Annotated in this window: 105 protein-coding genes, 1 tRNA gene and 2 pseudogenes (2 of these 108 running past the window's edge); 35 read left to right on the top strand and 73 right to left on the bottom strand. The window is 65.5% G+C overall.

The window, feature by feature from the left end:
- Window positions 1-383, top strand: partial view of a glycoside hydrolase family 5 protein gene (locus ABIA45_RS27710; RefSeq protein ID WP_404654472.1) — the final stretch only. 634 nt of this gene lie to the left of the window's left edge; the window shows 383 of its 1,017 coding nt (coding positions 635-1,017); its start codon lies off the left edge, out of view; the stop codon is at window positions 381-383.
- 225 nt (window positions 384-608) lie between these two features.
- Window positions 609-1,448: an outer membrane protein gene (locus ABIA45_RS27705; protein WP_271543409.1), complete on the top strand. Its 840-nt coding sequence runs from the start codon at window positions 609-611 to the stop codon at window positions 1,446-1,448.
- A 36-nt stretch (window positions 1,449-1,484) separates the two neighbouring features.
- On the opposite strand, the gene ABIA45_RS27700 is transcribed toward ABIA45_RS27705, so the two are convergent.
- Window positions 1,485-2,111 (bottom strand): GNAT family N-acetyltransferase, encoded by a 627-nt coding sequence (locus ABIA45_RS27700; RefSeq protein ID WP_157286008.1) that lies wholly within the window; start codon window positions 2,109-2,111, stop codon window positions 1,485-1,487.
- 96 nt (window positions 2,112-2,207) lie between these two features.
- Entirely contained in the window at window positions 2,208-2,843 is a 636-nt protein-coding gene (locus tag ABIA45_RS27695; RefSeq protein WP_271543411.1) for a TetR/AcrR family transcriptional regulator, read from the bottom strand.
- Window positions 2,844-3,160: 317 nt separating this feature from the next.
- On the opposite strand from ABIA45_RS27695, the gene ABIA45_RS27690 reads away from it, so the two are divergent.
- The 3 genes from ABIA45_RS27690 to ABIA45_RS27680 are packed head-to-tail and all read left to right on the top strand — an operon-like array spanning window position 3,161 to window position 6,729.
- Window positions 3,161-3,964, top strand: a complete 804-nt coding sequence (locus ABIA45_RS27690) for an SDR family NAD(P)-dependent oxidoreductase (protein ID WP_157286006.1) — start codon at window positions 3,161-3,163, stop codon at window positions 3,962-3,964.
- 38 nt (window positions 3,965-4,002) lie between these two features.
- Window positions 4,003-5,133: a DUF5938 domain-containing protein gene (locus ABIA45_RS27685; protein WP_404544875.1), complete on the top strand. Its 1,131-nt coding sequence runs from the start codon at window positions 4,003-4,005 to the stop codon at window positions 5,131-5,133.
- A gap of 57 nt (window positions 5,134-5,190) precedes the next feature.
- The gene (locus ABIA45_RS27680) at window positions 5,191-6,729 is read left to right on the top strand and encodes an AMP-binding protein (RefSeq protein WP_404654471.1); all 1,539 of its coding nucleotides are present in this window, start codon (window positions 5,191-5,193) and stop codon (window positions 6,727-6,729) included.
- A gap of 208 nt (window positions 6,730-6,937) precedes the next feature.
- On the opposite strand, the gene ABIA45_RS27675 is transcribed toward ABIA45_RS27680, so the two are convergent.
- From ABIA45_RS27675 to ABIA45_RS27625, 11 genes are all read right to left on the bottom strand, one after another.
- Window positions 6,938-7,858: an FAD binding domain-containing protein gene (locus ABIA45_RS27675; protein ID WP_404654470.1), complete on the bottom strand. Its 921-nt coding sequence runs from the start codon at window positions 7,856-7,858 to the stop codon at window positions 6,938-6,940.
- Window positions 7,855-10,542, bottom strand: a complete 2,688-nt coding sequence (locus tag ABIA45_RS27670; RefSeq protein ID WP_404654469.1) for a molybdopterin-dependent oxidoreductase — start codon at window positions 10,540-10,542, stop codon at window positions 7,855-7,857. The genes ABIA45_RS27675 and ABIA45_RS27670 overlap by 4 nt, the downstream gene beginning before the upstream one ends.
- Window positions 10,539-11,180, bottom strand: coding sequence for a TetR/AcrR family transcriptional regulator (locus ABIA45_RS27665; RefSeq protein WP_404654468.1), 642 nt, complete (start codon window positions 11,178-11,180; stop codon window positions 10,539-10,541). Before ABIA45_RS27665 ends, ABIA45_RS27670 begins: the two co-directional genes overlap by 4 nt.
- 398 nt (window positions 11,181-11,578) lie before the next feature.
- Entirely contained in the window at window positions 11,579-11,851 is a 273-nt protein-coding gene (locus ABIA45_RS27660; RefSeq protein WP_007598581.1) for a DUF1150 domain-containing protein, read from the bottom strand.
- A 50-nt stretch (window positions 11,852-11,901) separates the two neighbouring features.
- Window positions 11,902-12,327, bottom strand: coding sequence for an Hsp20 family protein (locus tag ABIA45_RS27655; RefSeq protein ID WP_025032962.1), 426 nt, complete (start codon window positions 12,325-12,327; stop codon window positions 11,902-11,904).
- 338 nt (window positions 12,328-12,665) lie between these two features.
- A complete protein-coding gene (locus ABIA45_RS27650; RefSeq protein WP_404654467.1) occupies window positions 12,666-13,754 on the bottom strand; it encodes a sn-glycerol-3-phosphate import ATP-binding protein UgpC in 1,089 nt (362 codons plus the stop codon).
- Between the two features lie 108 nt (window positions 13,755-13,862).
- Complete coding sequence (gene ugpE / locus ABIA45_RS27645) at window positions 13,863-14,711, bottom strand: sn-glycerol-3-phosphate ABC transporter permease UgpE (protein ID WP_404654466.1); 849 nt, start codon at window positions 14,709-14,711, stop codon at window positions 13,863-13,865.
- Window positions 14,711-15,592, bottom strand: coding sequence for a sn-glycerol-3-phosphate ABC transporter permease UgpA (ugpA, locus tag ABIA45_RS27640; protein ID WP_157285998.1), 882 nt, complete (start codon window positions 15,590-15,592; stop codon window positions 14,711-14,713). The genes ugpE and ugpA overlap by 1 nt, the downstream gene beginning before the upstream one ends.
- A 49-nt stretch (window positions 15,593-15,641) precedes the next feature.
- Window positions 15,642-16,958: a sn-glycerol-3-phosphate ABC transporter substrate-binding protein UgpB gene (ugpB, locus tag ABIA45_RS27635; protein ID WP_157285997.1), complete on the bottom strand. Its 1,317-nt coding sequence runs from the start codon at window positions 16,956-16,958 to the stop codon at window positions 15,642-15,644.
- A 325-nt stretch (window positions 16,959-17,283) separates the two neighbouring features.
- Window positions 17,284-18,486 (bottom strand): CaiB/BaiF CoA-transferase family protein, encoded by a 1,203-nt coding sequence (locus tag ABIA45_RS27630; protein ID WP_036009143.1) that lies wholly within the window; start codon window positions 18,484-18,486, stop codon window positions 17,284-17,286.
- Window positions 18,487-18,663: 177 nt separating this feature from the next.
- Window positions 18,664-19,089 (bottom strand): organic hydroperoxide resistance protein, encoded by a 426-nt coding sequence (locus tag ABIA45_RS27625; protein ID WP_036009140.1) that lies wholly within the window; start codon window positions 19,087-19,089, stop codon window positions 18,664-18,666.
- Between the two features lie 155 nt (window positions 19,090-19,244).
- Here ABIA45_RS27625 and ABIA45_RS27620 point away from each other — a divergent pair, with 155 nt between their 5' ends.
- Window positions 19,245-19,703: a MarR family winged helix-turn-helix transcriptional regulator gene (locus ABIA45_RS27620; protein WP_157285996.1), complete on the top strand. Its 459-nt coding sequence runs from the start codon at window positions 19,245-19,247 to the stop codon at window positions 19,701-19,703.
- A 4-nt stretch (window positions 19,704-19,707) separates the two neighbouring features.
- On the opposite strand, the gene ABIA45_RS27615 is transcribed toward ABIA45_RS27620, so the two are convergent.
- The 3 genes from ABIA45_RS27615 to ABIA45_RS27605 form a co-directional block, all read right to left on the bottom strand.
- Window positions 19,708-19,944, bottom strand: coding sequence for a GIY-YIG nuclease family protein (locus ABIA45_RS27615; protein ID WP_271543430.1), 237 nt, complete (start codon window positions 19,942-19,944; stop codon window positions 19,708-19,710).
- 157 nt (window positions 19,945-20,101) lie between these two features.
- Window positions 20,102-20,177 (bottom strand) — tRNA-Ala (locus ABIA45_RS27610).
- Between the two features lie 94 nt (window positions 20,178-20,271).
- Window positions 20,272-20,679, bottom strand: coding sequence for a TIGR02300 family protein (locus ABIA45_RS27605; protein WP_036024433.1), 408 nt, complete (start codon window positions 20,677-20,679; stop codon window positions 20,272-20,274).
- 158 nt (window positions 20,680-20,837) lie between these two features.
- Between ABIA45_RS27605 and aroA the strand changes: the two genes are divergently transcribed.
- The 12 genes from aroA to ABIA45_RS27545 all read left to right on the top strand — a co-directional run bounded on the left by aroA (window position 20,838) and on the right by ABIA45_RS27545 (window position 33,163).
- Complete coding sequence (gene aroA, locus ABIA45_RS27600) at window positions 20,838-22,175, top strand: 3-phosphoshikimate 1-carboxyvinyltransferase (protein WP_271543431.1); 1,338 nt, start codon at window positions 20,838-20,840, stop codon at window positions 22,173-22,175.
- Entirely contained in the window at window positions 22,172-22,810 is a 639-nt protein-coding gene (gene cmk, locus ABIA45_RS27595) for a (d)CMP kinase (RefSeq protein WP_157285993.1), read from the top strand. Before aroA ends, cmk begins: the two co-directional genes overlap by 4 nt.
- Window positions 22,811-23,076: 266 nt before the next feature.
- Window positions 23,077-24,783 (top strand): 30S ribosomal protein S1, encoded by a 1,707-nt coding sequence (gene rpsA / locus ABIA45_RS27590; RefSeq protein ID WP_036009120.1) that lies wholly within the window; start codon window positions 23,077-23,079, stop codon window positions 24,781-24,783.
- A 380-nt stretch (window positions 24,784-25,163) separates the two neighbouring features.
- On the top strand, window positions 25,164-26,144 hold the full coding sequence (gene sppA, locus ABIA45_RS27585; protein WP_157285992.1) for a signal peptide peptidase SppA: 981 nt from the start codon (window positions 25,164-25,166) through the stop codon (window positions 26,142-26,144).
- Between the two features lie 172 nt (window positions 26,145-26,316).
- Window positions 26,317-26,622: an integration host factor subunit beta gene (locus tag ABIA45_RS27580; protein ID WP_124162406.1), complete on the top strand. Its 306-nt coding sequence runs from the start codon at window positions 26,317-26,319 to the stop codon at window positions 26,620-26,622.
- Between the two features lie 82 nt (window positions 26,623-26,704).
- Window positions 26,705-27,097: a lipopolysaccharide assembly protein LapA domain-containing protein gene (locus tag ABIA45_RS27575; RefSeq protein ID WP_157285991.1), complete on the top strand. Its 393-nt coding sequence runs from the start codon at window positions 26,705-26,707 to the stop codon at window positions 27,095-27,097.
- A gap of 68 nt (window positions 27,098-27,165) precedes the next feature.
- Window positions 27,166-27,825: a phosphoribosylanthranilate isomerase gene (locus ABIA45_RS27570; protein WP_404654465.1), complete on the top strand. Its 660-nt coding sequence runs from the start codon at window positions 27,166-27,168 to the stop codon at window positions 27,823-27,825.
- Entirely contained in the window at window positions 27,822-29,036 is a 1,215-nt protein-coding gene (gene trpB, locus ABIA45_RS27565) for a tryptophan synthase subunit beta (RefSeq protein ID WP_157285989.1), read from the top strand. Before ABIA45_RS27570 ends, trpB begins: the two co-directional genes overlap by 4 nt.
- Window positions 29,033-29,869, top strand: coding sequence for a tryptophan synthase subunit alpha (gene trpA, locus ABIA45_RS27560; RefSeq protein WP_404654464.1), 837 nt, complete (start codon window positions 29,033-29,035; stop codon window positions 29,867-29,869). Before trpB ends, trpA begins: the two co-directional genes overlap by 4 nt.
- 169 nt (window positions 29,870-30,038) lie before the next feature.
- Complete coding sequence (accD, locus tag ABIA45_RS27555; protein WP_157285988.1) at window positions 30,039-30,980, top strand: acetyl-CoA carboxylase, carboxyltransferase subunit beta; 942 nt, start codon at window positions 30,039-30,041, stop codon at window positions 30,978-30,980.
- On the top strand, window positions 30,977-32,320 hold the full coding sequence (locus ABIA45_RS27550; protein ID WP_404544848.1) for a bifunctional folylpolyglutamate synthase/dihydrofolate synthase: 1,344 nt from the start codon (window positions 30,977-30,979) through the stop codon (window positions 32,318-32,320). The genes accD and ABIA45_RS27550 overlap by 4 nt, the downstream gene beginning before the upstream one ends.
- A gap of 102 nt (window positions 32,321-32,422) precedes the next feature.
- Window positions 32,423-33,163, top strand: a complete 741-nt coding sequence (locus ABIA45_RS27545; protein WP_404544846.1) for a metallophosphoesterase family protein — start codon at window positions 32,423-32,425, stop codon at window positions 33,161-33,163.
- Window positions 33,164-33,286: 123 nt separating this feature from the next.
- On the opposite strand, the pseudogene ABIA45_RS27540 reads toward ABIA45_RS27545, so the two are convergent.
- The 12 genes and pseudogenes from ABIA45_RS27540 to ubiE form a co-directional block, all read right to left on the bottom strand.
- Window positions 33,287-34,295, bottom strand: a pseudogene (locus ABIA45_RS27540) (ATP-dependent DNA ligase).
- 144 nt (window positions 34,296-34,439) lie between these two features.
- Entirely contained in the window at window positions 34,440-34,760 is a 321-nt protein-coding gene (trxA, locus tag ABIA45_RS27535) for a thioredoxin (RefSeq protein ID WP_008540017.1), read from the bottom strand.
- 70 nt (window positions 34,761-34,830) lie between these two features.
- A complete protein-coding gene (gene addA / locus ABIA45_RS27530; RefSeq protein WP_404654463.1) occupies window positions 34,831-38,340 on the bottom strand; it encodes a double-strand break repair helicase AddA in 3,510 nt (1,169 codons plus the stop codon).
- Window positions 38,334-41,480, bottom strand: coding sequence for a double-strand break repair protein AddB (gene addB, locus ABIA45_RS27525; protein ID WP_404544842.1), 3,147 nt, complete (start codon window positions 41,478-41,480; stop codon window positions 38,334-38,336). Before addB ends, addA begins: the two co-directional genes overlap by 7 nt.
- Before the next feature lie 210 nt (window positions 41,481-41,690).
- Complete coding sequence (locus ABIA45_RS27520; protein ID WP_271543448.1) at window positions 41,691-42,413, bottom strand: nucleotidyltransferase family protein; 723 nt, start codon at window positions 42,411-42,413, stop codon at window positions 41,691-41,693.
- A gap of 115 nt (window positions 42,414-42,528) precedes the next feature.
- Window positions 42,529-42,846 carry a PilZ domain-containing protein gene (locus ABIA45_RS27515; protein ID WP_036009083.1) on the bottom strand — a complete coding sequence of 106 codons (318 nt, stop codon included), beginning with the start codon at window positions 42,844-42,846 and terminating at the stop codon, window positions 42,529-42,531.
- Between the two features lie 87 nt (window positions 42,847-42,933).
- A complete protein-coding gene (tsaE, locus tag ABIA45_RS27510; protein WP_404654462.1) occupies window positions 42,934-44,451 on the bottom strand; it encodes a tRNA (adenosine(37)-N6)-threonylcarbamoyltransferase complex ATPase subunit type 1 TsaE in 1,518 nt (505 codons plus the stop codon).
- Window positions 44,448-46,952, bottom strand: a complete 2,505-nt coding sequence (locus ABIA45_RS27505) for a PAS-domain containing protein (protein WP_404654461.1) — start codon at window positions 46,950-46,952, stop codon at window positions 44,448-44,450. The genes tsaE and ABIA45_RS27505 overlap by 4 nt, the downstream gene beginning before the upstream one ends.
- 319 nt (window positions 46,953-47,271) lie before the next feature.
- Window positions 47,272-47,730 (bottom strand): dUTP diphosphatase, encoded by a 459-nt coding sequence (gene dut, locus ABIA45_RS27500; protein WP_404654460.1) that lies wholly within the window; start codon window positions 47,728-47,730, stop codon window positions 47,272-47,274.
- The gene (coaBC, locus tag ABIA45_RS27495) at window positions 47,727-49,169 is read right to left on the bottom strand and encodes a bifunctional phosphopantothenoylcysteine decarboxylase/phosphopantothenate--cysteine ligase CoaBC (RefSeq protein WP_404654459.1); all 1,443 of its coding nucleotides are present in this window, start codon (window positions 49,167-49,169) and stop codon (window positions 47,727-47,729) included. Before coaBC ends, dut begins: the two co-directional genes overlap by 4 nt.
- Window positions 49,170-49,225: 56 nt before the next feature.
- Window positions 49,226-50,800 carry a 2-polyprenylphenol 6-hydroxylase gene (gene ubiB / locus ABIA45_RS27490; protein WP_404654458.1) on the bottom strand — a complete coding sequence of 525 codons (1,575 nt, stop codon included), beginning with the start codon at window positions 50,798-50,800 and terminating at the stop codon, window positions 49,226-49,228.
- Window positions 50,797-51,558, bottom strand: coding sequence for a bifunctional demethylmenaquinone methyltransferase/2-methoxy-6-polyprenyl-1,4-benzoquinol methylase UbiE (gene ubiE, locus ABIA45_RS27485; RefSeq protein WP_404654457.1), 762 nt, complete (start codon window positions 51,556-51,558; stop codon window positions 50,797-50,799). Before ubiE ends, ubiB begins: the two co-directional genes overlap by 4 nt.
- Window positions 51,559-51,639: 81 nt before the next feature.
- Between ubiE and mutM the strand changes: the two genes are divergently transcribed.
- Complete coding sequence (mutM, locus tag ABIA45_RS27480) at window positions 51,640-52,521, top strand: bifunctional DNA-formamidopyrimidine glycosylase/DNA-(apurinic or apyrimidinic site) lyase (RefSeq protein ID WP_271543462.1); 882 nt, start codon at window positions 51,640-51,642, stop codon at window positions 52,519-52,521.
- Window positions 52,522-52,755: 234 nt separating this feature from the next.
- Here mutM and ABIA45_RS27475 read toward each other — a convergent pair whose 3' ends face one another.
- The gene (locus ABIA45_RS27475; protein WP_271543464.1) at window positions 52,756-53,499 is read right to left on the bottom strand and encodes a ParA family protein; all 744 of its coding nucleotides are present in this window, start codon (window positions 53,497-53,499) and stop codon (window positions 52,756-52,758) included.
- Between the two features lie 365 nt (window positions 53,500-53,864).
- Window positions 53,865-55,217, bottom strand: coding sequence for a serine protease (locus ABIA45_RS27470; protein ID WP_271543466.1), 1,353 nt, complete (start codon window positions 55,215-55,217; stop codon window positions 53,865-53,867).
- 263 nt (window positions 55,218-55,480) lie between these two features.
- On the opposite strand from ABIA45_RS27470, the gene ABIA45_RS27465 reads away from it, so the two are divergent.
- Window positions 55,481-56,284, top strand: coding sequence for a molybdopterin-synthase adenylyltransferase MoeB (locus ABIA45_RS27465; protein ID WP_271543468.1), 804 nt, complete (start codon window positions 55,481-55,483; stop codon window positions 56,282-56,284).
- Between the two features lie 9 nt (window positions 56,285-56,293).
- Here ABIA45_RS27465 and ABIA45_RS27460 read toward each other — a convergent pair whose 3' ends face one another.
- Window positions 56,294-57,301 (bottom strand): aldo/keto reductase, encoded by a 1,008-nt coding sequence (locus ABIA45_RS27460; RefSeq protein ID WP_271543470.1) that lies wholly within the window; start codon window positions 57,299-57,301, stop codon window positions 56,294-56,296.
- A 112-nt stretch (window positions 57,302-57,413) separates the two neighbouring features.
- On the opposite strand from ABIA45_RS27460, the gene ABIA45_RS27455 reads away from it, so the two are divergent.
- On the top strand, window positions 57,414-58,325 hold the full coding sequence (locus ABIA45_RS27455) for a LysR family transcriptional regulator (RefSeq protein WP_271543472.1): 912 nt from the start codon (window positions 57,414-57,416) through the stop codon (window positions 58,323-58,325).
- A 3-nt stretch (window positions 58,326-58,328) separates the two neighbouring features.
- Here the strand turns inward: ABIA45_RS27455 and ABIA45_RS27450 are convergent, their stop codons facing one another.
- Window positions 58,329-59,330 carry a D-glycerate dehydrogenase gene (locus tag ABIA45_RS27450; RefSeq protein ID WP_225129577.1) on the bottom strand — a complete coding sequence of 334 codons (1,002 nt, stop codon included), beginning with the start codon at window positions 59,328-59,330 and terminating at the stop codon, window positions 58,329-58,331.
- Between the two features lie 319 nt (window positions 59,331-59,649).
- Here ABIA45_RS27450 and ABIA45_RS27445 point away from each other — a divergent pair, with 319 nt between their 5' ends.
- The gene (locus tag ABIA45_RS27445; RefSeq protein ID WP_157285970.1) at window positions 59,650-60,177 is read left to right on the top strand and encodes an SH3 domain-containing protein; all 528 of its coding nucleotides are present in this window, start codon (window positions 59,650-59,652) and stop codon (window positions 60,175-60,177) included.
- 145 nt (window positions 60,178-60,322) lie between these two features.
- On the opposite strand, the gene irrA is transcribed toward ABIA45_RS27445, so the two are convergent.
- Window positions 60,323-60,811 (bottom strand): iron response transcriptional regulator IrrA, encoded by a 489-nt coding sequence (gene irrA / locus ABIA45_RS27440; protein WP_036009037.1) that lies wholly within the window; start codon window positions 60,809-60,811, stop codon window positions 60,323-60,325.
- A gap of 346 nt (window positions 60,812-61,157) precedes the next feature.
- On the opposite strand from irrA, the gene fabA reads away from it, so the two are divergent.
- The 3 genes from fabA to fabI all read left to right on the top strand — a co-directional run bounded on the left by fabA (window position 61,158) and on the right by fabI (window position 63,878).
- Window positions 61,158-61,679, top strand: coding sequence for a bifunctional 3-hydroxydecanoyl-ACP dehydratase/trans-2-decenoyl-ACP isomerase (gene fabA / locus ABIA45_RS27435; RefSeq protein WP_157285969.1), 522 nt, complete (start codon window positions 61,158-61,160; stop codon window positions 61,677-61,679).
- 39 nt (window positions 61,680-61,718) lie between these two features.
- Window positions 61,719-62,942, top strand: coding sequence for a beta-ketoacyl-ACP synthase I (fabB, locus tag ABIA45_RS27430; RefSeq protein WP_128265148.1), 1,224 nt, complete (start codon window positions 61,719-61,721; stop codon window positions 62,940-62,942).
- Window positions 62,943-63,080: 138 nt separating this feature from the next.
- On the top strand, window positions 63,081-63,878 hold the full coding sequence (fabI, locus tag ABIA45_RS27425; RefSeq protein ID WP_271543481.1) for an enoyl-ACP reductase FabI: 798 nt from the start codon (window positions 63,081-63,083) through the stop codon (window positions 63,876-63,878).
- Window positions 63,879-64,007: 129 nt separating this feature from the next.
- On the opposite strand, the gene ABIA45_RS27420 is transcribed toward fabI, so the two are convergent.
- Genes ABIA45_RS27420 through ABIA45_RS27405 form a run of 4 tightly spaced genes read right to left on the bottom strand, consistent with a single transcriptional unit; the run spans window position 64,008 to window position 66,929 of the window.
- The gene (locus tag ABIA45_RS27420; RefSeq protein WP_404654456.1) at window positions 64,008-64,604 is read right to left on the bottom strand and encodes a glutathione S-transferase family protein; all 597 of its coding nucleotides are present in this window, start codon (window positions 64,602-64,604) and stop codon (window positions 64,008-64,010) included.
- Window positions 64,605-64,616: 12 nt separating this feature from the next.
- Window positions 64,617-65,480 (bottom strand): hypothetical protein, encoded by an 864-nt coding sequence (locus ABIA45_RS27415; protein WP_404544814.1) that lies wholly within the window; start codon window positions 65,478-65,480, stop codon window positions 64,617-64,619.
- Between the two features lie 47 nt (window positions 65,481-65,527).
- Entirely contained in the window at window positions 65,528-65,995 is a 468-nt protein-coding gene (locus ABIA45_RS27410) for a GNAT family N-acetyltransferase (RefSeq protein WP_404654455.1), read from the bottom strand.
- Window positions 65,996-66,002: 7 nt separating this feature from the next.
- Window positions 66,003-66,929, bottom strand: coding sequence for a hydrogen peroxide-inducible genes activator (locus tag ABIA45_RS27405; RefSeq protein ID WP_271543488.1), 927 nt, complete (start codon window positions 66,927-66,929; stop codon window positions 66,003-66,005).
- A gap of 114 nt (window positions 66,930-67,043) precedes the next feature.
- On the opposite strand from ABIA45_RS27405, the gene katG reads away from it, so the two are divergent.
- A complete protein-coding gene (katG, locus tag ABIA45_RS27400) occupies window positions 67,044-69,209 on the top strand; it encodes a catalase/peroxidase HPI (RefSeq protein ID WP_404544812.1) in 2,166 nt (721 codons plus the stop codon).
- A gap of 91 nt (window positions 69,210-69,300) precedes the next feature.
- Here katG and ABIA45_RS27395 read toward each other — a convergent pair whose 3' ends face one another.
- The 9 genes from ABIA45_RS27395 to rimP form a co-directional block, all read right to left on the bottom strand.
- Window positions 69,301-70,032: a superoxide dismutase gene (locus ABIA45_RS27395; protein WP_271543491.1), complete on the bottom strand. Its 732-nt coding sequence runs from the start codon at window positions 70,030-70,032 to the stop codon at window positions 69,301-69,303.
- A gap of 203 nt (window positions 70,033-70,235) precedes the next feature.
- Complete coding sequence (gene pnp / locus ABIA45_RS27390) at window positions 70,236-72,398, bottom strand: polyribonucleotide nucleotidyltransferase (protein WP_036024490.1); 2,163 nt, start codon at window positions 72,396-72,398, stop codon at window positions 70,236-70,238.
- Window positions 72,399-72,777: 379 nt separating this feature from the next.
- Entirely contained in the window at window positions 72,778-73,047 is a 270-nt protein-coding gene (gene rpsO / locus ABIA45_RS27385) for a 30S ribosomal protein S15 (protein ID WP_008540131.1), read from the bottom strand.
- Window positions 73,048-73,049: 2 nt separating this feature from the next.
- Window positions 73,050-74,168, bottom strand: a complete 1,119-nt coding sequence (gene truB / locus ABIA45_RS27380; protein ID WP_036009001.1) for a tRNA pseudouridine(55) synthase TruB — start codon at window positions 74,166-74,168, stop codon at window positions 73,050-73,052.
- Window positions 74,165-74,596 (bottom strand): 30S ribosome-binding factor RbfA, encoded by a 432-nt coding sequence (rbfA, locus tag ABIA45_RS27375; protein WP_271510559.1) that lies wholly within the window; start codon window positions 74,594-74,596, stop codon window positions 74,165-74,167. The genes truB and rbfA overlap by 4 nt, the downstream gene beginning before the upstream one ends.
- A 155-nt stretch (window positions 74,597-74,751) precedes the next feature.
- Complete coding sequence (gene infB, locus ABIA45_RS27370; protein ID WP_157285962.1) at window positions 74,752-77,460, bottom strand: translation initiation factor IF-2; 2,709 nt, start codon at window positions 77,458-77,460, stop codon at window positions 74,752-74,754.
- A 70-nt stretch (window positions 77,461-77,530) separates the two neighbouring features.
- Window positions 77,531-78,214: an RNA-binding protein gene (locus ABIA45_RS27365; RefSeq protein WP_275500521.1), complete on the bottom strand. Its 684-nt coding sequence runs from the start codon at window positions 78,212-78,214 to the stop codon at window positions 77,531-77,533.
- Between the two features lie 23 nt (window positions 78,215-78,237).
- Window positions 78,238-79,848 carry a transcription termination factor NusA gene (gene nusA, locus ABIA45_RS27360; RefSeq protein WP_036024506.1) on the bottom strand — a complete coding sequence of 537 codons (1,611 nt, stop codon included), beginning with the start codon at window positions 79,846-79,848 and terminating at the stop codon, window positions 78,238-78,240.
- Window positions 79,849-79,850: 2 nt separating this feature from the next.
- Complete coding sequence (gene rimP / locus ABIA45_RS27355) at window positions 79,851-80,606, bottom strand: ribosome maturation factor RimP (protein WP_157285960.1); 756 nt, start codon at window positions 80,604-80,606, stop codon at window positions 79,851-79,853.
- 358 nt (window positions 80,607-80,964) lie between these two features.
- On the opposite strand from rimP, the gene ABIA45_RS27350 reads away from it, so the two are divergent.
- Complete coding sequence (locus tag ABIA45_RS27350) at window positions 80,965-82,047, top strand: DUF2336 domain-containing protein (protein WP_404654454.1); 1,083 nt, start codon at window positions 80,965-80,967, stop codon at window positions 82,045-82,047.
- A 98-nt stretch (window positions 82,048-82,145) separates the two neighbouring features.
- Here ABIA45_RS27350 and trmB read toward each other — a convergent pair whose 3' ends face one another.
- The 13 genes from trmB to ABIA45_RS27285 all read right to left on the bottom strand — a co-directional run bounded on the left by trmB (window position 82,146) and on the right by ABIA45_RS27285 (window position 94,040).
- On the bottom strand, window positions 82,146-82,856 hold the full coding sequence (trmB, locus tag ABIA45_RS27345; protein WP_404654453.1) for a tRNA (guanosine(46)-N7)-methyltransferase TrmB: 711 nt from the start codon (window positions 82,854-82,856) through the stop codon (window positions 82,146-82,148).
- The gene (locus ABIA45_RS27340) at window positions 82,853-83,980 is read right to left on the bottom strand and encodes a M20 family metallopeptidase (protein WP_404654452.1); all 1,128 of its coding nucleotides are present in this window, start codon (window positions 83,978-83,980) and stop codon (window positions 82,853-82,855) included. The genes trmB and ABIA45_RS27340 overlap by 4 nt, the downstream gene beginning before the upstream one ends.
- 116 nt (window positions 83,981-84,096) lie before the next feature.
- Window positions 84,097-84,510 carry a helix-turn-helix domain-containing protein gene (locus tag ABIA45_RS27335; RefSeq protein WP_018319423.1) on the bottom strand — a complete coding sequence of 138 codons (414 nt, stop codon included), beginning with the start codon at window positions 84,508-84,510 and terminating at the stop codon, window positions 84,097-84,099.
- 219 nt (window positions 84,511-84,729) lie between these two features.
- Window positions 84,730-86,343: an apolipoprotein N-acyltransferase gene (gene lnt, locus ABIA45_RS27330; RefSeq protein ID WP_404654451.1), complete on the bottom strand. Its 1,614-nt coding sequence runs from the start codon at window positions 86,341-86,343 to the stop codon at window positions 84,730-84,732.
- Window positions 86,340-87,458: a hemolysin family protein gene (locus tag ABIA45_RS27325; protein WP_036008986.1), complete on the bottom strand. Its 1,119-nt coding sequence runs from the start codon at window positions 87,456-87,458 to the stop codon at window positions 86,340-86,342. The genes lnt and ABIA45_RS27325 overlap by 4 nt, the downstream gene beginning before the upstream one ends.
- Before the next feature lies 1 nt (window position 87,459).
- A complete protein-coding gene (gene ybeY, locus ABIA45_RS27320; RefSeq protein WP_404654450.1) occupies window positions 87,460-87,969 on the bottom strand; it encodes an rRNA maturation RNase YbeY in 510 nt (169 codons plus the stop codon).
- A gap of 59 nt (window positions 87,970-88,028) precedes the next feature.
- Window positions 88,029-89,024: a PhoH family protein gene (locus ABIA45_RS27315; protein ID WP_036008958.1), complete on the bottom strand. Its 996-nt coding sequence runs from the start codon at window positions 89,022-89,024 to the stop codon at window positions 88,029-88,031.
- A gap of 64 nt (window positions 89,025-89,088) precedes the next feature.
- Window positions 89,089-90,483 (bottom strand): tRNA (N6-isopentenyl adenosine(37)-C2)-methylthiotransferase MiaB, encoded by a 1,395-nt coding sequence (gene miaB / locus ABIA45_RS27310; RefSeq protein ID WP_404654449.1) that lies wholly within the window; start codon window positions 90,481-90,483, stop codon window positions 89,089-89,091.
- 205 nt (window positions 90,484-90,688) lie between these two features.
- Window positions 90,689-91,369 carry an HAD family hydrolase gene (locus ABIA45_RS27305; protein ID WP_404654448.1) on the bottom strand — a complete coding sequence of 227 codons (681 nt, stop codon included), beginning with the start codon at window positions 91,367-91,369 and terminating at the stop codon, window positions 90,689-90,691.
- Between the two features lie 197 nt (window positions 91,370-91,566).
- Window positions 91,567-92,022, bottom strand: coding sequence for a Fur family transcriptional regulator (locus ABIA45_RS27300; protein ID WP_109141846.1), 456 nt, complete (start codon window positions 92,020-92,022; stop codon window positions 91,567-91,569).
- Between the two features lie 39 nt (window positions 92,023-92,061).
- The gene (gene rimI / locus ABIA45_RS27295; RefSeq protein WP_404544790.1) at window positions 92,062-92,547 is read right to left on the bottom strand and encodes a ribosomal protein S18-alanine N-acetyltransferase; all 486 of its coding nucleotides are present in this window, start codon (window positions 92,545-92,547) and stop codon (window positions 92,062-92,064) included.
- Complete coding sequence (tsaB, locus tag ABIA45_RS27290) at window positions 92,544-93,239, bottom strand: tRNA (adenosine(37)-N6)-threonylcarbamoyltransferase complex dimerization subunit type 1 TsaB (protein WP_404544788.1); 696 nt, start codon at window positions 93,237-93,239, stop codon at window positions 92,544-92,546. The genes rimI and tsaB overlap by 4 nt, the downstream gene beginning before the upstream one ends.
- 159 nt (window positions 93,240-93,398) lie before the next feature.
- Window positions 93,399-94,040, bottom strand: coding sequence for a carbonic anhydrase (locus ABIA45_RS27285; RefSeq protein WP_404654447.1), 642 nt, complete (start codon window positions 94,038-94,040; stop codon window positions 93,399-93,401).
- A 100-nt stretch (window positions 94,041-94,140) separates the two neighbouring features.
- Here ABIA45_RS27285 and ABIA45_RS27280 point away from each other — a divergent pair, with 100 nt between their 5' ends.
- Window positions 94,141-95,022, top strand: coding sequence for a CoA ester lyase (locus ABIA45_RS27280; RefSeq protein WP_036008938.1), 882 nt, complete (start codon window positions 94,141-94,143; stop codon window positions 95,020-95,022).
- A gap of 41 nt (window positions 95,023-95,063) precedes the next feature.
- Here the strand turns inward: ABIA45_RS27280 and ABIA45_RS27275 are convergent, their stop codons facing one another.
- On the bottom strand, window positions 95,064-95,876 hold the full coding sequence (locus ABIA45_RS27275; RefSeq protein ID WP_404655766.1) for a Crp/Fnr family transcriptional regulator: 813 nt from the start codon (window positions 95,874-95,876) through the stop codon (window positions 95,064-95,066).
- A 138-nt stretch (window positions 95,877-96,014) separates the two neighbouring features.
- Between ABIA45_RS27275 and ABIA45_RS27270 the strand changes: the two genes are divergently transcribed.
- Complete coding sequence (locus ABIA45_RS27270; protein WP_271543528.1) at window positions 96,015-96,203, top strand: hypothetical protein; 189 nt, start codon at window positions 96,015-96,017, stop codon at window positions 96,201-96,203.
- A gap of 51 nt (window positions 96,204-96,254) precedes the next feature.
- On the opposite strand, the gene ABIA45_RS27265 is transcribed toward ABIA45_RS27270, so the two are convergent.
- Window positions 96,255-97,010, bottom strand: coding sequence for an SDR family NAD(P)-dependent oxidoreductase (locus ABIA45_RS27265; RefSeq protein WP_157285950.1), 756 nt, complete (start codon window positions 97,008-97,010; stop codon window positions 96,255-96,257).
- 209 nt (window positions 97,011-97,219) lie between these two features.
- On the opposite strand from ABIA45_RS27265, the gene ABIA45_RS27260 reads away from it, so the two are divergent.
- The gene (locus ABIA45_RS27260; protein ID WP_404654446.1) at window positions 97,220-98,113 is read left to right on the top strand and encodes an AraC family transcriptional regulator N-terminal domain-containing protein; all 894 of its coding nucleotides are present in this window, start codon (window positions 97,220-97,222) and stop codon (window positions 98,111-98,113) included.
- Between the two features lie 11 nt (window positions 98,114-98,124).
- Window positions 98,125-98,898: an N-acyl homoserine lactonase family protein gene (locus tag ABIA45_RS27255; RefSeq protein WP_404654445.1), complete on the top strand. Its 774-nt coding sequence runs from the start codon at window positions 98,125-98,127 to the stop codon at window positions 98,896-98,898.
- 9 nt (window positions 98,899-98,907) lie between these two features.
- Here the strand turns inward: ABIA45_RS27255 and ABIA45_RS27250 are convergent, their stop codons facing one another.
- The 4 genes from ABIA45_RS27250 to ABIA45_RS27235 form a co-directional block, all read right to left on the bottom strand.
- The gene (locus ABIA45_RS27250; RefSeq protein ID WP_404654444.1) at window positions 98,908-99,327 is read right to left on the bottom strand and encodes a hypothetical protein; all 420 of its coding nucleotides are present in this window, start codon (window positions 99,325-99,327) and stop codon (window positions 98,908-98,910) included.
- Window positions 99,328-99,568: 241 nt separating this feature from the next.
- On the bottom strand, window positions 99,569-100,354 hold the full coding sequence (locus tag ABIA45_RS27245) for a hypothetical protein (protein ID WP_404654443.1): 786 nt from the start codon (window positions 100,352-100,354) through the stop codon (window positions 99,569-99,571).
- A 79-nt stretch (window positions 100,355-100,433) separates the two neighbouring features.
- Window positions 100,434-101,039: a 3-isopropylmalate dehydratase small subunit gene (gene leuD, locus ABIA45_RS27240; RefSeq protein ID WP_027573022.1), complete on the bottom strand. Its 606-nt coding sequence runs from the start codon at window positions 101,037-101,039 to the stop codon at window positions 100,434-100,436.
- A 169-nt stretch (window positions 101,040-101,208) separates the two neighbouring features.
- Window positions 101,209-101,607 carry a metallopeptidase family protein gene (locus ABIA45_RS27235; protein ID WP_157285946.1) on the bottom strand — a complete coding sequence of 133 codons (399 nt, stop codon included), beginning with the start codon at window positions 101,605-101,607 and terminating at the stop codon, window positions 101,209-101,211.
- 156 nt (window positions 101,608-101,763) lie between these two features.
- Between ABIA45_RS27235 and ABIA45_RS27230 the strand changes: the two genes are divergently transcribed.
- Both ABIA45_RS27230 and ABIA45_RS27225 read left to right on the top strand, forming a co-directional pair.
- Window positions 101,764-102,039, top strand: a complete 276-nt coding sequence (locus ABIA45_RS27230) for a hypothetical protein (protein WP_404655764.1) — start codon at window positions 101,764-101,766, stop codon at window positions 102,037-102,039.
- Window positions 102,040-102,541: 502 nt separating this feature from the next.
- The gene (locus tag ABIA45_RS27225) at window positions 102,542-103,105 is read left to right on the top strand and encodes a hypothetical protein (RefSeq protein ID WP_271543542.1); all 564 of its coding nucleotides are present in this window, start codon (window positions 102,542-102,544) and stop codon (window positions 103,103-103,105) included.
- Window positions 103,106-103,320: 215 nt separating this feature from the next.
- Here the strand turns inward: ABIA45_RS27225 and leuC are convergent, their stop codons facing one another.
- The 6 genes from leuC to ffh form a co-directional block, all read right to left on the bottom strand.
- On the bottom strand, window positions 103,321-104,727 hold the full coding sequence (gene leuC, locus ABIA45_RS27220) for a 3-isopropylmalate dehydratase large subunit (protein WP_036024581.1): 1,407 nt from the start codon (window positions 104,725-104,727) through the stop codon (window positions 103,321-103,323).
- A 445-nt stretch (window positions 104,728-105,172) separates the two neighbouring features.
- Window positions 105,173-105,553 (bottom strand): 50S ribosomal protein L19, encoded by a 381-nt coding sequence (gene rplS, locus ABIA45_RS27215; RefSeq protein WP_212486588.1) that lies wholly within the window; start codon window positions 105,551-105,553, stop codon window positions 105,173-105,175.
- Between the two features lie 110 nt (window positions 105,554-105,663).
- A complete protein-coding gene (gene trmD, locus ABIA45_RS27210) occupies window positions 105,664-106,419 on the bottom strand; it encodes a tRNA (guanosine(37)-N1)-methyltransferase TrmD (protein ID WP_271543546.1) in 756 nt (251 codons plus the stop codon).
- 117 nt (window positions 106,420-106,536) lie between these two features.
- Window positions 106,537-107,091: a ribosome maturation factor RimM gene (gene rimM / locus ABIA45_RS27205; RefSeq protein ID WP_404546397.1), complete on the bottom strand. Its 555-nt coding sequence runs from the start codon at window positions 107,089-107,091 to the stop codon at window positions 106,537-106,539.
- 6 nt (window positions 107,092-107,097) lie between these two features.
- Window positions 107,098-107,430 (bottom strand): 30S ribosomal protein S16, encoded by a 333-nt coding sequence (gene rpsP / locus ABIA45_RS27200; protein WP_025032875.1) that lies wholly within the window; start codon window positions 107,428-107,430, stop codon window positions 107,098-107,100.
- Window positions 107,431-107,530: 100 nt separating this feature from the next.
- Window positions 107,531-109,078 carry a signal recognition particle protein gene (gene ffh, locus ABIA45_RS27195; RefSeq protein WP_404654442.1) on the bottom strand — a complete coding sequence of 516 codons (1,548 nt, stop codon included), beginning with the start codon at window positions 109,076-109,078 and terminating at the stop codon, window positions 107,531-107,533.
- A gap of 433 nt (window positions 109,079-109,511) precedes the next feature.
- Here ffh and ABIA45_RS27190 point away from each other — a divergent pair, with 433 nt between their 5' ends.
- Window positions 109,512-110,576, top strand: a complete 1,065-nt coding sequence (locus ABIA45_RS27190) for an MBL fold metallo-hydrolase (protein ID WP_404654441.1) — start codon at window positions 109,512-109,514, stop codon at window positions 110,574-110,576.
- A gap of 238 nt (window positions 110,577-110,814) precedes the next feature.
- On the opposite strand, the pseudogene ABIA45_RS27185 reads toward ABIA45_RS27190, so the two are convergent.
- Together ABIA45_RS27185 and ABIA45_RS27180 are read right to left on the bottom strand one after the other, a co-directional pair.
- Window positions 110,815-111,520 (bottom strand): annotated as a pseudogene (locus tag ABIA45_RS27185) (SIMPL domain-containing protein).
- Window positions 111,521-111,525: 5 nt separating this feature from the next.
- Entirely contained in the window at window positions 111,526-112,284 is a 759-nt protein-coding gene (locus ABIA45_RS27180) for a GyrI-like domain-containing protein (RefSeq protein ID WP_404654440.1), read from the bottom strand.
- 245 nt (window positions 112,285-112,529) lie between these two features.
- Here ABIA45_RS27180 and dapF point away from each other — a divergent pair, with 245 nt between their 5' ends.
- On the top strand, window positions 112,530-112,679 hold the start of the coding sequence (gene dapF, locus ABIA45_RS27175) for a diaminopimelate epimerase (RefSeq protein ID WP_057026575.1). It continues 726 nt past the right edge of the window; 150 of the gene's 876 nt are visible here — the first part of the coding sequence; the start codon lies at window positions 112,530-112,532; its stop codon lies beyond the right edge, outside the window.

Here is a 112,679-nt window from a genome sequence, read left to right as displayed (position 1 = left end):
ATGACCGAAACATCATCGTCACGTTTCACTATTACGCGCCGATCCGCTTCACCCATCAGGGCGCACCGTGGTCGCCGACGTTCTCGCAAATAGGCCCGCTTGATTGGGGCACGCCGGAGGACGAACGGAAGGCGCGCGCCGATTTCGACAAGATCCGGTCCTGGTCCGAACGGGAAAAGCGTCCGATCTATCTCGGTGAGTTCGGCGTGTACGAGGCCGCGCCAGCCGAAGCACGGACGAGATATCTGTCGTTCGTGGCGCGAAGCGCGGAGCGGCTCGGCTGGGCCTATTGGCAATTCGATCATGATTTCGCAGCCTTCGACAGCGCGCGTCAAAGCTGGAAGCCGGAGATCATGCGGGCGCTGATTCCGGCGGGGCGCTGAGGCGGCGGGCGTGACCTGAACTCAGCCGCGCCGGCGTGAAGCCATCCGACGATCAGATAGTTCAGCCTGGAGCGCCGTCATCAAGCTTAAGGCGCCGTGTCGCGTTGTGTTCAGACAGTACCGAGTTACCAAATGTGTCGGAGTGTTGCTGTCCGAATACAGCGCGCGGAAGTCGGCCGATGTACCTTGCCGAAGATTTCTATGCTGATTGCTTTGGGGTGATGAATGAAACGACTGCTGCTGGCGACGTCGGCTCTGATTCTCGCAGGCTCTGCTCAAGGTGCCGATCTGGGAGCTCGTCCCTACACGAAAGCGCCGGTTGCGGCGGCCGTGCCTTTCAGTTGGACCGGCTGCTATATCGGGGGTCACGTCGGCGGCGGTGCGAGCCGAACGGGCTTCACGGATCCCGGCATCGGAACGGGGGCGGTCATCGCGCCTGCAATGACCATAGGCAATGTGCCTGGTGATCGCATTGGGGTAAACGGAGACGTCGGAGTTGTCGGAGGCATTCAGGCTGGTTGCGACTACCAATTTGCCAGCAACTGGGTGATCGGGATTGCCGGCGATTTCACGGCCACCGATCTTCACGGCACCGCCAACGATCCCTTCTTTGCCGGAAAGACCGGTGCGCCCGCCACTCTGTCGAGCCGCACCGACTGGGTCGCCAGCGTCACGGGTCGGATCGGCTACACATGGGATCGCTTGCTCGTTTACGGCAAGGGCGGCGTCGGGTTTGCGCATGACCGGTACAATCTGAACAATTTCGCGACGATTGGCGGCTTCGTTTGTCCCGGTGTGGGATTCCTCGTTTTTGAGCCCTGTAATTCCAGCGCCAGCACCGATCGTGTCGGCTGGGTGGCAGGTGCCGGTGTCGAGTGGGCCTTCGCCCCGAACTGGTCGGCCTTGATCGAGTACACTCACTACGGCTTCGACAGCAAGCGCGTGGGGTTCGCCAATCCAGTCGCCGCCACCACCGCGTTGATCGATATTCGTCAGGACATCGATATCGTGAAGGTGGGCATCAACTATCGGTTCGGCGGGTCACCCATCGTCGCGAAGTACTGATTGATCGCTTAAGCAGACAAAGGGAGCGGCCGGGGCTCAACCTCGCGCCGCTTCCATGCGATTCACGATCCGCTGTCCGATCGGGCTCTTCAACCAGGCCTGGAAACCGGGCCGGTCCCAGGTCATCCGACGCAGCGCCAGAAGCGATCCATCTGTGTGCGATCGCACCGGTTTTTCGGGTTCGGGCTCGAGCGTCCATCCGAGCTTCGACAGATATTGAATGGTCGTCTGATTGCGCTCCAGCACGAAGGCGCGGATGCGGCTCAGCTTGAGATCGTCGAATACGAACCTGAGCAGCGGAATGAAGGTGTTCACCGTCGCTCCGGAATTGCGGTGCTCCTTTTCTCCGATCACGGCGCTGACGAGCGCCTCGCTCGCCGCCGCGTTGATGTCGAGGCGGATGAAGCCGACATGGATGCGGCTGCCACGCTCGAATATCCCGAGCAGGAGCCGTTCGCGCTGATCGAAGGATTTGATGTAGTCGGCGATCTCCGCCTTGGTCATCGCACGCGGTGACGTGTTGAGGACATGCACCGTCCAGGGATCGGACAACCAGTCCGCCCAGCGCTGCGAGGCGTCATCGCGCTTGATCGTGCGCAGAAAATAGCGCCCGGCCGGAAACCACAATTGCTGCTTGGGCAGACGTTCGACTTTCGGCGGCATGCCGCATCTAAGCAGTTTCGAGTCGGACGATCAATTTGGATGGCGCAACGTGCAGCTCTCGAGCGGCGACGCCGTCGTGGGCGCCGTTTCCGCGCTTCAGCAGACCGTCGGCAGCAGGCGCCGGACTTCGTCGAGCAGTTCGGGGACCGCCCTCTTGTCACCCGAGAGGTGCTTGAGCAGCGCACTCTGGAATAGACCGTCGAACAGCGCGTAGAGCGCGCCTGGCGACGACGCCGGCCGCTTGCCGCCGAGCTCGGCATAGCGAGAGGCAATGCGCCAGATCATCGCTTCCAGGCTCTTGTCGATCTCGAGGACATCCTTGCGAAACGCCGCCTCGAACATCGCCTGCGAGCGCAAATCGTACCAAAGCCGGTGCATGCGGGCTTCGTTCTGCAGCGTTGCTGCGAGCTTGGCGAGGAAGCCCTCCGTCAATTCGTCGCGGCTCGTTGCTGTCGCGACGACCTCGTCATAGCGCGTCACGCACTTGGCCTTGTAGTGGCGAACGCAGCAGCAGATCAGGTCGAGCTTGTCGCTGAAATAATAGTGGAACACGCCGTGCGTGAACGCCGAGTTCTGCGCGATCTCCCGCAGGCTGGTCCGGGCGAAGCCGAGCTCTCCAAGCGTTTCGAGCGCGGCCTCGGCAAGCTCGATGCGTCGCGCGTTGAACTTGTCGTCCCGCACGATCTCCGCCACGGCCTCCCGCTTCGCCGCTCCTGTCGCTTGCCGCGCCATCGTCGCGCTGTCTCCCGTCTCTTGGTCACCACGATCACGTCGTCGGTCATCGTCTACAGACCATCCTCTTTGACAACTGTCAAATTTTTTCCTTGACAACTGTCAAGTTCCGGGAGGAGTGTGCGCGCCAAGAAATTTGGACAGTCGTCAAGACGCCAGCAAATGGAGGAAATGCACCCACCGGCGCCGCGCCGCCGGAACGGACTCGCATGCCGTTGCGCAACCGCGCCGGCACCGTGCTGCCAATCGCAGCGCGCACCGATCATCAGCGAGCAGATCAGTCCAAAAGATCAGTCCAAGCAAAGGGAGGACGTGCGATGAGTGAGAAGAGCCTTGATGGCCGCAAAGCCCTGGTCACCGGCGGAGCCCGCGGGATAGGAGCGGCGATTGCGGAAGCACTGGCGCGCTCCGGTGCTGCGGTCATGATCGGCGACATTCTCGACGACGTCGGCAAGGACAGCGCCGGCCAGATCGCCAGGCTCGGAGTGAAGACCGGCTTCGTGCATCTCGATGTCGCCGACGATGCGCAGTGGGAGAAAGCGACTGCTGCGACGGTCGCCACCCTCGGCGGCTACGACATCCTCGTCAACAATGCCGGCATCGAGATCACGTCGCTGGTCAGCGAGATCAGGGCCGAGGATGCGCGGCGGATGTGCGACGTCAACATCGTCGGCACCGTGCTCGGCATGAAGCACGCCTTCCGCGCGATGCGGCCGGGCGGAGCGGCGGGCAAAGGCGGCGCGATCGTCAATATCGCGTCTGTCGCGGCGACGATCGCCTTCCCGAGCATCGCGGTCTATTCCGGCACGAAATCCGCGGTCGATCGCATGACACGGGTCGCTGCGATGGAGGCCGGCAAGCTCGGTTATGGCGTGCGCGTCAACTGCATCTATCCCGGCTTGATCCCGACCGACATGGGCCTGCAGCTGGCCAACGACATCGTCAAGATCGGTCTCGCGCCCGACGTCAACGCCGCAGTCGGCTCGGTGGTGGAGCAGACGCCGCTCGGCAAGCTCGCGGAGGTCGGCGACATCGCCAATGCTGCGGTGTTCCTGTGCTCGAACGAAGCCCGCTTCATCACCGGCATCGGACTGCCGGTCGATGGCGGCATGGGAATGTGAGCTGCAAACCCGACAACGAACATTTCGGAGGAACGACAATGAGCGCGAAGAAGCCCGTCATCGTCTATGGCGCGTCCGGCTACACCGGCCGGCTGGTCTGCGAATACTTACGCGAGTACAACATCCCCTTCATCGCCGCCGGACGCAGCGCGGAGAAGCTCAACGCCGCAATGAAAGCGAACGTGGCCGGTATCGAGACCGCCGACTACGAGGTGGTGGAAGTGCCGCACACCGTGAGCGCACTGACGGAGTTGTTCAACGGCGCCTCGGTGGTGCTCAACACCGTGGGCCCCTTCGCCAGGTTCGGCGGCGAGGTGGTGCAGGCCTGCTGGGCGTCGCGATGCCACTACACCGACACCACCGGCGAGCAGGACTGGCTGATCACGCTTGAGCAGGAATGGGGTACGAAGTTCGCCAATGCCGGCCTGCTGCTCGCGCCGGGCATCGCGCAGATGTACACCACCGGCGAGATCGCCGCGCAGCTGTGCCTGGAGACGCCCGGCCTCGACACGCTCGATATCGCCGTGTTCTGGGGCGGCAGCCCGACCATCGCCTCGACACAGACCATCCTGGTCAACGCCGCGATGGCCAAGGCCTACTATTTGGAGCAGAACAAGTATGTCGAGCATCAGGTGGATGCCGGTCTCTACAACCTCGCCATCCCCGGCCAGCATGAGCTCGCACTGGCGCTGCCCTGGGGCGGCACCTCGCACCCGGTGTGGTTCAAGCGCGATCCGCGTGTCGCCAACGTGAAGGTGCTGGGCGGCGTGTTCAACCGCGCGCTAATGCTGGGCGTGCCGCAGATCGTCGCCGCCGCGCTGGAGGCGACCAAGGACATGAACCCCGACGACCGCTACGCCGCATTGGCGCAGACCGCCGCCGGCGTGATGAACACCATGCCGCCCCGCGAAAACCCGCGCGTCAACAAGTCGCTGGATTCGGTGCATGCCTCCGGCCCATTGGGGCGCGCGCACTGCGTCATCAGCGGCAACAGCAATTACAAGCAGACCGGCTTGTTGCAGGCCTATGCCGCGGCGCACCTGCTGCAGCAGCCGCCCAAGCGCGTGGGCTTCGCCTCCGGTTGCCAGGCGTTCGGTCACCACGAGCTCCTCGGGCAGCTGCGCAGCTTCGGGCTGGTCAGCAGACCGATCCTCACCGTGAACGACTGAGCAAGATCACGGGTGGCGCGGCCGCGCGCCACCCGCCAGCTGCTTCCGGGATTGATCATGCGCTTCATCGATTACCTCGACAAAGGTGCCTCGCTGGGCGCTGATGCGCCGTGCCTGACCATGGACGGTCGCGATCTCAGCTATCGCGAGGTGCAGCAGCTGAGCTACCGCGTCGCGCGCGGGCTCGCGCGATCGGGTATTGCTGCCGGCGAGAAGGTCGCAATCCTTTCCGGCAACGATCCGGTCGCGTTTGCATGCGTGTTCGGCATTTCCCGGGCGGGCTCGGTTTGGTGCCCGATCAATCCGCGCAACGAGGCGGCCGAAAACCGGCTCGTCCTCGACCAATTCGACTGCAGCCTGCTGCTGTTTCATTCAAGCTTCGCGCCGATGGTCGAGGCGGTGCGGGCGGAGCTGCCGAAGCTGCGTGTCCTCGTCTGCCTCGATCGCGAACTGCCCTTCGCGCCCTCGTTCGACAGCTGGCTCGCTAGCCTTCCGATCGACCAATATCAACGCGAGACGGTCGACGATCTCGCGATGATTCCCGGCACCGGCGGCACCACCGGAAAGCCGAAGGGGGTCATGCTGTCGGGTCGCAACATCGAGGCCATGACGGCACTGACGCTGATGGGCTATCCCTTCAAGGGTCGTCCGGTCTATCTCGCGCTCGCGCCGTTGACTCATGCGGCCGGTGTGCTGTGTTTCCCGATCATGGCGCTCGGCGGCCGCATCGTGATCATGCATCGCCCTGACATCGCCGAATTTCTCGATTTGATCGAGTGCTACCATGTCACGCACACCTTCCTGCCGCCGACATTGATCTACATGCTGCTCGATCATCCCAAGCTCCACTCCGCGAAGCTCGGGTCTCTGCAATGCTTCTGGTACGGCGCGGCACCGATCTCGGCCGCACGGCTTGCGGAGGCGCTGCGGCGCATCGGGCCCATGGCGCAGTTGTTCGGTCAGACTGAAGCGCCGATGATGATTTCGATGATGGCACCTGACGAGCATTATAATGCCGATGGAACTATCGCGATGGAGCGCCTCGCCTCGGCGGGGCGGATCAGCCCGTTGGTGCAGGCCGGCATCATGGATGGCGACGGCAATTTGCTGCCGACCGGTTCTCGCGGCGAGATCGTGGTTCGCGGCTCGCTGGTGATGCAAGGCTATTACAAAAATCCCGAAGCCACGGCGGAGGCCTCCGCGCATGGCTGGCACCACACCGGCGACATCGGCTACATCGACGACGATGGCTACCTCTACATCGTCGATCGCGCCAAGGACATGATCATCACCGGCGGGTTCAACGTCTACTCGATCGAGGTCGAGAACGCGCTGCGGGCGCATGAGGCGGTGCAGGATTGCGCCGTGATCGGCCTCGCCGACGAGAAATGGGGTGAGCGTATCGTCGCCGTGGTGCAGCCCCGTGCGGGCCGGAGCGTCGATGCGACGGCGCTGGCGGCGTTCGTCAAGCAGCGGATCGGCAGCGTCAAGACACCGAAGCAGATCGAAGTCTGGGACGATCTGCCGCGGTCCAAGGTCGGCAAGGTGCTGAAGCCGGATATCCGCGCGCGGCTGGCCGGCCGCTCAGGCGGTTAGAGCGTGATGGGTGTAGGTTGAATCGATCGCCACGTGCTCGGTGCAAACCTCTCCCGCTTGCGGGAGAGGTCGCGCCGAAGGCGCGGGTGAGGGCTTTCTCCTCTTGCGGGCTATCCCACTGCGGAAACACCCTCTCCCCAACCCTCTCCCGCAAGCGGGAGAGGGGGCGCACTTATGTTGTAGCAATCAAACCTGGTCTCATCACTCTCTAGCCCGAAAGCCGCTCCAGCACGTCGCGCACCAGCCCTTGCAGGAGATCGAGCTTGTAGGCCGTCATCGGCAATGGCTTGGCACCCGAGCTCGCCGCTTTCGCCGCTTCTGCGATCGATGCCGCATTCGCAAGCTTGCCGCTGAGCTGGACCTCCACGGCGGTGAGGCGGAGCGGCACGGGCGCGACGCCGCCTGCAGCGAGACGCACGAGCTCGAACTTGCCGCCGGCGATGACGACGCGGGCGCAGAGCTCCACCAGCGGCCATTCCGCATAGGTCCGGCTGATCGCCCGCTTGTAGGACGCGCGCTCGCCTTGAAGCGGAGCAGGAAGCGCAATGCTCTTGATCATCTCGCCTGCTGCGAGCGTATGATCGGCGTGCGAGAGCGAGCCGTCGCCGAGCAGGCCGGCAATCGTCAATCCGCTGCGCCGGTCGGTGGTGATGGTCGCATCATAGGCGAGCAGAGCCGCCGCCATGGTCGATGGATGCGGCGCGACGCAGGCGCCGAGATCGAAGGCAACGCCATAGAGATGATTGCCGGACCGGGCAGGGCAGGTGCTGCCGCCTTTCTTCAGGCAATCGATGTCGGCCCGGCGGAAATACCAGCAGCGTGAACGCTGCGCGAGATTGCCGCCGAGCGTTGCAACCTGGCGCACCTGTGGCGTGGCGAGCCCTTGCGCGCTCGCCGCAATACCGGGATAGGCAGCAGCGATGCGCGCGTCGGTCGCGATCGTGGCGATGGTGGTGAGCGCGCCGATCTGGGCTGCTCCGTCGGCGTCCCAGCTGATCATCTTGTCGCCGGCGGCCGAGATATCGATCAGCATTCCCTGCGACACGCCGCTGCGGCGGCGTTCGCTGAAGTCGGTGCCTCCGGCGCGGAATTCAGGCGTGGGATTGGCGGTCATGACGGCGACACTCATGCTGCATCCCTCCCTTTCAGCGCGGCCACAAGACGATCGGCCCGGAACGGAATTTCAGTCAGTCTCACGCCGATCGCATCGCGGATGGCGTTGGCGATCGCGGGCGAGGTCGGCACGGTGGCGACTTCGCCGATGCCGACGCTGCCGCCCGGCACATGCTCGAAACCGGCTTCGTCGAAATGCACCTCCAGTTTCGGCATGTCGGCAATCCCTGGGATGCGGTAATCCTCCATGCTGCCGCTCAGGACGTGGCCGCTCAAGAGATCGGTCTCCCGCGACTCATAGAGTGCGTAGCCGATGCCCTGGATCACCGCGCCCGCGGCCTGGCTTCGGGCCAGCGCCGGCGCGGCGAGCTTGCCGACCGCGAGGCCCGTATAGGCGTTGAGCACGCGCACATGGCCGAGCCAGGTATCAACCTCGACTTCCATCACCTGCACCGAGCTCGGCACGCCGGCGCCGACCACCATGTGGCTCATCAGACGCAGCACCCAACCGAACACCCGGCCCATGATGCCCGCCTCGTGCAGCGCGGGCCTGACGCCGGGCGGCGGCTTGCCGTCCTCCTGGCGTCTCGCCGACACGGCGATATCAGGGGAAGCCGCGATCATCTCGCGCCACGGCGCGTTCGAGCCCGGAGCAGGTGTGCGAGACGCGGTGCGCTTGATTTCCGCTTTCAGCTTCTCGATGGCGAGCAAGGTCGGCGGCACCACCGAGGCGGTGACGCGGCTGCCGCCGGAGCCCGGTCCCCGGGGCAGGCTGGAGCGGCCGATGCGAACGTCCACATCCTGCGGCTCGAGATCGAACGCCTTCGCGACGGTGTTGGCGATCACGCTGCGCGTGCCCGTGCCGATATCCTGTACCGCGCAGCTTGCGACGATGCGGCCGCCCTTGATCGCGAGTTCGACCGAGGAGCCGGTCTGCCAGAGATACAGCCAGTAGCCGGTGGCGACGCCGACGCCGCGCCGGTAGCGGCCGGTTTGCGAGGCGGCCGGCTTGCGGTTCTTCCAGACGTCGAGGCCGGCAGCCCAATCGTACAATCGCTGGCGGTTGGGATCGGGGTCCCAGAGCTTGCGGAGGTGAATCGGATCCATCTTCATGCGCAGCGCCGCTTCGTCGACCGCCTGCTCTAGCGCAAACGACATCGGCGGACCGCCGGGGCCGCGGAACGGCGCGCCGGGCGGCAAATTGCTGAGCACGTCGAAGTCGACGAGCTCCTTGGCTTCGGCCGGATAGATCAGCCGCGCCAGACCCGCGATCAGCGAGTTCACGGCGGCGCCGGTGTCGGCATGGGCGGTGAGCGACAGCGCCTTGAGGCGGCCTTCCGCCGAAGGCAGCAAGGACAGCTTCAGCTCGGCGGCCGGACGATAGCCGGTGACGGAAAGCTCCTCTTCACGATCGAAGGCAACACGCACCGGCGCCTTCGCGGCGCGCGCAAGCTCGATCGCGGCGATGGTCTCCAGCCCCAGGCTGCCCTTGGAGCCGAATCCGCCGCCGACATGATCGGCGATCACACGCACCTTGTCGTGCGGAAGGCCATAGCGCTTGGCGATCTTCTCCATACTCTCGTGGATGGCCTGGGTCGAGATGTGCACAATGAGCTGATCGCCATCGAACCTGGCCACGGCGGCATGTGGTTCGAGGCTTGCGTGCTGTTGCGTCGAGACGCGGAAGGTTTCCTCGACCAGCAGCGGATTGCGTTGCTGGCGCGCCTCGTCGAGCCAGCTCCTGGCCTGCTTGGCCTTTTGCGAGAACGGCGCCGAAGGCCCGCGCACATTGCCCTTCCACGACACCGGAGCGCCGCCTGCGCCCTCGGACACGTTGCCGGCACGCTTGCGGTCCTTCTTTTCGAACACGACCGGCGCATCGTCGCGTCGCGCTGCATCGAGCCCGATCACGGCGGGCAAAGGCTCGGGCTTGAAGGTGATCGCGGCGATTGCCTTCAGTGCGGTGCGGCGATCCTTGGCCGCGACGGCTGCAATCGGCGCACCGACGAAGCGGACCATGTTGTCATCGTCGAGCAGCGGAACGACCGCGGCAACACCGGCCATGGCGCGCGCCGGCGCCAGATCAAGCCCGGTGATCCTCGCATGCGCGACGTGCGCGCGCAGGATGACGCCTTCGAGCTGGCCGTCATGGTGGATGTCGACCGTGTAGCGGGCGAGGCCCGTCACCTTGTCGCGGGCTTCCAGCCGCGGCGCAATGGGTTCGTTGCCGTCGAAGCGACCCGAACAAGCCTCCGCTACCGCGCGAAAAATGCCTTCATAGGCGCCGCAGCGGCAGAGATGCCCTGAGAGCGCGGCGGCGATCTCCTCGCGCGAGGGTGTCGCCGCGCCCTTGGTCGCGCGCCAGCCGTCATGGAAGGCGGCGGCTTCGACGACAAAGCCGGGTGTGCAGAAGCCGCATTGCAGGGCATCGTGCGCCATGAACGCCTTCTGCACCGGATGCAATCCGGCGGCTCCGACGCCCTCGATGGTCGTCAGCGATTTGTCGGCGGCGGCCTGTGCCGGCAACAGGCAGCTCACGACGGGCGTGCGGTCGAGCAGCACGGTGCAGGCGCCGCAGACGCCGGAGCCGCAGACGAGCTTGGTGCCGGTGAGGCCGCCATCGCGGATCACGTCGATCAAGAGCGCATCCGGATCGTCGGGCAGCGCCAGAGGCCGTCCATTGATGGTCGTGCTGGTCATTTTCGAACTCCCGTTTTGCGTGGGGACTTCTTTGCGGACGGCGCCATCGCGCCGGCGATCAGCATGCGCAGCATGGTCTCGAGCTGTTTCAGGAACGCCTCGACCGGCTGCATGGAAGGGAAGGCGGATTTGGTGCCGTGGATCGCCATCTCGACGCAGCGCGCGAGCTCGCGCACGCTGACGCCGCTTTCGAGGTTAAGCTTTCGCTTGCGGCACACCCGCGCGATCGTGGTCGCGATCTCCTCAGTGAAACGGTTGGAATAGCTCTGGTAGAGGTCGCGCGCCTGCGCGAGGTGCTCGGAAAACAGCTCCTCGGTATGGGGCGAGTCCTTCAGCGAAGCGAGCAGCGACTGCATTCGCGCGCCGATCTCGGCGACCAGGATGTCGGCAAGCTCGAGGCCCGCTTCTTCCGCCGCCTTCGCGGCCGCGATTTCCGCAGCGAGCCCCTGCGCGTAGATCCGCTCGAGCACGGCGCGAAACAGCGCCTCCTTGGAGGCGAAGTGATGATAGAGCGCCTGCCGCGTCAGTCCGGCTTCCTCCGCCGCCTGCTCGATCGAGGAGCGGCGGAATCCGTGGCGCCGGAACACGCGCAAGGCGGCGTCGAGGATCCGGTCCTGGGGAGGGGCCTTGGCCTGCATTTTGTCAGATTTGACAAAGAAGAACGAAATGTCAAATCACGGATTGATGACGGTCTCGTGCGCGCATGAGCCAAGGCCGCCCGCACGCGCAGGAGAGGTCATTGCATCGGAATTTCGAGAGCCCGTCATGCCCGGGCTTGTCCCGGGCATCCACGTTCTTTGCGCTACGTGGAAAGGCGTGGATGGCCCGGACAAGCCCGGCCATGACGCTGTGGACACAGTCGGTGTCCCAGCCACGACTAACATGCGATTGCCCTGCGCACGCGGGCGGGGACGTCGCCGAATCCCGGTTGGCTGCCGATGGCGACGCGAACACCTCGCCGCCCAATTGAAAACGGGCACGCCTTCCTGCGAAGGCATGCCCGTTTGAAACTCTCTTCCTGCGATGCGCGCGTGCTTTAGTGCACGCTCACGGCCTGCAGCTCGTTGCTCCAGGCGTTGGCGATCGCGGCTTCGCGGCTGTCGGTCAGCATGATCGGCGTGCCGTCGGCGGCGTGGAGCGCGAAAAGCTTGAGGCCCGGCGCGATCTTGGGCGCCTCGGGGAACAGGCCCGGCACGTCCTCGGAGCGGATCTGCTTCACATAGGCGATATGGCCTTCGCCCAGGGTTGCCAGCGTCTCCGGAGAGACGTTCTTGGCTTCGTATTCGAACGCAACGTGACCTTCACTCATGGTCTCGACTCCTCTGGAACACTAAGCGGTCGAGTCCGCTACTCGTTCCATTATTCGTGCTCATTGATAGCGATTGTCTTAACGATCCGCTCCGGTTCAGGCCGGGCCAGATCGATCGACAACAACCCGTTCTTCAGATCCGCACCCAGCACCAGCATCCCCTCCGCCAGCACGAAGGTGCGCTGGAAGTGGCGCGCGGCGATGCCGCGATGGATGTATTGCCGGGATTTGTCGTCCTGCTGCCGTCCGCGGATCACGAGCTGGTTTTCCTCAATGGTTACATCGAGTTGGTCGCGCGTAAATCCGGCGACCGCCAGCGTGATGCGCAAACGCTCGGGCTGGCCGTCCGTGCGGTCGCACCTCTCGATATTGTAGGGAGGATAACCGTCGGCGCCTTTGACGACCCGATCGAGCACGCGCTCGATCTCGTCAAAGCCCAGCAGGAAGGGACTGGAGAGCGTTGGAACACGAGACATAGTTTACAAAGTCCTCGCAGAAGCGACTTTGGTGTGTCGGGGCCCGTCGTGGCACCCCTTGATCAGCAATATGGGCATGTTCCCCTGTGGGTTCAAGCAGGTAGCCGGGAGGCTGTGGACGGGCCGATTCCGCCTTCGATAGGCTCGACATGGCCTCAGCTGCGTCATGGCCGGGCTTGTCCCGGCCATCCACGACCTTGCTTGGCAGCACCGAGAGCGTGGATGCCCGGGACAAGCCCGGGCATGACGGATCCGCGAGAATTCTCCAACGAAAACAAACCCCCTTCTACTGTGCATGGGGTTGTTTTCGCACTTTTGTCGTCGGGCCCCGGAGCCGCTCAGCTCTTAAGCCGCGTCCGCCCGTCGTCACTGAACAGATGCAGCTTGGCCCGCACCGCCGCGACCCGGATCCTCGCGCCGATGGCGGGGGCCTGGGTTCCGGGAATGCGGACGATGACCTCGCCGGGCGGCAGCTCGCCGGGCGTGGCGGCGACGCGCTGATCCTCCTGCTCCCGTGAGCCGTAGACGAAGGTCTCGGCGCCGACGCGCTCGATGGCTTCGACGGTGAGCGGCAGGGCGACGCCGCCGGCCGGCGTCTCGTCGGTGATGACAAAATCCTCCGGGCGGATGCCGACGATGCCGGCGTCGGCAGCGGCGCTGCCGGCGAGCTGCGACCGGATCTCCTCGGGCCGCGTCGACATCAAGTTCATCGGCGGCGCGCCGATGAAGGAGGCGACGAAGGTCGTCGCCGGTTTCTCGTAGATATCAAGCGGATTGCCGACCTGCTCGACCTGGCCGCCGTTCATCACGACAAGAATGTCGGCGAGCGTCATCGCCTCGAGCTGGTCATGGGTGACGTAGATCGACGTCGTGTTGAGCCGGCGCTGCAATTTGCGGATCTCGACCCGCATCGCGATGCGCAGCTTGGCGTCGAGATTGGAGAGCGGCTCGTCGAACAAAAACACTTTCGGCTGGCGCACGATGGCGCGGCCCATGGCGACGCGCTGGCGCTGGCCGCCGGAGAGCTGGCGCGGCTTGCGCTCCAGCATGGCGGAGAGCTCGAGCACGCGCGCGGCTTCTTCCACGCGAGTCTTGATCTCGGCCTCGGCCATGCCGCGGTTGCGCAGGCCATAGGCCATGTTGTTGTAGACGCTCATATGCGGATAGAGCGCGTAGTTCTGGAACACCATCGCGATGTCGCGATCGGCGGGCTCGACCTGGTTGACGACGCGGCCGCCGATGTCGATCTCGCCGCCGGTGACCGTCTCCAGTCCCGCGACCATGCGCAGCAGCGTGGACTTGCCGCAGCCGCTTGGTCCGACCAGCACGCAGAACTGTCCGTCGCCGACATCGACGTCGACGCCCTTGATGGCCTCGAAGCCGCCGGGATAGGTCTTGCGGACGCTGCGCAGGGTGACGTTAGCCATGGGTTGCACCGGCGAATAGCGAGTAGGGAATGGCGAATGGGGACTTGTTAGCACGCAAGGCGGACGCAGCGACCCCATTCGCCGCTCGCCATTCACTATTCGCCATCTTCACTTTTCCGTCTCGACCAGGCCGCGCACGAACAATTTCTGCATGGCGACGACGACGACCACCGGCGGCAGCATGGCCAGCACGGCGGTTGCCATCACGATCGGCCATTCGGTCAGCGCGTCGGTGGTGGTGATCATCTTGCGGATGCCGATCTGGATGGTCTGCATGTCGTCGCGCGTGGTGATCAACAGCGGCCAGAGATATTGATTCCAGCCGAGGATGAACAGGATCACGAACAGCGCCGCCATGTTGGTGCGCGACAGCGGCAAGAGCGTATCCCAGAAGAAGCGGAAGGGGCCGGCGCCGTCGATGCGCGAGGCTTCCAGCAATTCGTCCGGCACCGTCATGAAGAATTGGCGGAACAGCAGCGTCGCGGTGGCCGATGCGATCAGCGGCAGCGACAGGCCGGCATAGCTGTCGAGCATGTGCAGGTCGGCGACGATCTTGTAGGTCGGATAGATGCGCACCTCGACGGGCAGCATCAAAGTGATGAAGATGATCCAGAAGATCGCCATCCGGAACGGAAAGCGGAAATAGACGATCGCATAGGCGGAGATGATCGAGACCGCGATCTTGCCGAGCGCGATCAGCATCGCCATCACCAGCGAGTTCAGCATCATGTTGCCGACCGGCTCGCGGGTGGAGCCGCTCGTGCCGATGAAGATCGTCTTATAGTAGGTTTCGAGAAAATGGCCACCCGGCAGCAGCGACATCTGCCCGTTGGCGATTACCGCGTTCTCCTGGGTGGAGGCGACGAAGGCGAGATAGACGGGGAAGGCGACGATCGCGATCCCGATCCAGAGGATGACATGGGCGATGTAGCGCCGGAAGCCCTCTTCCTCGACCATCAGTAGGTCACCTTGCGTTCGACGAAGCGAAACTGGATGCCCGTCAGCACGATGACCATGATCATCAGGATCACCGATTGCGCCGCGGAGCTGCCGAGGTTTCCGCCGAGCAGGCCGTCGGTATAGACCTTGTAGACCAGCGTCTCCGTCGACTTGCCCGGACCGCCGCGGGTCATGGTGTCGATGATGCCGAACGTGTCGAAGAAGGCGTAGACGATGTTGACGACCAAGAGGAAGAAGATGGTCGGCGACAGCAGCGGGAAGATCACGGTCCAGAACCTGCGCATCGGGCGGGCGCCGTCGATCGCAGCCGCCTCGATCACGCTTCTGGGGATGCTCTGCAGGCCGGCGAGGAAGAACAGGAAGTTGTAGGAGATCTGCTTCCAGGCGGCCGCCATGATGATCAGGGCAGCTGCCTGATTGCCGTCGAGCAGCGGATTCCAGTCGATACCAAGGGTACGCAAGTAGCGCGCGAGCACGCCGAGCGAAGGGTGCAGCATGAAGATCCACAGCACGCCGACGACGGGTGGCGCCACTGCATAGGGCCAGATCAGCAGCGTGCGGTAAAGCGTGCCGCCACGCAGCGGCTTGTCGGCCATGACCGCGAGCAGCAGAGCGAAGGACAGCGACGAGATCGCGATGGCGAACGAGAAGAAGAAGGTGCGGACGATCGCCTCGAAATAGGCGCGCTCCTTGAACAGGTCGATATAGTTCTCGAACCAGACGAAGCTGGTTGACAGGCCGAAGGCGTCCTGGAGCAGGAAGGACTGGATCACCGCCTGCAAGGCCGGCCAGTAGAAGAATATCAGGACGATCGCGAGCTGCGGCGCAACCAGCGCATAGGGCAATAGCTTCGATTGGAAAATGGCTTGCTTTTGCATGATGCCTGCGGGGGCGGCAGGCCGGTTGACCGGCCTGCCGCTTGTCGCCTTACTTCACAGCGGTCTTTTCGAACTGGCGCAGCATGGTGTTGCCGCGCTCGACGGCCGCGTCCAGCGCCTGCTTGGCGGTCTTCTTGCCGGCCAGCGCCTGCTCGATCTCTTCCGCCCAGACGTCACGGAGCTGCACCATGTTGCCGAGGCGCAGGCCGCGCGAATTCTCGGTCGGCTCCTTGTTGGTCAGCTCGAGCAGCGGGGTCTCGAGATAGGGCTGGTCCTTGTAGAAGCCATCCGCCTTGGCCTTGTCATAGGCCGCCTTGGTGATCGGCAGATAGCCCGAGGCTTTATGGATGTAGACCTGGCGATCGGTGTCCGAGAGGAAGGAGAAGAATTTGGCGACGCCCTTGTACTCGTCGGCCGACTTGCCGCCCATCACCCAGAGCGAGGCACCGCCGATGATCGAGTTCTGCGGCGCGCCCTTGGCGTCCGGATAATAGGGCATCGGCACCGCGGTGAAGGCGAACTTGGCCTGCGCCTTGACGTTGCCGAAGAACGCCGACGAGGTCAGGTAGAGCGGGCATTCACCCGACGTGAAGCGGCCTTCGCCGGTGTTGGTGCGGCCGGCATAGTCGTAGGTCTTGTCCTTCTGGAGCTCGACCAGATTTTCGAGATGCTTGACCTGGAGCGGACCGTTGAAGGACAGCACGGTGTCGAAACCGTCGAGGCCGTTGGCCTTGCTGGCGAGCGGCACGTTGTGCCAGGCGGACAGCTGCTCGAGATTGACCCAGGTGACCCAGGAGTTGGAGAAGCCGCAGGTGGCGTGGCCGGCCGCCTTCAGCTTCTTGGCGGCGTCGAACACTTCGGGCCAGGTCTTCGGGATCTCGACATTCGCCTTCTTCAGTGCGTCGAGATTGACCCACATCACCGTCGAGGACGAGTTGAAGGGGAAGGACAGCATCTCGCCCTTCGAGGTCGAGTAGTAGCCGGTGATCGCGGGCAAGTAGGCCTTCGGATCGAACTTCTCGCCGGTCTCGGCCATCAGCTTGTAGACCGGCTTCACGGCGCCGGTCGCCGCCATCATGGTGGCGGTGCCGACCTCGAACACCTGCATGATGTGCGGAGCGTTGCCGGCGCGGAACGCGGCGATGCCGGCGTTCATCGTGTCGGCGTAGTTGCCCTTGTAGGTCGGGATCACCTTGTAGTCGCTCTGCGTGGTGTTGAAATCGTTGGCGAGCCTGACGATGACGTCGTTGTTGGCGCCGGTCATCGCGTGCCACCACTGGATTTCGGTCACCGCGAGTGCCGGCGAGGCGCCGAGACCAATTGTGAGTGCGACAGCCGCCGCCGTGCCAAAATGTCGAAGAGCCATCAAGAACCTCCCTTGCCCGTCACTAAAGAAGCGCTTGCGCTAGCAGCGCCATATGACGTTCACATGACTGTGTAAGCGGGAGAAACGAAAGCAGCAAGCGCGGCCAGATGGGAAGTCGTCAAATAGGCCATGACGGAGCCGTCAGCCAACTCCGTTCGCGCTGCACATACGTGCGCGCGCCGCAGTGCGGCATTGAGATGAGGCACTATCGCGCCGGGTGAGGGTTCTATCCTCTAGGGGATTGTCCCGGTGCGGAGACACCCTCTCCCCAACCCTCTCCCGCGAGCGGGAGAGGGAGCGCACCACCGTTGACGCTCGCCTTACCTCAGCGTTTCCGCTCGGGACCGCAGACCGTGCCCTTTTCGACCATCGCGTCGATCTCGGCCTTGGAGTAGCCGAACTCGCCCAGCACCTCGGCCGCGTGCTGGCTGAACTTCGGCGGCACGCGGCGCAGGCTCGGCTTGCTGCGGTCGAGCCGGATCGGCGAAGCCACGCCCTTGTACCAGTCCTTCTCGATAATATCGCCACGCGCGATCGTGTGCGGGTTGGTCAACGCCTGGTCGATCTTCTGCACCGGCCCCGCGGGCAGGCCGGCCGCGAGCAGGCGGTTGCACAGCGGCTCGGCCTCGTGCTGGCTGAACACGGCGGCAAGCTCGGCGCGCAGCGCCTCGCGATTGGCGATGCGGTCCTTGTTGCGGGCAAAGCGTGGATCGGTGCCGAGCTCGGGCTTGCCGATCTCTTTCGCCAGCTTGCGGAAGGTGCCGTCATTGCCGACGCCGATGAAGATGTTGTCGGTCTTGGTCGGGAAGATCGCGTAAGGGACGAGGTTCGGATGCTCGTTGCCGGTGAGACCAGGCGGCTTGCCATGCATGAAATAATTCGCGGTGTGCGGATGCATGATGGCGAGGCCGGTCTCGTACAGCGTGGTCTCCAGGAACTGGCCCTTGCCCGACCGCTGCCGCTCCGACAGCGCCATCAGGATGCCGATCGCCGCATAAAGCCCGGTGGTGATGTCGACCAAGGGCACGCCGATCCGCATCGGCCCGCTCTCGGGCGAGCCGGTCGCCGCGATCATGCCGGTCATGGCCTGGATGATGGCGTCATAGCCGGGGTTGCCGCCGCGCGGGCCGTCGGCGCCGAAGCCGCAGATCCGGCAATGCACGAGGCGGGGATATTTCTTGCTGAGGACGTCGTTGCCGATGCCCCATTTCTCCAGCGTGCCCGGCTTGAAATTCTCGATCAGGACGTCGGCGGTCTCCAGCATCTTGAGCAGCACGATTCGGCCGCCCTCGGAGGCGAGGTCGAGGCCGATCGAGCGCTTGTTGCGGTTGATGCCGACGAAATAGGCCGCATCCTCTTCGTGGAACGGAGGGCCCCATTCGCGCACCTCGTCGCCCGCGGGCGGCTCGACCTTGATCACGTCGGCGCCGTGGTCGGCGAGGATCTGGGTGCAGTAGGGACCGCCGAGCACGCGCGTGAGATCGATGACGCGCAGTCCGCTCATGGCGCCCGTTGCTGCTTCAGTCATGCCTTCGCTTCCCTGTGTCGATCATTGGATCACAGGCCTAGCGAGGTTTGTTTGCGCCAGCAATGGCGCCGAGCGTGGAGCCGTATGCGCCGCCGTGCAGCCATGCCGCGGGGTGGCAAATTTCCTCGTAAGTGGCCGGCCCGAGGAGGCCCCGGGCCAGCCGATCCGCGCTGCCGATCAGACCACCGTCAGGCGAACGTCAACGTTGCCGCGCGTGGCATTGGAGTACGGGCACACCTGGTGCGCCTTCGCCACCAGCGCCTCGGCATCTGCACGGGCAAGGCCCGGCAGCGAGACCGCAAGGTCGATATCGAGGCCGAAGCCGCCCTCGGAGCGAGGGCCGATGCCGACGGTCGAGGTGACCGAGGCATCCGCAGGCACCTTCGGGCCGCCCTGCGAGGCCACGAACTTCATCGCGCCGATGAAGCAGGCGGCATAGCCGGCCGCGAACAGCTGCTCGGGATTGTTGCCAGCGCCGCCGCCACCGCCGAGCTCCTTCGGCGTGGTGAGCTTGACGTCGAGCGCGCCGTCGAGGGTCGCAGCATGGCCGTCGCGGCCGCCGGTGGCCTTGGCGCTGGTCTTGTAGAGGACGTTCACAGACATTTTCGTCTCCTCGGGTCTTTCCGGGTTGGGGTGCAAGCTTTATCGCAGACAATTAGATTGCGCGCAATCTAATTCGTCGCGCCTCACATTTAATTGTTCGCAATTGAATGTGCCGCCGGCCGGGCCCAGAATGAGAGAAACGCGCGAGATTCGTCATGGCCCGGAAATCAACGGTGGTAGACCCGCTTCGCCTCGACAACCAGATCTGCTTTGCGGTCTATTCCGCCACGCACGCCTTCAACCGCGTCTACAAGCCGCTGCTCGATCGGCTCGGCCTGACCTATCCGCAATATCTGGTCATGCTGGTGCTGTGGGAGCGGGACGACGTGCCGGTCAAGGAGATCGGCGAGAAGCTGTTCCTGGATTCGGGCACGCTGACGCCGCTGCTCAAACGGCTCGAGGCTGCCCATCTCGTCAGGCGCACCCGCTCGCGCGAGGACGAGCGCCAGGTCCTGATCGCCCTGACGGCGCAGGGCCATGCGCTGAAGGAGAAGGCGCGCAACGTGCCGCAATCGATCCTGGCGGCGTCGGACTGCTCGGTGTCAGAACTGGTCGCGATGAAGGACGAGATCGTGGCGCTGAGGGATCGGCTGAATGCGGTGATCGGGGAGTAGGGGGCTAAAGCCGCTTCTTGGCGAAGGCGCGGCCTGATGCCGACTTCAAGTACTTTTCGAATGCGACGGCCTGCTTCTCGTCGCTGAATGCGACGTAAGTCTTGAGCCGCCAAGGTCCGTATTTCGAAGTGTGGGGCACCTCGCCAGCATTGTGCTTTGTCAGTCGGGCGCGGAGGTCGTCGGTGATCCCGACGTAGAAATGGAGGGAATCGAGGCTCTCCAAGATGTAGACGTACTTCATCGCACTCCCCCCGGTTGTCGAAGAGAGTTTACACCCGCCCTTGTTTTGCTGAAGCCCGGCTTCGCCCTTCGGGCTACGCCGCGGCAGCCTTCGCTAGCTTCGCCACGAGGGAGCGGAGCTGGCTTGCCGAGCCGAAGCTGGCGAAGCCAGCGAAGGCTGGTGGAGCCAGGCGGGATCGAACCGCCGACCTCTTGCATGCCATGCAAGCGCTCTCCCAGCTGAGCTATGGCCCCTTAACCCTAGATGGAGTGAACCTGGTCGATCACCCCGGACCGGCGAGCCTTCCGACTCGCGCGGTGCACCCTTTTTCACAGATCAGGGCTGATCTCAAGTCTCTTCATCACCGCCGACATCACCAATGATGTCGGTCACGTCCTCATCGCCCTCTTCCTCGTCCGCAATGAAGGTCGAATCGTCGTCATCATCGTCGTCGAGGGTCTCGTCGACCTCGATATCGTCCTCCGATTCGGGCACGACCGCCTTGACCTTGCCGGTGTTCTCCTCGGCATCGGCCTCCTCGAGCGAGACCAACTCCTCGGCCTCCGCCGGCTCCGGCGCGTTGTCCTGGGCCATGTTGCGGGCCTCGGCGGCACGGGGGCCGCGGGCAGGAGCGACCGGGGCGATCGGCACCACTTCGCCGGTATAGGGCGAGATCACCGGATTCTTGTTGAGGTCATAGAACTTCTTGCCCGTGGTCGGGCAAATACGTTTGGTTCCGAGTTCGGACTTGGCCACGGCAGGAATCCTGGGAATGTCTGAAAAGCGGTGCTTCACTTGGCTAGTTGGCGGCCCGCTGTCAATAGCGCATTACGGGAGAACGACATGCCCGTGACGGGGCGCGGACCATGTGGTACCTGCGCGCCAGCCCACCGGGCCTATTCAAGGACACAATCTTGACCCATTCCGACCAACCGAGGCCGCTCCAGTCTCGCGCCAGCGGTCTCCTGACCGGGAAAGTACGGGTGCCCGGCGACAAGTCGATCTCCCACCGCGCCCTGATCCTGGGCGCGCTCGCGGTCGGCGAGACCAGGATTTCGGGCCTGCTCGAGGGCGAGGACGTCCTCAACACCGCCAAATCGATGCAGGCGCTGGGCGCCAGGGTCGAGCGCACCGGCGATTTCGCCTGGACCGTCAACGGCGTCGGGGTAGGAGGCTTCGCCCAGCCCAAGGCAGCACTGGATTTCGGCAATTCCGGCACCGGCTGCCGGCTGGTCATGGGCGCCGTCGCCGGCTGCCCGATTTCGGCGGTGTTCGACGGCGACGCCTCGCTGCGCAGCCGTCCGATGCGCCGGATCCTCGATCCGCTGGAGAAGATGGGTGCCAGGGTCACCGCCGGCGGCGAGGGCGGGCGCCTGCCGCTGACCCTCCAGGGCGCGCGCGACCCCCTGCCGATCGTCTACAAGACCCCTGTGGCCTCGGCCCAGATCAAATCCGCCGTGCTGCTGGCGGGCCTCGCCGCTCCCGGCACCACCACGGTCATCGAGACCGAGGCCAGCCGCGACCACACCGAGCTGATGCTGAAGCATTTCGGCGCCGACATCACCTCGGTCCAGGAAGGCCGGCACGGCCGCCGCATCACGCTGGTGGGCCAGCCCGAGCTGCATGGCGCCAATGTCGTGGTGCCCGCCGATCCCTCTTCGGCCGCCTTCCCGATCGTCGCGGCGCTGATCGCGGAGGGCTCCGATGTCGTGCTGTCCGACGTCATGACCAATCCGCTGCGCACCGGGCTGTTCACCACGCTGCGCGAAATGGGCGCCTCCATCGAGGAGAGCGAAGTGCGCGGCGATGCCGGCGAGCCGATGGCGCGCTTGCGCGTGCGGGCGTCGAAGCTGCGCGGCGTCGAGGTGCCGCCCGAGCGCGCGCCGTCGATGATCGACGAATATCTGGTGCTGGCGGTGGCGGCGTCGTTCGCCGAAGGCACCACGATCATGCGCGGCCTGCAGGAGCTGCGTGTCAAGGAATCCGACCGGCTTGAAGCCACGGCCGCCATGCTGCGCGTCAACGGCGTCAAGGTCGAGGTCTCCGGCGACGATCTGATCGTGGAGGGTCGCGGCCACGTCCCGGGCGGCGGCACTGTCGCCACCCATATGGACCATCGCATCGCGATGTCCGCGCTGGTGATGGGCTGCGCCTCCGATCAGCCCGTGACCGTCGACGACACCGCCTTCATCGCCACCAGCTTTCCGGATTTCATTCCGATGATGCGTTCGCTAGGGGCCGAGTTCTCATGATCATCGCCATCGACGGGCCCGCGGCTTCGGGCAAGGGGACGCTCGGCAAGCGTCTCGCCCACCATTACGGCTATCGTCATCTCGATACCGGCGTGATCTATCGCGCGGTCGCCTATGCCCTGATGCAGTCGGGGCACGATCTCAACGACGAGGCGGCTGCGGTGCAGGCCGCGCTGGAGCTCGATCCCGAAAAGTTCGGCAATCCTGCGCTGAAGACCCAGAAGGCCGGCGAGGGTGCCTCGATCGTCTCGGCAATCCCTCGGGTTCGCGAGGTCCTGGTCAATTTCCAGCGCCAGTTCGCGGCCGATCCGCCCGGCGCCGTGCTCGACGGCCGGGATATTGGAACCGTGATCTGCCCCCATGCCGACGTGAAGATCTTCGTGGTCGCCGACCCCAGGGTCCGCGCGCGGCGCCGCACCATGGAGGCCAAAGCGCGGGGCGAGGAGGTGGACGAGGCGGCCGTGCTCGCCGACATCCTCCAGCGTGACGAACGTGACAAGAATCGGCCGATTGCGCCTTTGAAACCGGCCCCGGATGCTTACTTGCTAGATAACTCCCAACTGGATATAGAAGGCGGCGTCCGGGCCGCCATCGACATTATCGAGGCTGTCCGAGCGGGCCGGTCGCGGGGTTAAGCCGCCGCCGTCATTGGAGGAAGTGCCCGCTCCCGCTCTTTGAGGTCGATACGCTTCGTCCCGGTTTCGGGACCGGCGCGATCCAGGTTCCGGACAAGCTTTCAACGTATCGAACGCGCGGGCCTCAGCCGGCCCGCTTCCGCTGTTCCGGTCGCTAGATCGGGGCAACGAGCGGTCGCTCGAAGGTCTTGCGGACCTTCCGACACTGCGCGCGCGATGCGCCCATGAACCCAACGGCCGGCAAGACATCCGCAACTGGAGAACAAATGGCTTCGACTTCTGCTGATACCTATAGCCCGTCGCGCGATGATTTCGCCGCGATGCTCGACGAGTCCTTTGCAGGCGGCAACCTGCAGGAAAGCTCCGTCGTCAAGGGCAAGGTGGTTGCAATTGAAAAGGACATGGCCGTCATCGACGTCGGCCTGAAGACCGAGGGCCGCGTCGCGCTGCGCGAATTTTCCGGCCCCGGCCGTGAGAGCGACCTCAAGGTCGGCGACGAGGTGGAAGTGTTCCTCGATCGCATCGAAAACGCCCTCGGCGAAGCCGTGCTGTCGCGCGACAAGGCGCGACGCGAAGAGAGCTGGGGCAAGCTGGAGAAGGCGTTCCAGAACAACGAGAAGGTCAACGGCGTCATCTTCAACCAGGTCAAGGGCGGCTTCACCGTCGACCTCGACGGTGCCGTGGCCTTCCTGCCGCGCTCGCAGGTCGACATCCGTCCGATCCGCGACGTTGCGCCGCTGATGAACAACTCGCAGCCGTTCCAGATCCTGAAGATGGACCGCCGCCGCGGCAACATCGTCGTGTCCCGCCGCACGGTGCTCGAAGAGACCCGGGCCGAGCAGCGCCAGGAGCTGGTGCAGAACCTCGAAGAGGGTCAGGTCATCGACGGCGTGGTCAAGAACATCACCGATTACGGTGCGTTCGTTGACCTCGGCGGCATCGACGGCCTCCTGCACGTCACCGACATCGCGTGGCGCCGCGTCAACCACCCGACCGAGGTGCTCTCGATCGGCCAGACCGTGAAGGTCAAGATCATCAAGATCAACCACGAGACGCACCGCATCTCGCTGGGCATGAAGCAGCTGCTGGACGATCCGTGGCAGGGCATCGAAGCCAAGTACCCGCTGGGTGCCCGCTTCACCGGCCGCGTCACCAACATCACCGACTACGGTGCGTTCGTCGAGCTCGAGCCGGGCATCGAAGGCCTGATCCACGTCTCCGAGATGTCGTGGACCAAGAAGAACATGCACCCCGGCAAGATCGTGTCGACCTCGCAGGAAGTCGACGTGCAGGTGCTGGAAGTGGATTCCGTCAAGCGCCGCATCTCGCTCGGCCTCAAGCAGACCATGCGCAACCCCTGGGAGGTCTTCGTCGAGAAGCACCCGACCGGTTCGGTGGTCGAGGGCGAGGTCAAGAACAAGACCGAGTTCGGCCTGTTCCTGGGCCTCGAGGGCGACGTCGACGGCATGGTCCACCTCTCCGATCTCGACTGGAAGCTTCCGGGCGAGCAGGTGATCGACAACTACAAGAAGGGCGACATGGTGAAGGCCGTGGTGCTCGATGTGGACGTCGAGAAGGAGCGCATCTCGCTCGGCATCAAGCAGCTCGAAGGCGACCCCTTCGCCGAGCCGGGCGATGTCAAGAAGGGTGCGGTCGTGACCTGCGAAGTGCTCGAAGTGAAGGAAAGCGGTATCGAGGTGAAGATCGCCGGTACCGACTTCACCACCTTCATCAAACGCTCCGAGCTCGCCCGTGACCGCAACGACCAGCGCGCCGAACGCTTCGCCGTCGGCGAGAAGGTCGATGCCCGCGTGATCCAGTTCGACAAGAAGGCCCGCAAGGTCCAGGTGTCGATCAAGGCGCTCGAAGTCGCCGAAGAGAAGGAAGCCATCGCGCAGTACGGCTCCTCGGATTCGGGTGCGACGCTGGGCGACATCCTCGGCACCGCGCTGAAGAACCGCGACAGCAAGTAAGCGAAACGCAAGTTTTGCTGCATCAAGGCCCCGGCGCGAGCCGGGGCTTTTTTGTTGCTGTCTCCACGAACTCCGCTGTCGTCCCGGACAAGCGACGCGAGGCGGAGCGCCGATCCGGGACCCATAACCCCAGGGAGGAGTTTGACGAAGACTCGGAGTTGCCAGCTCGCCTCGACGACTCCTCCTTGAGGTTATGGATCCCCGCCCCCGTGCGCAATTGCGCGCACTAGGCGGGGATGACGACTGAGTCTGCGGCGACTTGCTCGCCCCACACCAGGCCTTGTTTTCTTCAAATTGGCCCGCAATTGATGTATCGAGATAAGCCAATGGTCACGCCGTGACGGCACAACGCGCCTGATCTTTCATTTGGAGATATTTCGATGTCGCTGGATTCGGACATCATCGTCGATCGCCGCAGGATCCGCCGCAAGCTGACGTTCTGGCGGGTGACGGCGGCACTGATCGCGATCGCGGCGATTGCAAGCTTCGCGCTGATTGCGACGCCCGGTGCACGCGGCACCCTCGCATCCGCCGGCTCGATCGCGCGCGTCCAGATCGAGGGATTGATCCGCAGCGATTCCGACCGCACGCAGGCGCTGGAGCGGCTCGAGAATTCGCAGGCCGCCGCCGTCATCGTTCACATCAACTCGCCCGGCGGCACCACCGCCGGCTCCGAGCAGCTCTATGACTCGCTGGTCCGTCTCAAGGCGAAAAAGCCGCTGGTGGTGGTGGTGGAGGGGCTGGCCGCCTCCGGGGGCTACATCACCGCGATTGCGAGCGACCACATCGTCGCCCAGCAAAGCTCCCTGGTCGGCTCCATCGGCGTGCTGTTCCAGTACCCCAACCTCTCCGAACTCATGAAGACCATCGGCGTCAAGGTCGAGGAGGTGAAGTCCTCGCCGCTGAAGGCGGCGCCCAACGGTTTTGAGCCGACCAGTCCCGAGGCGCGCGCCGCGCTCGATGCGCTGGTGAAGGATTCCTATGCCTGGTTCAAGGGAATGGTGAAGGAGCGGCGTGGCATGGATGACACGCAGCTCGAAAAAGTCGCCGACGGCCGTGTCTTCACCGGGCGCCAGGCGATTGATCTGAAGCTGATCGACCAGATCGGCGACGAGAAGACGGCCGTGACCTGGCTGGTCGAGCAGAAGGGCGTCAAGAAGGGGCTACCGGTGCGCGATTACAAGCTTCAGCCGCGCTTCGGCGACCTGCCGTTCCTGAAGACCGCGGCCGCATTGACGCTGGAAGCGCTCGGTTTGGGCTCGATCGCGCACCAGATCGGGCAAACCGGCGTCGCGCAGGCTGTGGATCGGCTCGGAATGGATGGAATGCTGGCCTTGTGGCAGCCGGCTGCGTCCAACTGACCGTCGGCAGGCGAGTTCCAGAGCTTTTTCGCGTCTGACGCGTGCTGGTGAAGCCTGCTTTTTCGGCATTTGTCACGCATTTTCACGACGCCCATCCTTGATTTAGCGTCTTGACAGATCACGGTATTTTCACGGAAATGGTCATCCGCACGCTCCCGGGTCCTATCTCTCGATGATCAAATCCGAACTTGTTCAGCGTATCGCCGAGCACAACCCGCATCTGTACCAGCGGGATGTCGAGAACATTGTGAATGCGATTCTCGAAGAGATCGTAGCGGCGCTTGCACGCGGTGATCGCGTGGAGCTGCGCGGCTTCGGTGCCTTCTCGGTCAAGCACCGCCCTGCGCGCGCAGGGCGCAATCCACGCACCGGCGCCCATGTGCCCGTCGATCAGAAGAGCGTTCCGTTCTTCAAGACCGGCAAGGAGATGCGCGAGCGGCTGAACCGCGACCATCCGGATCCCGGCGGCGCAGACTGAAGCGCGATGTGAGCGCGCTTTGGGGTTTTTCGCGGTCGCACAGGATGCGGCCGCAAGCTTGATTCAAGGCGAGCGAAGCCAGATGCGAAAGTTCCTGACCGCGCTGATCGTACTTCCGCTGGGCCTCATCCTGGTGGCGTTCGCCGTCGCCAACAGGCATTTCGTCACGGTCTCCTTCGACCCCTTCATTGCCGACGACCCCTCGCTGTCGATCACCCTGCCGCTGTTCCTGTTGCTGATCCTGGCGGCGGCCCTGGGCGTTGTCGCGGGCGGCTCCGCCGTCTGGTTCGGCCAGCGGCGCTGGCGGCGCGCGGCGCGCCGGAATGACGCGGAGGCCCGGGCCGTCAGGGCCGAACTGGCCGATCTGCGGGCCCAGGCGACGGCAGCGAAGGCGGAGTCCCAGCGCCTTCCCGTTCCCTCCGGGATGGGCCTGTACGGGCCCGTCGGGCGAGACAAGCAGCGCGCGACGTTGTAGAAGCGGCCCCGACCGAAAAGCCCCGTTTTCCGGCCGCGGACCCCGCGGCCTCTACCCGCTTTGAGACCATGTCCCTGCTCGTCAAGATCTGCGGCCTGTCCACGCGCGAGACGCTCGAAACGGCGCTCGAGGCAGGCGCCGACATGGTCGGGTTCGTGTTCTTCCCGCCGTCGCCCCGGCACCTGTCCCTGGAGCTCGGCCGTGACCTCGGCCGTCAGGTCAAGCGGCGCGCGCTCAAGGTGGCGCTCACGGTCGATGCCGATGACGCAACGCTCGACAACATCATGGACGCGCTGTCGCCGGACATCTTCCAGCTCCACGGCGGGGAGAGCGTGGCGCGGCTGCGCGACATCAAGCAACGCTTCGGCCGCCCGGTGATGAAGGCGGTGCCGGTCGCGACAGCGGCCGATCTCGCGGTGCTGCCCGGCTACGCCGCGGTCGCCGACCGCATCCTGTTCGATGCGCGCGCGCCGAAGGACGCGACGCGGCCCGGCGGTCTCGGGGAGCCCTTCGACTGGCACCTGCTCGAAAAGCTCGATCTGAAACTGCCCTATATGGTTTCGGGGGGGCTGCACGCCGACAATCTGGCCGAGGCACTCCGCGTCACCCGCGCCGGCGGCGTCGACGTGTCCTCGGGCGTCGAGAGCGCGCCCGGCGTCAAGGATCCTGACATGATCAAGGCCTTCATCTGCGCCGCGCGCGGCACCCAAGAGTTGAGCGTACGATGAACATCGCCAAACCAAACTCCTACCGCAGCGGCCCCGACGATCGCGGCCATTTCGGCATTTTCGGCGGACGCTTCGTCGCCGAAACCTTGATGCCGCTGATCCTCGACCTGGAGAAGGCCTACACCGCGGCCAAGGCCGATCCGGCGTTTCAGGCCGAGATGAACGGCTATCTCAAGAACTATGTCGGCCGGCCCTCGCCGCTCTATTTCGCCGAGCGCCTGACCGAACATCTCGGCGGCGCCAAGATCTACCTCAAGCGTGAAGAGCTCAACCACACCGGCTCGCACAAGGTGAACAACGTGCTCGGCCAGATCATGCTGGCACGGCGCATGGGCAAGAAGCGCATCATCGCCGAGACCGGCGCGGGCCAGCACGGCGTTGCCACCGCGACGCTGTGCGCGCGCTTTGGCCTCGAATGCGTGGTCTATATGGGCGCTGTCGACGTCGAGCGGCAGCAGCCCAACGTCATCCGCATGGAGATGCTGGGTGCCAAGGTGATGCCGGTGCAGTCGGGCACGCGCACGCTGAAGGATGCCATGAACGAGGCGCTGCGCGACTGGGTCACCAACGTGCATAACACGTTCTATTGCATCGGCACGGTGGCGGGTCCGCATCCCTATCCGACCTTGGTGCGCGATTTCCAGTCGATCATCGGCAACGAGACCAAGGCACAGATGCAGGAGATCGAGGGGCGCCTGCCGGATTCGCTGGTGGCCTGCATCGGCGGCGGCTCGAATGCGATGGGCCTGTTCCATCCGTTCCTCGATGATCCCTCCGTCGAGATCTTCGGCGTCGAAGCCGCCGGCCATGGCCTGACGCAGCTGCATGCGGCCTCGATTGCGGGGGGCCGTCCCGGCGTTCTCCACGGCAACCGCACCTATCTCTTGATGGATGCCGACGGCCAGATCCAGGACGCGCATTCGATCTCGGCCGGTCTCGATTATCCCGGCATCGGCCCCGAGCATTCCTGGCTGCACGAGGTCGGCCGCGTGAATTATCTCTCCGCGACCGATGACGAGGCGCTCGCCGCGTTCCAGCTGCTGTCAAAGCTCGAAGGCATCATTCCTGCGCTCGAGCCCGCGCATGCCATCGCCAAGGTGATGGAGCTCGCGCCGAAGCGGCCGAGGGACCACCTGATGGTCGTCAATCTCTCCGGCCGCGGCGACAAGGACGTCCCGCAGGTCGGCGACATCCTGAGGGGCAAGAAGTGACCACGCGTATCGACACCCGTTTTGCCGAGCTGAAAAGCCAAGGCCGCGCGGCCTTCGTTACCTACGTGATGGCCGGCGATCCCGATCCCGCGACCTCGCTCGCGATCGTCAAGGCGCTGCCGAAGTCCGGCGCCGACGTCATCGAACTCGGCATTCCTTTCACCGATCCGATGGCGGATGGTCCCTCGATTCAGGCTGCAGGCCTGCGTGCGCTCAAGATCGGCATGACCTTGAAGAAGACGCTGGAGCTGGTGCGCGACTTCCGCAAGGACGACAATGTCACGCCGCTGGTGCTGATGGGCTATTACAATCCGATCTACATCTACGGCGTCGACAAGTTCTTGGCTGATGCCAAGACATCAGGCGTCGACGGCCTGATCATCGTCGATTTGCCACCGGAGGAAGACGACGAGCTCTGCATTCCCGCGCTGAAGGCGGGGCTCAACTTCATTCGCCTGGCGACGCCGACCACCGACGACAAGCGCCTGCCTGCGGTGCTCGCGAACACATCAGGCTTCGTCTATTACGTCTCGATCGCCGGCATTACCGGTGCAGCGGCGGCGGACGCCAATGCCGTCGGCGAAGCTGTCGCGCGCATCAAGCGGCATACCAGGCTGCCGATCTGTGTCGGTTTCGGCATCCGCACGCCGGAGGCGGCGCGCGCCATTGCCGAGAGGGCCGATGGTTCGGTGGTTGGCACCGCGCTGGTCGACGCCCTCAAGAACAGCCTCGACGCCGAGGGACGGGCGACCGCCAAAACCGTTAACGCAGTCGCCGAATTGACGGCCGCTCTGGCCCAGGGCGTCAAGGGCGCGCAGCAGGCGGCGGAATAGGCCATAATTCCGCTGTAGCTCTTTAATTTGAGCATGATCCGGTCGGAAAACCGCTTCACACTTTCCGGATCATGCTCAACGCGGGCGACACGGCGGCTTGCCGGGCAGATGTCCGGCCGCCATATATCCTTCAGGCGATTCCCAGCGGGATCGCACATCGGAGCAAACCATGAACTGGCTTACCAATGTGGTCCGGCCGAAGATCCGCAACATGCTGCGGCGGGAGACGCCGGAGAATCTGTGGATCAAGTGCCCGGATTCCGGACAGCTCGTGTTCTACAAGGACGTCGAGGCCAACCAGTTCGTCATCCCCGGCTCGAACTACCACATGCGCATGGGCGCGGTGGCGCGTCTCAAGTCGATCTTCGACAACGAGACCTGGTTCGACGTGGCGCTGCCCGAGGTCACGCCTGACCCGCTCAAGTTCCGTGATGAGAAGAAATACGTCGACCGCGTCAAGGACGCGCGGGCGCGGACCAATCTGAACGACGCTGTCAAGGTCGGCTACGGCAAGCTCGAAGGCGCCGCCGTCGTCGTCGCCGTGCAGGACTTTGACTTCATGGGCGGTTCGCTCGGCATGGCTGCGGGCGAGGCGATCGTGCGCGGGATGGAGCTCGCGGTCGAGAAGAAGTCGCCGTTCATCGTGTTCGCGGCCAGCGGCGGCGCCCGCATGCAGGAAGGCATTTTGTCCCTGATGCAGATGCCGCGCACCACCGTTGCGGTGCAGATGCTGCGCGAGGCAAAGCTGCCCTACATCGTCGTGCTGACGAATCCCACCACCGGCGGCGTCACCGCGTCCTACGCGATGCTCGGCGACGTCCAGATCGCCGAGCCCGGCGCGCTGATCGGCTTTGCCGGCGCGCGCGTGATCGAGCAGACCATCCGCGAGAAGCTGCCTGAAGGTTTCCAGCGCGCCGAGTACCTCAAGGAGCACGGCATGGTCGACATGGTCGTGCATCGCCACGAGCTGCGGCCGACGCTGGCGCGGCTCTGCCGCCTCTTGACCAAGGCGCCGGCGCAGGAAGGTGCATCGAAGCCGGCGCAGCCGGTGGCGAGCCCGGCGCAGATCGTATCCGCCGCCGAGACGGCGCCGGCAGCGCCGCACGCGTGAACGTCTCCCCTGACAGTGCAAAGACGCCGCTCGACGAAGTGATCGGGCGGCTGTCGGCTCTGCATCAGAAGCGCATCGATCTCGGGCTGGAGCGGATGCACCGCCTGCTCGAACGGCTCGGCCACCCCGAACGCAAGCTGCCGCCGGTGATCCACATCGCCGGCACCAATGGCAAGGGCTCGACGCTCGCTTATCTGCGCGCGACGCTGGAGGCATCAGGTCTTCGCGTCCACGCCTACACCTCGCCCTATCTCGTCCGCATCAACGAATGCTTCCGGCTCGGCCGCCTCAGTGGCGGCGTGCTCGTTGGCGACGACGAGCTGCGCGCGGCGTTGGAAGAGGTCGAGCGCGTCAATGCCGGCGAGGCCTCGACATTGTTCGAGCTGAAGACGGCGGCTGCCTTCCTGCTGTTCGCGCAGAACCCGGCCGACATCGTGCTGCTCGAAGTCGGCCTCGGCGGCCGGCTGGATTCGACCAATGTGGTCGATGCGCCGGCGGCCTCTGTGATCACGCCCGTCAGCATGGATCACATGGAGTTCCTCGGCGATACGCTGGCGTCGATTGCCGGCGAAAAGGCCGCGATCATCAAGCGCGGGGTGCCCGTGATTTGCGCCGAGCAGATGCCGGAAGCGATGGCCGTGATCGACGCGCAGGCGAGACGCATGCATGCGCCGCTGTTCGCCGCAGGCGAGAGCTGGCACGTCAGTGTCGAGCGCGGGCGCCTGGTCTATTCCGACGATCGCGGCTTGATGGACCTGCCGGCGCCGCGTCTGTTCGGGCGCCACCAATTCGCCAATGCAGGGCTCGCGATCGCGACGCTGCGCGCGCTGCCGACCATCAAGGTCAACCACGCCGCGTTCGAGGCCGGCATCGTCGGTGCCGACTGGCCGGCGCGGATGCAGCGCCTCACCTCGGGCGAGTTGCTGTCCTGGGGTCCGCAGGGCTCGGAAATCTGGCTCGACGGCGGCCACAATGCCGAGGGCGGCCGCGTGGCGGCGGCCGCGCTCGGCGATCTCGAGGAGCGCGTGTCACGGCCGCTGGTGATCATCGCCGGCATGATGGCCAACAAGGATGCGCTAGGCTTTCTCGCCAATTTTGCCGGCCTCACCCGCCACATCATCGCAGTGCCGATTCCCGACACGGAGAATGCGATGCCGGTCGACCGTCTCGCCGATGCCGCACGCAGCCTCGGCATGCGCGTCGAGCCCGCCCCCGGCGTCGAGGCGGCCCTGCGCGCGCTGGCGCAGCTCGCCTACGAGTTGCCGCCGCGGATCCTGATCACCGGCTCGCTGTATCTCGCCGGCCACGTGCTGGCAATCAACGGCACGCCGCCTGCATAGAGGTTGCCGTAGCCCGGATGGAGCGAAGGCAATCCGGGATCGTGCCACAAGCAAGGAAGGTCCCGGATTACGCTGCGCTCCATCCGGGCTACAGGAAATGCCATGCGCTTCGCCGCGATTGCCGACATCCACGGAAACTATTTCGCGCTGGAGGCCGTACTCGCCGACATCCGCGCGCTCGGTATTGCCGACATCGTCAATCTCGGCGACATGCTGAGTGGCCCGCTCGATGCGCGCCGCACCATCGAGATCCTGATGCCGCTCGACGCCGTGCACGTGCTTGGCAATCACGACCGTTATTTGCTCGACCGTCCGCCGGAGAAAATGGGTTCGTGGGATCGTCCTGCCTACGAACAGCTCGACGCCGCCCACCTCGACTGGCTGCGCGCGCAGCCGATGACGCGTGTCTTCCGTGAGCAGGTGTTCCTGTGCCACGCGACGCCAGATAATGACGAGGTGTACTGGCTCGACAGCGTGCATCCCGACGGCACGGTGGCGCTGTCCGCGCTCGACCACATCGAGCAACTCGCCCAAGGAATCACGCAATCGCTGATCCTGTGCGCCCACACCCATCTCGCACGCGCGGTGCGCCTGCGCGACGGCCGGCTGATCGTCAATCCCGGCAGCGTCGGCAGCCCCGGCTATCGCGACAAGCATCCGTACCCGCATGTGGTCGAGGCCGGCACGCCGCACGCGCGCTATGCGATCCTCGAACGCGTCGAGGCTGCCTGGCAGGTGACGTTCCGCCACGTTGCCTACGATCACGAGGCCATGGCCGCGCTGGCGCGCCGCAACGGTCAGCCGGAGCTTGCCAACGCGCTGGCAACGGGGTGGATCAGCTAGAACATGTCGTGTCCCGGACAAGGCGCATCGCTCAAGCGATGAGCCGCAGAGCCGGGACCCAGCTCGTGGTTCTGGGCCCCGGCTCTGCAGCGCTTCGCGCTGCGTCCGGGGCACGAGACCGCATCACTTCAACAGCTTCATCGGATCGGCCGCCTTCTGCTTCAACTGCTCGAACGTGCATTGACGCGGCGCCTTGTCCGGGCGCCAGCGCAGGATCGAGGTGCCGTGGCGGAAGCGTTCGCCGCTGAAATGGTCGTAGCAGACCTCGATCACCAGCTTCGGCTTCAGCGGACACCACTTTGCGGAGCGCTCGGTCGACCAGCGGCTCGGCCCGCCCCGGCGCGTTGCCGGTGAAGCCGGGCTCACCGATCAGTGCTTCGAGCCGATCGGTCAACGCTGGCTTCTCATCCGCCTTGATCGCCGAGGTGAAGCCGACATGGTGCAGCAGGCCGTCATCGTCGTAGAGCCCGAGCAGCAGCGAGCCGACGACGTTCCGGCCGGCGATCTTGTTGCTGGCATAGCGGAAGCCGCCGACCACGCAATCGGCGCTGCGGAATTTCTTGATCTTCTGCATGCCGTCGCGATTGCCCGCCTGGTAGGGCAGGTCGATGCGCTTGGCGATGACGCCGTCCGAGCCGCCGCCGGATTGCGCCAGCCACTTTTTTGCTGTGGCGTAGCTCGTCGTCGCCGGTGAGAGGCGGAAGAGGCTGTTCTTGAGGTTGGCTTTCGCGAAGGCTTCCAGCGCCGGCCGGCGCTCGCGCAGCGACTTCTCAGCCAGGCCCTTCTGTCCGGATGTCGCGAGCAGATCGAAGACGAGGTAGAGCGCCGGTGTCTCCACCGAGAGCTTCTTCACGCGGCTGGCCGCCGGATGGATTCGTTGCAGCAGCGCGTCGAAGGAAAAGCTCTTGCCGTGCGGCACGACGATTTCGCCGTCGAGCGTGAAGCGGTCGGCCTTCAGCGCCAAGGCCGCAGTGACGACTTCCGGGAAATAGCGCGCGAGGTCTTCGCCGGATTTGGAGCGCAGGTCGACGTCGCTGCCGTTGCGCGCCAGCAGGCAGCGGAAGCCGTCCCACTTGGGTTCATATTGCCATTCACCGCCGCGCGGGATCGCGTCGACCGACCGCGCCTCCATTGCGGCGAGAGAGGTGGGCTTGCGGTCGCGCTTTCGCGGAGGAGCAGGCAAGGGCGGGACTCGTCATACGCTGAACACGTCCCATCAACGCCAAACGGCCGGCTTTCGCCGGCCGTTGTCGAAAATAATCTTGCGCGAGCTGGATCAGACCGCGGAGGTGATCCACTGCTGCAGCTTCGCCTTCGGCGCGGCGCCGACCTGGCGCGAGGCCATCTCGCCGCCCTTGAAGATCATCAGGGTCGGGATCGACATCACGCCATACTTCGAGGCGGTCTTCGGGCTCTCGTCGACATTGAGCTTCACGATCTTGACCTTGTCGCCCATCGCGCCGGCGATCTCGTCGAGAGCGGGTGCGATCATGCGGCAGGGGCCGCACCATTCGGCCCAGAAATCGACGACCACGGGGCCGTTCGCCTTGAGCACTTCGGCTTCGAAATCGGCGTCGGAAACCTTGCTAACGGCCATTGGGAGTACCTCACTCGGTTGAAAGAGAATCGGCGCGACCTGGAATCGCGCCCGGGATCATGCGGTCAACCTATGAACGGCCCCTTGCCGGGTCAAGGACGCTCACACCGAGATGAAGGGATGCCAGCGCCGCGTCCAGCGCGGGGGGCGAAATCTCCATGTATTCAAGGGCCTCGGTCCAGAGCAGGACGGCCCTGACCGGCTTTTGGGGATAAAGCCGCGACAGCACCGCCCGGTACAGCGCAAGCTGGCGGACATAGGTCGCCGGCGCCTCGGCCGCGCTTTTGGGCGCTGCCTGGTTGGTCTTGAAGTCGACGATCAGGACCTCCTCGGGGCGCACGACCAGCCGGTCGATCTGCCCCGACACCAGGGCCGGCGTGCGGCCCGGCCGCTCCAGCCGGCCGGCGATCGCGACCTCTGCCCGGCTGCCGGCGGCAAAGACGGGCGCGAAACGCGGCTCCGTGATCAGGGCGAGCACCTTGTCGGCCAGTGCGATGCGATCGGCCTCCGGCCAGTCCGCGGCGTTGCGCGCCATGAAGCCGAGCGCGGCCTCGCGCCGGCGCTCGCCGGCGATCTCGGGCAGCGATTGCAACAGCCGATGCACCAGCGTGCCGCGTTGCAACGCCAGCGCGCGCGACTGCACCGATTCGCCCGATCGGACGCTGCGGCCCTCCTCGGCAGACTGGCCTGAGGGGCGCACGGGATCGTCGTCGATGGTCTCGCGCGGGGCCGGTGTCCGCAGCCAGTCCGGCAGCGCGATGGTCTGGTGCATGGAGGCCGCCGGCGCGCCCAGCGCCGCGACGTCCTCGGGACGGGCGAACCGCGTCACCTTGCCGAGCGGCGTTTCGATCACCTGCTTGTCGAGGCCCGAGCCGGCAAGGCCGGTGTCGACGAGGTCGTACCAGCTCAGCTTGCGCACCGTCTTCATGTTGCCGGGCATGCAGCCGCCGACGATCAGCCGGTCGGCCGCGCGCGTCATCGCGACGTAGAGCAGGCGGCGATATTCGTCCTCGGTCTCCTCCAGCATCGCCTTGCGCGCCTCGGCGACAGGCCTGGGATCGTCGGCCTTGCGGCCGGCCCAGACCACAACCTCGCCGCCATTGCCGCGGGGCACCTGGATCAGCCGCAGCCGCTGCGAGTCCGCGGGCGAAGACGTGGTGTCGACCATGAACACGACCGAGGCCTCCAGGCCCTTGGCGCCGTGCACGGTCATTACCCGCACCTCGTCGCGCGAGATCTCCATGTCGCGCTTCACCTCGGTGTCGGCCGAGCGGAGCCAGGCCATGAAGCCCTGCAGCGAGGCCGGCGCCTTGCGCTCGTAGTTCAGCGCGAGCTCCAGGAATTCGTCGAGCGCGTCGTTGGCCTCATGGCCGAGCCGGCGCAGGATGCGCGCACGCCCGCCGTCGCCGCCCAGCAGCCAGGCATAGAACGCGAACGGCGTCTCCTCGCGCGCACGACTTTCGCAAGCTTCAAGACGCCGCAATGCCATGGCGAATTTCTCGCTTGTGGCCGCGTGCTCGCCGAGCGCGCGGCGCAGCGATCCCTTGCGATCATGGGCGAGCGTGAACAAATCGTCGTCATCGAGCCCGAACAGCGGGCTCTTCAGCGCCACTGCGAGCGCAAGATCGTCCTGCGGCAGCAGCAGCGCGTCGGCCAGGTTCATCAGGTCGATGATGGCGATGTGCTCGGTCAGCTTGAGGCGGTCGGCGCCGGCGACCGGAACGCCGGCGTGCTTCAGCGCCTGGATCACGGCGTCGAATGCGTTGCCGCGCCGGCGCACCAGGATCAGCATGTCGCCATAGCGCAAGGGACGACGCTCGCCCTCGTGCCCGGTCAGCGTGCCGCTCTCGACCAGCCGCTTGATCTCGGCCTGGATGCGTCGCGCAAGCTTGACCTCGGGGCTGGTCACGGCGACGCCGTCGAACGGCGCACGCCAGCCCTCGATGTCCTGCCGATCGTCGGCCTCGGCGAGATCCCACAGCTCGATCACGCTCGGGCCGGCATCGCTGAGCGCGTTGTGCAGGGGATGGCCGATCTCGACCGAATGGATGCTCTTGTAGATCGCGGGATCGCGGAAGACGTGGTCGACCGAATGCAGGATCGTCGCGCCCGAACGGAACGAATAGGTGAAGGCGACCGGATCGAATTTCAGCCCGGCGGCGGTGAACTTGCGGTGCAGCTCGCGCCTCCGCGCGTCGAACTCGTGGGGCGCCGCGCCCTGGAACGAGAAGATCGACTGCTTCTCGTCGCCGACGGCGAAGATGGTGCGGTTCAGCCCCTCGCGCGCACCTTCGCCGGCCGTGAACTCGGAGATGATGTGCGCGATGATGTCCCATTGCCGCGGGCTGGTATCCTGCGCCTCGTCGATCAGCACGTGATCGACGCCACGGTCGAGCTTGTAATGCACCCAGCCCGAGGCGATGCGGTCCAGCATCGCCAGCGTCTTGTCGATGAGGTCGTCGTAGTCGAGCAGCCCGCGTTCCTGCTTCTCGCGGCGGTAATTCGCGGCGGCCGCTGTCGCGATATGCAGCAGGGCCGCGGTGCGGTCCCGAACCGTCACGGCGCGGCGCTTTTCGATCAGCCCTGCAAGGCGCTGCGCCTCGGCTTCGAACAGGCGGGCCACGGACGGATTGTGATCGCAGAACTTCTTGGTCAGCACTGCCTTGCGCGGCAGCTTGTCGTCGGTGAGGAAGACGGACAGATAGGCGTCGACCTGATCGCTGCCGGAAAACACCTTTGCCGCGCGCAGCCGCCCGGCCTGGTCATTGTCGGATTTGCTGCCGTCCTCCAACGCGAAGGCAATGTCGTCCCAGCGCGCGCGCGGCAGGAACGGGCCGTCGAGAATTTCCGTCTCGACGGCTTCGATACGGTCGCCGATGTCAACGCCCAGCACCGCAGCCATCTGCGCCGCTGCGGCTTCCGCGTTGCCGGCCTCGTCGGTCCAGGCCATGAAATGATCGCGGCTGAGGCACGCCTCGCGCACGACCTCCTTGAAGGTGACATCGGCGGCGCTCGCCATCGCCGTCAGCAGCGCGCGGCCGGTCACGCTCTCCGGATCGCGCGCGGCTTCCAGCAGCACCTTCAGATTGGCGCGTTCCATCATGTCGGTCTGGTCGCGCTCGTCGATCACGGCGAAGCGCGCGGGAACATTGGCCTCGAACGGAAATTGCTGGAGCAGGCGGGTGCACAGCGCGTGGATGGTCTGCACCTTCAGCCCGCCTGGCGTCTCCAACGCGCAGGCGAACAGCTTTCGCGCATCGCGGCGCAGCTTTGCGCCGGGATGCGGGATGCCGACCGCGCGGATCGCCGCGTCGAGCGCATTATCGTCCAGCGTCACCCAATGGCCGAGCGTGGTGAACACGCGCTCGGCCATGTTGGCGGCGGCAGCTTTTGTGAAGGTGATGCACAGGATTTTCTCCGGCGGCACGCCCGAGAGCAGCAGGCGGATCACGCGCTGCACCAGCACATGCGTCTTGCCCGAGCCGGCATTGGCCGAGACGAAGGCCGATGCAGTCGGATCGGAGGCGCGCGCCTGCCGCGCGCGCACCTCGTCGGGGATGGGGCGCGGCGCCTTCACCATTCCTCGATCCCCAATCCGCCGGCCGCGGACCATTCCTTGATCCGGGCAAGGTCGTCATAGGTGCCGTAGCGATTCGCCCACATCGGCAGGTTCAGCGATGTATAGGCCTGATTTTCGTCCTCGAAGGCGCGGATCAGCGCTTCCAGCTTGGCTCTTGCCTCGGCCGCCGCGGTGTCCGGCGGCTGCGGCTCGTCGCCCGGCTTGAACTTGAGCTCGAGGATACGCTCCTCGCCGGGCGGATTGTTGCCGCTGAGGCGGACATAGACGAGCTGGCTCACGGAGGCGCCGGCGTCGATACCGGGAAAGCCGCCCTCGCGCAGGATCGCGGCTTCCAACGTCAGCTGCGGCGACAGGCCCATGCGGACCTGCTTGCCGGTCGGCGGCTGACCGGTCTTGTAGTCGAGGATGGCGTAGCCGCCGCCCTGGCGGCGTTCGATGCGGTCGGCGCGCGCGGAAAGGCGGAAGCTGCGCTGAGGATCGAGCATGATCGAGATCTCGCCACGGGTCTCCGCGACGATCGCCGCGATCGCCTCGCGCCGTGCCGTCTCCCATTCGCCGAACCAGCGCGCGATACGCTGGAAGCGCGGCCACCACAGCGCCCGTGCTTCGGGCCGCTCCATCAGCGGTGCAAAGTGCTTCTCGCCGATCGCGCGCAGCACCCGCGCGGGATCGTCGGGCAGACGCGCCGCATAGCTTTCCGTGAATTCGCCGATGGCATCGTGAATCGCCGATCCGCGGTCGGCGGCCGAGAGCGGCATGTCGACGGGGTCGAGCGCATCGAGCCGCAAGATGCGTTTGGCGTAGATCGTGTAGGGATCGCGTAGCCAGTCCTCGATCTCGGTGACGGACATCCTGAGCGGCCGTGTCGCGCGGGGCGGTCGCGGTTCCGGCTGCTTGATCGGCTTGACCGCGTCGGGCTGGTCGAGTGCCGCAGCGAACTGCACGTATGTCTCGCCGGCGCGAATGGCCGCCGTCCAGAGCTCGTCGCCGGCCACTGCCTCCAGCCGATGCAGGAAGCGCGAGGCCACCGCCGGCGCGCCGCCGGCCTTGGCGGAATGAGTGAGAATGACCTCATCGCCGCCGAGCAATTGCGCGAAGTCATGGGCGGACAGGCCAATGCGGCGTTCCGGCAGATCGAGCCCAAGCTCGTGCCGCATCGGCCGGCTCAGCCAGGGGTCGATGCGCGGCGCCGGCGGCCAGACGCCTTCGATCAGGCCGCCGATGATGATGCGGTCGGCCTGCATCAGGCGTGACTCCAGCGGGCCGTAGATCTGCAAGCGCGCGCCCGGCTTGTCGCGCCGCCGCACCGCGCGATCGCCGAAGGCGGTCTGGAAGACGTCCGCATAGTCGGTCAGCGCTACCGGCAATCCGCTGGTCGTGCCGCCACGCAGGAGATCGTCGAACGCGCCGGCGAGCGCGAGACCATCGCGATCCTCGAAGGCGAGCGGAATACCCTGCTCGTCGCGCGACAGCTCGATCATGATCTCGCGATGCCGATGCGCGAGCTCGGCGAAATCATACGGCTTCGACGACGGCAGGCTCTCGATCGGCGCCAATGCTTTTTGCAGGGCGTCGATCAGAGCCTGGATGCGATCGAGATCCTCGGCCTTGAGACGCGCCCGCGGCTCGGCGCGATGCAGTGCGGAGACCTCGCTGCGCCACAGCGTTGCCAGCTCCTCGCGGAAGCGGTTGAATTCGCGGAGGAGGCCGGCCGTGCCTGCCGGTGGGCGCGTGCCGCGCAGCACCGCAAGCTCCAGGCTCTCGATCGCCATCTTCCATGCGCCCGGCGCGCGGCCGAGCCGGCACAGCGGATGCTTCAGCATCGCCAGCAGCGTCGGCGGCTCCAGGCCCTTGGTTGCCGCCTCTGCCGCAAGGCGCGCAAACGTGCCAGCGGAGGTTTCCATCAAGACGTCGCCGCCGGAATCATCGAAGGCGAGATCCCATCGGGTCAGCGCCGCCATCACCCGCCGCGCCAGCGCGCGGTCGGGCGTGACCAGGGCAGCCGACTTGTCGAGATGGCGCGCCTCGCGCATGGCGATAGCGATGGCGAGCGCTTCCATTTCAGGATTGGGCGCTTCGACCACCGCGAGGTTCTTCATGCCGCCCGCGATCTTCGCGGCGACATCGGGCTGCTTCAGCCGGTCGTGCCAGACCTCGGTCTTGGCGGACGGCCGCATCGATTCCGACGCGAGCAGGTCGCGGCCGTCTTCCGCTGGCGGCTGCAAAATCTCGACGTCGCTGCGCTTGATGCCGAAGCGTTGCAGCAGCGCATTCATGGCGTATTGCGGATGGTTCGAGGCCGGATGCTCCGCGAACTTGCCGAGCGCATCGCGCACGCCGCCGATGCTGCGCCAGGCGTCGTCGTCGAGATCGGTGTCTAGGCCCGGCAGCACCACCGCGCCATGCGGGAGCGAAGCGACCGCGCGCAGGAATTTTGCGGTGGCCGGCATCGAGCCGGTCGAGCCGGCCGCGATGACGGGGCCATGCGGATCCGCGATCAGCCGTTTGGCTTCCGCTTCGATCAGTTGGTCGCGTCGCGCGGCTGGCTCGATTCGGTTGATCTCGGCGAGATGATTGGGCCAGGCGATGCGGGCGATGCGCAGGAATTCGAGCGAGTGCTGCCAGTAGCGGTCGAGGTTATCAGGCACGAGCCCATCAAGGGCGCTCCAGTCCACGCCGCGCGTCACCATGTCGTCGATCAGGCGCGCGAGATCGGACGCCAGCGCCAGCGTCGAGGCGGGGCCGCCGACGACCAGCGGCGCCAGCACCGGACCCTTGGCCCAGGCGGCGACGAGCTGCGCCAGCGTCAGCCGCCGTTCGAGCTCGCCCAGCCGCGGCGGAATGTCGAGCGGCGCGGTCCCGGAAAACTGCTCGCTCTCGCCCGCGAAAGCGAGCTCGTCCTCGTCGATGTCGCCGAGCGCAACGATGCGCGGCAGCACGACGGCATCCGCCTTCATCTCGTCGAGGAAGATCTCGCGCACGATCCGCATGGCGCGCCGCGTCGGCAGATACAGCGTGGCGTCCGCCAGCCGCGCCGGTTCCTTGCGCGCCTCGAATCCCTCCACCAGCCGCCCATCGAGCAGGGCCGTGACGACCGTGCGCAGGAACGGAACTGAGATGGGAACGCTGAAGACGCGCATGAGCTGCCTGATTCGAAGGATCAGGCAATATAGGGAGACGGGGTCAATTGGTCATGGGTGCGGGCGAGTAGTCCCCGCTGTTCGCCGGACCGAAACAGGTCTCGTAGGGTGGGCAAAGCGAAGCGTGCCCACGTATTTTTTGGAGAGAGATGGTGGGCACGGCGCAAGGGCGCCTTTGCCCACCCTACGGCACCGTCTTCGAGGCAGCCCCTAAGCCACGCTCTCCAGAAACGCCTCTTCCGCGGCGCGCACGGCGTCGGGCGTGCCGACATGCATCCAGACGCCGTCGAGGCGCAGGCCGAACAGCCGTTCCTGCTCGTTGGCGCGGTCGAACATTTTGGTCAGCGAGAATTCGCCCTTGGGTGCGTCCGCGAAGATCGCGGGCGACATGATCGCGGCGCCGGCATAGACGAACGGAACGACCTCCTTCTCCTTGCGCTTGCGCAAGGCGCCGTCGGGCAGCATGCCGTAATCGCCGCGGCCGCCATAGCCGATGCTGGTCGCGGTCGGCGCCATCAGCAGCAGGATGTCCATGCGATCGGGATCGAAGTTTTCGGCGAGCCGCGTCAGGTTCGAGCGCACGCCGTCGATCCACAGCGTGTCGGAATTGACATGGAAGAACGGCGCATCGCCGAGCAGCGGCAGCGCCTTGACGACGCCGCCGCCGGTGCCGAGCACCTGGTTGCGCTCGTCGGAGATCGTCACGCGCGGAAGCTGGCGTGATGCGACGTGGTCGATGATCTGGTCCGGCAAATAGTGCACGTTGACCACCGCCTCCGTCACGCCGGCCTGGCCGAGCTTGTCGAGCACGTGGTCGAGCAACGGCTGGCCTGCGACCGGCACCATCGGCTTCGGCATCTTGTCCGTCAGGGGGCGCATGCGCAGGCCAAACCCTGCGGCGAGCACCATGGCTTTGGTCGGTTTGACGGACATCCTTCGCTTTCTCAGACCTTTCGCGTTCGCAATCCTAACACGAGGCTCGAATTGCCGCACCGCATCTCGACCGCCTTAACCACCCGCCGTGACGGTTGTACGACGGGTGTTGCCGTCACGCCCCAACGGCTGTGGAACGTACCTTTTTCTTCTTGTCGCCGACTTTCAGGAAATTGACGCCGATCTGGTCGCCATTGACCCAGGCCAGCTCGCAACGCCGGTAGGCGAGCCCCGTGGAGGACAGCAGGAGAAAGAATTCCTTCAGATGCAGGCCTTCGACCGAGCCGTCTATGGTCAGCTTGGCGCCGGTCTCGGAGACGTCCTCCATGGTGCAGTCGCGCCGCCAGGTGCCGTCGATTCCCATCATCTGGGCCGAAAACCCGCGCTCGAAAATAACCCGGCTATTTCCGCGCTGATCCGCTTTCGCTGCCATCTGCCCCGCTCCAGCCCCGCAATCTTCCGGCTCCCTCGGCGCCAGAATAGCGACATCTTGGCTAACGGCCGGTAAATCGGTCCTGTATCAGCCCGGCGGCGGGACGTTGGCGAGATACCAGTCGCGCAGATGGGCGAGCGTGGGATGCGCCAGCGAGCGCTGGAGATAGGTCCAGATCCGCGGCTGGTGGCGCAGATAATGCGGCTTGCCGTCGCGGCGGTTGAGCCGGGCGAAGGTGCCGAGCAGGCGCGTGTTCCGCTGCGCCGACATGATCGCGTAGCTCTCGGCGAAGCCGGCGGCGTCGAAGCTCGAATCCTGCGCCCGCCGCGCCTTGATGTAGCGCGACAGCAGCGTCAGCTCGAGAGTTTCAGGGACGTCGAGACGAGCATCCTGCAGCAGCGATACCACGTCATAAGAGTGCGGCCCGAGCACGGTGTCCTGGAAGTCGATCACGCCGACGCGTTTGATGGCGTCGCGGTCAGCGAGCCAGATCAAGTTCGGCGAGTGATAATCGCGGATAACCCACGTCCTCGGCCCGGCCAACGGCTTTTTCAGCAACTCGCGCCACATCGCGAAGAACTCTGCGCGCTTCGCATCGCTCAGCGGCGCGTTGCGATCGGGCAGATACCATTCCGGCATCAACCCGATCTCGATCAGTAGCGCCTCGGTGTCGAAGGCAGGAATGGTGTAGGTCTGATCCGGCAGCTGCAGCGTCTCCGGCAACGTCCTTCTGTGCAGCACGGCCAGCACGTCTGTCGCAGCTTCGTAACGTTCGGCGATCGGGCGCGGCGGGTCACCTTCGATCACGCCTTCACTGCCGAAATCCTCTGAGATCAGGAAGCCGTGGTCGAGATCGTAATGGTGGATCGCGGGCGCCGAGATCCCCACCACGCGCAAGCCTTCGTCCATGGCAACGAAAGGCCTGATGTTCTCCGCCAGATGCACCGCGGCGCTGTAGGATTTTCCGTTGTAGAGCGCCGCGCCGTCGGGCCGCTGCGGGAAGTTCATGAGGATGACGATCTCCTTATCGCGCACGAGCCGCGCGTAGGAGCGTGTCGAGGCGTCGCCCGGCATGCGTCTGCGCGTCGCATCGATGTAACCGGATGCGTCGAGGAATTCGCGCAGCGCCTTCAGCCGCGCAACTGTAGCTGCGCTCTTGCCATGGCCTGTGATGTCGGCGGCACGCGCGTTCGAGCCCAGCGCCGGCCGGTGCGTCAGCGCGATGTCGATGCGGTCCTCGGGCATCGCCGACGGAGCGCGCTCCGGCCATTCGATCAGCACCAGCGTGGCATCGGGCAGCGGCGACAGCCCGATCTCCTCGAGCTCGCTCTCGTCCTCGACGCGGTAGAGATCGGCATGCAGCACCGGGAAGGGCGGCAGCTCGTAGCCCTGCACCAGCGTGAAGGTCGGGCTCGGCACTTCCAGCGCATCGTCGGCGGCGAGATAGCGGATCAGGCTGCGCGCCGCCGCGGTCTTGCCGGCGCCGAGATCGCCGGTGAGGGTGATGACGTCCCCGGGGCCGACCAGCAGCGCGAGGTCGGCCATCAATTGCGCCGTGGCCGTCTCGTTGTGAAGCGCGACGGAGAATGTGGTTGTTTCCGTCATTCGGCGGCGTCGCGATGCGCCGCCTGGTCGGTCGGGAAATCGCAAATCACGACCGTGCCGCGGCCGACGATCGAATCCACCCGCACCTTGCCGCCATGCAGCTCGACGAAGGAGCGCACCAGCGACAGGCCGAGCCCGGCGCCGCGGTGACGCGAGCCTTGCGAGCGGCTTTCGAACCAGTTGAACACCTTGTCCTTCATGTCGGCAGGTATTCCAGGGCCCGAATCTGTCACGGTGAAGACCACGCTGCGTTCGGTGCGCCGCGCGCTGATGCCGACGGTGGAATCCTGTGGAGAAAACCCGACGGCATTGGCGAGGAGGTTATAGAGCACCTGCACCACGCGCTTCTCGTCGCCGACGAAGCTGCCGACGTCGGGCGCGATCTCGACCTTGAGGCGGATGCGGTCGGTGGCGAGCCGGTCCTGGATGCCCTCGGCGGCAAGCTCGATGGCCTTGCTGACGTCGACCTGTCCGAGTTCCAGCTTCATCGCGCCGGCGTCGATGGTGGCGAGATCCAGGATGTTGTTGGTGAGCGCGAGCAGCGCGTTGGTCGATTTGGTGACGTAGTCGAGATATTCGGCCTGCTTCGGCGTCAGCGGTCCGGTCGAGGGGTCGCTGAGGAAATGCGCGAAGCCGATGATGGTGGTGAGCGGCGAGCGCAGCTCGTAGGAGACGTGGTGGACGAAATCCACCTTCATCTGGTCGGCCGCCTCCAGCGCCTCGTTGCGCTCGCGTAGCGCGCGCTCGACATTCTCGGTGTCGGTGATGTCCTGGAACGTCAGCATGGTGGCGCCGTCGGGCAGCGGCCGGATCATGCCGTCGAGCACGCTGCCGTCCTTGCGCTCCAGCTTCAGCGGCACGTCGGCGCGGTTCTCGATCGAGGTGATGGCCTCGCGGATCTGGCGCCAGACCGCGGGATCGTCGTAGAGCTGATGGCACCAGCCTTCCACCGTCTGGATATGCGGCTCGTCGCGCATGGCGTCGCTGGAGAGCTTCCACATCCGGACGAAGGCCGGATTGAAAAGCTGCGCCTTGCCGTTGCTGCCGAACACCGCGACGCCCTCGGCGAGGCTGTCCAGCGTCTCGCGCTGGACGCGGATCAGGCCGTCGAAGCGGCGGGCGAGGTCGAGACTTTCGGTGACGTCGTCGAACAGATAGGTGACGCCTCCTTCCGGGTTCGGCGTGGTGACGACCGAGAGCGCGCGGCCGTCAGGCAGGAACCAGGTGTCCTTGGCGGTCTCGACCGCGCGATAGGCCTCGTGCAGCTTGGCCTTCCAGGCGCGGAAATCCGACTGCTCCGGTAATTTGCGCGCGGCGCGGAGCTGGTCGAGCACGCTGGAATCATCCGGATGGGCGTCGAGGAAGTTGCGATCGAGATCCCACAGCCGGCGATAGGAATCGTTGTAGAAGGCAAGGCGCCGCTGGCCGTCGAACACGGCAACGCCGGAGGAGAGCTGGTCGAGCGTGCGGCGGTGCGCCTCCGCCATGCGCACCAGCGCCGAGCTCAGCGCATCCGCCTCGCTGGCATCGATCGCGACGCCGACGCTGCCGCTGCCGACATTGACGGCGCGCACGTCGTAGATGCGCCGTTCGCCGCCGACCACGATCGGCAGCCGCGAGGTGAAATTGGCGGCGTCCTTGAGCCCCCGCTCCATCGCATTGCGGTCGTCGCTGTCGAGCAGCTCGAGCTTGCGCTCCTGGGCATCGATGGCGCTGGTCGCCTCGGTGGCGCGCACATAGGCCGGGTTGGCGTAGGTCAGCGTGCCGTTTTCGCCCTTCGCCCAGATCGGCCACGGTGCGGCCGCGGCAAAGCCGCGAAGCATCTCGGTCTCGTCGGAGAGTGCCTTGTAGCGCAGATTGGTCTCGGCCAGATCGCGGCGGAGGCCCGAGAGCTCGCGAATGCGGACGATGGCCTGGCCGCCGATGGCGCGCCCGATCGCTTCCAGCATATGGCCGTGCGCGGTGGTCAGCGTCAGCTGGAACCCGTCGCCGCGCTCGCGCAGCGCATCGACCGCATGGTCCATCAGCAGCGCCGGTTCCGGCGGCAGCCAGGTTCCGAACGCCAGCACACGCTGCGGCGAGGAATCGCGCGGCAGCACCAGCGCGATATCGCCGGAGATCTGCGCGCGGTTGTCGCCCGCCGGCCATGAGATCAGGATCTGCGGCTCGGCGAACAACAGCGCGCCGAAGCGGTCGGCCTGGAGCTGAAGTTCCCCGATCCGCGCGCGCAGCCGCGCCTCGTTCTTCGCCGTGCGCACCCGCGTGCGCATCAACAAGATCGCGGCCATCACCGAGAAGCCGAGCAGGGCCAGCGCGGTGGCGAGCACCGCGAGTTCCTGCCGGTTGAGATCCATCACAAGGGCGAGGGTGTCGACGAGGTCGGCGGCCTTGGCCGGCGCAGCCGGCAGCAGCGCTGCGAGAGCGCCTCCCACCAAGCCGTTGCGCGCCAGCGATGTGCACGACAACAGCGTCCGACGCATCGACACGATCACGCCTGACATAGTTGCCCCAAGACGCGGAAATTCAAGACCGCACGAATCTGCGCGCGGCGACCCCCGTCGCGCGCGAATCAAAAGACAATACCCTCACCGCGACTCCGCCGGTAAGAGTCCAGATCGTGAACGCAAAGGCGGCCCCAAAAAAATGCGGGCCGCGCGGTTCCAAGGCGCGTGATTCTGCGGATGATTCGGCTGGGATTGCCGTGCGTTAGCCCGTCGGGCGGATCGCCTGCCACGATGGCGGTCTCCAGAGGAGAGAACCCTCACCCGCCGCGCTCTGCGAGCGCGACGGCCTCTCCCGCAAGCGGGAGAGGCAAGAAAGCTACCGCCCCGTCGAGCCAAAACCGCCGGCGCCGCGACCGGTCGCCGACAAGGTGACGACGGGAACCAGCGCGGCCTGCAGCACCGGCGCGATCACCATCTGGGCGATGCGCTCGCCGCGCTTGATCACGAAAGGCGCGGTGCCGTGATTGATCAGGATCACCTTGATCTCGCCGCGGTAGTCCGCATCGATCGTGCCCGGCGAATTCAGCACGGTGACGCCGTGCTTGGCCGCCAGCCCCGAACGCGGCCGCACCTGCGCCTCGTGTCCGGGCGGCAAGGCGATGACAAGGCCCGTCGGCACCAGCGCGTATTGGCCTGGTGCGAGCGTCATGGGCTCGTTGTCCGGCACCGCCGCCATCAGATCGAGGCCGGAGGCCTCGCTGGTCTGATAGGCCGGCAGCGGCAGGCCCTCAGCGTGGGCGAGGCGTTGCAGCTCGACGGTAACCTTCGTGCTCAAGATGCGGACTCCAGGGATTTGCCGGTCACGCTCTTCGCGATATGCGCGACCAGTTCGATGGCGACCTGTTCCTTGGTCATCGCCGGCCAGGAATCAACTGCAATCTCGCCGTCCGGCGCACCGGTCTTGCGGCTGAGCAGGTGGACCGTGTTGCGGTCGCCGCCCATCACGCCGGTGGCGGGCGAGACGTCGTTGGCGACGATCCAGTCGCAGCCCTTGCGCGCGAATTTTGCTTTGGCGTTGTCGATGAGGTGCTCGGTCTCGGCGGCAAAGCCGATCACGAGCCTCGGGCGCTTGTCGGCGAGCTTGGAGATGGTGGCGAGAATGTCGGGGTTCTCGACCAATTGCAGCGGCGGCATGCCGGCCGCGGTTTTCTTCAGCTTCTGCTCGCCTTCATTGGCGACGCGCCAGTCGGCGACTGCGGCGGCGAAGATCGCGACGTCGGTGGGAAGCGCGGCCTTGACCTGCTCCAGCATCTGTCGCGCCGATTCGACATGCTTCACCGTCACGCCCGGGGGATCGTCGAGGTCGACCGGACCGCTCACCAGAGTAACCTCGGCGCCCGCGGCCTGCGCAGCGGCGGCAATGGCAAAGCCCTGCTTGCCGGAGGAACGGTTGGCGATATAGCGCACCGGGTCGATCGCCTCATGGGTGGGACCGGCGGTGATCAGCATGCGCGTGCCCGCGAGCGGCTTCGGCGTCGGCGGCCGCAGCAGGCGCTCGGCGGCATTGGCGATCTCGATGGCTTCCGACATGCGGCCCGTTCCGGCTTCGCCGGCCTCGGCCATCTCGCCCGCATTCGGGCCGATCAGCACCACGCCGTCGCGCTGGAGCTGGGCGACGTTGCGGCGCGTCGCCGCGTTGCTCCACATCAGCGGATTCATCGCCGGCGCCAGCAGCACCTTGCGGTTGGTCGCGAGCAGGATGGCGCTGGCGAGATCGTCGGCATGACCGTTCGCCATCTTCGCCATCAGGTCGGCGGTGGCCGGCGCCACCACGATCAGGTCGCAGTCGCGCGCGAGGCGTATATGGCCGGCATCGAACTCGCTCTGCGGGTCGAACAGGTCGGTATAGACGCGCTCATGCGACAGGGCGCTCGCGGCCAGCGGCGTCACGAATTGCTGCGCCGCCTTGGTCAGCACGCAGCGGACCTCGATGCGGCGCTCCTTCAGCCTGCGGATCAGGTCGAGCGACTTATAGGCCGCAATCCCGCCGCCGATGATCAGGGTGACGCTGGCCTCGGGAACGGCGCCGCTGCGCTGCGGCGTCGGGGCGGCGGAGGGCACCGCAAACGGCGTCAGCGGCTCCTCGCGGCCCTCGATCAGCTCCCGCAGGATGACCCGGACCTCCTCTTCGACCGACCTGTGGTTCTTGGCCGAGCGCAGCCGCAGATAGGTTTTGACGGCGTCGTCGAGCTTGCGGATGGTCAGGCTTGCCATGACGCCCTCCGGAACGGAATGATAGCAATGCTATCACCAGCGTGATTGCAGTGCAATCACAGATTCCGGACGGCGATCAGAATCCCGATGAAGGTCGCGGCGATGATCCAGAGCGCCACGGTGCGCCAGCGGTTCTTGCGGCCCTCGCTGCGTCCCATGGCGGCGATGCTCTCCGGCGACAGCCTGATGCCCTCCCGCGTCATGGTCTCGAGCTGCTCAAGCACCTTCACGGACCGCTCGGCGATCTCAGGCAGGCGCATCAAGACCCGCGCGATGTCGCCGGTCCCTGTGAGCGCGCCCTCGATGCGGCCGATGGGTCCGAGGTTGCGCTCGATCCATTCGCGCACCACGGGGTCGGCGATCCGCCAGATGTCGAGCTTGGGATCGAAGCCGCGCGCCACGCCCTCGACCACCACCATGGTCTTCTGCAGCAGGATCAGCTCGGGCCGCGTCGTCATGTCGAACAGGCCGGTGACCTCGAGCAGCAGCGTGAGCAGCCGCGCCATCGAGATCTCTTCAGCCGTGCGGTTGTGGATCGGCTCGCCGATGGCGCGGATGGCTTGCGCAAAATTCTCGACCGAATGATGCGCGGGCACATAGCCGGCCTCGAAATGCACCTCGGCCACGCGGCGATAATCGCGGGTGATGAAGCCGAGCAGGATCTCGGCGAGAAAGCGCCGCTCCTTCATACCGAGCCGGCCCATGATGCCGAAATCGACCGCGACGAGGCGGCCGGCGTCATCCAGGAACAGATTGCCCGGATGCATGTCGGCATGGAAGAAGCCGTCGCGCAGCGCGTGGCGCAGGAAGCTCTGGATCACCTTGCGGCCGAGATCGGGCAGGTCGACCCGCGCCTCGGCGAGGCGCTTGTGATCGTTCAGCGCGATGCCGTCGATCCACTCCATCGTCAGCACGTTGTGCGTGGTGCGGTCCCAGTCGACGGCGGGCACGCGGAAATCGGGATCGTCGCGCGTGTTCTCCGCCATCTCCGACAGCGCGGCAGCCTCTAACCGCAGGTCCATCTCCATCGCGACCGAGCGCGACATGGTGTTGATGACCTCGATCAGGCGCAGGCGCCGCGCCTCGGCCGAATAGGCCTCAGCCTTGTGCGCGACGTAGAAGAAATCGGAGAGATCGCGGCGGAAGCGCGCGGCGACGTTGGGTCTCAGCACCTTGATCGCGACGGACTTGCGGATGCCGTCGCGCACCACCTCGCCGCGATGCACCTGCGCGATCGAGGCCGCCGCGACCGGCGGGCCGAAGCTCACAAAGATGTCCCTCAGCGGCCGCTCCAGCGAGGTCGCGATCGTGGCCTCGGCTTCCTGCTGCGGAAACGGCGGCAGGCGGTCCTGCAGGCTTTCGAGATCGCGCGCCATGATGACGCCGACCACATCGGGGCGCGTCGCCAGGAACTGGCCGAGCTTGAGATAGGCCGGGCCCATCCGCGTCAGCGCGCGCGAGATCCGCGGTCCCTGCTTGGCGCCACGGCGCTCGATGATGCGCGCCAGCTTCAGCGCGAGCTGTCCCGGCGGCGGCACCAGGCTCGGATCGACCGCGCCGAACACGCCTTCGTGCGCAAACACGAACGCGGCGCGGATCAGGCGCGCAATGTGGGTGACGGCAGAGATCACAAACGCCAGCCCGAATGCAGTGCGACGATGCCGCCGGAGAGTGTCTGCCAGCTGACGCGGGCAAGGCCGGCCTCGCGGATCATGTCGGCGAAGGCGGCCGGCTTTGGAAATTTGCGAATGGACTCGACGAGATATTGGTACGATTCGGCGTCGCCCGTGACCATGCGCCCGAGCGGCGGGATCACCTTAAACGAGAACAGATCATAGAGCTTGTCGAGGCCGGGCATCTCGACGGTGGAGAATTCCAAACAAAGGAAGCGGCTGCCGGGCCTCAGCACGCGATAGGCCTCGCGCAGCGCAAGGTCGATCCGCGGCACGTTGCGGATGCCGAAAGCGATCGTGTAGGCATCGAAGCTGCGGTCGGCGAAGCCAAGCGCCTCGGCGTTGCCTTCGACGAAATCGACCTGGGTGTCCAAATGACGCTTGGCGGCGCGTTCGCGCCCCACGGCCAGCATGTCCGGGTTGATGTCGCACACCGTGGCGTGGAAGCCGGGGCCGGCTGCCTTGGCGGCGCGGAACGAGATGTCGCCGGTGCCGCCGGCGACGTCAAGCAGCGCGAACGGCCGGTCGCCCCTGGGCGGATCCAGCGCGGTGATCATGATGTCCTTCCAGACCCGGTGCAGGCCGCCGGACATCAAATCGTTCATCAGGTCATAGCGCGACGCCACGCTGCGAAACACATCGTTCACCAGCGTCTGCTTGTCCCCGAGGGGAACGTCCCTGAAGCCAAAATGCGTGGTTTCGCCCGGCCGATCCATTACTCTACTCCACTCGACGGACCATAGCCCGCCCGCCGCAATGGCGCTATCACACCGCCCTCATAAGGTGAATGCCCGACCATGCCTGAATTGCCCGAAGTCGAGACCGTCCGCCGCGGCCTTCAGCCCGTGATGGAGGGTGCGAAAATCCTCGACGCGGAGGCCCGCCGGCCAGATTTGCGCTTTCCGTTCCAGCCCGACTTCGTGGCCCGGCTCAAGGGGCAGGTCGTCACGGGGCTGGGGCGCCGTGCAAAATATCTCATGGCCGATCTCGCCTCCGGCGACGTGCTCTTGATGCATCTGGGCATGTCGGGCTCGTTCCGCGTCATCAAGCCGGACAACGAGGCTCAGCCCGGCGAGTTTCACTATCCGAAGGCCAAAGACTCCGCGCACGACCACGTGCTGTTTCGGATGTCCTCGGGCGCCGACATCGTCTTCAACGATCCGCGCCGCTTCGGATACATGAAAGTGATTGCGCGTGGCGCGCTCGAAGACGATCCGCTGCTGCGCGGGCTCGGCCCCGAGCCGCTCGGCAATGAATTCGACGCGGCGATGCTGGCGCGCTCCTGCCAAGGCAAGACCACGAGCCTGAAGGCCGCGCTGCTCGACCAGCGCGTGGTGGCCGGGCTCGGCAACATCTATGTCTGCGAGGCGCTGCACCGCTCGCATCTGTCGCCGCGGCGCATTGCAGCGACCCTATCCACCAGGAAGGGCGAGCCGACGGATCATGCCAAGCGCTTGGTCGGCGCGATCCACACCGTGCTGAACGACGCCATCAAGGCCGGCGGCTCCAGCTTGCGCGATCACCGCCAGACCTCGGGCGAGCTCGGCTATTTCCAGCATTCGTTCAGGGTCTATGACCGCGAAGGCGAAAAATGCACGACGCCGCGCTGCGGCGGCACGATCAAGCGGTTCGTGCAGAACGGTCGTTCGACCTTCTGGTGCCCGAAATGTCAGAAGTGACCATCGGGATTGCCGCAGCGTCGTAGCCCGGATGGAGCGCAGCGTAATCCGGGGCCGGCCTCTCCGCGGAGAGACCTTCCTGGATTGCGCTTCGCTTCATCCAGGCTACGGGAGCCCTCGCTACAACGCGCGAGGCGAAGCAATCCGGCCGGGCTGGTGGCCGGACTGCTTCGTCGCTTGGGCTCTTTCACCGGATGGCGAAGAGCCCGACTGTCGTCCGAGCGATCGCCCCGCTCAGGACGCCAGTGTCGTGGTCTCGTCCGACGCCTTGCCTGCAGCGATCTGCAGCATGCCGTGCGTAGCCGAGATGACCTGGTCGATCAGGACATTGGTGGTGGCTTCGAGCTCGAGCCGGGTCTCGATCCAGCGCCAGAGGCCGCGGATCTCGTCCGCCGATTTGCCGTTCGGCGCGAATTCATTCACGGCAAGGCCGCTCGCAAGCGCGTCCTGGTGATCGTTGCGCATCACGATCAGCGGACGCGCGAGCACCTCGGCAAGATCGAGCGCGGCTTCCTCGGCGAGCGCGGTCGCGGCGTTGTCGATGCGCTGGCCGCGGATCGGCGTCTGGTTGAGCACGAAGCTGTAAGGCCGCTTCCAGGCACGGGCGACGCTGAGCGTCGAGACGGTCGCCTCGATGTCGGCGACGCTGGGACGGGCCGGGATCAGGCAGAGGTCGGAATGGCGGATCGCGGCGGTGGTGGCGGCGCTGAGGCCGGCGGCAGTGTCGACGATCGCGAGCTGGAGGCCGCTCCCGGCGAGCATCTTGAGACGCGGCTCGATATCGGCGGCGTGATAGATCGGCTCGACGACGAGATCGTCGGTAGAGCGGCGGCGCTGCCAGTTGGAGAGGGTGCCCTGCGGGTCGGTCTCGATCAGGCGGACGGTGAAGCCGGCCTGCTTGGCGGCCAGAGCGAGGCCGATGGCAAGCGTGCTCTTGCCGCTGCCGCCCTTTTGGGTGGCCAGTACGATCGTGTGCATTGAAGGTCAATCCTTTGGAGTGCTGGGTCAGGGATACGCCACGCGAACGTGCATCGCTTCTGGATGCTGAGCGCTTCTCGCTCAGGACGTGCCGGCCCGATCCAAAGGGGATCGCGGAGGTCCGAATCAACGGTAACGATGATGGCGGAATCGCGAATGCCAGCGAATCCGTACCATTACCGGCTCCGTAATCGTACGTGAGGCGGTCCGTGCCCCGGACAAAGCGCAACGCGATAGCGGTGGGCTGCAGAGCCGGGGCCCAGAAGCCACAAGCGCGACTGTTGAAATATGGGTCCCGGCTCAGCGGAGCGGCATTTCATGCCGCACCGCGTCCGGGACACGAGGATTGAGATGCCGGCAGCGCCTTATTTCCGCACGCAGATCACGCGCACGACGGCGGCTTTGGCGTCTGTCGACGTGCCATTCGGGCTGACGCCCTTCGCCTTGAGAAACCCGCGCACCGCCTCGGCAGAGACCATCATCGCCTGTGATGCCGACGTCGCGGGTCCCGCGACCACCGCCGGCTTCAGCAGCGCGATGCCGGCGAACTTGCCGTCGCCGTCGACGGCCGGGCTGCCGGAGAAGCCGACCGGCGGCGGCGGCGAGAGCGCGGAATTGCTGCTCGTCGCCGGCGTCAGCGCGGCCTTGAGGTTCGACACGGCGGCCGCGCCGCCCTGGCTTTGCGGATCGGCGATGCCGACGACATCGACATTGGTCTTCGCGGCCCCTCCGGCGAGGCTGAGCGGCCTCAGGTCGCGCGCGCCGTAGATGCGCAGCAGCGCGAGATCGTGCTCCTTGTCCTCGGCGAGACGGTCGGCGCTGCCATGGCCGGCGATCGTGATCGCAAGGCAGCCATCGGTGACGAGGCGGTCGGTGACGATCGCGCCGTCCTCGCTGACGACGACGCCGGTGCCGTATTCGACGGTCTTGCGCGGCGGCGGCCCGGCCAGCGGTCCCGACGGAAACGCGTTGAACGCGCTCGACATCGCGATCACGACCGGCTCGACAGTATTCTCTGTCGCCTGGTCGTAGATGATCGTCATGGTGCGGACCTCGTCGCCCTTGAAGGTGCCGCGGACGTAGAACTTCTTCTCGCCCTGCAAGCCCGACAGCACGAAGAAATCCGGCTTCACCACGGTGTAATCGACCTTGCGGCCGGACGGCTCCTTCTCGAGATCGGCGAGCTTGGCCGAGGTCGGGTTCGTCTCCTTGCGGCGGCTGAGAACCACCTGCACCGTCCCTGTCGGCGAGGTCCATTTCGAGCCGTTGGCGTCGCTTGCCTGCTGCGGCACCAGCTTGCCGGGAATGCCGAGCCGGGCGCCGCTGGTCGGCTCCGTCACGATCTTCCAGCCGACGCTCTCCTGCTTCTTGCGTGCCGCCTCAGTGAGCGCGGTGCGCTCCTGCGGATTGAGCACGCCGGTCGGCTTGCCGCCCTTGGCCTTCTGGTACTCCTTGATGGCGTTGACCATGCGCTCGCTGACGTCGCCGGTGATGGCGCCGTTATATTGTCCGACCCAGGCGAGGTCGGACTGCAGGGCCAGCCGCTCGGCTTTGGCCATGGCATCGGCCGTCGCGGACGGCGTCTGCATCGCAGGGGGCTTGACCGGAACGGTCTGGACCGTCTTCGGGGTGGCGCCTGGCACTTGGGGCGTCGTCATCTGGGCGTGCGCGCCCGTGGCAGCCGCCAACATCAGTGTTGCCGCAAGCATCGATCTCATGACAAATCCAGCCAGCCCGTTGAACGCCAAAACATTGAAAAGCATGCGATTGAAGCACATCTCGTTGGTCGCGAACAATGTTGCGGCGGTTCAGGCCTAAGGTCGGGCCGTGTACACAGGTCCTCATCCTGAGGAGCGGCCGAAGGCCGCGTCTCGAAGGATGGCCCCGGGTGAGATCCGGGCCTGCATGGTTCGAGACGCGCGTTCCGCGCTCCTCACCATGAGGCGTGAAAGCGATGGCTTGGTAGGAGAGGCGTAAGACGATGCTGAGCCCGGACGAACTCGAACGCTATGCCCGCCACATCGTGTTGCGCGACGTCGGCGGCCCCGGCCAGGCGGCGCTGAAGCGGGCCTCGGTACTGGTGATCGGCGCCGGTGGGCTCGGCGCGCCTGCGCTGATGTATCTGGCCGCCGCCGGCATTGGCACGCTCGGCGTGGTCGACGACGACGTGGTGTCGCTGTCCAACCTGCAGCGCCAGGTGATCCATACGACGCCCGATATCGGGCGGCACAAGGTCGAGAGTGCCGCCGAGCGGATCGCGGCGCTCAACCCACATGTCCGCTTCATCGGTCACGCCACCTGGCTCAACGCGGATAACGCGCTCAGCCTGATCGGCGATTACGACCTCGTGCTCGACGGCTCCGACAATTTCTCGACACGCTATCTCGTTTCCGACGCCTGCTTCTTCGCCAAGCGGCCGCTGATATCAGCGGCGCTCGGCACCTTCGACGGCTCGCTGACCACCATCCGCGCGCATGAGACGAACGAGCAGGGCGAGTTCAATCCGACCTACCGCTGCCTGTTTCCGGAAGCGCCGCCGCCCGGCACGGTGCCGGCCTGTGCGGAGGCCGGCGTCATGGGCGCGCTCGCGGGCGTGCTCGGCTCGATGATGGCGCTGGAGGCGATCCGCGAGATCGTCGGCTTCGGCGACGGCCTCGTCGGCCGCCTCCTGATGATCGATGCGCGCGCGATGCGCTTCGAGACGCTGCGCTATTCACGCGATCCCGCCAATCCGCTCAACGGCGACGGGCCCGTGTTCGAGGATCTCAGCTTCCATCGCAGCTGATTGCTACGGTCACGCCGTCGCCGGCTTCTCGCTGTCGAGATGCGCCATATGCTCGGCCGGGTAGCGCGTGCCGGCCGCGATATCGGGCGGAAACGCCTTGGCCAGCGCCTCGAGATGCGCCGGCGTCAGCGTCACCTTCGTTGCGCCAAGCGCTTCGCTGAGGCGGTTGCGGGTGCGGGCGCCAACCAGCGGCACGATCGCGTTGTCCTGTGCCGCGACCCAGGCGATCGCAACCTGTGCCGGCGTTGCGCCGATCTCATTTGCGATTGCGCGCAGCTGCTCCACCAGCGCGAGATTGGTGTCGAGGTTCGCACCCTGGAAGCGCGGCGTCATCAGCCGGTAGTCACGGCCGGCCTTGCCTGAGTCCTTCGACCAGTGGCCGCTGATCAGGCCGCGCGCGAGCACGCCGTAAGCGGTGATGCCAATGCCGAGCTCGCGGCAGGTCTTCAGGATACCGCGTTCGATGCCGCGCTCGATCAGCGAATATTCGATCTGGAGATCGGCGATCGGATGCACCGCATGCGCGCGGCGGATGGTGTCGGAGCCGACCTCGGACAGGCCGATATGCCTGACATAGCCGGCCTTCACGAGCTCGGCGAGACCACCGATGGTCTCCTCGATCGGCACATTGGGATCGAGACGCGCGGGACGGTAGATGTCGACATAGTCGGTGCCGAGGCGCTGCAGCGAATAGGCGAGGAAGTTTTTTGTCGCCGCCGGCCTCGTGTCCATTCCCGCGAATTCGCCGGCCGGCCCGCGCAGCGCGCCGTACTTGACGCTGAGCTGCACCTTTTCGCGCGGCACCTCCTTCAGGGCTTCCCGCAACAGCGTCTCGTTGTGCCCCATGGCGTAGAAATCGCCGGTGTCGAGCAGGGTGATGCCGGCATCGAGCGCCGCGTGCACCGTGGCGATGGCCTCGCCGCGATCGGCGGCGCCGTAGACCTCCGACATGCCCATGCAGCCGAGGCCGAATGTGGAGACGGTCGGGCCGGTTGAACCGAGTTTGCGCTGTTCCATGATTTTTCTCCTCGAGAAGGCGGCTGGGCCGCGTCACGAGGCCAGATATGAGCCGGAGCGATTGCGCCGATAAGCTGGACAATCCAGAACGCCTTGTTCACATTGGCGAACAATGGCCGAGCCCGATCTGCGCGATCTCGATGTCTTCGTGGCGGTTGCCCGCACCCGCAATTTCCGGCGGGCGGCGGTCGAAATTCGCGTGTCCGTATCGAGCCTTAGCCAACGGCTGCGGGACCTGGAGGAACGTCTCGGCGTGCGCCTGATGAACCGCACCACCCGCAGCGTCGCGCTGACCGAGGCGGGTGAGCTGCTGCTGTCGCGCGTCGCACCGGCGCTGCGCGATGTCGGCGATGCCCTGGAGCAGGTGCGGGGCCTGCGCGAGGTCGCCTCGGGCCGCCTGCGCATCAATGCGCCGCCGCCCGCGGTCGATCTGGTGCTGGCGCCGCTGGCCGGGCCGTTCCTGCGCGCCCATCCGCAGGTCGATCTCGACATCGTCAGCGAAAGCGGCTTCGTCGACATCGTGAGCGGGGGCTATGACGCCGGCGTGCGCTATGGCGAGCATCTCGCGCAGGACATGGTGGCGATCCCGCTGAGCGGCCCGCAGCGCTATGTCGTGGTCGCTTCGCCCGGTTACATCGCGCGGCGCGGCAGGCCGCTTCATCCGAAGGACCTGCTCGACCATGATTGCATCCGCGCGCGCTATTCGAGCGGCGTCATGCACGATCTGGAATTCGAGAGAGCCGGGCAGGTCGTGAAGGTCGATCCGCCGGCGAAGCTGATCTCGACCAATATGAATCTTGCGATGCGCGCCGCGCTCGACGGCGTCGGCATCTGGGCCACGCTCGACGGCTATGTCGGCGATGCCGTGAAGTCCGGCGATCTGATCAGCCTGATGGAAGAATGGTGCGAGCCGTTTCCGGGCCCGTTCCTGTATTATCCGAGCCGGCGCCAGACGCCGCCGGCGCTGCGCGCGTTCATCGATTTCGTTGCGGATTGGCGCAAGCGCGAAGGGCGCGGGAAGTAAACCTCAAAGCATGCTCGGCAGCACGCGGTCCGGCGGTTTGTGGGCGTCGAGGAAGGTGCGGATGTTGATGATCACCTTCTCGCCCATCTCGACGCGGCCTTCGATCGTGGCCGAGCCCATATGCGGCAGCAGCGTCACCTTGCCGGCCCTGGCGAGCCGCACCAGCTTCGGGTTGACCGCGGGCTCGTGCTCGTAGACGTCGAGGCCGGCGCCGCCGATCTCGCCGCCTTCGATTAGCTTGATCAGCGTGTCCTCGTCGGTGACCTCGCCGCGCGCAGTGTTGACGATGTAGGCGTCCTTGCGGATCAGCTTCAGCCGCCGCGCCGAGAGCAGGTGATAGGTCGCCGGCGTGTGCGGACAATTCACCGAGATGATGTCCATCCGCGCCAGCATCTGGTCGAGGCTTTCCCAATAGGTCGCCCCTAACTCCTCGGCGATGACGGGGGCGACGGGACGGCGGTTGTGATAGTGAATCTGCAGGCCGAAGGCGCGGGCGCGGCGCGCCACCGCCTGGCCGATGCGGCCCATGCCGATGATGCCGAGGCGTTTGCCCCCGATGCGGTGACCGAGCATCCAGGTCGGCGACCAGCCGGGCCAGGGCTTGCCTTCGGTCAGGATCGAGGCGCCTTCGATCATTCGCCGCGGCACCGCCAGGATCAGCGCCATGGTCATGTCGGCGGTGTCTTCGGTCAGGACCTTCGGCGTGTTGGTGACGGTGATGCCGCGGGCATGGGCGGCTGCGACGTCGATATTGTCGACGCCGTTGCCGAAATTTGCGATCAGGCGGAGCTTGCAGTCGGGCTGGTTCACCACCTCGGCGCTGATGTGATCGGTCACGGTCGGAACCAGCACGTCGGCGGTGCGGGCGGCTTCCGCGATCTGCTCGGGCGACATCGGTGTGTCGTCGAGATTGATCCGCGCGTCGAACAGCTCGCGCATCCGCGTCTCGATCGAATCCGGCAGCTTGCGCGTCACCACGACGAGGGGCTTTTTCTTCACCGACATGTCCTGCTCTCATGAGGCATCGCAGGCCGCCTCTGTCGCCAAAGGCCGGTCGTTGAGGCCTCATTAACCCGGTTGTTCGACACTGCCCTTGCCGTGTCCGTCCCCGGCGTTTCCTCCAAGCTCACCCGACATTTCCGGCCGGAAAATCGGGGCCAATTGGTTGCTCAAGTGCCCGTTCTCTCTAGCAGAAGGCCGGGCCAAGACAAGAACCACGGCTCAAGGCTTGGAACCCGCGTGGGGCGGGAGAGGGAGCGGGTGCGGCAGGGTTTGAAGTTGGGGTGAAGGTCCGGTCTGCCGGGTCCTTGAAGGAGACGGGTTGATGGCGTTGGGGCGTTTTTGTTCGGTGATGGCGCTCGTTTGCATGTGGTTGAGCGCCTCGGTCGACCCCTCGCATTCGAAGGACAATACCCCGCAGGCCAGCAGCGGCTTGCCGGTGCCGCGCTATGTCAGCCTCAAATCGGATCACGTGAACGTCCGCGCCGGCCCGACCAAGGACAACGACGTCGCCTGGGTCTACACCCGCGCCGGCCTGCCGGTCGAAATTACCGCCGAGTTCGAGAACTGGCGCCGGGTGCGCGATTCCGAAGGCGCCGAGGGCTGGGTCTATCACTCGCTGCTGTCGGGCCGCCGCACCGCGGTCGTCACCATGAAGCACAAGGACGATCTCGCTCCGATCTATGACCGGCCCGATCCCGACAGCGCGGTTGCGGCCAAGCTCCAGGCCGGCGTCGTCACCCAGGTCAAGAAATGCGCCGCAGGCTGGTGCCGCGTCATCGGCAACGGCTTCGACGGCTGGATTCAGCAGGAGCGCCTCTGGGGCGTCTACGCCGACGAGCAGGTGAATTGAGGACAATAGGCGGAGGGCGCGCTCGCCGCTCCAACGTCATGCCCGGGCTTGTCCCGGGCATCCACGTCCTTCACGCCCAGTCCAAAAACGTGGATGGCCGGGACAAGCCCGGCCATGACGGCAAACTCGGCAGTTTGAATCGATCTCAGCGCTTCTTGCGCAGGCGCACGACCATGTCGATGCGGGAGATCTCGTAGCCCTCGGGCACCTCCGGCATCTTGGACAGCGCCAGATGCGGATCCTCGATGTCGACCAGCTCGTGGCTGTTCTCGAGATAATAGTGGTGGTGGGTGGTGACGTTGGTGTCGAAATAGGTCTTGGTGCCGTCGACGCTGACCTGGCGCAGCAGGCCGGCATCGGTGAGCTGGTTCAGCGTGTTGTAGACGGTCGCCAGCGACACCGGGACCTTGGCGAGTGTGGCTTCCTCGTAGAGCATTTCAGCCGTGAGGTGGCGTGCGCCCTTGCCGAACAGCAGCCAGCCCAGCGCCATGCGCTGGCGCGTCGGCCGCAACCCCGCGGACTGCAGCATTTCGTTGACGTCGTGCCAGGGACACCCGGTCAGGGCCGGCTGGCGGCCGGACAGGAGGGCCGCGGCATGGTCGTCGTCGTGTTGGGACGCGGTATTCTCGTTCATTTCCAAGATTTCGGGCACGCGTGAACAATATCTCCCTGTAACATAAGAAGAGAAAGATGCAGATGCAAGTTTCTCGCAACTAGAGACGTTCTAATCAGGCTCGGAACCGGTTGGGGAGCGCGTCATTTTACCTTCATCTCTGCGCTTTGCCACCCGAAATGGCGTGTGTTAGAGAGCGCGCGGTTCCGCTTAGCCGATTTTGGCGCAGCCGGGCATGGAGGCCCGGTCGGCAATCCATGCGAAGCTTGCGCAAGTCGCGGCCGGCGGTGGCGATTGGCGGTCCGATCAGACGGGCCCATTTTCGCCAGGAACGCCGCTCAATCGGGATTTGAACAGAGGCTCGTGAATGCTGAACAGGCGCAACGGTTACGACTACGAAGATCTGCTGGCCTGTGCCCGCGGCGAGATGTTCGGCCCAGGCAACGCCCAGCTGCCGCTGCCGCCGATGCTGATGTTCGACCGCATCACTGACATCAACGACAATGGCGGTGAGTTCGGCAAGGGTCTGGTGCGCGCCGAGCTCGACGTGAAACCCGACCTCTGGTTCTTCGGCTGCCATTTCAAGAACGATCCGGTCATGCCCGGCTGCCTCGGACTCGATGCGCTGTGGCAGATGGTCGGCTTCTACCTCGGCTGGAGCGGGGGCGAAGGCCGCGGTCGCGCGCTCGGTTTGAACGAGCTGAAATTCAGCGGCCAGGTGCTGACCGAGGCCCGCAAGGTTGTGTACAACGTCGACATCAAGCGGGTGATGCGGGCAAAGCTCGTGCTCGGTATCGCCGACGGGTGGCTTTCGGTCGATGACCAGATTATCTATCGCGCCAAGGATCTGAAGGTCGGCCTGTTCAAGCAGGGCACGAGCCTGGGCTGAGCGCATCACCACGAAGACAACGATTGAGGCGAGGCTGTCATGAGGCGGGTTGTGGTCACCGGAATGGGCATCGTCTCGTCCATCGGAAACAACACCCAGGAAGTGCTTGCGAGCCTTCACGAGGCGAAGTCGGGCATTTCGCGGGCTGAGAAATATGCCGAGCTCGGCTTCCGTTCGCAGGTTCAAGGCGAGCCGTCGCTCGATCCCTCGACGGTCGTCGACCGCCGCGCGATGCGCTTCCTCGGCCAGGGCGCGGCGTGGAATCACATCGCCATGGAGCAGGCGATCCAGGATTCCGGCCTGACGCCCGACGAAGTCTCCAACATCCGGACCGGCATCATCATGGGCTCCGGCGGTCCGTCGGCGCGCACCATCGTCGAAGCCGCCGACATCACCCGCTCCAAGGGACCGAAGCGCGTCGGCCCGTTTGCGGTGCCGAAGGCGATGTCCTCCACGGCGTCCGCGACGCTCGCGACCTGGTTCAAGATCAAGGGCGTGAACTATTCGATCTCCTCGGCCTGCGCGACCTCGAATCATTGCGTCGGCAATGCCTATGAGACCATCCAGATCGGCAAGCAGGACGTCATCTTCGCCGGCGGCTGCGAGGAGCTGGACTGGTCGCTGTCGGTGCTGTTCGACGCCATGGGCGCGATGTCCTCGAAGTACAACGACACGCCGGCGACGGCCTCGCGTCCCTACGATCTCAATCGCGACGGTTTCGTCATCGCCGGCGGCGCCGGCGTGCTGGTGCTGGAAGAGCTCGAGCATGCCAAGGCGCGCGGCGCGCGCATCTATGGCGAGGTCGTCGGCTATGGCGCGACCTCTGATGGCCACGACATGGTGGCGCCGTCGGGAGAAGGCGCCGAGCGCTGCATGCGCATGGCGATGTCGACGGTGAAAACCAAGGTCGACTACATCAACCCGCACGCGACCTCGACGCCGGCCGGCGACCCGCCGGAGATCGAGGCGATCCGAAAAGTGTTCGGCGTCGGCGAGAAGTGCCCGCCGATCTCGGCGACCAAGGCACTGACCGGCCACTCCCTCGGCGCCACCGGCGTGCAGGAAGCGATCTATTCGCTGCTGATGATGAACAACGGTTTCATCTGCGAGAGCGCGCACATCCAGGAGCTCGATCCCGTGTTCGCCGACATGCCGATCGTGCGCAAGCGCATCGACAACGCCAAGATCGGCACGGTGCTGTCGAACTCGTTCGGCTTCGGCGGCACCAACGCGACCCTGGTGTTCAGCCGGCTGGATGCGTGATTTCAGCGACGCTGTCGTGCCCCGCGAAGGCGGGGCATCCAGTACGCCGTGCCCTCACGACTACCACGACTGTCTCGGAATACTGGATCGCCCGCCTGCGCGGGCGATGACGTCGGAATGATAAGGAGCCGCGAGGCAATGGAAGGTCTGATGAAAGGCAAGCGCGGTTTGATCATGGGCATTGCCAATGATCATTCCATCGCCTGGGGCATGGCGAGGACGCTGCATGCCCACGGCGCCGAGCTTGCCTTCACCTTCCAGGGCGAGGCGCTCGGCAAGCGCGTCAAGCCGCTGGCAGAGCAGCTCGGCGTCGATCTGGTGCTGCCTTGCGACGTCGAGGACATCGCCAGCGTCGATGCCACCTTCGCGGTGCTCCGCGAAAAGTGGGGCGGGCTCGACTTCGTGATCCATGCGATCGGCTTTGCCGACAAGAACGAGCTGAAGGGCCGCTACGCCGACACCAGCCGCGAGAATTTTTCGCGCACCATGGTGATCTCCTGTTTCTCGTTCACGGAGGTCGCAAAGCGCGCCGCCGAGCTGATGACGGAAGGCGGCAGCATGATCACGCTGACCTTCGGCGCCTCGGAGCGCGCGATGCCGAACTACAACGTGATGGGCGTGGCCAAGGCGGCGCTGGAGGCTTCCGTGCGCTATCTCGCCGCTGATTTCGGACCGCGCGGCATCCGCGTCAATGCGATCTCCGCCGGCCCCATCCGCACCCTCGCCGGCTCCGGTATCGGTGAGGCGCGCGCAATGTTCGCCTTCATGCAGAAGCACGCGCCGCTCCGCCGCGGCGTCACGCTCGACGAGCTCGGCGGCTCGGCGCTGTATCTGCTGTCGGATCTGTCCGGCGGCGTGACCGGCGAGATCCATTATGTGGATTCGGGCTACAACGTCATCCTGATGCCGCGGCCGGATGATTTGAAGTCGGAATAGGATGCTTTCGTAGCTCTTGTAGGGTGGGCAAAGGCGCGCCCTTCGCGCCGTGCCCACGAGCTCTCAAGGATCGCGACGCAAGGTGGTGGGCACGCTTCGCTTTGCCCACCCTACAAATCCTGAGCTTGTCTATCCCGCCGCGATCTTCTCCGCGCGCTGGAACGCCGGCCGCGCCGTGCAGCGCGCGAGGTAAGCATCGAACGCGGGGCGCGACGGCACCATCTTGAACAGGCGTATCGCGAAATTCAGGCCGGCGCCGATCACGACGTCGGCGGCGGAAAATTCCTCGCCGAGAATCCACGGACCCTTTTCGAGCGCGGCTTCCAGCACGTCGAACACCTGCGTGGCGCTGCCCCAGGCCGCCGTCGAGGTCGGGATCTCGATCTTGGTGAAGATCTGGGTGATGGCCGGCTCGATGCAGCCCGGAGAGAAGAACAGCCATTGCAAGTAGCGCGCGCGGCGCGGGTCGGTCACGGCGGGTGCGAGCTTGGTCTCGGGATAGCGGTCTGCGATGTAGGCGCAGATCGCCGCGGCTTCGGCGAGCGCGGCATCGCCGTCGGTCAGCGCCGGCACCTTGCCCATCGGGTTGATCTTCAGATAGTCCGGCGCCTTCTGCGCGCCGGTCGAGATGTCGGTCAGCACGCGCTCATAGGGCAGGCCGCTCTCCTCCATCAGCCAGAGCGTCGTGAACGAGCGCGAGCGGGGCGACCAATAGAGCTTGATCATGGCGGGGAACCTTCATTGCTGGAGCAGCTGAGGTAGCGTCTTGTCGAGACTCGTCGTCAGCAGCGTGCGGACACCATCGCGCAGCGCGTGGTTGCCCGCCACCTCGTTGGCAGACGCCGGAAAGGCCGTCTCATCCAATTCCTTGTTGGGGCCGCTGATCGGGTTGATCCCGATCAAGCGTGACATCATGGGTTCGGCATCCGTTGACGCCGCGCCTTTCTTGACGACCTCGAACGACTGTCCGTCGTACACGGTGATATAGGTCAGCGCGAACAGGAACGTGCGTCGCTTGATGGGATTGCCCCACTTCACGATGCCAAATCCCTCGACAGATTGGTTCGTGTTGCTGAAGCCGTTCTGGAATCTCTCGACCAGGACATAGAGCTGACATTTGGTGCCTGCCGCGCTCTGCTGAACGAATTCCTGTCGCTCCTGGTTTCGTCTCAGCATCGGCGATCCGGATCCACCGGCCTGCGCCCAGGCGCTCGGCGAATAAGCGAGGCGCTTGACGGATTTGCCGGACGCGGCCGCGCGAACCCGCGACATGACGATGTCATCAAGTCTCCAACCATCGATCGCGACGGGCGCGTACTCGTTGCCAAACATGGTGAAGCCAACCTGCTGAACACCGAACCGGTTGCCGACGACGGAAATAAGGCCAATCCCGCACGGTCCTGCATCCGCAGCGGCAGGCTGTTTGGAGCTCGAGGGGGCTTTCGGCGTGGCGCTCTTGGCTGGCCGAGCCGGTGATGGAGCGGATTGGGCCGCCGCGCCTGCGATGAGCCCGAACAGAAAGATCGTAGTCAAGCAGATGCGAAACATGGGACGGCTGATGCGGGTTGCGGCTTCCGGTATATTCTCGTCGACGAGAGACATCTACTAGTGCGGGCCGATTGCAACCGCAAGGTGAAGACCCGCTCGTCCTACCCGCCGCCTGGCCGTGGCCGGTTCCACCGGTAACACTTCATCACGAACGCGTTCGACGGCTCGATCTCTTCCTTCTCGAGCACAAAGCCTTCGCGTTCGTACCAGCGCCAGGCCTTTTCGTTCTCGCGGACGCAGCGCAGATACATCTCGTCGGGCATTTGCGTGCGCGTGAAGGCGAGCAGCTTCCGCCCGAGGGATTGCCCCTGATAGGCGGGCGCGACGAACAGCATGTCGAGATAGAGCTTTGGCAGATGCAGCGCCAGCATCGCGGCGATCGTGCCGCGATCGTCGGCGACGAACAGGCTCCAGCCGTTCTCGATCTCGCGCCGTATGCGCGCCCGCAGGTTCGCCAGCAGGAAGTCGCTGGCTTCGGCGAGCCCGGTCGAGACCCAGCTCTCCATCCAGACGCGCCCGATCTCGTCGTACTCATCCGCGCGGGCGGGGCGGATGACCGGATGCGACATCCGCCGATCAAGCCTTCTGGCTGCGCAGGGATTGCCGCGCGCGCACCTTGCCGGCCGACAGGCACACCACCTCGGAAATCTGCAGCAGCTGCCGCGCCAACGGGCTGGTCTTGCGCCAGACCATGCCGATGGTGCGCGACGGCTCGGGGTCGCGGAAGCGCGCCAGCGAGACCGAGGCGGACCGCGTCTCCACCGGCACCGCCATCTCCGGGATCAGGGTGACGCCGATGCCGGCGCTGACCATCTGCACCAGCGTCGACAGCGAGTTCGCATCCAGCATCTCGCGCGGCGGCGCGGCCTGCATGTTGCAGAACGACAGCGCCTGGTCGCGGAAACAGTGCCCCTCCTCGAGCAGCAGAAGCCGCATCTCGCGCATCATCTCGCGTGACGGCACCGGTGTGCCTTCATCGGCGCCCGGCCGCACCAGCAGAAATTTCTCCTCGAACAGCGCGACCTCGGTGAGCGAGGGCTCCGACACCGGCAGCGCCACGATGGCGGTGTCGAGCCGTCCTTCCACCAGTTCCTGGATCAGCCGCGGCGTCATGGTCTCGCGCACGCGGATGTCGAGCTCCGGATGCATGCGCGTGAGATTCTTGGTGATCTTGGGCAGCAGGTAGGGTGCGATGGTCGGGATCATGCCGATGCGCAGGCGGCCGGCGAAGCGGTCTTGCGAAGCGCGCGCAAAATCGCCGAGCTCGTCGACCGAGCGCAGGATGTCGCGGACCCGTTGCGCCAGCTCCTCGCCGAACCGGGTCAGCGCGACCTGGCGGGCGCTGCGCTCCAGCAGCAGGCCGCCCAGCGCCTCCTCCAGCTCCTTGATCTGCATTGACAGGGCCGGCTGCGAGATCGAGCAGGACTCGGCCGCGCGGCCGAAATGGCCGTGACGGGCCAGCGCGTCGAAATACCGGAGCTGGCGCAGCGTCAGATTTATCATCAGAAAATCCTATCGCAGCGATCACTAAAGTCAACTTCCCCTGATAGGACGCTGCGCTTAGAGTGGTTCTACCTGGTCAAGGGCGCGAGTTCGACGCCGCCAGAGGAGGTATTCATGGACGACACTTCGAAGTGCCCGTTTTCGGGCGGAAAACCCACGCGCACAAACCGCGATTGGTGGCCGACGCAGCTCAACATCGAGGTGCTGCACAAGAATTCGGACAAGTCCGATCCGATGGACAAGGACTTCGATTATGCCAAGGAGTTCAAGTCACTCGACCTGAATGCGGTCATCAAGGACCTGACCGCCCTGATGACGGACTCGCAGGAATGGTGGCCCGCCGACTTCGGCCACTATGGCGGTCTCATGATCCGCATGGCCTGGCACAGCGCGGGCACCTACCGCACCACCGACGGCCGCGGTGGCGCCGGCGCCGGTCAGCAGCGTTTCGCCCCGCTCAACAGCTGGCCCGACAACGCCAACCTCGACAAGGCACGCCGTCTGCTGTGGCCGATCAAGCAGAAATACGGCCGCAAGATTTCCTGGGCCGATCTGATGGTGCTCGCCGGCAACGTCGCGCTGGAATCGATGGGCTTCAAGACGTTCGGCTTTGCGGGCGGCCGCGTCGACGTCTGGGAGCCGGAAGAACTCTATTGGGGTCCCGAAGGCACCTGGCTCGGCGATGAGCGCTACAGCGGCGAACGCCAGCTCGCCGAGCCGCTCGGCGCCGTGCAGATGGGCCTCATCTACGTCAATCCGGAAGGTCCGAACGGCAAGCCGGACCCGGTCGCCGCAGCCAAGGACATTCGCGAGACCTTCGCCCGCATGGCGATGAATGACGAAGAGACCGTCGCGCTGATCGCCGGCGGCCACAGCTTCGGCAAGACCCATGGCGCCGGCGATCCCTCGCTGGTCGGTCCGGAGCCGGAAGCCGGCGCGCTGGAAGATCAGGGCCTCGGCTGGAAGAGCAAGCACGCCACGGGCCACTCGGGTGATGCGATCACCAGCGGTCTCGAGGTCACGTGGACGAAGACGCCGACGAAGTGGAGCAACAACTTCTTCGAGAACCTGTTCAACTTCGAATGGGAGCTGACCAAGAGCCCGGGCGGCGCCAACCAGTGGGTGGCCAAGAACGCGGAGGCGATCATCCCCGATGCTTTCGACAAGTCGAAGAAGCATCGGCCGACCATGCTGACGACGGACCTCTCGCTGCGCTTCGATCCCGCCTACGAGAAGATCTCGCGTCGCTTCCTGGAGAACCCGGATCAGTTCGCGGACGCCTTCGCCCGCGCTTGGTTCAAGCTCACCCATCGCGACATGGGTCCGATCCAGCGCTATCTCGGCCCGCTGGTGCCGAAGGAGACGCTGATCTGGCAGGATCCGATTCCGGCCGTGAACCACGAGGTGGTCGGCGAGCAGGACATCGCCTCGCTGAAGACCAAGATCCTGGCTTCGGGCCTGACGGTGCCGGAACTGGTCTCAACGGCCTGGGCCTCGGCCTCGACGTTCCGCGGCTCGGACAAGCGCGGCGGCGCCAACGGCGCGCGCATCCGGCTTGCCCCGCAGAAGGATTGGGAGGTCAACGAGCCGGCTCAGCTCGCCAAGGTGCTCGGCAAGCTCGAAGCGATCCAGAAGGACTTCAACGCGTCATCCGGCGCGAAGAAGGTCTCGCTCGCCGACCTGATCGTGCTCGGCGGCACCGCCGCGGTCGAGAAGGCCGCCAAGGACGCCGGCGTCGAGGTCAAGGTCGGCTTCACGCCGGGCCGCATGGACGCCTCGCAGGAGCAGACGGACGCGGCCTCGTTCGCACCGCTGGAGCCGCGCGCCGATGGCTTCCGCAACTACATCGGCAAGCGGCATCAGTTCATGCAGCAGGAGGAAGCTCTGGTCGATCGCGCGCAGCTGCTCAGACTCACAGGTCCCGAGATGACGGTTCTGGTCGGCGGCCTGCGTGTGCTCGGCGCCAACGCGAACGGTTCGAAGCACGGCGTGCTCACCACCAAGGTGGGAACGCTGAGCAACGACTTCTTCGTCAACCTGCTCGACATGAGCGCGCAGTGGACGGCCGCTGCCGATGGCACCTATGAGGCACGCGATCGCAAGACCAATGCGGTGAAGTGGACCGGCACCCGCGTCGATCTCATCTTCGGCGCACACTCCCAGCTTCGCGCCTTCGCCGAGGTCTATGCCACCTCGGACTCCAAGGAGAAGTTCGTCAAGGATTTCGCCAAGGCCTGGACCAAGGTGATGAACCTCGACCGCTACGACCTCGCGGCGTGAGGATGACACCTCTCCCGCTTGCGAGAGAGAGCGCAGTAGTCACGAGAAAGGGCGGCCGAGAGGCCGCCCTTTTTATGGTTTCCGATTGTGCTCACACGTCGAGTGTGCCGGCCTTCGCGGCAGCGTAGCGCTCGCCCACCGCCTTCCAGTTCACCGTGTTCCACCATGCCTTGAGATAGTCGGCGCGCCGGTTCTGGTAGTTCAGATAGTAGGCGTGCTCCCAGACGTCATTGCCGAGCAGCGCCCGCTTGCCGTCCATCATCGGATTGTCCTGGTTGGGTCGCGTTTCGATGGCGAGCTTGCCATCCTTGCTGACAGTCACGAACACCCAGCCCGAGCCGAAGACCCGTCCGCCGGCAGCGTTGAAGTCGGTTTGCAATTTCTCCATGCCACCGAGATCGCTGTCGATCGCGGCGAGCAGGGCGCCTTCCGGCTTGCCGCCGTTCGGTCCCATGATCTGCCAGAACATCGTGTGGTTGGCGTGGCCTCCCATGTTGTTGCGGACGCCGGTGCGGATCGCGTCGGGTACGGCGCCGAGATTGCCGAGCACCTCGCCGACCGGCTTTCCAGCGATCTGGGGATTGTCCTTCGCGAAATTGTTCAGGTTGGTAATGAACGCCTGGTGATGGCGGCCGTGATGAATCTCCATCGTCTTGGCATCGATATGCGGTTCCAGCGCATTCGCCGGATAGGCCAAAGGATCGAGCTTGAACGGCCCTGCGGACGCCGCGGCGGCTTGCGCAAACGCCATGCGCGGGGCAGCGGCAGCCGCGACGAGGCCGGTTGCAGTGAACATGAGGCGGCGCCGGGATATGGACGTCATTTGGTTCTCCTGTCTTGGGACGATCCGCTGATGAAGCGTACGGCGGTACGATAGTTACGCAACACCAGCCATTCCGGGTTTCGAACGCGGTCACTCCGACGCTGCGGCGGAAGCGCGCATGGCCTGCGATGATGCAGGCGGCACGGCAAAGAAAAAGGGCGGCCTCTCGGCCGCCCTTCGCGTTTCCGGACTGTCGCGAGGCCTTACTCGCCGGCGGCTTCGCGCGGGGCCTTCTCGCCCTCGCCGCCCTTGTCCTTGCCTTCGAGGTCTTCGCCCGTGGTCTGGTCGACCACCTTCATCGACAGGCGGGTCTTGCCGCGGTCGTCGAAGCCGAGCAGCTTGACCTTGACCTTGTCGCCTTCCTTGACGACGTCGGAGGTCTTCTGCACGCGGTTGGCCGCGAGCTGGCTGATGTGGACGAGACCATCCTTGGAACCGAAGAAGTTCACGAAGGCGCCGAACTCCATCACCTTGACGACAGTGCCGTCATAGATCTGGCCGACTTCCGGATCGGACGCGATCGACTTGATCCACTTGATCGCCGCCTTCATCGCCTCGCCGTCGCTGGAGGCGACCTTCACGGTGCCGTCATCCTCGATGTTGACCTTGGCGCCGGTCTTCTCGACGATCTCGCGGATCACCTTGCCGCCGGTACCGATCACTTCGCGGATCTTGTCGGTGGCGATCTTGAAGGTCTCGATGCGCGGCGCGTATTCGCCGAGCTCGGCGCGGGCCGCTGTGAGGGCCTTTGCCATCTCGCCGAGGATATGGATCCGGCCGTCCTTGGCCTGAGCCAGCGCGACCTTCATGATCTCTTCGGTGATGCCCTCGATCTTGATGTCCATCTGGAGCGAGGTGATGCCCGCTTCCGTGCCGGCGACCTTGAAGTCCATGTCGCCGAGATGGTCCTCGTCGCCGAGGATGTCCGAGAGAACCGCAAAGCGCTTGTCTTCGAGGATCAGGCCCATCGCGATGCCCGCGGTCGGCCGCTTCAGCGGCACGCCCGCATCCATCAGCGCCAGCGAGGCGCCGCAGACCGAAGCCATCGAGGACGAGCCGTTGGACTCGGTGATCTCCGACACCACGCGCGTGGTGTAGGGGAATTCATGGTGCGGCGGCAGCACCGGACGAATCGCGCGCCAGGCCAGCTTGCCGTGGCCGATCTCGCGGCGCTTGGTGCCGCCGAGGCGGCCGGTCTCGCCGACCGAATAGGGCGGGAAGTTGTAGTGCAGCAGGAACGTTTCCTTGTAGGTTCCGGACAGCGCGTCGATGTACTGCTCGTCCTCGCCGGTGCCGAGCGTGGTCACGACCATCGCCTGGGTCTCGCCGCGGGTGAACAACGCCGAGCCGTGGGCGCGGGGCAGCACGCCGACTTCGGCGACGATGTTGCGCACCGTCTTGCTGTCGCGGCCGTCGATGCGCTTGCCAGTGTCGAGGATGTTCCAGCGAACGATCTTGGCCTCGAGCTCCTTGAACACGCCGGCGACACGGAGCTTGTCGTATTTCGGCTCCTGGCCCTCCGGGAAGTAGTGGGCCATCACCTTTTCCTTGGCGACACCGACGGCGGCATAACGCTCCTGCTTGATCGGAATCGCGTAGGCGGCGCGCAGCTCCTGCTCGACCAGGCCGAGCATCTCCTTCTCGAGCGCGGCGTTGTCGATGACGGTGACTTCGCGCGGCTCCTTGGCGGCCTTCTCGGCGAGCTCGATGATCGCGTTGATGACCGGCTGGAAGTGGCGGTGACCGAACATCACCGCGCCGAGCATGATGTCTTCGTTCAGTTCCTTGGCTTCCGATTCCACCATCAGCACGGCGTCGGCAGTGCCGGCGACGACGAGGTCGAGCTGGGTGTCGACCATCTCGTCGAGCGTCGGGTTGAGAATGAACTCGTCATTGGCGAAGCCGACGCGGGCCGCGCCGATCGGGCCCTTGAACGGCACGCCGGACAGCGTCAGCGCCGCGGAGGCCGCGACCATCGCCACGACGTCGGGATCGTTCTCCATGTCGTGCGACAGCACGGTGACGATCACCTGGGTCTCGTTGCGCCAACCGTCGACGAATAGCGGGCGTATCGGTCGGTCGATCAGGCGGGAGACCAGCGTCTCCTTCTCGGTCGGACGGCCCTCGCGCTTGAAATAGCCGCCGGGAATGCGGCCCGCAGCGTAGGCCTTTTCCTGGTAATCGACCGTCAGCGGCAGGAAGTCGACGCCTTCGCGCGGCGCCTTCGCCGCGACGACGGTGGCGAGCACCACGGTCTCGCCATAGGTGGCGACGACGGCGCCGTCGGCCTGGCGGGCGATCTTGCCGGTTTCGAGCTTGAGTGGGCGTCCGCCCCAGTCGATTTCGACTGAATGCTTATTGAACATAGAGGTCTTCTTTCATGGGTTCTCGAAAGAAGGGACGGCTCTCGAAAAACAAAAACCATGCGCAAGATTGCGGGACGCTGATCGGAGCGGATGATCAGCGTCCTGCGATCCTGCCATGGTTTTTGGATGTCGGATGGCGTCCATCCTTTCGGGTCATACGGGCGCCTTGCCCGTTGTGCCCAGCCGCCGGATTGCTGCTGGACTGTCAGTCGGCACGAATGCGAACACCGAACCGCGGTCTTCGCCGTTCATGCTCGGATGCCGGCCGCCAACGACCTGCATCCGACGTGCGCGCAACCTCGATCAAAAAGCTTAAAACAAGCGCTTTCGTTCGAAACCACGCGCGAAAACGCGCGCCGGTGGCGCGCGCAAAGAACTCTTAACGACGAATATTGTGCTTCTCGAGCAGCGCCTTGTACCGCGCCTCGTCCTTCTTCTTGAGATAGTCGAGGAGCGAGCGGCGGGTCGAGACCAGCTTCAAGAGGCCGCGACGCGAATGGTTGTCCTTCACGTGGGTCTTGAAATGGTTGGTGAGGTTGTTGATGCGTTCCGACAGGATCGCGACCTGAACCTCGGGCGAGCCGGTGTCGCCGGCCTTGGTGGCATTCGTCTTGATGACTTCCGCTTTGCGTTCTGCGGCAATCGACATCGTCAATTTCTCTCGTTGCGACCGGGGCTGGCAGTCAGGCCGGTCAGGTTGAACACACGCTTGGGGATGATTTCGCCATTGCCAACTTCGGCAAGCGCCAAAAGACGGCCTGCCACCGTGACATAGACTGTGCCGCTACAAGTGGGCGCATCCCGTCCGCGCAACAAAACGGCCTGGCCCCGATGGAGCCTTGCCGCATCAGCCCGAGTGACGGCCAGTGCCGGGATGTCGTCCAGCGCGGTCTCAACGGGCAAAAGCGCGTCGGCGAGGCTGCCCTCGCCGGACGCGGCTCTATCGCACAAAGCCTCCAACTGATCCAGCGGAATCATGTCGTTTTCGCCAAATGGGCCGACCAGGGTCCGCCGCAGCGCGCAAATATGGCCGTAAGTGCCGAGAATCCGGCCCATATCGCGGGCGAGCGCCCGGACATAGGTGCCCTTGCCGCATTCGGCCTCGAACACGGCCCGGTCGTTATCTGGTTGATCGACAAGGGTTAAATGGTGAATCTCGACCGGGCGGGGGGCCAGTTCCACGACTTCGCCGTCGCGGGCGAGATCATAGGCGCGCTCGCCCTGGACCTTGATCGCCGAATAGCGCGGCGGGATCTGCTCGATCACCCCGGTGAAGCGGGGCAGCAGCGCCAGGATCGCCTCCCGGCTCGGGCGCTGGTCCGAGGTCGCGGTCACCCGGCCCTCGATGTCGTCGGTGTCGCGCTCCTCGCCCCAGCAGACCGTGAAGCGGTAGCGCTTGCGGCCGTCCATCACGAAGGGGACGGTCTTGGTGGCTTCCCCGAGTGCGATCGGCAAGCCGCCCGAGGCGAGCGGATCGAGCGTGCCGGCGTGTCCGGCGCGCTTGGCGTTGAACAGGCGCTTGAGCACGGCGACCGCCTGCGTCGAGGTCATGCCGATCGGCTTGTCGAGCACGACCCAGCCATGGACGTCGCGGCGGTCGCGGCGGACCTGGTTGCCCTTCTGCTGCTTGGCCCGCGGATCGTTGTTGACGCGGCGCGGCTCCTGATGCGGCTGCGAATTGCCGCCCATCTCCGCGAAATCGTTGGTCTGCGCGTCGCGCTGATCGGTGTCGTTGCCGCCGATCGTGCCGTGAGCGGGGTCCATGGTCATTGCTCTTCTTCCCGATCCGAATCCGGATCCTGTTCCAAATCCTTCTGCACCGCAGGCGTTCGCAAAAGCTTCTCGATCCGTTCCGCTTCGTCGAATCGTTCGTCGACGCGGAAGCGAATGTCAGGTGCAAATTTCAGGTTAACGCGCCGCGCGACCTCGCCGCGCAAGAACTTCTTGTTGCGCTCGAGCGCAGCGATGACGATCTCGGTGTCGCGGCCACCGAGCGGCATCACGTAGACCGTCGCGAGCTTCAGGTCGGGCGACATCCGTACCTCCGGCACGGTGATGATGTGACCTTCGAGGTCGGCATCATGCACATTGCCTTGCGCCAGAATATCGGCCATCGCGTGGCGAACCTGCTCGCCGACGCGCAACTGACGCTGCGAGCCGCCGGGCGCGGAACTCTTCTTCTGATGATGCCGTGGCATTATTCGAATATCACCTCGTCATGCCCGCATCTGGGACACGGGCATTGTCATTTGTCCTGTTGAAACGAAGAGGGGTGGATGGCCGGAAAAATCCGGCCATCGCACTCCCGCAATCTCAGTTCAAAAAGATCCGAACGCTTCGGTAAGATTTGGACTTACAGGGAGCGCTGGATCGTCTCCACGCGATAACACTCGATCACGTCACCGGCACGCATGTCGTGGTAGTTCTCGAAGGCCATGCCGCATTCCTGGCCGGACTGGACTTCCTTCACTTCGTCCTTGAAGCGCTTCAGCGTCGACAGCTTGCCTTCGTGCACGACGACGTTGTCGCGGATCAGGCGCACATTGGCGCCGCGTTCCACGGTGCCGTCGGTGACGCGGCAGCCGGCGACCTTGCCGACCTTGGAGATGTTGAAGATCTCCAGGATCTCGGCATTGCCCAGCATGGTTTCGCGCAAGGTCGGCGCGAGCAGACCGCTCATCGCCTTCTTCACGTCGTCCACGAGGTCGTAGATGATGTTGTAGTAGCGGATCTCGATGCCGTTGCGCTTGGCGGCCGCAGCGGCCTCCTTGTTGGCGCGAACCGAGAAGCCGATGATCGCGGCGTTGAAGCCTTCGGCCAGCGTCACGTCGGATTCCGAGATGCCGCCGACGCCGGCATGCAGGATGCGGGCGGCGACCTCGTCGGTGCCGAGCTTCTCCAGCGAGCCGAGGATGGCTTCCAGCGAACCCTGCACGTCGGCCTTGACGATCAGCGGGAATTCCTTGCGGCCCGCCGTCTTCAATTGCGACATCATCTGCTCGAGCGAGCCGCGCATGCCGGAGATCGAGGCTGCCGCGTTCTCGCGCTTCTGGTGCGCGCGGTAACTGGTGACCTGGCGGGCGCGGGCTTCGTTCTCGACCACCGCGAGACGATCGCCAGCCTCGGGCGGGCCGTTGAAGCCGAGCACCTCGACCGGCACCGAGGGGCCGGCCTCCTGCACGGTCTCGCCCTGATCGGAGATCAGCGCGCGGACGCGGCCCATTTCGGCACCGGCGACGATGATGTCGCCGACGCGAAGCGTGCCGCGCTGCACCAGCACGGTCGCGACCGGACCACGGCCGCGATCGAGCTTGGCCTCGATCACGGTGCCTTCGGCCGGACGCTCCGAATTGGTCTTGAGGTCGAGGATTTCGGCCTGCAGCGCGATCATCTCGAGCAGCTTGTCGAGATTGGTCTTGTTCTTGGCGGACACCTCGACGTCGACGACTTCGCCGCCGAAAGATTCCACCTGCACCTCGTGCTGGAGCAGCTCGGTGCGCACGCGCTCGGGCTTGGCATCGGGCTTGTCGATCTTGTTGATGGCAACGATGATCGGCACGCCGGCCGCCTTGGCGTGATTGATGGCTTCGACCGTCTGCGGCATCACGCCGTCATCGGCCGCGACCACCAGCACGACGATGTCAGTCACCTTGGCGCCGCGGGCGCGCATCGCGGTGAACGCTGCGTGGCCGGGCGTGTCGATGAAGGTGATCTTCTTGCCGGTTTCAGGCGATGTCACCTGATAGGCGCCGATGTGCTGGGTGATGCCGCCGGCTTCGCCGGAGACCACGTTGGCGTGACGGAGCGCGTCGAGCAGCGAAGTCTTGCCGTGGTCGACGTGGCCCATGACGGTCACCACGGGCGAACGGGTCTCGGTGTCGGTCGAATCGTCGGTAGCGTCGAACAGACCTTCTTCAACGTCGGACGCAGCAACGCGCTTGACGGTGTGGCCGAGCTCTTCGGCAATCAGCTGCGCGGTGTCGGCGTCGATCACGTCGGTGATCTTGTGCATCGCGCCCTGCTTCATCAGCATGCGGATGACGTCGACCGCGCGCTCGGACATGCGGTTGGCGAGTTCCTGGATGGTGATCGCTTCCGGAATGACCACTTCGCGGATGAGCTTTTCCTTCGGCTCGTTCGAGGCGTGGCCCTTCAGACGCTGGGTGCGTCGGCGGAACGAGGCGATCGAGCGCTCGCGCACCTCATCGGCATTGAGCGCGGTGACGACGGTCAGGCGGCCGCGCTCCTTCTGCGGGCCGGGCTTGTGGGTGGGCTTGGGGGCTACCACGGGACGCGCGGCGCCGCCGGGACCGCGACGGATCTGGCGCGGCGCCTCGTCGTCGTCAGCTTCGGCCGCAACGGCGGGGCCGCGGCCAGCCGGTCCACCCGGACGCTGCGCGGTCGTGGTTGCAGGACGCGCCGTCGTGGTTCCCGGGCGCGCTGTGGTAGTGGTTCCAGGCCGGGACGCAGGCGCACCGGGGCGCGGTGCGGAAGCGGCGGGTGTTGCGGTCGCGGAGCGCGCGGCGGATGTCGGCTGCTCACCCTCGCCGAAACGCTTCTTGGCCTCGGTCTCGGCCTTGCGCTTGGCTTCGTCCTCGTGACGGTGGCGCTCTTCCTCGGCCTTGCGGCGGGATTCGGCGGCTTCGCGCTCGGCGCGCTCGGCGGCCTCACGGGCGGCGCGGCGCTGGGCCTCTTCCTCGGCCTGGCGGCGCTCCTCGACTTCGCGCAGCTTGGCATCGGCCAGCGCGCTGGCACGGGCCGAACGCTCATCTTCGGTCAGCGTGCGAAGCACCACGCCGGAACCGGCGTTGCGCGGCGGGGGCGGAGCCGGACGCGGCGGCGCGGCGGGTGCGGCCGGCGCGGGCTTTGCCGTCACCTCGGGCGCGTGCGGCTCGGGTCCGTCGCCAATGCGGCGCTTGCCGCGCTTCTCGACCACGACCTGCTTGCTGCGGCCATGGCTGAAGCTCTGGCGCACGGTGCCCGTTTCGACGCGCGGCTTGAGCGATAGCGTCTTGCTCGGAACGCTCAGCTTCTTGTCGCCAGGGGTCTTGGTATCAACCATTCAGCAGTCCTAATCCTGATTTATCAGTGTTGTGCGTTGCCGCACCATCCAATCGGGTCGTCGTTGTCTCTCAGAAATCCTGGCCGGGTTTTTCGGCAGTCTTGTCGTCGTCCGCCATCCGGTATCGGACCAGGATCTGGCTACGTGACAGGAATGACTTGCTCGCCGGGCCCGCGAGCAGGGCAGCATGTATCACATTTGACCGGGTCAGTGCCAAATCCAATTCTACCGATTTCAGAGCGGTGACGACGGGAATCTGCGCCTTAGCACCGCGATTCCCGGCATTCTGACGCGCCAGCATGTCCAATTTGCGGATTCCGTCCGCGGCCCCGTCGCTGGCATGGATCAGGACCTCGACCGTGCCTTCCCGAAGGGCGCTTTCGACCTTGCCGAAACCGGCCACGACCTGGCCCGCCTTGGCGGCGATCCCAAGGGCTTCGGTCACGCTCCGGACCAGGAGCGCCTCGATGTCGGCGGGAAGCGTCTGAGGGATGCGCAGCTCGCGCTTGAAGGCCTTGCTAAATTGGTGACGCCGCACCGCTTCCGCAACCGTCTTGCGGGAGGCGGTGAGCCACATCCCGCGTCCGGGCAGCTTGCGCTTGAGATCGGGAACTATTTGTCCGTCAGGCGATGCGACGAAGCGGATCAGCTCGTCAATCGGCCGGACCTCGCGGCTGACCGCGCACATGCGCATGGTCGCGGACCTTTCGGTCCGCGGCCCATGGTCAAGTTCGAGGTCGGAATCTGCAAGCATCCGGGCGACATTCTCCTTTGCCCTTAAGCCGGCTGATCTTCGGTCGCCTCGGCCTCCTCGGTGGGCTTGGCGAGATCGGCTTCGGTGATCCAGCCGGCCTTGACGCGGGCCTGCATGATCATCGCTTCGGCGTCGTCACGGGAGATGTCGATGCCGTCGAGCGCACCGGCGTGCTTGGTCGGCTCGCTGCCTTCCTTGCGCTCGGTCCAGCCGACCAGATCGTCGGTGGCGCAGCCGGCGAGGTCCTCGACGCTCTTGATGTCGTTCTCGCCGAACTTCACCAGCATCTTCGAGGTCACGCCGGGCACGTCCTTGAGCGCGTCCTCGACGCCGAGCTCCTTGCGCCTCGCCTCGAGCTCGGCTTCCTGCTGCTCCAGATATTCGCGGGCGCGATTCTGCAGCTCCTGCGCGGTCTCCTCGTCGAAGCCCTCGATGCCGGCGAGCTCCTTGACGTCCACCATCGCGAGCTCCTCGACCGAGGTGAAGCCCTCGGACGCCAGCAGCTGGCCGACCACTTCGTCGACGTTGAGCGATTCCATGAAGACGCGGGTCGAGTTCTCGAAGTCGGCCTGGCGGCGCTCCGATTCCTCCTGCTCGGTCAGGATGTCGATATCCCAGCCGGTGAGCTGCGAGGCCAGGCGCACGTTCTGGCCGCGGCGGCCGATCGCGAGCGAGAGCTGGTTGTTGGTGTCGGGCACCACGACCTCGATGCGCTCGCGGTCCTCGTCGATCACGACCTTGGAGACTTCCGCCGGCGCCAGCGCGTTGACCACGAAGGTCGCGATGTCGGGCGACCATGGAATGATGTCGATCTTCTCGCCCTGCAGCTCGTTGACCACGGCCTGCACGCGCGAGCCGCGCATGCCGACGCAGGCGCCGACCGGATCGACCGAGGAATCGCGGGAAATCACGCCGATTTTCGCACGCGAGCCCGGATCGCGGGCCACCGCCTTGATCTCGACGATGCCGTCATAGATCTCCGGCACTTCCTGCGCGAACAGCTTCGCCATGAACTGGGGATGGGTGCGGGAGAGGAAGATCTGCGGGCCTCTCGTCTCGCGGCGGACGTCGAAGATGTAGGCGCGGACGCGGTCGCCGTTGCGGAACACCTCGCGCGGCAGCATCTCGTCGCGGCGGATAATGGCTTCACCGCGGCCGAGATCGACGATCACGCTGCCATATTCGACGCGCTTGACGACGCCGTTGACGATGTCGCCGATGCGGTCCTTGAATTCCTGGTACTGCCGGTCGCGCTCGGCCTCGCGCACCTTCTGCACGATGACCTGCTTGGCCGATTGCGCGGCGATGCGGCCATATTCCAGCGGCGGCAGGGTGTCGGCGATGGTGTCGCCGACCTGGGCGCCGGGATTGGCGCGCTGCGCGTCCACCAGCGAGATCTGGTTGGAATGATTCTCGACCTTGTCGACCACCAGCATGTGGCGCGACAGCCGCAGCTCGCCCTTCTTCGGGTCGATCTCGGCATGAACGTCAGTTTCGCTGCCGTAACGGGCGCGCGCCGCCTTGGCGATGGCGTCCTCCATCGCCGCGATGACGATGCCGCGGTCGATCGACTTCTCGCGTGCGACGGCGTCGGCGATCTGAAGCAATTCGAGTCGGTTGGCGCTGACTGCCATGGCTAGTCTCCTTGGTCAGGCTCGATCTCGCCGCGCCGCGCGCGTTCGGCGGCAAGGCGATGTTTCTTCGTGTTGGTCGGGGCCGGCTTCTTCTTCGGCTTGGTGTTCTTGGTGATCTTCTCGCTGATTCTGGCGTGCGGCGCCTGCGGCGGCTCGAGACCGAGATTGCGCCGCATCTCGCGCGCCTCGGCCTTGCCGCGGCGCATGGATTCGGCGATCAGCTCGTCGGTCAGCACCAGCCGGGCATCGCCGATATCCTCCATGGTCAGGAGAACGTCGGCATCGTCGCCGGCCTTGGCATCGTCGCGATGCAGATGCACGCGGTCGCCCTCGACGGCGCCGAGCGTGCCGCGGAAGCGCTTGCGCCCCTCATGCGCGACCGCCATCTCGATCTTCACCAGGTGCCCGGAATAGCGCTCGAAATCGGAGCGGCGCACCAGCGGGCGGTCGATTCCCGGCGAGGAGATCTCGAGCCGATAGGCGCGGTCGATGGGATCGGCGACGTCGAGCACGGGCGACAGGGCCCGCGAGATCGCCTCGCAATCCTCGATCTGCATCGAGCCGTCCGGCCGCTCGGCCATGATCTGCACGGTGCAGCCGGCCTCGCCGGAAATGCGGATCCGGACCAGGCGGTAGCCCATGCCCTGGAGCACGGGAGCTGCCACCGCGGACACCCGTGCCGCGACGCCGGGCTCGACCACGAGCCGCGGCTCGGCCAGCAATTCGGCATCCGTGGAACCAGGGTTCGGTTCGGTCATGTCCAGGGTCAGAGCGCTCGATGGTTAAGGCTTGGTTACGATTTCAAAGCCCGCTTCGGAACTTTCCCGACAACGCGTCGGGCGCATCTCCCGCCGAGCCGCGTTCAGGTAATAAAAAAGAGCGGGTCCTTTCGGGCCCACTCTCACTACGCGGATCGTATGAGAAGATGAATTGGCGCTGATATAGCGCTTTCCTACCCCCCGGACAAGGCCCATTGCAGCGGCAACAGGGCCTTTTTGCGCCCGTCAGCCGGCCCTGCGCAACGCTTCCTTCATCAAGCAGGCCTAGATTTCCCGATTGTGGGGCGGCTTGAACCAAGGGCGCACCCGCGGCGTGCCCCGTTCGAGTTGCGTTTTCATGACCGTTGCCACGTCGCTCATTCCTGGACTGGACGATATCGTCAAGCGCGGCGACCCGAGGCGTCGTGGCGAGATCGCGCGCGCCATTTCCCAGCTGTTCTTCCAGGACGCGGAAAAGCTCCGCCCCGAACTGATCAATCTCTTCGACAATCTCCTGATCGATCTCGTCCCGCATGCCGAGCTGGCCTCGCGCGCCGATCTGGCCGAGCGTTTCTCGCGCCTGAACAACGCGCCGCCGCACCTCGTCAATCAGCTCGCGCGCGAAAACGAGATCGCGGTCGCCGGCCCCGTGCTGCGCCGCTCACCCGTGCTCGACGATGCGGCTCTGGTCGAGATCGCGCGCTTGAAGGGCCAGGGTCATCTGCTGGCGATGACCGAGCGTCCCGCTTTGTCGCCCGTCGTCACCGACGTGCTGGTTGAGCGCGGCGATCGCGACGTGGTGCGCCGTGCCGCAGCCAATGCCGGTGCAGTGTTCTCGCCCGGAAGCTATTCCGAGCTGATCAAGCGCGCGGCGCAGGACGGCGTGCTGACGTTGAGGATCGGCCAGCGCAACGACCTTTCCGGGGAGCACCTGAAGCAGCTGCTCGACGGGACGCTCGACGTCATCCGCCGCCGTCTCTCCACCGTGGTCAATCCCGCGCGCCAGGCCGAGATCAAGCGCGCGATGGCGGCGATCGAGGAGGCGGCGCTGCCGCCGGGCCCGCGCCGCGATTTCTCCGCGGCACAGCACACCGTGCTGACCTTGCACCGCGGAGGCCATCTCGGCGAGAGCGCGCTGCTCGGTTTCGCCAAGGCGAACAAATACGAGGAATCGGTCGCCGCGCTATCGGCGATGTCGGGCGTTCGCCTCCAGGTCCTCGACCGCCTGATCGCGGGCGACCGCTACGATCCGCTGCTGATCCTGGGCCGCGTGCTGAACCTCGGCTGGCCCACGGTGCGCGCGCTGATCCTGCTCTGGTACGGTTCGAACCGCACGCCGGCCGATGCCGACATCGAGGCCGCCCGCATCAATTTCACGCGCCTGATGCCGACGACCGCCGAACGCGTCGTGAATTTCTGGCGCAACCGGCAGACGATCTAGCGTCCCACTCCGTCATTGCGAGCGAAGCGAAGCAATCCAGAAATCTCTCCGAGCGAGCACTCTGGATTGCTTCGTCGCTTCGCTCCTCGCAATGACGACTACGTTCTTCTGAACCGCAGATAGGCCGCCTTGCGTCCCTCGCGCGCGGCCTTTCGGCCGTAGCGCGTCATCGTGTAGCCCGGCCATGGAAGACGGAAATCGTCGGCGCGTTCGGCAAGCCAGACGAAGTCCTGCGAGCGCGCAAGATGCGACAGTGTCCAGGCGCAGTAATCGTCGATGTCGCAGACGAAGCGGAATTCGCCGTTCGGCTTGAGCACGCGCGCCATCACCGCAATGGTGCGGTCCTGGACGAAGCGCCGCTTCCAGTGCCGCCGCTTCGGCCAGGGATCGGGATGGATCAGGTCGATCCGCGACAGCGACTCCTTGGGAAGCCAGGCCAAGAGCTCGGCGGCATCGCCCGCGAACAGGCGGATGTTGCCGATGTTGGCCGCCTCGATCTGCGCGAGGATCTTGGCCATGCCGTTGACATAGGGCTCGCAGCCGATGAAGCCGGTGGCGGGGAAGTTCTGCGCCTCGGCCGCGAGATGCTCGCCGCCGCCGAAGCCGATCTCGAGCCTGACGTCGTCGGCTGCGGGATCGAAGATGTCGCGCGCGTCCGCCGGCGCCTGACCGTCGATATCGAGGGCAAGATGCGGCAGCAGTTGCTCGATCAAGCCGGCCTGGTGTTGCCTCAGCTTGTGACCCTTGCGGCGCCCGAAGAAGGCGCGCTCGCTGTCGTCGCGGTCAGGGCTTGATTTGCGTTCGCTCATCGCAGCGTCTGATAAAGCCGATGGAGCAGCCGCGCGCGCGGTGCGAGCGAGGAGACATAGAGCTGCTCATAATGGGTGTGCGCACCCTTGCCGTCGACGCCGAGCCCGTCGAGCGTTGCGGTGTGCGGGGCGGTGAAATTGCCGTCCGAGCCGCCGCCGGTGTGGGTGTCGATCAGCTCGAAGCCGATCTCGCTGGCGAGCGTCCTGGCATGTTCGTACAACGCGGCGCCTGCATTGCTCTTCTCGTAAGGCGGCCGGTTGAGCTCGCCCGTGACCGTGATGGTGACGCCGGCGGTCTTCGATCTCAGTCCAAGGATCTTGCCGACGAACTCGTCTGCGTCCTTGAGGCTCACGACGCGCAGATCCACTTCCGCATAGGCTTCCTCGGGCGTGACGTTGGGACGCGTGCCGCCGCGCACCACGCCGACATTGACGGTGACCCCGCGCGCCAGATCGTTCATCCCTTCCAGCGCGAGGATGACGTTGCCGAGTTCGCGGACGGCGCTGCGGCCGTCTTCGGGCCGCGAGCCGGCATGCGCGGGCACGCCCTTGATGAATACCCGGAAGCGTCCGACGCCCTTGCGCCCGGTGACGATCTTGCCGCCGTCGCGCGCCGGCTCGGTCACCAGCACGTATTTGGCCTTGCGTCCTTCCTGCTCGATCAGCGCACGCGAGGTCGGGCTGCCGATCTCCTCGTCGGACGTGAACAGATGCGTGATGCCGAGCGGCGAGCGATCGCCTGTCGCGCAAAGCGCGCGGAAGGCGTGGTGGGCGATGTAGGCGCCGCCCTTCATGTCGTAGATGCCCGGACCGAACGCGACGTCGCCTTCGACCTTGAACGGCAGGCGCTCGATGAAGCCGATGGGATGGACGGTATCGAGATGGCTCAGCACCAGGATGCCCGGCTGATCCAGCCCCCAATTCGTGCGCGCCACGAGATGATCGCCGCAGCCGTCCACGCCCGCGATGCGCTCGAGCGCGACGGGCAGGTCGCCGTATTGCTCCGCGACCACGGAGACCAGCTTGTTGACCTGTTCAGGTGCTTCCGTCGGCGTCTCGATCTCCACCCAGCGGCGGATGCCATCGAGAATAGTTTGTGAATCGAACCAATTGGAGCCGGTCATGGACGCATCTGTGTCCTTTGAATCGCATCATCGAAGCGGACGCGCATCAAAGCGCGGTCGTCAATGACGACATAGGCCAGATTTGATGCAGTCTCAAATCGCGGGAGACATGAGCTTCAACGCTTGTCCGGACCTTCGCGGGCCGCGATCTGCTCGACGAGATCGACGATCGAGCGGCGCATCTTCGAATCAGTGATTCGCGTGAACGCCTTGGTCAAAGCGAGCCCTTCGGAGGTGGCGAGAAAGTCCGAGACGTAAGAGGGCGAGGCGCCTTCGCTGAAGCCATCCGGACCCGGCACGCCGCTCGGGCCACCCTCGAACAGGAAGGACACCGGCACCTGCAGAATCTCCGCGATCTGCTGGATGCGGCTTGCGCCGACCCGGTTGGTGCCCTTCTCGTACTTCTGAATCTGCTGGAAAGTCAGGCCCAAAGCTTCACCGAGCTTCTCCTGGCTCATGCCCAACATGATGCGGCGCATGCGCACGCGACTGCCGACATATTTGTCAACAGGGTTGGGCGCTTTCGACATTTCCTCAGCCCTCCAAACACCACCTTCGGCGCAATGATCAAGCATGCCTCGGGTGCAGCACCGTCAAAATCAAACCCTGTTATTGGGAAACATTGCGGAGAAATTTAGCAATGCACCGCCATCTTTCGCAGCCGGTGCAGAATGGGGAGCCCGCGTGCAGTCTGTCAACCGTGGGACTACGGTTGTCAAAGGATTCCGGCCGCTGCGGCGGCGGTGCGATCAGGGCTGGCGTTTGCCTATTCGTCGGCGGACCGCCAACAGCACGGCCACCGCGACGAGCATGATTGCGGGCACATCACCCACCCGTGCATAAACGGTCGGTGGGATCGCGGCCGGCAGGTTTGCGTCCAAAATGCCTTCGAGGCCGAGACCTAGGCTCGCGACGGTGCGGCCGACCGGATCGATCACTGCGGAGATGCCGGTATTGGCCGAGCGGACCAGCGGCAATCCGAGCTCGATCGCGCGCATTCGCGACTGCTCCAGGTGCTGGTAGGGACCGGTCGAGATGCCGAACCAGCCGTCATTGGTCAGGTTCACGATCCAGCCCGGACGTTCGTTGCGTACAGCCACTTCGTCGGGAAAGATCGCCTCGTAGCAGATCAGGGGCAACGCGGGCGGCGCGCCGGCAACGGGGAGCGCATGCCGCACGGTGCCTGGAATGAAGCCGCCGCGCACACGCGTCAGTTGCTCGAAACCGAGCTTCTCCATCAACGACTGGTACGGAAGAAATTCTCCGAACGGTACCAGATGCAGCTTGTCGTAGACGGCGAGCACGCTGCCGTCGTGATCGATCACGTAGATCGAGTTGTAGGCGCGCGTGATCGGCGTGCCCCGCGGCACATCGGGCGCGCGGACCGATCCCGTGATCAGCACCGTGCCCTTCGGCAACAGATCGGCGATTTGCGCCATCGCGTCGGCTTCGCGGGTCAGGAAGAACGGAAAGGCGGATTCCGGCCAGATCAGGATGGTGGCATCGCGCACGCCGGTCGATTGCGGGCCGGAGGCGCGGTCCGACAGCGCAAGGTACTTCTTCATTACCTCCGGCTTGGCGGCATAGTTGAATTTCTCGTCCTGCTGCAGGTTGGGCTGCATCAGGCGCAGCTTGGGGCCGGATACGATCGTGGTCGGATGCAGCGACAGGCGGATTGCGCCAAAGATGCTCATGACAAGCAGGAGCGCGACGGCCGCGGCCGGCCCCCGCCATTGCAGGCGCCGATCCGGCGTGCGGTCGATCAGCGTCGCCGGGCTCGCGAAGATCGCAATCGTCAGGAACGTCATGCCCCACAGGCCGATCAGCGAGGCCGTCTGCGCCAGCGGCAATGGCTCGGACAGCGCATAGCCGAACGTGTTCCAGGGGAAGCCGGTCAGCGCATGGCCGCGCAGCCATTCGCTGATGGTGAGGCTCGCTGCGAGCGCCAGCACGCGCGTGGCGTTCTTGCTCCAGAGCAGGCGCGCCAGCGCAAAGCCGATCGCCGTGAAGATCGAAAGATAGGCCGGCAGGCCCAGCACCGCGAACGGCGTCAGCCAGGCGAATGTGTCGGCTTCGACGAAGAAGGCGTAGCCGATCCAGTAAAGGCCGGGCACGAAATAGCCGAGCCCGAACCAGTAGCCGGTCAAGGCGGCGGCGGGCACGCCGCCATAGCGGCCGCCCGCGGCGCCGTCGATCAGCCAGACCAGCACCGGGAAGGTGACGAACAGCACCGGAAAGAGGTTGAACGGCGCCAGCGCCAGCACCGACAAGGCTCCGGCCGCCATGGCGACGACTGCGCGCTGCCATCCCCAGGTGAGGATGATGGCGAGCGCAATTTGCCGGAGGCGCTGCGATGGGCTCACTGCGAGGCGGCCCCGTCGCGCGGCGGCGATGTCGGCGTGTCGCTGGCCGGCGCTTGTCCGCTCTCCGGCGTGGCTTCACGCCGCCGGCTCTCGCGCTGGGTGCGGGGCGCCGGGCGTTCCTTCCGCGTCGCGATGCGCAGCCGCTTGACGCGGCGCGGATCGGCATCGAGCACCTCGACCTCGTAATTGCCGGGGCCCGAGATCACCTCGCCGCGCACCGGCAGGCGCCCGACGAAGCTGACGAGATAGCCGCCCAGCGTCTCCACCTCCTCGCCTGCCTCGCCGGTGACGAAATCCTCGCCGATCACCGAGCGGACGTCGTCGAGGCTGGCGCGGGCGTCGGCAATGAAGGCGTTGTCGGGCAGGCGCACGATCGAGGGCGGCTCGTCGCTGTCGTGCTCGTCGTCGATCTCGCCGACGATCTGCTCGACGATGTCCTCGATCGAGACCAGCCCGTCGCTGCCGCCATATTCGTCGACCACGAGCGCCAGATGGATGCGCGAGGCCTGCATCTGCGCGAGCAGGTCGATCGCCCGCATCGACGGCGGCACGTAGAGCAGCTTGCGGATGATGTGCGCCTCGTGAAGCGGCAGCGCGAGATCGACTGCGCGCAAATCGAGCCCGGCCGGCAGCGGCTTCTTGCGCTTGGTCTTGGTGGCTTCCGACACGCGGGCGCGCGCGGTCATGAAGGCGAGCAAATCGCGGATGTGGACGATGCCGACGGGATCGTCGAGCGTCTCGTTGAAGACGACGAGGCGCGAATGGCCAGCGCTCTCGAAGCGGTCCATCAATTCCCCGAGCGGGATGTCGCGCTTGACCGCGACGATGTCGGCGCGATGCACCATGACGTCGGCGATGCGACGCTCGTGCAGGCTGAGGATGTTGCGCAGCATGGTGCGCTCGACCGCGGAGAAGCCGGTGTCGTCGGGCGTCGAGGCGTCGAGCACGACCTGGAGGTCGTCGCGCACCGACCCCGCCTTCCAGCCGAACAGCGTGCGGATGGCGCGCAGCAGCCAGCTTTCGGCACTCGGGCGCAGCACCTCGCCCGGCGTCACCACAACCGGCAAATTGGCCGTGGTGCGGGGATTGTCGTGGGTAGGCTCGGAATCCGGCATCTCAGTGCGTCCCCGGGCGATCGGCATAGGGATCTGGGATGCCGAGATGGGCGAGGATCTCGGTTTCGAGCGCTTCCATCTCCTCGGCGTCGTCGTCGTTCTCGTGGTCGTAGCCGATCAGGTGCAGGAAGCCGTGCACGGCCAGGTGGCTCAGATGATGGTCGAACGGCTTGTGCTCCTCGTCCGCCTCGCGCCGCATGGTCTCATAGGCGATCGCGATATCGCCGAGCATGCGCGGGGCATCGCCCGGCTTCCAGGCGCCCTCCGGCTGCAGCGCCGGGAACGACAGCACGTTGGTCGGCTTGTCGATGTCGCGCCAGTTGCTGTTGAGCGTGCGGATGCCGGCATCATCGGTCAGCATCACGGCCACTTCCGCGTCGGCAACGTCCTCGTCGACGCTCTCGGCGGCCGCCGCCAGTGCGCGCTGGATCACGGCTTCGGAATCGGGCTCGCGCTGCCAGCAATCGGCGACGACGAGGACCTCGGTCATGGGAAGGTTGGAATGGGACATTGTGTTGTCTCGGACGAAGGGCGCCGTGCTCGGGCCCTCTTGGGTCCGGTGTTGCCTCGTCAGGATTGACCGGTGGCCGGCCGCTGCGGCGGCCCTTCATAGGCGGCGACGATCCGCGCCACGAGCTCGTGGCGGATCACGTCCTCCGCCTTGAAATGAACCTGGGCGATGCCCTCGACGCCGCTCAGGAGGCGGGTCGCCTCGGCCAGCCCCGAGGTCTGGCCGTTCGGCAGGTCGATCTGGGAGGGATCGCCCGTCACAATCATGCGGCTGTTCTCGCCGAGACGCGTCAGGAACATCTTCATCTGCATCGACGTGGTGTTCTGGGCCTCGTCCAGGATGATGGCGGCGTTGGTCAGCGTGCGGCCGCGCATGAAGGCGAGCGGCGCGATCTCGATCTCGCCGGTCTGCAGCGCGCGCTCGACGATGCGCGCGTCCATGAGGTCGTAGAGCGCATCATAGATCGGCCGCAGATAAGGATCGACCTTCTCGCGGAGATCGCCGGGGAGAAAGCCGAGCCGCTCGCCGGCTTCCACCGCCGGGCGCGACAGGATGATCTTGTCGACCTCCTTGCGCTCGAACAGCTGCGCGGCATGCGCGACGGCGAGCCAGGTCTTGCCGGTGCCGGCGGGGCCGATGCCGAACACCAGCTCGTGCCGCTTCAGCGCGCGGATGTAGGAATCCTGCGCGGCGGTGCGTGCCCGCACCGGACGCTTGCGCAGATTGATGCTGTCGAAGGTCGATTTGGCCGATTTGGCGTCGAACTCGAACAGCGAGCCCTGCGCGATCACGGCGCGGATCGCGCCCTCGACCTCACCCTGGTCGAGATCGTGGCCCTTCGCGGCCTGCGCGTAGAGCATCTCCAGCACGCGGCGCGCGGCGTCGCAGCCGTCGCGGGTGCCGCCGATCGTGATGTGGTTGCCCTTGGAATCGACGATGACGCCGAGCCGCCGCTCGATCTGCGCCAGGTGCTGGCCGTAGGGGCCGACCAGCGCGGAAGCGGCGCGGTTGTCGTCGAAGTCGATGACGACCTGGGTCTCGGGCGGTACTTGCATGTCGCGGTCGAACTTGCGGCTGGGAGCGAACGAAGACGAATCCGATGCGCTTTTGGGCAAGGGTTCAGGCTCCACTGGCTTGCGATAAAGCGGGCTCGCGCATCTTGCGCGGCGTCACGAGCTCGCCGAGAAAACTGTAGCGCTCGAGGCTGTCGATTCTGACCGGCAGGATCTGTCCGATGATGTCGGGCGCGGCCATTACATGGGCGGGCTGGAGGTAGGCGGTGCGGCCCACGATCTGGCCCACTTTGCGCGCCGGACGCTCGAACAGCACGTCGACCGTTGAGCCAATCGCGGCCTTGTTGAAGGCCGATTGCTGGCTGTCGATCAGTTCCTGGAGCCGCTCCAATCGCTGGTCCATCTCGGCGGGGGACACCGTCTCCTGCATGTCCGCGGCCGGCGTTCCCGGCCGGGCGGAGTATTTGAACGAATAGGCCGCAGCGTAGCCGATTTGCGTGACAAGCGCGAGGGTGGCGAGAAAATCTTGCTCGCTCTCGCCGGGGAAGCCGACGATGAAATCCGATGAAAAAGCAATGTCTTGGCGTGCGGTACGAAAACGGTCGATGACCCGCCGGTAATCATCGGCGGTATGTTTGCGGTTCATGGCCGCCAAAATGCGGTCCGAGCCGGACTGGACCGGCAGGTGCACGAACGGCATCAGGGCACCGAGGTCGCGATGGGCCGCGATCAGGCTGTCGTCGACGTCGCGGGGGTGGCTGGTCGAATAGCGCAGCCGCCCGATGCCGGGAATCGTCGCCAGATGTTCGAGCAGCCTTCCGAGCGGCCAGGTTTTTCCGTCCGGGCCGTCGCCGTGATAGGCGTTGACGTTTTGCCCGATCAGCGTGAGCTCGCGCACGCCGTTGTCAGCGAGCCGCTTCACGTCCTCGACGATCTTCGCGACGGGGCGCGACACCTCCGCGCCGCGCGTATAGGGCACGACGCAGAAGGTGCAGAACTTGTCGCAGCCTTCCTGCACCGTGACGAAGGCGGAAATGCCGCGCGCGCGGATCGCGTCCGGCTTCGGCTGGGCCAGGAAGCCGAACTTGTCCGCGGCGGGAAACTCGGTCTCGATCGCGCGGCCTTCGCCCTCGGCGCGCTTCAACAGCTCCGGTAGATGATGATAGCTCTGCGGTCCCACCACGACGTCGACGACAGGCGCCCGGCGCACGATCTCCTCGCCCTCGGCCTGCGCCACGCAGCCCGCCACCGCGATCTGCATCGCGCGGCCTGCACGCGCGGCCTCGTCCTTGGCGACGCGCAGCCGGCCGAGCTCGGAATAGACCTTCTCCGAGGCCTTCTCGCGGATATGGCAGGTGTTGAGGATGACGAGGTCGGCATCCTCCGCGCTCGCCGTCTCCACGAATCCTTCCGGGGCCAGCGTGTCCACCATGCGCTGGGCATCGTAGACGTTCATCTGGCAGCCATATGATTTGATGTGCAGCTTGCGCGGCGGCGTCATGGAACCCGAAATGGAGGTGGAGGACGGCCCTCAGATATAGGCTGGAGGGCCGAAAATCCAGCGAATGGAGCCATTTCCGCTCGTCATTCCGGGGCGCGCGCCAGCGCGAACCCGGAATCCAGAGGTTTTGGCGCCAGATTCCGGGTTCGATGCTCCGGGCCGCGCTTCGCGGTCCCGGCGCATCGCCCCGGAATGACGGCACCAATCAGCCCGCCACGGCGTCCGCCTCGACCCGCCGGACCAGCTCCGGCAGCTGATGCATGTCGCCAAAGATCAAGTCGGCGCCCGCCTGGCGCAGCGTCTCGCCATATCCGTCGCGGCAATGACTGCCCCCGTAAAAGCCGAAAACCGTCATGCCGGCGGCGCGGGCGCCTGCGATGCCGGCGAGGCTGTCCTCGATCACGACGCAGCGCGCGGGCGGCACGCCCATTTGGCTCGCCGCGAACAAGAACAGGTCCGGCGCCGGCTTGCCGTTCGCCACCTGCGAGGCCGAGAAGATATTTGGCGCGAGGCGCTCGTACAGCCCGGTGCTCCCGAGGCTCACGCGCATGCGCGGATGTGAGCCGCTGGAGGCGACACAGACGGCCTGCGTGACGACATCCAGCACATCGTGGATGCCGCGGATCGCTTCGAGGTCGGCTTCGAATGCGCGAAACAGCTCGTCCTGGAGATCGCCGTGATAGGCCTCGGGCAGCTTGCGGCCGAGCTCGGTCTCGATCTCGAGATTGGCCTGCTTTGTCGAGCGACCGAGGAAGCGCGCGAACACCTGCTCCGACGTGATCGGATAGCCGTGGCGCGTCAGCACGTCCGCATGCGCCCGGCAGGAGATCACCTCGCTGTCCACGAGCACGCCGTCGCAATCGAAGATGATGAGGTCGATGGGCATTCAGTGTGCAGCTCGGTTTTGGCACCGTGGTTCAGAGCGGGCGGTGCCACCTCTCCCAAAGGGAGAGGTCGGCGCGAAGCGCCGGGTGAGGGGATCTGCTCTCTCGTGGGACCCGAGGCCCCCCACCCGATTTGCTTCGCAAATCGACCTCTCCCCAACGGGGAGGGGTGAAGAGAGCGCGCCGAAAGGTAGGTTCATCAATTCGTCGGCTTGTCGTCGTCGAGCGGGACGCAATAGAGCTCGAGCCGGTGGTCGACCAGGCGATAGCCGAGCTTGCGGGCGATCTCCGCCTGCAGCTTCTCGATCTCCTCCGAGGTGAACTCGATCACCTTGCCGTCGCGCAGGTTGATGAGGTGGTCGTGATGGCTGTCGCGCATCTGCTCGTAGCGCGCGCGGCCTTCACGAAAATCGTGGCGCTCGATGATGCCGGCGTCCTCGAACAGCTTCACGGTGCGATAGACCGTCGAGATCGAGATCTTGTCGTCGACCGCAACGCAGCGCCGGTAGAGTTCCTCGACGTCGGGATGATCGATCGCTTCCGCCAGCACGCGGGCGATGACGCGGCGCTGCTCGGTCATGCGCATGCCCGTTGCGGCGCAGCGCGCCTCGATCTCGGATGCCTTGGACGCAGAAGAATGTTTCAGTGTGGTCATAGCGTTGTCTGCCTGGGCGGGCGCTTTCTGCCGCCGATGTTACGACAAGTCACGCCGCATCAGAAGGGCGTTCAATTGTTCCCCGTTGGGCTGCTTATAGTAGCGATCGCGGCGCCCGACCACCACGAATCCGGCTCGATCGTAAAGCCGCCGCGCCGGCTGGTTGTTCTCCTCCACTTCCAGAAATATGGTGCGTACGCCGCGCCCGGCGAGGTGGCCGAGATGGGTCATCAGCAGCGTGCGGGAGAGCCCCCGGCCGCGATAAGCCCCGTCCACCGCGATCGAGAGAATCTCCGCTTCGTCCGCGCCGATCCGCGACACCGCAAAGCCGATCGTCTTGCGGCCGAGCCGCAAGCGATGCACCAGCGTGTTGCGCTCGCTCATCATGCTCTCGAACTCGCCTTCGCCCCAGCCCTGCGCGAAGGAGGCGCCGTGCAGCTGCGCGAGGCGCGCGGCATCGCGCATGGTCGCGGGCTCGACGGCGGCGGTGCCACCGCGCCACCACTCCGACAGCCATCCCATCATGAGCTCGCGGCTTGTGCTGCGAGCGGCGTCGATGCCGCGGGCTTGGCGTCGGGCGCTTTCAGATAGAACGGCCGCGCTGGATTGGTGTCGGGATTGGCCGCCGCGCCGAGCCAGGCGACCCAGCTGATGTCGGGCGCGGGCTGCGCGTCGATCGCAACGGGTTGCGGTCCGTCCTTCGGCCAGCGACCTGCGAGGATCCCGGCGGCATTGCCGACCAGATGCGGCGCACCGTGTTGCGAGGCCGCGATCGCCGCGTCGATGGAGGCGACAGCCGGCCGCACCAGCTGGCTGCCGTCGCCGGCGACGATCTGGAAATAGACGTGATCGTGCCGCGCATCGATCGCAGAGATCACCGGCACCGTTCCGCTCTTGGCGACGACCCCAGCGGCATAGGCCGACAGCGTCGTCAGCCCGACCGCCGGCCGTTTCGCCGCAAGCGCAAGGCCCCGCGCCGCCGAGATGCCGACGCGCAGGCCGGTGAAGCTGCCGGGCCCGACGGTGACGGCGATGCGGTCGAGCGAGGTGAAGGCGCGGCCGGCCGATTGCATCACGCGCGCGATCATCGGCATCAGCGCCTCGGCATGGCCGCGCTTCATCAGCTGCGATTCCCGTGCGAGGAGCTCGCCGGCGTCGGTGTCGAGAACGGCGGCCGCGCAGGCTTCGAGCGCAGTATCGATGGCAAGGATCAGCATGATGGAGCAAATGGCGAGTGGCGAATGGAGAACACTCTAGCGAACCAGGCGCCTGTCCGCCATTCGTCACGCACGATTTGCAAGCTCCCGATATGCCCTCTTGCGAGCCGGCAAAGGCACGCCTTGCGGACAAGCCGCCTTGCCCGCCGGCGAGCAGGATTATCCCTCGCGTGCGTTCCTGAATTCCTTGGTCGCCTTGTCCAGCACGAACAGCGACCCCTCCGCCACGCCGAAATAGGCGCCGTGGGTCTGCATCCGGCCGCTCTCCACGGCCTTGCGGACGAAAGGGAAGGTCATCAGGTTTTCCAGGCTGCGGAACACGGCGGCCTTCTCGATGCGCTCGACGAACTGCGCCATGGTCTCGTGCTCGCGCTGCTCGACCACCTCGCCCGGCTTGATGAACATCTGCATCCAGCGGCCGATGAAGTCGCCGGGCGTGAGCGGCTCGATCTTGTCGATGAAGGCGCGGATGCCGCCGCATTGGGCGTGGCCGAGCACCACGATGTGCCTCACCTTCAGCACCGTCACCGCAAACTCCAGCGCTGCCGAGACGCCGTGCGCGCCTTCGTCAGGCTGATAAGTCGGCACCAGATTGGCGATGTTGCGGACGACGAAGAGCTCGCCCGGCCCGGCGTCGAAGATCACCTCGGGGGAGACCCGGGAGTCGCAGCAGCCGATCACCATGGTCTCAGGCGACTGCCCTTTGACCGAGAGCTCGCGGTAGCGGTTCTGCTCGGTCGGCAGCCGCTGGGTGGCGAAGGCCTTGTAGCCTTCCAGCAAGTGCGTCGGGAATGTCGTCATGGCCCATGCCTAATCACATACCGCCAAGGCCGACAAGCCTTTCGAATGGGCAGGCCAAATGCTATCGGCTGGGGGACGATAGACCAGGAAGGAACGCAGCATGACCCGCCCGCGCCGCAGCCATCTGTTCATGCCCGGCTCCAACCCGCGCGCGCTGGAAAAGGCGCGCAATCTCGCCGCCGACGGGCTGATCCTCGACCTCGAGGATTCCGTCGCTCCCGAGGCCAAGGCGGCGGCGCGCGACGGCATTGCGGCGGCGATCGCCGCCAAGGGCTTTGGCAGGCGCGAGGTCCTGATCCGGACCAACGGCCTCGACACGCCCTGGTGGCCGGATGATGCCGCCATGGCGGCCAAGGCCTCGCCGGACGGCATCCTGGTTCCAAAAGTTTCGAGTGTCGAGGATCTCGACGCCATCGGCCGCAAGCTGGCCGAGCTCGGCGCCGCGCCGACCGTCAAAGTCTGGGCCATGATCGAGACCGCGCGCGCCGTGCTGCATGCCGAGGAGCTGGCCGCCGCCGGCCGCGATCCCTCGCGCCGTCTCTCGGGCTTCGTGTTCGGCCCGAACGACATCTCGCGCGAGACGCGGATCAGGATGCTGCCGGGCCGCGCCGCGATGATCCCGATGATCACCCATTGCATCCTGGCGAGCCGCGCCCACGGCCTCGAGATCCTCGACGGTCCCTACAGCGACATCGCCAATTCCGACGGCTTCGCCACCGAATGCGCGCAAGGCCGCGATCTCGGCTTCGACGGCAAGACGCTGATCCACCCCTCCCAGATCGACGCCTGCAACGCCATCTTCACCCCGCCGGAGGAGGAAGTCGCCCGCGCGCGAAAGATCATCGCGGCGTTCGAACTGCCCGAGAACGCCTCGCGCGGCGCGATCCGCCTCGATGGTGCGATGGTGGAGCGCCTGCACGCGGACATGGCCCGGCGCACGATTGCGATTGCGGACGCGATCGCGGCGATGGGGAAGGGCTGAGGCGCGAGATCCACTTCTCCACGCGCCGCAAGTATTGCGCTCTATCGTCCCGCCCGCGAAACGGCCTTGAATTCAGCGCCTGCTCCGTCGGAGGCGGCGATGGAGCTTTGCCGGAACGGCGCATCGGCAGGCTGCGGCGCCGCCAATTCCTGGCAATACATTCGATCGATCGTGCGCTGCATGAGCGCATAGCAATCGCATGCGATCCTCTCGAGCCGCGTCCGATGGATCTCGACAAACCCGCGCCGCTCGGACGGGATGGCGCCGGCCTCGCGTAGCTTGCTCATCGTCAAAGTCACTGTCGTCCGCCGTACCCCAACCAGCTGCGCCAGCGCCTCCTGCGTCACCGGAAGCAGGTCCTCCGGAACGCGGTCGTGAAGCTGCAGGAGCCACCGCGCCATTCGGCCATCCACCCGGTGCAGCGCGTTGCAAGCGGCGACGTGCTGGAGCTGCAGCAACACGGCGCGGGCGTGGACCTGCACGACATTCCTGATCGCTGCGCTTTGCACATGGGCAGCGCGAAATTTGGCGGCGGAAATCACCGATGCAGTGCCGGCTGTGCGAGCAATCGCGGTCACGGACGAAGGCGAGGGGCCGAGCACGGAGAACGAGGCCAAAGCGCCTTCGCGTCCCATCAAGCTGGTCGCGACCGTTTGCCCGTCCGGCATATCGAGCATGAAGGCGATCGCGCCGCTATGGGGAAAATAGACGGGGTCGAGTTCGTCGCCCGATCGCACCAGGACGGCATCGGGTTCGAACGAGACCTTCTGGAAGTGGGGCGTCAGCAAAGCGAGATCCGCCGGCGGCAGCGCCGCCAACAGCCGATTCCCGATGCCCTTGCGGTGGGCAGTCACGGTGTCCTCTGTTGAACGAGCACCCAACGAACGACGGGAATCATCTGTTTCATTCGCCATGATTATCCGAAATGCGAATTGCGGAACGGTAGCGATCCAAACAGAGCTAATAGTCGAGATCAAGCACGGATATTTGCGGTGAGCTTTCCCGCATCCTGGCCGCGCAAACAGTCATACTATTTACGCCCGTTGCCACCGGGCGATGCGCAAGAGGTGAAAGCTCTGCTGTACGCTGCCATCAGCGGTCCGGCAGGTGGTCGGGTCTTTCTCGGTGGCGGTAGCGGTGACGAGATCGCGGATGCGATCGCGGTGATGCGGAAGGGCTGAGGGCTCGCGCACTCCGTCGCGTCGCGACGGAGTGCGCCAATGCCGCCGCACTCAGATCGTCTGGCCGCCGGACACCTCGATGCGCTGGGCCGTAACCCAGCGGTTCTCCGGACCGAGCAGGCTCGCGACCATCGGCCCGATGTCGTCGGGCACACCGACGCGGCCAAGCGCGGTCATTTGCGCGAACTGCTTGTTTAGATCCGGCATGTCGCGGACGGCGCCGCCAAGGAAGTCGGTCTCGATCGCGCCCGGCGCGACGACGTTGGCGGTGATGCCGCGTTCGCCGAATTCTTTTGCCATGTAGACGGTCAGAACCTCGATGGCGCCCTTGGCTGCGGCATAGGCCGAGAAGCCGGGGAAAGACACGCGCGTCAGCCCGCTCGAGAAGTTGACGATCCGGCCATTGTCGCCGAGCAGCGGCAGCAAGGCCTGCGTCAGAAAGAACGGCCCTTTGACATGGGTGTCGAAGAGTGCGTCGAACTGCTGCTCCGTCGTCTCGGCCAAGGTGGCCATTTCGCCCTGGCCGGCATTGTTGACGAGATGATCGAACTTGTCGGCGTGCCAGTGCTCCGCCAGCGCTGACCGGACTTTTGCGGCGAACGCCGGAAAGGTCGATACGGAGGTGACGTCGAGCTGGAGCGCGACCGCTTTTCGGCCGAGCGCCTCGATCTCGGTGACGACCTCGCGGGCGGCGGCGGCGCCGCTGCGATAGGTCACGATGACGTCGCCGCCGTGGCGCGCGATGGCGATTGCGGTATTGCGGCCAAGGCCCCGGCTGGCGCCGGTGACGAGCGAAATGGTGGGCATTTGGAAATTCCTCGTGAAGTTTCGACGGGCCCTTTCTGCCTGTGATCGAGAAGCGCATGTTGCCGGATCCTGTGATCGTCTTGCCCAATCCTCCAGGAATGCGGCCGGCGGCAGATGTAGCCCCTTCAGGCTTGCCTGGAATTCCCGTCTTATTGCCTGATCGCCGCTCGGCAATTGCCCGCGTGCCTGGCTCGGCCTAGATTGGGCCCGTGACCGAAACGCTGCTCCAGATCGCCAGCAATTACGCCGCAGCTCACGCGGACGGCAAAGGCCTCGCGTCAACGCCTTTCGCCGGCATCTCAATCGTTCGTGAGACCGCGCCGAGCGCGCTCCAATTTGCGATCTCCAAGCCGCTGGTCGCCTTGGTGCTGCAAGGGGCCAAGCGTGTTGCGGTCGGCGCCACGTCGTTAGACCTGGGTGCGGGCGATTCGCTGGTGATCTCGAGCGACGTGCCGACGGTCAGCCAGATCACGCGCGCCACAGCCGCGGTGCCCTATTTGTCGCTCGTCGTCGAGCTCGATCCCATCGTCATCGAGGGGCTGGTCGTCGAGATGGGGGCCGCGCCTTATGTTCCGTCGCAGCCGCTTCGGGTCGAGCCGACGGAGCGGGATGTGAGCGATGCGGCGCTGCGGTTGTTGCGCTTGATCGATCGGCCCTCATCCGCCTCGATCCTCCAGAGCCAAGTGCTGCGGGAGCTGCATTATTGGCTATTGGCCGGTCGGCACGGGGGTGCCATCAGGGCGCTCGGCATGGCCGACAGCCATGCGCAACGGATCGGCCGTGCGGTTGCGATCATTCGCGCCGACTATGCCAAGCCTTTGCGTGTCGACCGGCTCGCCAAGGCCGCGGGGATGAGCCAGTCGGCCTTTCACCTGCACTTTCGCAGCATCACGTCGCTGACCCCGCTTCAGTTCCAGAAGCAGCTGCGTCTGATCGAGGCGCGCCGCACCATGCTGGCCGACGGCGCGAGCATCGCGACCGCCTCTCATCGGGTCGGCTACGAAAGCGTTACGCAGTTCACGCGGGAATACTGCCGATTGTTCGGCATGCCGCCTGGGCGCGACATGCGCGAGGCGAAGCGGCGCGTCGAATCGGCGGCTTGAAGAGTTCTCACATGGCGACCATCGACCGGATCTACATCCTCGACGGAGGCATTGCGCAGGTCGAAGACGGCTCGATCTATTCTCCCGGCATCAATGTCGGCATTCCCATGACGTTGAGCTGCAATGCCTATCTCATCCGTCACCGCGGTGAGTGGCTGATCTGGGATACGGGAATAGCGGATGAGCTGGCGAAGGTTCCGGAAGGGCGCATCATCGCCCACGGCATACGCGGCATCGTGCACCGGCCTCTCGCGGACCAATTGGATGAAATCGGGGTGCGGCCCCGCGATATCGGCACGATCCTCCTCTCGCATGCGCATTTCGATCATATCGGAAATGTCGACCTGTTCGAAAACGCAAGATGGATCGCTCAACGGGCCGAGTTCGAAGCCATGTTCGGGCCGGATCCCGACGAGTTCGGCTACTCGCTGCCGCACTACGAGGCGTTGCGGGAGCGGCCTTTCGAGATCGTCGATGGCGACCACGACATCTTTGGCGACGGCGCGGTGCGCATGATCTTCACGCCCGGCCATACGCTTGGGCATTGCTCGCTGATGGCAAGGCTGCCGCGGCGCGGCGCCGTGCTGCTGAGCGGCGACGTCGCGCACAACCGGGAGAACCTCCGGCACATGCGCGTACCGTCGTTCAATGCCGACCCGCAGGCGACGGTTGCGTCGATGGCCAAGGTGGTCGAGCTGCTACGGGTCGAGAACGCCGAAATCTGGATCAATCACGATACGGCGCAAAGCCAGGCGATGGCTTACGCGCCGAAATGGATCGAGTAACGCAATGCCTCACCGCGGCCCGTGTTCGGCACGCTCGAGCGTCTCCAGCGTCGAGGCGTTGGCGCAATAGCCGTGGTACTTCTCCGCGGCGGTGCCGTCGGCGAGATCGCGGTCGCATTGTCCCTTTTGATTGCAGAGCGAGCAGACCCGCTCGAGGTCGCGCAGCAGCAGCGGCTGCGCGCGGCCGAGCTCCTCAGTGCTGATGCCGAGCTGATCGAGCAGCTTCGGCAGCTCGTCGGCGGCGTGCCGGCCATGACGGACCAGCTCCTCCAGATCGTCGGGAGCGATCCTGAGATCATTGGCAATCCGGTCGAAATCCGCGCGGTCGAGCTGCCGCATCTCGTTGATCTCGCGGCGATGCTTCACCCAGTTCGCAAAGGACTCGATGAGATCCTGGACGATGGGATAGGGCCTGGTTGCGGTGCTCATGGAAAGCTCCATTCGGACGATCGGAATTGGAGCGAGATAAGCACAATGATGCAGCGGCGCGTTGCGCTGGATCAAATGGGGAAAGGAGCCGCGGCCTCCGCACCTCTCCCGCTTGCGGGAGAGGTCGCGCCGAAGGCGCGGGTGAGGGCTCTTTCCTCTTGGGGATTGTCCCTTTGCGGAAACACCCTCTCCCCAACCCTCTCCCGCAAGCGGGAGAGGGAGCGCACTTCCTGCGCAGCAGCTACCTGAACCGCTCCGCCGCCCACGCATACAGGCTGCCCGGAATCGGCTTCTCGCCGCCGCGGCCCTTCGGCGAGATGTGCAGGCCGATGATGGCGGGGTCGGTGACCAGGCCAAGATAGCTCGACGGATCGAAGAACAGTTTCGGCTCGGCATGCACGGCATAGAACGACTGCTTCGGCAATGCGTTCTGCAGCTCGCCGGTGCGCCGCGCCAGCGCGGTGAGCGCCGCGGGCCCGTAGATCGCGACGCGAATATCGGCGAGCCGGTTCGAGCCGCCGCGCAGGCGGCGCATCATGAAGGTGGTGCGGTGGCGCAGCGACAGCCAGTCCGGCGTCAGCTCCTCCTGCTCCATCAGCTCCTCGAACGCGGCGACGATGCCATGCGCTTGCGGCAGATAGAGCACGGAATTGCCGAGCTGGCGGGGCCGCTCCCAGGCGAAGTAGGGCTTTGCCGGATCGATCTCGACGGGCTTGAGCAGCAGCACGTCGGCATCCAGCCAGAGGCCGAGGCCCTTCGCCATCAGCTTCATGCGGAAGAAGTCGCTGAACTGCAGAATGGTCCAGTCGCGCCAGCTGCCGTCCGGCTGCGGCGGCCGCAAGCGTTCGGAGAACGCGTGCGGCAGGATCGCCTCCGCCTCCGCGTTCGCGACGCCTGCGGGCAATCCGGGAATGGTGTCGAAGCTGTAGACCGTGACCTTGTGGCCGGCAGCCAATTGCGAGCGCAGACAGATCTGGCGCAGCGCATCCATCGGGCCATGCCAGAAGGTGACGATCTCGGGCAGCATGGGCAAATCTATACGGGACAATCCAGGCAAAGAAAAAGCCCCGGCGCTTGCGGCACCGGGGCTCAACAAAAACTTGCGATCAGGCCCAGGCGCGCTCGCGCTTGAGCTTGTCCTCGTAGGAGTCGATCGAGGCCTTCTTCTCCATGGTGAGGCCGATGTCGTCGAGGCCGTTGATCAGGCAGTGCTTGCGGAACGGATCGATCTCGAACTTGACCTTGCCGCCGTCGGGGCCGCGGATCTCCTGGTTCGGCAGGTCGATCGTCAGCGTCGCGTTGGCACCGCGCTCGGCGTCGTCGAACAGCTTGTCGAGGTCCTCTTGGCTGACGCGGATCGGCAGAATGCCGTTCTTGAAGCAATTGTTGTAGAAGATGTCGCCGAACGAGGTCGAGATCACGCAGCGGATGCCGAAGTCGAGCAGCGCCCAGGGCGCGTGCTCGCGGCTGGAGCCGCAGCCGAAATTATCGCCGGCGACCAGCACCTTCGCATTGCGATAGGCGGGCTGGTTGAGCACGAAATCCGGATTCTCGCTGCCGTCGTCCTTGTAGCGCTGCTCGGAGAAGAGCCCCTTGCCAAGGCCGGTGCGCTTGATGGTCTTGAGGTACTGCTTCGGAATGATCATGTCGGTGTCGACATTGATGATCTTCAGCGGCGCCGCGACGCCTTCCAGCGTGGTGAACTTGTCCATGGTTGCGCTTTCCCGCACGTGGTTCAGGGAACCGGCTATTTATCGCGATCGGGCCGGAAATCCTAGGCCGAATTCGGCAGATCTAATCTGCCTTAGGGGTTTGAAGCCGAACTGGCGCGGCATCGGGATTTCACCTCTCCCCGGCAGGGAGAGGTGGACCGAGAGCGTCCTACTCCGCCTTAGCCTCGATCGCGGCCATATCGTCGTCCGATAGACCAAAATGGTGGCCGATCTCGTGGATCAGGACGTGGCGGACGATGTGGCCGAGGCTTTCGTCGTGCTCGGCCCAATAGTCCAGGATCGGGCGGCGGTAGAGCCAGACCATGTTGGGCAGCCGCGCCACGTCGCCAAAGCTCTGCTGGGGCAGGCCGACGCCCTGGAACAGGCCGAGCAGGTCGAACTCGCTCTCGCATTGCATCTCGTCCAGGACTTCCTCGGTCGGGAAGTCCTCGACACGGACGATCACGCCCTCGCAAAGCTTGCGAAATTCCGCCGGCAGGCGCTCGAACACGTCGTGAGCCATCGCTTCCATTTCGGCCAGCGAAGGGGCTTTCAATTCCGTCCACATGAGCACCTCTTAGCGCGGGTTTCCCGCTGATGCATCTGGCTTTATAAGCGCGGCGAGGTTGACGGGCGCCGCCAAAACGGGGAGCGTGGGTCGTCAACGGGACGTTTCAGGGTGGGCGGAAAAATGCGAGCGAAAACAGCGCTGACTCTACTGTGCATGGGGTTGTTTTCGCAGCTTTGCGTGGGCGCCGAGGCGCAGGTCGCCAGTTCCGAAATCCGGATGGCCCAACTGGTCTCGCCGGACGATGTCCCCCCGCCGCGCAAGCGGCCGCGCCTGCGCATCACGCCCTATTACAGCCCGGACGGCGTCTATCCCCGCTACAATCCCGGCCCCGACGCGGTCCGGGTCTGCAACGCCACCTATGTGCAGGAGTACCGGCCGAGCGGCACGGTGATCGTGCCGCGCGTGAGCTGCTACTGGCGCCGGGGCTGACGCCGTCGATGCCCCGCGCCAGCGAGCTTCGCGGTGGTCTCGTGAGGGCCGTGATGCCGAGATGGATCGCACTAGCAATTGCCGCCGCGCTGGCCACTGGGCTGCCTCGCGCGTCCGCCGCGCCAAGGACGACGGTCCCGGAGGCGTCGGCGGGGATTGCGGTTTTCGATGTGCGACGACACGCGCGGACATATGACATGGCGCGGCCTGCCGTACGCCGCGATCCGCGCTACTACGCGCGCCCTGTCTACTATCGTCCCTATCCCTATGGCGTGCCGGCGCCGTTCGTCTTCACCTATGGGCCCTACTGGTAAGGCGCCGCCTTGAACCGTCGGCTTTGCGATCGCGCGAGGCACGGCGTCGCAGCGCGGCGATGCGCCTCGTTCATTCATGGCGCGTTCACATCGCTGTCCGCAATTTGATCCCGGGAGCGACCGCAATTGAACGGCAATGGCGCGGCGGAGACGTCGCAGCTCTGCCGTCCGGATTCAGGGAGGATTCGATGCTGAGGATGTTTGGCCGCCGGGCTGGCTCGGTGCGCCTGCTCGGGCTTGCGGCCGCCGCGACGCTGATGCTGTCGGCCGGCAGCGCGCGCCGCGCTGAAGCGCTGAGCTTGATCAATCCGGCGACGTCGCCCGCGGCCAAGGCCGCGACCGACGATCTCGTCACGCAGGTTCGCCAGGGGCATGGCGGACACGGGCATGGTTTCCACGGCGGAGGTTTCCGTGGAGGAGGCTTCCATCGCGGTGGAGGACATGGCTTCCATGGCGGCGGATTCCGCGGCGGCCATATCGGTGGTGTCCGCGCCGCACCAGCCTTTCATCACAGGCATGTCGGTTATCGTCATCACGGCTTTCGCTACGGCGGATATGGCGGTGTCCACCGCCACTGGGGCCATCATCGCCCCCATTTCCGCCATCGTCACTTCTACCGGCCCTATTATGTCGGCGGCTACTATCCTTCCTACTCTTATCCGCGCCGCTGCCGGATCATCTGGACCTATTACGGCCCGCGCCGCGTCTGCCACTGGCCGCGCTGGCACTATCCGTACCGGTATTATTGGTGATGTGAATTATTCGAGCAGCGTCATGGCCGGGCATAGCCGTCCGAAGGACGGCGTCGCTTCCGCTCGCCTATGTCCCGGCCATCCACGTTCTTGCTGATGTGATGAAAGGTCGTGGATGCCCGGGACAAGCCCGGGCATGACGGAGAATGCGGCTACAGCCAATCCTTCAGCTTCCACGACGAAGCCTTCCACCGCATCAGATTGCAGCAACCAGCTTAGCGCCAGTCCCTGACGTCGACGAAGTGGCCTGCGATCGCCGCCGCCGCCGCCATCGCCGGCGACACCAGATGGGTGCGGCCCTTGAAACCCTGGCGGCCTTCGAAATTGCGGTTCGAGGTCGAGGCGCAGCGCTCTTCCGGCTTCAGCTTGTCCGGGTTCATGGCAAGGCACATCGAGCAGCCCGGCTCGCGCCATTCGAAGCCGGCCTTGATAAAGATCTTGTCCAGGCCCTCGGCCTCCGCCTGCTCCTTCACGATGCCGGAGCCCGGCACGACCATGGCGTTGACGTTCGCCGAGACGGTCTTGCCTTCCGCGATCTTCGCCGCCGCGCGCAAATCCTCGATGCGGCCGTTGGTGCAGGAGCCGATGAAGACGCGGTCGAGCTTGATGTCGGTGATCTTGGTGCCCGCCGTCAGGCCCATGTACTTCAAGGCGCGATGCTTGGAGATGCGCTTGGCCTCGTCCGCGATCTTGTCGGGGTCGGGCACGATGCCGGTCACCGAGATCACGTCCTCAGGGCTCGTGCCCCAGGTCACGATCGGCGGCAGCTTTGCGGCATCGAGGCGCAGCTCGTGGTCGAAATGCGCGCCGTCATCGGATCGCAACTTCTCCCAGTAGCGCATCGCCGCATCCCAGGCCGCGCCCTTCGGAGCCTTCGGACGATCACGCAGGAAGTCGAACGCCTTTTGGTCGGGCGCCACCAGGCCGGCGCGCGCGCCGCCTTCGATCGACATGTTGCAGACCGTCATGCGGCCTTCCATCGAGAGCGCGCGGATCGCTTCGCCGGCATATTCCAGCACGTAGCCGGTGCCGCCGGCGGTGCCGATCTCGCCGATGATGGCCAAGATGATGTCCTTGCCCGTCACGCCATCAGGCAATTTGCCGTCGACGGTGACGCGCATGTTCTTCGCCTTCTTCTGGATCAGCGTCTGCGTCGCCAGCACGTGCTCGACCTCGCTGGTGCCGATGCCGTGCGCGAGCGCGCCGAACGCGCCATGCGTCGAGGTGTGGCTGTCACCGCAGACGATGGTGGTGCCGGGCAGCGTAAAGCCCTGCTCGGGGCCGATGACGTGGACGATGCCCTGGCGCTTGTCGAACTCGTTGTAATATTCGATGCCGAATTCCTTGGCGTTCTCGGCCAGCGCCTTGATCTGCTCGATGCTTTCAGGGTCGGGATTCGGCTTGGTGCGGTCGGTGGTCGGCACGTTGTGGTCGACGACGGCGAGCGTCTTCTCGGGCGCGTGGACCTTGCGGCCCGTGGCGCGCAGGCCTTCGAACGCCTGCGGCGAGGTCACTTCGTGCACCAGGTGGCGGTCGATGTAGAGCAGGCAGGTGCCGTCCTCGGCTTCGTGCACCAGATGGTCGTTCCAGATCTTGTCGTACAACGTGGTCGGCTTGGACATGAGCTCGAGCTCCGAAGAATGTGTGTCAGCGATGAGCGCGGCAGAGCGCGCGGGCAACAAAATCGTCAGCGCAGCTTTTAGGCTGCGCGGCTAAGCTCTGACGTTGCCGAGGTCGCGAAGCGTCCGAAGAACCGGCCAGGCAGCCGCGAGCGATCGTCGATGACGATGCGCTGGATGCGGGCGAAGCTGGTCGGATCTGGAAACATTCTAGAAGGTATATAGCACGCGGAAACTAAAGCGCGAGAGTTTCAGCTCGTCATTGCGAGCCACCGGGTCCGCGCGTAGCGCGGCCCGATGACAGGCTCCGTGAAGCAATCCAGAAATGCATCCGCGGAGACAGTCTGGATTGCTTCGTCGCAAGGGCTCCTCGCAATGACAGCAGAGCCAACAAAAAAGCGCGGAGCCGAGCCCCGCGCTTTCGTAAGACTTGCCTGGTGGCGAAAGCTTACTCGCCGACGGCAGCAGCGCGGTCCTGCTTCTCAACGATGCGGGCCGACTTGCCGCGCAGGTTGCGGAGGTAATACAGCTTGGCGCGACGCACCTTGCCGCGGCGCACCACCTTGATCGAATCAATCATCGGGGAGAGCAGCGGGAACACGCGCTCGACGCCCTCGCCATAGGAGATCTTGCGCACGGTGAAGCTCTCGTTGAGGCCACCGCCGGAACGGCCGATGCAGACGCCCTCATAGGCCTGCACGCGGGTGCGGTCGCCTTCGACGACCTTCACGTTGACGATCACGGTGTCGCCGGGGCCGAATTCCGGGATGTCCTTGCCGGCGGACAGCTTGTCGAATTGCTCCTGCTCGAGCTGCTTGATCAGGTTCATGGGTAAATCTCCATCGGCGCGCCCAGCCCTGGAAACGGGGGGCTGCGCAAAATTCGTCTATCCAGCCATTGCGGATTTGGCCGCTCCTATAAGGCAAGCCGGAGCGTTTGTCACCCGTCTGTCTTGTTTTTTGGCGTTTTTTGGCCGCTCCCCCGATTCGCGGCTTTTTCCCACAGATCCGGGCGCCGGGCGGCCGTCAGAGCCTCGGATTCGGCCCGCCGCCAGGCCGCTACCTTGGCGTGGTCGCCAGAGGTGAGGATGGCAGGGATCGGAACCCCCTCGAACAGCTGCGGGCGGGTGTATTGGGGGTACTCCAGCAGGCCGTCCGAAAAGCTTTCCTCGGTTCCCGAGGCTTCCTTGCCCATCACCCCCGGCAGCAGCCGGACGCAGGCGTCGATCAGGGCCAGGGCGGCGATTTCGCCCCCGGAGAGCACGTAATCGCCGATCGAGACCTCCTCCAGGCCACGCCCGTCGATCACCCGCTGGTCCACCCCCTCGAACCGCCCGCAGACGATGAGGGGGCCGGGGCCCCGAGCGAGCTCGGAGACGCGCGCTTGGGTCAATGGCCGACCGCGCGGGCTCATGAGCAGGCGGGGTCGCGCTTTTGACGGGTCTTGCCCGATCTCGGCGGCATCGATTGCCGCGGCCAGAACATCCGCCCGCAGCACCATGCCCGGCCCGCCGCCGGCAGGGGTATCGTCGACGCTGCGGTGGCGATCGGTCGCGGAGGCCCGGATGTCCCGCGCCTCGATCTGCCAGAGCCCGGACGCGAGCGCCCGCCCTGCGAGGCTCACGCCGAGCGGCCCCGGAAACATCTCCGGAAACAGCGTCAGCACCGTCGCGCGCCAGGGTGTGGGGTTGGTCATTGCATCCTAATCTCGTCGTCCCGGGGCGCGCGAAGCGCGAGCCCGGGACCCATAACCACCGCAGCCCGTTTTGCGATAGCTGGAGCGATCAGCTTAGCGAAAAATTCCGGCCTGTGGTTATCGGTCCCGGCCTTCGGCGGCATTGGGAGGAGGAGCATCGTCCCGATCGCCCTCGATCTCCTGCGGCAGCGCGATCACGACGCGGCCGCCTTTGAGGTCGACATCCGGCACCACCGCGTTGGAGAACGGCAGCAGCATCGTCGGGCCCTTGAGCGGCGCGATCTCGATGATGTCGCCGGCGCCGAAATTATGGATCGCGAGCACGCGACCGAGCGCATCGCCATCAGTTGTGACGGCGGCGAGCCCGATCAAATCGGTGTGGTAATATTCGTCCTCATCGGTCGCAGGCAGCTTGTCGCGCGCGACATAGAGCTCGATGCCGTTGAGGCGCTCGGCCTCATCGCGGGTCGCGACGCCCTTGAACGTCGCGACCAGATGGTCCTTCGCCTCGCGCACCTGCGCGATTTCGAACTGGCGTCTGCCGTCCTTGGTCGACAGCGGACCGTAGCGGCGGACGGCGAAGGGATCCTCGGTGAAGGTCCACAGCTTGACCGCACCGCGCACACCATGCGCGGCGCCGATCCGCGCGACGCAGACCAGCGCCGACATGATCCGGCCTTACGCCTTGGCGGCGGCTTCGGCCTGCGCCTTGCGCTCCTTGCGCGGCACGGCCTTCTCGGGGTTGTTGCGCGCTTCGCGCTTCTTGACGCCGGCGGCATCGAGGAAACGCGCGACGCGATCCGACGGCTGCGCGCCCTTGGCGAGCCAGGCCTTCACCTTGTCCATGTCGAGCTTGAGGCGGGTCTCGTTGTCCTTCGGCAGCAGCGGATTGAAATGGCCGAGACGCTCGATGAAGCGGCCATCGCGCGGAAAGCGCGAATCGGCGACGACGACGTGATAGACGGGACGCTTCTTGGTGCCTGCACGGGCGAGGCGGATAACGACGGACATTCAGTTCTCCTTGAAAGTGTGGTTTGCAAAGTACGTTTTGTTCGGTTGATTGGTATTTCCGCGCCGCGCGAGATGCTGATGATCCCGTGCGACGAATTCCTCATTTCTTCTTGCCGGGAAAGCCGCCCAGACCCGGAAGGGTCGGCTTGCCGCTGAGGCCCGTAAGTCCCGGCAAATTCGGTAGGCCCGAGCGAAGACCGGGCGGCAGATCCTTCGGCAGGCTGGGAAGGCCCTGTCCGCCGCCGCTCTGCATCTTCTCCTGCAGCGCCTTCATCTCTTCCGGCGAGGGCATCTTCATGCCACCGCCAAAGCCCATCGCCTGCGCGATGCCGGCGAGCGGGCCACGCTTGCCCGATCCCATGGCCTTCATCACGTCGGCCATGTTCCGGTGCATCTTCAGCAGCTTGTTGACGTGCTCGACGCTCTGGCCGCTGCCGGCCGCGATGCGCTTCTTGCGGCTGGCCTTCAAGAGGTCCGGATGACGCCGCTCCTCGCGCGTCATGGAATCGATGATTGCGACCTGACGCTTCAGGATCTTGTCGTCGATGCCGGCGGCCGCGATCTGGTTCTTCATCTTGGAGATGCCGGGCATCATGCCCATCAGCCCGCTGATGCCGCCCATATTGGCCATCTGCAGCAGCTGCTCGCGCATGTCGTTGAGGTCGAACTGACCCTTGCGCATGCGCTCGGCGGTGCGCGCGGCTTTTTCGGCATCGATATTGGCAGCGGCGCGCTCGACCAGCGAGACCACGTCGCCCATGCCGAGGATGCGGCCGGCGATACGGTCGGGGTGGAAATCCTCCAGCGCGTCGGTCTTTTCGCCGGTGCCAATCAGCTTGATCGGCTTGCCAGTGACGGCGCGCATCGACAGCGCGGCACCGCCGCGGCCGTCGCCGTCAACGCGTGTGAGCACGATGCCGGTGAGGCCGACGCGCTGGTCGAACGAGCGCGCCAGATTCACGGCGTCCTGGCCGGTGAGCGAGTCCGCGACCAGCAGCACTTCATGCGGATTGGCCGCGGCTTTGATCGCGGCCGCCTCTGCCATCATCTCTTCGTCGAGCGTGGTGCGACCGGCGGTGTCGAGCAGCACGATGTCGTAGCCGCCGAGCTTGCCGGCTTCCAGCGCGCGTTTTGCAATTTGCGGCGGCTGCTGGCCGGCAACGATTGGCAAAGTGGGAATGTCGAGGTCGCGGCCGAGCACGGCCAGCTGCTCCATCGCCGCCGGACGGTAGACGTCGAGCGAGGCCATCAAGACCTTGCGCTTGTCGCGCTGAACCAGGCGGCGGGCGAGCTTTGCGGTGGTGGTGGTCTTACCGGAGCCCTGCAGGCCGACCATCATGATCGGCACCGGCGGCACGGAATTGACGTCGATGGTCTGGCCTTCGGCGCCCAGCGTGTTGACCAACTCGTCATGGACGATCTTCACCACCATCTGGCCGGGGGTGACCGACTTGACGACGGTGGCGCCGATCGCCTGCTCGCGCACGCGCTCGGTGAAGCTGCGGACCACTTCGAGCGCGACGTCGGCCTCCAGCAGCGCGCGGCGCACCTCGCGCATCGCGGCGTCGACGTCCTTTTCGGTCAGCGCACCGCGCCCCGTCAGACGATCGAGAATGCCACCAAGCCGTTCCGACAGATTGTCGAACAATGCTGTTGTCCTTTTTTACCTCTCCCCGCCTGCGGGGAGAGGTCGCCGCCCTCTTGGGCGGCGGGTGAGGGGGTACGGGACCATCGACGCGCACCCTGCGCGGAGAGAGCCCCTCACCCCGACCCTCTCCCCGCAAGAGCGGGGCGAGGGAGAAGAAGTCCAAACACCTTTGCGCCCGAGGGCGCATCGCGCTGTCGGGCGTTGACCTCCGGCCCTAAGGCCGGTCGGCGGGTCGAAAAGAAAGCCTTTCCGAGAAAGTGGCGGGGTTAAACGCCGCTCCCGCTCAAAAGTCAAGGAAAGTTAGGGTGTCGGCCCGCCCTTGGTAAGCCAAGGTTTTGAAAACGTGATCCTTTTGTCGCAGGTTCCTTTTCCGCCAGCCCCGCCCATATAGGCGGTGATGTCTTACCCCTCCAACCATCCCTAGAAGCCCGCCGTGCCGATCACCCGCCGCCGCCTTTTCGGACTATTCGCCGGAGCCGGTGCGCTGGTCGGCGTCCCCTCCCTCTGGATGTCCAGCATGAAAACCTATGACGGTCCCGCCTCCGACCATTTCGACGGCCTGACCTTCTTCGATCCGGACGGGGCGCCGCCGAAATCGCTCCGCGAGGTGCTGCGCTGGCAGCTCGGCGGCAAGCGGCAGCGGGCGACTTGGCCGGATTGGGCGCCCAGCCCACACGCCGACACCCCGCCGGCGCGTGTCGACGGCGACAAGGCGCGGCTCTCCTTCGTCGGCCACGCCAGCTGGCTGATCCAGGCCGGCGGCCTCAACATCCTGGTCGATCCGGTCTGGTCGGAGCGGGTCTCGCCGGTCGCCTTCGCCGGGCCGAAGCGGCACAACGACCCCGGCATCGCCTTCGAGAAGCTGCCGAAGATCGACGTCGTGCTGGTCTCGCACGGCCACTACGACCATCTCGACATCGCGACGCTGTCGCGGCTCACCAAGAATTTCGCCCCGCGCGTCGTCACCCCGCTCGGCAACGACGTCACCATGCGCAGCTGGGATTCCACGATCAAGGTGGAAGCGTTCGACTGGCACGACCGCGTCGAGCTCGGCGAAGGCGTCGCGGTGCATCTGGTGCCGACAAGGCACTGGACCGCGCGCGGCCTGTTCGACCGCAACAAGGCGCTGTGGGCAAGCTTTGTCCTGGAGACCCCGGCGGGCAAGATCTACGTGGTCTGCGATTCCGGCTATGGCGATGGCCGCCATTTCCGCCGCGTCGCCGAGAAGCACGGCAAGCTGCGCCTCGCAATCCTCCCCATCGGCGCTTACGAGCCGCGCTGGTTCATGCGCGATCAGCATATGAATCCGGAAGACGCGGTGAAGGCGCTGGCCGATTGCGGCGCCGAGCAAGCGCTCGGCCATCATCACGGCACGTTCCAGCTGACGGACGAAGCCATCGACGCGCCGGCGAAAGCGCTGGTCGAAGCGCTCGATGCGGCGAAGATTCCGCAGGAGCGGTTCGTGGCGATGATGCCGGGGCAGGTGGTGGAGATCTGACGGCCTGCGCGTTTACTGCCTGTCACCACACCCACAGCTCGTGGTCCCGGGGCGCGACGAAGTCGCGAGCCCGGGACCCATACCCACAGGGCGACGTTTGGCGAAGAGTCGGAGTGACCTGCGGTGACTCACAACCACGTCCTGTGGTTATGGGTCCCCGCCCCACGTGCGCAATTGCGCACTAGGCGGGGACGACACCATGAGTGTTGCGGCGAGGTGCCTCTTACGAACTCTCGCCTTACTGTCCTTGCTTGATCGCCCAGCTCACATTCACCGTCACGGTCAGCGTCTCCTCGCCGGGCGCGACCGCGGCCTGCGGCGCTGCGGCCATTGGCGCTGCCATGCGGCCCTTGAACAGCGGCACCGGGCCGCCGCCCTCGGTGACGCTGAGCGGCGCGCCCAGCGTCACGCCGGCCGCCTTGGCGTAAATCTCCGCCTTGCGCCGCGCATCCGCCACAGCCTGTTCGCGCGCATCATCGAGCAGCTTTGACGCCTGCGTCACCTCGAAGGAGATGTTGCCGATGTCGTTGGCGCCGGCGCTGACCAGCGTATCGATGATGCCGGCCACCTTGGTCACGTCGCGGATCTTGACGGTGACGCGGTTGCTCGCGCGGAAGCCGACGACTGGCGAGGCGCCGGTGGATTTGTTCTGGCCGTATTGCGGCTGCAGCGACAGCCGCGAGGTCTGGTAGTCCTTCTCGGCGATGCCTGCGCTCTTCAGCGCCAGCAGCACCTTGCCCATCGCGGCGTTGTTGGCATCGGAAGCCTCTTTCGCTGTCTTGGCGTCGTTGGCGACGCCGGCATCGATTTGCGCGAGATCCGGCGCCGCGGACACGGAGGCTTCGCCGCTCACCGAGATCGCGGAGGGAAAATCCTCGGCGCGCGCGGGCGCGGCGAGCAGTGTGGTGGCGAGGGACGGCGGCAAGTAGGGCAGGCTTTTTCATCAGTCTCACTTCAGTGGCACGAAAACATTGATCACGAGCTTGTCCTCGGAGGTCTTTAGGGGATCGGTGAGGTACTCCTCGATAAAGGTGTCCTTGGCTTCCAGCCTCTTGTCGTCGAGATGATTGGTGATCGCCTCATACGTATTGTCCATGTTGTCGTAGGAGCCGCGATGGACGAATTTCAGCGCCTTGCCTTCTGGCGATTTGCCGATGCTCATGTCCTTGGACAGGTTCTTCGGGTCCTGATCGACCGGGATCTGGGCAAGAAAGGTGAAGCCGGTATCGTCCGTCGAGGTGTAGACGATCATCGAATTGCCCGATGGCTTGATGCCCTGCTTGTCGAGCAGCGTGTTCAACGCCTTGAAGGCGTCGATCAGCGTGTCGAAGGCGGAGTCCCAATTGGCGGTGCCCTTGACCATCACGACCTTTTTCGACTCGAGCGTGGTCTCGAGGCCAAAGGGATCGGCGGTCTGAACCGGGGCGGGGGTCGCGGCGGCGGCCGGCGGCGGGCTGGGCGAGGCGCTGGCGGCGGGCGCTGGCGATGCTGCAGGAGCGGGTGAGGCGCTCGCCGCAGGCGAGGGGGTGGCCGCGGGGGCGGGCGAGGCACTTGCAGCCGGGGCGGGCGAAGCCGACGGGGCCGGCGAGGGACTTGCCGATGCGGCCGGCGCCGGGCTCGCGGTCTGCGCCAGAGCGCCTGACAGCCCATGCGACAAGGCCGCAGCCGGGATCAGCGCGGCCAAAGCGAGGCGACGAAAAGTGTTCATTTTATTCTCCCCGAGGCCCGCTTCGTCGGGGCCTCAATTCATCAAGGCCTTACCCACCAAGGCCTTAACCCGGCCGCGCGTCCCGGTTCGCGCGAACCGCGCCGTTCTAACACGCGAGCGCCGAATTCGTCCCATGACAGATGCGTCATGGCAGGCACCTTGCCCGATGTGCCGGCTCGGGTGGCAAATCACTGGCCAAGCGGCCGAGGATCGCCATATAAGGCAGGCGAAATTCGGGAATTTTCATGAGCGCGCTGGCCAACCACGCATTTGCCAAGATGAACGGCATCGGCAACGAGATCGTCGTTGTCGACTTGCGCGATTCGGCGGCCAAGGTCACGCCGGACGATGCCCGCGCCGTCGCGTCCGCGAACGGCGGCGTGGCTTACGACCAG

It is taken from the genome of Bradyrhizobium sp. USDA 336 (genome assembly GCF_044908355.1).
GTDB classification, from domain to species: domain Bacteria; phylum Pseudomonadota; class Alphaproteobacteria; order Rhizobiales; family Xanthobacteraceae; genus Bradyrhizobium; species Bradyrhizobium yuanmingense.
The sequence above is the reverse complement of the archived record's forward strand: the minus strand, read 5'-3'. Positions and strand labels throughout refer to the sequence as shown.

Coding starts and splice junctions, on each gene's coding strand:
- ABIA45_RS27705 (WP_271543409.1), top strand. CDS start 609: ATGAAACGACTGCTGCTGGCGACGTCGGCTCTGATTCTCGCAGGCTCT.
- ABIA45_RS27700 (WP_157286008.1), bottom strand. CDS start 2,111: ATGCCGCCGAAAGTCGAACGTCTGCCCAAGCAGCAATTGTGGTTTCCG.
- ABIA45_RS27695 (WP_271543411.1), bottom strand. CDS start 2,843: ATGGCGCGGCAAGCGACAGGAGCGGCGAAGCGGGAGGCCGTGGCGGAG.
- ABIA45_RS27690 (WP_157286006.1), top strand. CDS start 3,161: ATGAGTGAGAAGAGCCTTGATGGCCGCAAAGCCCTGGTCACCGGCGGA.
- ABIA45_RS27685 (WP_404544875.1), top strand. CDS start 4,003: ATGAGCGCGAAGAAGCCCGTCATCGTCTATGGCGCGTCCGGCTACACC.
- ABIA45_RS27680 (WP_404654471.1), top strand. CDS start 5,191: ATGCGCTTCATCGATTACCTCGACAAAGGTGCCTCGCTGGGCGCTGAT.
- ABIA45_RS27675 (WP_404654470.1), bottom strand. CDS start 7,858: ATGAGTGTCGCCGTCATGACCGCCAATCCCACGCCTGAATTCCGCGCC.
- ABIA45_RS27670 (WP_404654469.1), bottom strand. CDS start 10,542: ATGACCAGCACGACCATCAATGGACGGCCTCTGGCGCTGCCCGACGAT.
- ABIA45_RS27665 (WP_404654468.1), bottom strand. CDS start 11,180: ATGCAGGCCAAGGCCCCTCCCCAGGACCGGATCCTCGACGCCGCCTTG.
- ABIA45_RS27660 (WP_007598581.1), bottom strand. CDS start 11,851: ATGAGTGAAGGTCACGTTGCGTTCGAATACGAAGCCAAGAACGTCTCT.
- ABIA45_RS27655 (WP_025032962.1), bottom strand. CDS start 12,327: ATGTCTCGTGTTCCAACGCTCTCCAGTCCCTTCCTGCTGGGCTTTGAC.
- ABIA45_RS27650 (WP_404654467.1), bottom strand. CDS start 13,754: ATGGCTAACGTCACCCTGCGCAGCGTCCGCAAGACCTATCCCGGCGGC.
- ugpE (WP_404654466.1), bottom strand. CDS start 14,711: ATGGTCGAGGAAGAGGGCTTCCGGCGCTACATCGCCCATGTCATCCTC.
- ugpA (WP_157285998.1), bottom strand. CDS start 15,592: ATGCAAAAGCAAGCCATTTTCCAATCGAAGCTATTGCCCTATGCGCTG.
- ugpB (WP_157285997.1), bottom strand. CDS start 16,958: ATGGCTCTTCGACATTTTGGCACGGCGGCGGCTGTCGCACTCACAATT.
- ABIA45_RS27630 (WP_036009143.1), bottom strand. CDS start 18,486: ATGACTGAAGCAGCAACGGGCGCCATGAGCGGACTGCGCGTCATCGAT.
- ABIA45_RS27625 (WP_036009140.1), bottom strand. CDS start 19,089: ATGTCTGTGAACGTCCTCTACAAGACCAGCGCCAAGGCCACCGGCGGC.
- ABIA45_RS27620 (WP_157285996.1), top strand. CDS start 19,245: ATGGCCCGGAAATCAACGGTGGTAGACCCGCTTCGCCTCGACAACCAG.
- ABIA45_RS27615 (WP_271543430.1), bottom strand. CDS start 19,944: ATGAAGTACGTCTACATCTTGGAGAGCCTCGATTCCCTCCATTTCTAC.
- cmk (WP_157285993.1), top strand. CDS start 22,172: ATGATCATCGCCATCGACGGGCCCGCGGCTTCGGGCAAGGGGACGCTC.
- rpsA (WP_036009120.1), top strand. CDS start 23,077: ATGGCTTCGACTTCTGCTGATACCTATAGCCCGTCGCGCGATGATTTC.
- sppA (WP_157285992.1), top strand. CDS start 25,164: ATGTCGCTGGATTCGGACATCATCGTCGATCGCCGCAGGATCCGCCGC.
- ABIA45_RS27580 (WP_124162406.1), top strand. CDS start 26,317: ATGATCAAATCCGAACTTGTTCAGCGTATCGCCGAGCACAACCCGCAT.
- ABIA45_RS27575 (WP_157285991.1), top strand. CDS start 26,705: ATGCGAAAGTTCCTGACCGCGCTGATCGTACTTCCGCTGGGCCTCATC.
- ABIA45_RS27570 (WP_404654465.1), top strand. CDS start 27,166: ATGTCCCTGCTCGTCAAGATCTGCGGCCTGTCCACGCGCGAGACGCTC.
- trpB (WP_157285989.1), top strand. CDS start 27,822: ATGAACATCGCCAAACCAAACTCCTACCGCAGCGGCCCCGACGATCGC.
- accD (WP_157285988.1), top strand. CDS start 30,039: ATGAACTGGCTTACCAATGTGGTCCGGCCGAAGATCCGCAACATGCTG.
- ABIA45_RS27545 (WP_404544846.1), top strand. CDS start 32,423: ATGCGCTTCGCCGCGATTGCCGACATCCACGGAAACTATTTCGCGCTG.
- trxA (WP_008540017.1), bottom strand. CDS start 34,760: ATGGCCGTTAGCAAGGTTTCCGACGCCGATTTCGAAGCCGAAGTGCTC.
- addA (WP_404654463.1), bottom strand. CDS start 38,340: ATGGTGAAGGCGCCGCGCCCCATCCCCGACGAGGTGCGCGCGCGGCAG.
- addB (WP_404544842.1), bottom strand. CDS start 41,480: ATGCGCGTCTTCAGCGTTCCCATCTCAGTTCCGTTCCTGCGCACGGTC.
- ABIA45_RS27520 (WP_271543448.1), bottom strand. CDS start 42,413: ATGTCCGTCAAACCGACCAAAGCCATGGTGCTCGCCGCAGGGTTTGGC.
- ABIA45_RS27515 (WP_036009083.1), bottom strand. CDS start 42,846: ATGGCAGCGAAAGCGGATCAGCGCGGAAATAGCCGGGTTATTTTCGAG.
- tsaE (WP_404654462.1), bottom strand. CDS start 44,451: ATGACGGAAACAACCACATTCTCCGTCGCGCTTCACAACGAGACGGCC.
- ABIA45_RS27505 (WP_404654461.1), bottom strand. CDS start 46,952: ATGTCAGGCGTGATCGTGTCGATGCGTCGGACGCTGTTGTCGTGCACA.
- coaBC (WP_404654459.1), bottom strand. CDS start 49,169: ATGGCAAGCCTGACCATCCGCAAGCTCGACGACGCCGTCAAAACCTAT.
- ubiE (WP_404654457.1), bottom strand. CDS start 51,558: ATGGATCGGCCGGGCGAAACCACGCATTTTGGCTTCAGGGACGTTCCC.
- mutM (WP_271543462.1), top strand. CDS start 51,640: ATGCCTGAATTGCCCGAAGTCGAGACCGTCCGCCGCGGCCTTCAGCCC.
- ABIA45_RS27475 (WP_271543464.1), bottom strand. CDS start 53,499: ATGCACACGATCGTACTGGCCACCCAAAAGGGCGGCAGCGGCAAGAGC.
- ABIA45_RS27470 (WP_271543466.1), bottom strand. CDS start 55,217: ATGAGATCGATGCTTGCGGCAACACTGATGTTGGCGGCTGCCACGGGC.
- ABIA45_RS27465 (WP_271543468.1), top strand. CDS start 55,481: ATGCTGAGCCCGGACGAACTCGAACGCTATGCCCGCCACATCGTGTTG.
- ABIA45_RS27460 (WP_271543470.1), bottom strand. CDS start 57,301: ATGGAACAGCGCAAACTCGGTTCAACCGGCCCGACCGTCTCCACATTC.
- ABIA45_RS27455 (WP_271543472.1), top strand. CDS start 57,414: ATGGCCGAGCCCGATCTGCGCGATCTCGATGTCTTCGTGGCGGTTGCC.
- ABIA45_RS27450 (WP_225129577.1), bottom strand. CDS start 59,330: ATGTCGGTGAAGAAAAAGCCCCTCGTCGTGGTGACGCGCAAGCTGCCG.
- ABIA45_RS27445 (WP_157285970.1), top strand. CDS start 59,650: ATGGCGTTGGGGCGTTTTTGTTCGGTGATGGCGCTCGTTTGCATGTGG.
- irrA (WP_036009037.1), bottom strand. CDS start 60,811: ATGAACGAGAATACCGCGTCCCAACACGACGACGACCATGCCGCGGCC.
- fabA (WP_157285969.1), top strand. CDS start 61,158: ATGCTGAACAGGCGCAACGGTTACGACTACGAAGATCTGCTGGCCTGT.
- fabB (WP_128265148.1), top strand. CDS start 61,719: ATGAGGCGGGTTGTGGTCACCGGAATGGGCATCGTCTCGTCCATCGGA.
- fabI (WP_271543481.1), top strand. CDS start 63,081: ATGGAAGGTCTGATGAAAGGCAAGCGCGGTTTGATCATGGGCATTGCC.
- ABIA45_RS27420 (WP_404654456.1), bottom strand. CDS start 64,604: ATGATCAAGCTCTATTGGTCGCCCCGCTCGCGCTCGTTCACGACGCTC.
- ABIA45_RS27415 (WP_404544814.1), bottom strand. CDS start 65,480: ATGTCTCTCGTCGACGAGAATATACCGGAAGCCGCAACCCGCATCAGC.
- ABIA45_RS27410 (WP_404654455.1), bottom strand. CDS start 65,995: ATGTCGCATCCGGTCATCCGCCCCGCCCGCGCGGATGAGTACGACGAG.
- ABIA45_RS27405 (WP_271543488.1), bottom strand. CDS start 66,929: ATGATAAATCTGACGCTGCGCCAGCTCCGGTATTTCGACGCGCTGGCC.
- katG (WP_404544812.1), top strand. CDS start 67,044: ATGGACGACACTTCGAAGTGCCCGTTTTCGGGCGGAAAACCCACGCGC.
- ABIA45_RS27395 (WP_271543491.1), bottom strand. CDS start 70,032: ATGACGTCCATATCCCGGCGCCGCCTCATGTTCACTGCAACCGGCCTC.
- pnp (WP_036024490.1), bottom strand. CDS start 72,398: ATGTTCAATAAGCATTCAGTCGAAATCGACTGGGGCGGACGCCCACTC.
- rpsO (WP_008540131.1), bottom strand. CDS start 73,047: ATGTCGATTGCCGCAGAACGCAAAGCGGAAGTCATCAAGACGAATGCC.
- truB (WP_036009001.1), bottom strand. CDS start 74,168: ATGACCATGGACCCCGCTCACGGCACGATCGGCGGCAACGACACCGAT.
- rbfA (WP_271510559.1), bottom strand. CDS start 74,596: ATGCCACGGCATCATCAGAAGAAGAGTTCCGCGCCCGGCGGCTCGCAG.
- infB (WP_157285962.1), bottom strand. CDS start 77,460: ATGGTTGATACCAAGACCCCTGGCGACAAGAAGCTGAGCGTTCCGAGC.
- ABIA45_RS27365 (WP_275500521.1), bottom strand. CDS start 78,214: ATGCTTGCAGATTCCGACCTCGAACTTGACCATGGGCCGCGGACCGAA.
- nusA (WP_036024506.1), bottom strand. CDS start 79,848: ATGGCAGTCAGCGCCAACCGACTCGAATTGCTTCAGATCGCCGACGCC.
- rimP (WP_157285960.1), bottom strand. CDS start 80,606: ATGACCGAACCGAACCCTGGTTCCACGGATGCCGAATTGCTGGCCGAG.
- ABIA45_RS27350 (WP_404654454.1), top strand. CDS start 80,965: ATGACCGTTGCCACGTCGCTCATTCCTGGACTGGACGATATCGTCAAG.
- trmB (WP_404654453.1), bottom strand. CDS start 82,856: ATGAGCGAACGCAAATCAAGCCCTGACCGCGACGACAGCGAGCGCGCC.
- ABIA45_RS27340 (WP_404654452.1), bottom strand. CDS start 83,980: ATGACCGGCTCCAATTGGTTCGATTCACAAACTATTCTCGATGGCATC.
- ABIA45_RS27335 (WP_018319423.1), bottom strand. CDS start 84,510: ATGTCGAAAGCGCCCAACCCTGTTGACAAATATGTCGGCAGTCGCGTG.
- ABIA45_RS27325 (WP_036008986.1), bottom strand. CDS start 87,458: ATGCCGGATTCCGAGCCTACCCACGACAATCCCCGCACCACGGCCAAT.
- ybeY (WP_404654450.1), bottom strand. CDS start 87,969: ATGTCCCATTCCAACCTTCCCATGACCGAGGTCCTCGTCGTCGCCGAT.
- ABIA45_RS27315 (WP_036008958.1), bottom strand. CDS start 89,024: ATGCAAGTACCGCCCGAGACCCAGGTCGTCATCGACTTCGACGACAAC.
- miaB (WP_404654449.1), bottom strand. CDS start 90,483: ATGACGCCGCCGCGCAAGCTGCACATCAAATCATATGGCTGCCAGATG.
- ABIA45_RS27305 (WP_404654448.1), bottom strand. CDS start 91,369: ATGCCCATCGACCTCATCATCTTCGATTGCGACGGCGTGCTCGTGGAC.
- ABIA45_RS27300 (WP_109141846.1), bottom strand. CDS start 92,022: ATGACCACACTGAAACATTCTTCTGCGTCCAAGGCATCCGAGATCGAG.
- rimI (WP_404544790.1), bottom strand. CDS start 92,547: ATGATGGGATGGCTGTCGGAGTGGTGGCGCGGTGGCACCGCCGCCGTC.
- tsaB (WP_404544788.1), bottom strand. CDS start 93,239: ATGCTGATCCTTGCCATCGATACTGCGCTCGAAGCCTGCGCGGCCGCC.
- ABIA45_RS27285 (WP_404654447.1), bottom strand. CDS start 94,040: ATGACGACATTCCCGACGCACTTGCTGGAAGGCTACAAGGCCTTCGCC.
- ABIA45_RS27280 (WP_036008938.1), top strand. CDS start 94,141: ATGACCCGCCCGCGCCGCAGCCATCTGTTCATGCCCGGCTCCAACCCG.
- ABIA45_RS27265 (WP_157285950.1), bottom strand. CDS start 97,010: ATGCCCACCATTTCGCTCGTCACCGGCGCCAGCCGGGGCCTTGGCCGC.
- ABIA45_RS27255 (WP_404654445.1), top strand. CDS start 98,125: ATGGCGACCATCGACCGGATCTACATCCTCGACGGAGGCATTGCGCAG.
- ABIA45_RS27250 (WP_404654444.1), bottom strand. CDS start 99,327: ATGAGCACCGCAACCAGGCCCTATCCCATCGTCCAGGATCTCATCGAG.
- ABIA45_RS27245 (WP_404654443.1), bottom strand. CDS start 100,354: ATGCTGCCCGAGATCGTCACCTTCTGGCATGGCCCGATGGATGCGCTG.
- leuD (WP_027573022.1), bottom strand. CDS start 101,039: ATGGACAAGTTCACCACGCTGGAAGGCGTCGCGGCGCCGCTGAAGATC.
- ABIA45_RS27235 (WP_157285946.1), bottom strand. CDS start 101,607: ATGTGGACGGAATTGAAAGCCCCTTCGCTGGCCGAAATGGAAGCGATG.
- ABIA45_RS27230 (WP_404655764.1), top strand. CDS start 101,764: ATGGGGTTGTTTTCGCAGCTTTGCGTGGGCGCCGAGGCGCAGGTCGCC.
- ABIA45_RS27225 (WP_271543542.1), top strand. CDS start 102,542: ATGCTGAGGATGTTTGGCCGCCGGGCTGGCTCGGTGCGCCTGCTCGGG.
- leuC (WP_036024581.1), bottom strand. CDS start 104,727: ATGTCCAAGCCGACCACGTTGTACGACAAGATCTGGAACGACCATCTG.
- rplS (WP_212486588.1), bottom strand. CDS start 105,553: ATGAACCTGATCAAGCAGCTCGAGCAGGAGCAATTCGACAAGCTGTCC.
- trmD (WP_271543546.1), bottom strand. CDS start 106,419: ATGACCAACCCCACACCCTGGCGCGCGACGGTGCTGACGCTGTTTCCG.
- rpsP (WP_025032875.1), bottom strand. CDS start 107,430: ATGTCCGTCGTTATCCGCCTCGCCCGTGCAGGCACCAAGAAGCGTCCC.
- ABIA45_RS27180 (WP_404654440.1), bottom strand. CDS start 112,284: ATGAACACTTTTCGTCGCCTCGCTTTGGCCGCGCTGATCCCGGCTGCG.